Source organism: Sivoneniella epilithica UHCC 1019 (assembly GCF_040830845.1).
Taxonomy (GTDB): Bacteria; Cyanobacteriota; Cyanobacteriia; order Leptolyngbyales; family Leptolyngbyaceae; genus ULC077BIN1.
Genome location: NZ_JBFPDP010000004.1, coordinates 1 through 115,343, shown reverse-complemented (window position 1 = coordinate 115,343; position 115,343 = coordinate 1). Strand labels below are relative to the sequence as shown.

Sequence of the window (115,343 nt, the reverse complement as noted above, 5' to 3'; positions counted from 1 at the left end):
TGCAACGGTTCCACTCGGTAGTATGAACCCTGCTGAGAGGATTACACCGCTGGCGATCGCGGTTAAACGATGAAAGCGTCTTAGCATAGTCAGTCAATCCTCAATCAAGCAGCCCGTAATTCAAGCGTAGCCCTTACTCACCAATAATCTCAGGCTGGGTCAGTTCATCCGACATTTCCATAATTGCCCGCAGAACTGGCTTCATCGAAGGATCATCATTGTTGTCAAAATCTTCAAAGCGCCGTCTCTTTGCACGATTGGCAACCTGAACCGTAATGCGATAGCGGTTGGATGCGGCTCCAATGAGTTCATCGGCACGGCGCATCACATGGGTGCTGTCATACACAAGACGCTTTTGCATAAAACGTAGTTTCCAGTAGAAAAGGCTTCCTCAGTCTATCAATAGATTTGGCGATTCGTGAAACGTTAGCGCCGCTTTCCACAGGAATCCTTACGAAATCACGGTTCAATCTGCTCAATCTCAAATACTAATAGACCCAAAAGATAAGTAAATCTTTAGCTTTGTCATAGTAACTCTCTATACAATTTGCCATTGTTTTTTTCATCATGTCCCGCTAAAGTATTTTCAAGATAGATTTTTGATTATCTTTAATCGAAAGAAGATAGGTTTTTATCAATACAAGAGGTGAAGAGCTTCAATGCTCTTTGAAGCGGGCACTGCCTGTCTAATCCTAAATTAGGGACTAGAAAATTTGGGCTACCTCGTGAAGGTATTTGAACTCAATGTTTTGTACTGAACCCCTTGTTCGTCCGTTCCACATTTTTAACAACCAAGGTTGGAATCCTGGGAGATAGTATGGCTATTTTTTCAAATGTTTCTCGTCGTCGGTTCATGACGATCGCCGCTGCATCATCTGGAACTGTGTTGCTAAAGGGCTGTTTAGGCAATCCGCCAGATACTACTGCCAGTCAAAGTACGCCTGTTGCTACTCCAGTGGTAGATATAAAACCGGAAATGATGCCGGAAGTGAAAACAGTCAAGCTGGGTTATTTACCGATTGTGGAAGCTGCCCCGTTGATTATTGCTAAGGAGAAAGGACTGTTCGCCAAGTACGGGCTGCCGGAGGTGCAGATTGACAAACAGGCAAACTGGGGCGCGGCACGGGACAATGTGAAAATTGGGTCGGCTGGCGGTGGGATTGATGGCGGACAGTGGCAAATGCCAATGCCTTACTTGATTTCAGAAGGCATCATTACGGATAGGGCAAAAATACCGATGTACGTGTTGGCGCAGTTGAATACGCATGGAAACGGGATTGCGATCGCCAGTAAGCATCTAGGTAAGGGCTTATCTACTAAAGTGGCTGACCAAGTTGCCTTCTTTAGCAAATTAAAGGCAGACGGCTCAAAATTTAAAGCGGCGTATACCTTTCCCAAAGTCAACCAGGATTTCTGGATTCGCTATTGGCTAGCCGGAAATGGCATTGATCCTGATAAAGAAGTTGAGTTGTTAACGGTGCCTACCGCTCAAACGGTTGCCGATATGAAGGCAAACGCAATGGATGCCTTCAGCACTGGCGACCCGTGGCCATCTCGAATTGTGTCAGATAAGATTGGCTTCATCTCAACCCTCACAGCGGAGATTTGGAAGAATCACCCCGAAGAGTATTTAGCCATTCGCAAAGACTGGGTAGATCAATATCCCAAAGCGACTAAGGCAATTCTTAAAGCCGTCATGGAAGCCCAACAGTGGTGCGATAACTTTGACAATCGCCAGGAGTTAGCTGGAATTCTGGCTAAACGCGAATACTTTGGGCTACCGGAGAGTACTTTGATCGATCCATTGATGGGTAAATATAACTTGGGTGAGCGATCGATTGATGATAAGTCAATGGCGGTTCTGTATTGGAAGGATGAGAAGGGCAGTGTGTCCTATCCTTACCAGAGCCATGATTTGTGGTTCTTGACTGAAAGCGTCCGTTGGGGCTTTTTGCCAAAAGAGACGCTTACCAAGGCGCAAGACTGGATCAAACAGGTGAATCGGGAGGATATCTGGCGGGAAGCTGCGAAGGAACTCGGCATTGCAGCGGCAGATATTCCAACCAGCAAGTCTCGTGGGGTTGAAACATTCTTTGATGGCGCTAAGTTTGATCCAGAAAATCCCCAAGCTTACTTAGACAGCTTGAAGATTAAGCGCGTTTAGCTACTGAGTTAATAGTCGTCGCACCCATTGTTACAGACTGTTGAAGTGAATTCGACAGATCCAGAAAAAAGTTCCACCTATACATTTTTTATTGATTTCCAGAGTTCTGTAGGGGCATGGCATTCGGGCAATTCCCTTGACGATTCAATCAAAAGCCAACTACCGAATGCTACGCCCTTACGCAAGATGCCAGTTTATCTAATTTTAAGGAGATATCCATGACGATCGCCCGTAAACCACCCTCTGAGACTTGGCTTGATTCACCATTTCTAGCCCGTTTGAAGGTGAAGGAACGACTGAATGATTTAATCCCACCGACGATCGCGATCATTATCTTTCTTACCCTTTGGCAACTTTTCTCGTTACTTCCAGGCGCAGCGTTACCCGGTCCGATTCAAGTGGTGCAAGATACATGGATATTGATCCTCTATCCCTTTTATGACAGAGGCGGCACCGATAAAGGATTGTTCTGGCAGGTGGCTGCCAGTCTGCAACGGGTGGCGATCGGCTACATTTTTGCGGCGATCGTTGGCATCAGTGTCGGGGTTCTAGTCGGACTCAACGACACCCTATCCAAAGCTCTCGATCCGATTTTTCAATTGCTGAGAACTGTGCCACCTCTAGCCTGGGTGCCGATCGCCCTTGCCGCTTTACAGCAAAACCAGCCAGCCGCCTTGTTCGTCATCTTCATTACGTCAGTCTGGCCCATTCTAATCAACACCTCCGTGGGTGTCCGGCAGATTCCACAAGACTACAACAACGTGGCTCGTGTATTGCAGCTATCGCAGAGAAAGTATTTTTTCAAAGTACTGATGCCCGCATCGTTGCCCTACATTTTTACCGGATTGCGAATCTCGATTGGGCTGGCATGGCTAGCGATTATTGCCGCTGAAATCGTCATGTCTGGCGTGATTGGCATTGGTTCCTTCATCTGGAACTCCTACCAAAATGGTGAAGTGAGTGAAATTATCTTGTCCCTGTTTTACATCGGCATGGTGGGACTGTTACTCGACAAGTCATTAGCATGGCTGCAAACAGCGATTTTGCCCGAAGAACAACGATAAAACGAATGACGAAGTGCGAAGTGCGGGAAAAGTTTTGAATTTTGAATTTTGAGTTTTGAGTTCGCCCCTCGCCATATCTCCTAGGTCAATGCTGCGCGAACGCCATTCGCCACTCGTTATTCGCCACTCGTTATTCCCTATTCCCTATTCCCTATTCCCTATTCTCTACTTCCTAACCGCTATGACCTCCTTTGTTGCTGTTGAAAATATTGAGAAAACGTTTCCTTTAGCCAATGGCGATCGCTATATCGCGTTGAAAGGTATTGATCTAAACATCCGCGAGGGTGAATTTATTTCGCTGATTGGTCACTCTGGCTGTGGTAAATCGACGCTGCTGAATATCATTGCAGGACTGGATTTGCCTACCGCTGGTGTGGTTCTGCTGGATGGTGAGACGGTTCGCCGACCGGGACCCGACAAGATGGTAGTGTTTCAAAACTACTCGCTCCTACCTTGGTTAACGGTACGAGAAAATATCGCCCTCGCCGTGGATGAAGTGCTATCTCATTTATCGGTTCCAGAACGGCGCGAGGTGATCGAACATCACATTAATTTAGTAGGCTTGCAACATGCTGCCGATAAGCCGCCGGGTCAACTATCAGGCGGGATGAAACAACGAGTAGCGATCGCTCGTGCATTGGCAATTCGTCCCAAGTTGCTGTTACTCGATGAACCCTTTGGCGCACTGGATGCCCTAACTCGCGGCAATTTGCAAGAACGCTTGATGCAAATCTGTGACGAAAACAAAGTAACAGCCGTGATGGTGACTCACGATGTCGATGAGGCGCTGTTACTCAGCGATCGCGTGGTCATGTTGACCAATGGTCCTGAGTCTAAAATCGGACAAATCCTGGAGGTCGATATTCCTCGTCCTCGCAAACGGCTAGAAGTGATCAATCACCCCAGCTATTACTCAATGCGGAGTGAGATTATCTACTTTCTCAATCAACAAAAGCGGATCAAACAACTGCGATCGCGTAAAACAGGGGCGATCGCCCGTCACGGGTTAGAAAAAGTCAACCTGGAAATCGGCTTCGTTCCCCTCACCGCTTGCGCCCCTCTCGCCGTTGCCAAAGAGAAAGGCTTTTTTGCCCATCATGGCTTGGATGAAGTCAACTTAGTGCGCGAATCCAGTTGGCGCGGCATTCAAGATGGCATTGCAGGGAGTTATCTAGACGCGGCTCAAATGCCCTCGGGGATGCCAATCTGGTTAACCTTGGGAGGGATGGACGGACGTTCTTTGCCGACCGTCAGTGCCCTGACCCTAACTCGCAACGGTAATGCCGTTACTCTCGACAAACGCTTCTATGACCAGGGAATTCATAGCCTACCCGACCTGAAGCAGATGCTGCTCGATACCCAAGCGAATCAGCATGTGTTTGGGGTGGTTCATCCCGCCTCCATGCATAATCTGTTATTGCGCTATTGGCTGGCAGCCGGGGGCATTGACCCCGATCGCGATGTTCAACTCGATACGATTCCTCCTGCCCAAATGATCGCCAACTTGCAAGCAGGCAACATCGATGGCTTCTGTGTCGGCGAACCCTGGAATGTCCGCGCTGCCGTTGAGGGCATTGGCTATACGATCGCTACCGATTTAGAAGTGTGGGATGGACACCCTGGCAAGGTTTTGGGAGTGCGAGAGGAATGGGCGTTGGCTTATCCCAACACGCACATTGCTTTGGTGAAAGCACTGCTAGAGGCTTGTCGATATTGCACCGATGAGGCAAATCATGAAGAAATTCGTGAGATTCTCTCTCGTCGCGAATATCTCGGAACTGATCTGCAATATATCTACTTGGGCGACCCCAATTCTCAAATATGCAGTCTGCATCCCTCACCCAAAGAATACGCCCACCATCAGTTCTATGGTCAGGGTGTGAATCGTCCTAGCCGAACGGAGCATCTGTGGATGATGACGCAAATGGCACGTTGGGGCGATGTTCCCTTTCCTCGCAATTGGGTTGAGATTCTAGAGCGAGTCTGTCGAGTCAGCGCCTTTAGCACGGCTGCACGGGAGTTAGGCTTGTCCGAGATTACCTACAGTCGAGGTCCGATTCAACTGTTTGATGGGACGACATTTAATGCAGATGACCCGATCGCCTATCTCAACAACTTGGCTATCAAGCACGACATCTACATGGCAGAAGTGCCACTGACTCATTCACTTGCCACTGTATAACGACATCCCAACATACCGATATATCAATCATTCACTCTTTTTAATGATGCAAACTCTAACCGCGCAATCCACCCATAATTCCCAGTTTAGTCAAGATCCGTTTCTTGTCATTGATAATGTTTCTAAAGTCTATCCCACTCCTAAAGGTGAGTATGTAGTACTTGAGGGAGTTAATTTACAAGTTCGACAAGGCGAATTTGTCTGTGTCATTGGTCATTCGGGCTGTGGCAAATCAACGTTGTTGAATATGGTGGCAGGATTCTCGCAACCCACCGAGGGACTCGTGACCTTGCAGGGTAAACGGATCACAGAGCCGGGACCCGATCGCATGATGGTTTTTCAAGGCTATGCGCTGTTGCCATGGATGACTGCCTACGACAATGTGTATCTAGCCGTGGATTCTGTCTATCCCAAAAAGTCTGATGCTGAGAAAAAGCTAATTGTTCAGGAACATCTAGCAATGGTGGGGCTGACCGAAGCCGCCCACAAACAACCGGGTCAACTATCGGGTGGAATGCGACAACGAGTCTCGATCGCCCGTGCCCTATCCATTCGCCCAGAAGTGCTGATTCTCGATGAACCGTTTGGTGCCCTAGATGCGATTACGAAAGAGGAATTGCAGATTGAGTTGCTGAAGATTTGGAATGATCATCGATGCACCGTGTTGATGATTACTCACGACATCGATGAGGCACTGTTTCTTGCCGATCGCCTCGTGATGATGACCAACGGTCCGGCTGCAAAAATTGGCGAGATTGTCGATATTCCGTTTCCACGACCCCGCGATCGCGATCGGATTATGGAAGACCCCGAATTCTATAAGCTGCGGAACTACATTCTCGACTACCTTTACAATCGTTTTGCCCACGATGATGACGGGTAATTCATTTTTGCGCTCCCGTTAGAGTGTCATGGGGGCGATCGGGGCGATATTTGGATCGTGCCCCCCAATCTGGCTAGTCCGAAGCACCCAAACACTAGCACCATGTTTTAAGAAAATGCGAACAACGGTGTCGCTGGCAAGGCGTGGCAGGATGGTACGCCAGCTTCCTAGACCCACTTTGAGGTTTTGTAGCGGATTATCTTCCATCGTGCTACCCAAGTTGAACTCATTTTTTGCCCAGTCAGAACGGGGACCGCCCAAGGGCTGAAGTTTTCGCTGAAGGTCTTGACCCAACTGTTCGAGAACTCTGAATCGCTGTGCTTGTTCCGGATCTGCCATCAGCGATTTCAGCAGGTTTGGATTCGCTTGGAGTGCTTTGGTCGTTTGTTGAATGCTGGCAAACAATGCCTGGTTTGCATCTTGGGAGCAGTTGTTGGCAATACCGACAAAAGTAGCGCCCGTGCCATCCCCAATCCGATAGCGAGAAGTCATCACTTGCAACTGGCGCATCATTAAATTCAAGGGGCTATTGATCTCGCCCTTCGCATCGTAATTTTTGGTAAACGCATCTAGCTTAACCAAAAGGTCGCAGGTTGGACGAGTGCCTGCCCAGCCCATTTGGCGATCGCCCATATAGCGCGACCAATGGAGCGCTCCAGCGGTCAGACCATCGGTGTTTTGGCAATACACTTGATGATAGACAATCTCAAAGCACAGTTCACCCGTTAGCGGTTCTCGCACCACTTCAGCCATGCCATAGGAAAAGTGCCCAAAGAAAATCGGCGTGGCGGCAGCGGGTTCTTTTTGGTTACCGCCAATCCCGCCATAGTTATGAATCAGCAGGGCGCGATCGCCTTCCTGCCAATCATCAATCGCTGATTGAATAGCCCCCGATGACCCACTGGATTTTGGCGTACACAACACCGATGAAATCTTGCCTTTTTGCGCCTCAACGTCTGCCCAAGCCCGTTTACGAATATAGCGATAGCTCGCTTTTGAGCCGAAAACAACTTCCTGCGGCTGTAAGTGAAATAATGACCGAGGAGCCAAAGACCGTACTACAAATACGCCGGACGCATCCTTCGCGCCATAAATATACCACCCCATTTCATTTAAGGGCGATCGCTCGATATCCTGAGTCGTTGAAGGATAGCTGCCATATTCTGGTGCCATTAAAACTTGAGGCACCGACACGATTTCCTGAACGCCATCGAACTGCCGAGAATCGCGATTGAAATGCACCACCCGATACTGTGCCGTCGCCACAGGTGCCAAAAATTGAACGATTGCATAGTAACGTCCCGTAATTTCTGTGGGCAGACTGCGAATGTATAGGGAAGAGGGAATAGAAGATAGGGAATAGGGAAGAGATGATTCCGCACTATTCCCTGTTCCCTGTTCCCTGTTTTCTTCCACATCCACCAGAGAGTTGAGCATCACAATCATGTCATCAACGGGATGGCAGCCCGCTAAGGATTCCAGTGGACCTACCTGCCGCCAATGGTTCAAGCGATCGGGATTCACCGATCCGCCAAACTTGCTGCCGTATTCAGCATCGGCGCTAAAGTGAACATCCTTCGTCACCGCTATCACTAGCTTTTTGAGAATTGGGTGATTTGCCCAGCGCAGATTCACTACTTGCCCAACATACTGCTGATACTCGGCTGGTGCGTGATGCACTTCAAACAGGACTCCTCTCACTTGGGCGCGTTCCTCTGGTTGAGGCAAAATTAATCGCCCCATCCAATCGCTAATTGGTTGGTACAGATCCAAGTTCACTGTTTGGTTCAGTGGATAATAATCAGATTGGAGAAAGGCAAGCTGCTGATAAAGCGAGTAATTGCTAGCTTTCCGAGGAATGGTTTGATCTGCTAATAGCACTTCGCCCCGCAGGATTTGCAGAATCAGTTCGATCGTGGCTTGCAGAATGGTGCGTCCATCGGGCAGCGTTGCTTGTGGGTCCATGTATCCACCGGGAACCTGGTGCCCTACGCCTGCCATTTCCAGCAGCGTGATTTTTCCCCGCCGCATTGCCCGATTCCAATAAGACAAAGGAAACCACTTACGACGACCGGGAAAAATTGCGGGACCAATCCGCTCGACAAAATCTTTGTCTCCCACTACATGATAAAGATGCTCTAGCTTGAGTAAATTATTGTTGGCGCTCATCACCCCACCCAGGGAGATGGCATCGATCGGCGCACCTGTGGCTCGTTTTAGGTAAGGCGCAGATGCAACGGACATTTGACCGCCCCCGCTATAGCCGATCAGCGTTATGGGAATGCCGCTTCCGGGTTGATAGCCCCGTTTGGTTAAGCCATCGTAAAGCACCTGAGCAATGCCCTGATTGTAGATTGGACCGTAGCGTTTATCTGCCGAAACCGCCACGATAAAGACATTTCGAAGGTTGAGCATTAGTCCCAAAATTGCCGCTGGGTTGCTCCAGCGCATCTTGTCCGCCAGTCTCCAGACAAATGCTAGGGGGCGATCTTGATCGAGGGGTTGATTCAGCACGGAATACATCATCAATCCCTGTATCAGTTCCATATCGTCAGGTAAAGCAGGCGTAAACGCATTCAGAAAATCTACGATGTCGGGTGTGTAGTTTTCGCCCGATTGCCCAATGCCATCCAGGTAAACGACGTAACGGGATATGGGGTTGATTGAAGGCGGTGCTGCGATCTCATCATTCCCCACTACGGTTTGGCTGGTATCCAGGTCGTCGCCATACCAACCAGCCCACCAGCCCAAGGTTTCCAGAGGAGCCAGCATTGCAGCAAAGACCACTGCGACAACCCCAATCCAAATCAAATCAAAGACGAATTTGAATAGCTTAGGCAAGTTGCTGTGCCAGCCAAATAAATTTTCTCGAATCGGACGCAGCAGTAGGGCGATCGCCACAAACACAACAATCATGGCTAGCAACCCAAGCAGTAGCCTGAGTTGCTGAGGAATGCCAGTGTTTTTTCGCTGAAGCTGCATCAGGGGGTCAGAGGGGTCCGCCCGTTGAGTGACGGTTGCAGCGGGTGTGCTACCCGCGTTGTTGACGACGGCTTGAGCAACCGCTTGGGCTGCGGCTGGGTCAGATCGCTCCGATGCTTGGATCAACTGATTCATCTCCGGTGCAGTGGTTTGAGTCGCAGTGAGAATGGGAGCCGCCACTCGTCCTGCCTGTACTCGCTCCCGCAGTTCAATACGATTATCCGCAAGATCCACACCAGCCACGCGCTCGGAAAGCTGTTGACCCAATTTTGCGATCGGTTGCCCAATGCTGCCTTCCAAAAATTGCAGCACCACCCAGCCAAAGGCAACATAGCCAAATGCTGTTGCTCCATCCACTCCGGCGGCAGCTTCAAAACCGACCACCGCAGCCAATAAGCGCCAGACTGACAGGACATTTAAGATGGGAAGCCCCGCATAGGGTAACGCTCCTAAAAAGCTGAACAGTTGAGGCGCATAGCTAAACCCAAACACTTTGATTAGGGTGTTGAAGGGAACATATACTGACCAAGGCAATAGACAAATCAGCCAGGTGCTAAATGCCAGAAATAGAAAGCCGAAGGTAAACAGAACGGCATTCAGCAACAGACTAAAAACAAAGCGAATCGGTTTAACCCGATTGATGAAGAGAATAATGCTTTGCCCAACTCCTAGGGATAAACCCGCAAATAGCACGACTAGCACCGCTAGCGGTACGCCTCTCGTCAATGCAGCGATCTCTCCAAATGCCTCTAAGCTGAGGCTAAACACGCCGCCTAGCAAGTCCCAAAATTGATATGAAGTGGTTGCCGTCATGACAGTATTCCCTAGCGATCGCCTGACACCATTTGTGTCATTACATGTGTGCAATCAGATTACATCAGGAAGATTACACAACAAGCATATGAAAAGAATAAATTTGATTTTGGCTGAATAAATTAGGGCGTTTCTGAAGTTTCCCATTCCCCACCCTTCTCTCCCAGGGAAAGGAGAAAAGGGTGAGACGAGGGTAGAGTCGTTGCACAGTAGGAGATTAATAATCCTATTTTTATTAGTTTTCAGTGATTAGCTCACTCGATTCAGTAATTGCTCAGTCGTAGGATTTGAAGCGCTGGGTAGGAGCCAGCTAAGCAAAATTGCGGTTAATCCGCCTGTTGAAATTGCTGAACCAAAGAGATTTTTGATCAAAGGCTCTTTATTGGCAAACAACTCAGGCACATACGATAACCCCTAAACCCATGCTTAGGGAAACTGCCACAATAATCACCGATCGCCAATCCATTTGCTCCCCCAGGGTGGGCTGACTTTAGTTGCGCATCAAGTTCAATCATCTTTAAACAATGGCAACTCTACTACGACATAAGTTGTGGACTAAGCGCTTAACTTGAGAGATAAATATTGATCTCGCTTAGGAGGGATGAATTGCTGTAAGTGGGTTGCTACTCTTAGGTATGTAAAAGTTCAAGAAATACCTCACACAGGAATTAAAACAATGCCACTTCATAAAATTAAAGATTTCGATCCTGATTATCGTACTCACTTTGATGATCAAGATATCATTGGCTATGACCTTTATGCCGGTAAAGATAAGGTCGGTTCAGTTGATGATTTGTTAGTAGATGATATCGGTAAGATTCGTTATCTAATTATCAACACTGGAACTTGGATTTTGGGTAAGAAAGTATTGCTACCTGTTGGGCGATCGCGCATTGACTATAAAGCTCATCGGATTACTGCTGAAGGGCTAACTCGTTCTCAAGCAGAATCACTCCCTCAATATGATGGCACCATGCCTGTAGATTATGACTATGAAGAGCAAGTCCGCAGTGTTTATCGTCCCACTACTGCCTTAGAAAACTCCACTCCTTTAGACAGCGCTACGGCTACTATGGGCTACGATCGCAACACTTATAGCTACGATCGTGATTCTGATTTGTACAACTTGGATGACACTAACCACCAAAATCTAAAACTGTATCAAGAGCGGTTGATTGCAAACAAAACTCGTGCAAAAACAGGTGAAGTTGCGGTTGGAAAGCATGTAGAAACTGAATCCGCTAAAGTTTCTGTACCCATCGAAAAAGAGCGTGTCGTGATTGAGCGGACTAGTCCTGCGGGTAGTGTAGCCGTTACACCGGGCGATCGCGCTTTTCAAGAAGGCGAAGTAGCGCGAGTAGAGGTTTACGAAGAAACTCCTGATATTCGCAAAGAAGCGTTTGTCCGTGAAGAAGTCAGCGTTAGAAAAGAAGTTGACCGAGATGTAGTGAACGCCGAAGAAACTCTACGTCGAGAAGAGCTAGATGTAGATACCCAAGGTTCCCCAGTTGTAGATAAAGGAACCAAGCCTCGCCGTGATTCTGAGCGCGTCTAAATGTTGCTTCCAGTAGCAGTTAGTAAAACCAGAGTTTAAAGCAACTTAGGCAGAGCTATATAGCTCTGCCTAAGCAGTATTAATAGCAAAAATTATAGGAGAGCTAAAAAAGTGTCAAACCCAAAAGATGCTGGTGTAAAAAAAATACAAAATGAAGATAAAAACTTGCCGACTGACAAGATTTCTCAATCCAGAAATTCAGCGTGTTATCAACCAGGAGGCAGCAAATTCTTTGGACCTTTAGAAAATTCTGCGCCTTTAGAAGATCCTAAATTTATTTACCAATCTCCTATACAATTGCCCGTTATTGCAACCGATAATTCTCCTCAACTGTTGGCTAAATCTACTGATTCAATGCCACTTATGGCTGAATCAACTCCACTCAGTCCTTCATCCAATTTAGATTTAGCTTCTAGCTTCTCTCCTCTAGAGAAAACCGAAACTGACAAGAATTTATCTAATACTAGTAAGTTGCCATTGCTTGAAGAAACGCTTTCATTGTTAGAAGAACGTTTGGTGATTGATAGTCATAAGCGCAAAGTTGGAGAGGTAATCGTTCGTAAGGAAATTGAGACTCGTATTGTTGAGGTGCCAATTCGACGGGAGAAATTGATAGTAGAGCAAATTAGCCCAACCTTTAAGCAGTTAGTAGTAGTTGATTTAGGTCAAATTGATGAGACTGAATTTGATCAAACTGCTTCTATTAAAATGCCTCGGCTTGATACAACTGCTCATGAATTTGATGATGCGAATGCTGCAATTCAATTTTTGGAAGCGATCGCGGCTCACCCGGCTGAATCTCAACAACCGATACACATTAGCATTATGCTAAACAATAGAACTGACCAGCCTTTTAACTCATAGCTCCTATTGCCTGACCTGCCAACCAACCCGTTGTCCAAGCACTTTGGAAGTTGAAGCCCCCCGTAACGCCGTCAATATCTAAGATTTCACCTGCGAGATAAAGTCCGGGACATAGGCGACTTTCCATGGTTTTAAAGTCCACTTGATTCAACTTGATGCCACCACAAGTCACAAATTCCTCCTTAAATATGCCTTTGCCATTGATGGTGTAGTGTCCTTGAGTGAGTTCTTGAATCAGTTGATTTAGCGTTTTGTTTGATACATCTGCCCAACGAGTTTCATCTGGCACCATCCCAACGCTGACAATTAATCGTTCCCATAAACGGCGCGGAACAGGTACGGGGCAACTGGTAGCAACGAGCCTGCGGGAAAGCTGCGATCGCACTGCCATCATCTGTTCGCGCATCACCTCCGGGTTCATTTGAGGCAATAAATTAATTCGTAAATTGGCGTGGTATTGCTGTTCGTGCAGCGCTCTTGCTCCCCACGCAGACAGTTTTAGCACAGCGGGACCGCTCAAACCCCAATGGGTAATCAATAGCGCCCCCGTTTGCTTCAGCGAGGTTTTATCGGCGAACTGAAGCTGAAGTTGAGCAGAAGATACTGATACGCCCGCTAAATCGTCTAACCGGGGGTCTGTGACATTAAAGGTAAACAGGGAGGGAACGGGCGGTTCGATCGCGTGTCCCAGTGATTGGGCGATCGCGTAACCTTGCAGGTTGCTTCCCGTGGCTAGCAGTAGGCGATCGCTGTATATCCGTTCTTCTGACTTTAATTGAATCTCAAATCCGTTTTTATGACGGCTAACCTGCTGCACTTGAGCGCCCGTGTGAATTGCCACACCTGCCTTTTTTGCCGCCCACATCAAGCAGTCTACGATCGTCTCAGAATCATCTGTGGTCGGAAACATGCGCCCGTCGGGTTCGGTTTTGAGTTCCACACCTTGCTGTTGAAACCACTCTACCGTGTCTTTTGCCTGAAATCGGCTAAAGGCTCCCCGTAATGCTTTGCCGCCACGAGGATAGTTTTGCACCAGCAATGCCGGATCGAAGCAAGCATGGGTGACATTGCAGCGTCCTCCGCCCGAAACTCGCACCTTGGATAAGGGCTGACGGGCAGATTCTAGCAAAGTAACCTGTGTATGAGGATAGGCTTGGGCACAAGCGATCGCACCAAAAAAACCTGCTGCCCCCCCACCAATAACGACAATATTCATCAGAGGAATTTTATTGGAGAAACATTAAACAAATTCGCTATCTACCAAAAAGCCATAGCACAAAGCCACCAAAGAATCTGCCCGCCCATTCATCAAACATTCGTGCCGCGCACAGTCTAAACAGTTTGCCTGCATGGGCAACACTAGATCCATCGCTGGATATAGACTCACACCTTGATGAATAAAGGCTTGGGCTTCTAAGTCAGAAATGGTATTGCAAATTAGAATTGCCTGGTTGCTCCCCAACGCCGATCGCTGCTGGTTTAACCGTTGCAGCGTTGCGCCAAACCCCTCAGATTCATCTCGAATCGCGATTAATACTTTTTGGGCAAGGCTCGCGAAACAGTGGGGCTTTTCACTTTCAAAGAAATCTTTATATTGCAGAGTCAGTGTGCCATCTGGGTAATGTAGAGTGCGAATGCAGCGCAAAAATGGCACGGTAAACTGCTCATCTGTATCCAAGGCAACCCACCAGGATTTATGCCAAGCATAATGGGGTAGCCGTAAAATCTCTTGAATGTGGGGCGGTGGGAAGCCAACTTTTGCCAATAGCGCGATCGCTGGGGCTAAGGGCAAATGGTGGGCGATCGTCTGCATGTCAGATTCATGCTGAGTCAACCTTGCCGTTTCTTTGCTCTCACTCGTCCCACTATTCATGCTGGGGTCTAGCTGAGTTTGCACTTGCGCCAGCACACAGTGAATCGCTTCAACGTGTAAAATGCCATCTGCCACCACGTGATCGCCCATGGGTACGCTCACTTCACTGGCGATCGTCCCGATTCGTTCAGGCGGAATAATTGCCGGAATGCATTGAGTTAACAGACTTTTGAGCAATTTCAAATCCGCGATCGCCAGCGCCATCTGAATCTGATCTCGCACACTAACCGCTCTAGTTTTCTCGTTAATCGGATGAAATAGCGGATTACTCGGCATTGTAGGAACCCTACCCGCACTAGACAATCAACTGAAAAGTTCTAGTTAATTTCTTAGCTAGCTTACTTCGATGATAGATCCGATTATCTTCTCAGAACTGAATGGCATTACTTCAATTCCACTTGATTCTCTTAAGATTGCTCATTTGAACTCGCAACCTACTGGCTAACTCTAATCCTTGCGACAAGCCGCGATCGCATAAAACGGATCACCTCCCGACATGCCCAACCATTGCAACATCGCCGGAGCCTGCGATTGACGCGCAATTACTTCTGGTTTGCTGAATCCTGGCACCGCTTCAAAATAGCTCTTCACCAACGAAACTCGGCTAGCCTCAGACCCTTCCCGCCATGCCGCGATCGCCTTTTGATAAAACATCCGGTTAGAGAAACTAATAATCGCGATGCCGCCCGGTTTCAAAATCCGATGAATTTCAGAAAAAATGGCTTCAGGGTACTGAATATATTGCATGGACACCGTGTTCAAAACTGCGTCAAAAGATTGATCTTCTAAAGGCAACTTGGGATCTCGGTTCAAGTTTTGTACAAACGTGTGATTTAACCGCTGATTGCGAGCCAACTCCTCACCGTTGAGTCCATGCCCTTCCACATGGGCAAATTCCATGTCATCAGGCAAATGCGACACCCAACTGCTCATTAGGTCAAAAATTCGCGAGTTGGGCTTCAGTCGCTCTCGATATAAATCAGTCAGTTGTTGAATAAAACCATCATCCACATGGGTGACAAACCGAGGAGAGTCATAAAACTCGCTGTCGTCGGTATCGTCAAGCTTGGTGCGCTGATCGGGGTTAAGCAGAACCATAGAGCGAAGAGTGATTACAGAATAGTTATGAACTTATGTTAACAATTTGCGAGTCTGGAAAGACTGGGAGCCAGAAAGTAGGCAAAAGTTTTCAATTTGGCTAATTATAAGGGTTGTTTAGATTGAGCCTTTAAGCGAAAAATGCTTAGTTGCAAGGGCGATCGCGCAATTTAGTCATAATTTTTTTTCAGTTGATTCTTGGACATTGCTAAATCTGGGGATGAAATTCGTAGGGGCAATCCCTTGTGGTTGCCCTTCATCTCGGGCAGGGTAAGTCTTGTGCCATAGCTGTCAACTTAAGGAAATCCAAGGAAGTCAAGCAGAGGTTAAAGTCAAAATAGCTCTATTTGGCGTCCCCAGACAACAATGACCAAAGCTCATTAAAAGCGCGGGAAAGAAGAATTTCGACATTTTGTCTTCCCCCCTGCCCCGGCTTGCGAGGCAGGGGAAGAATGTTCTCGACCCCCACCAGCTTTCAGCCCGGCAAGTGTGTGATCTCTACCGCTGTCGTTGGCAGGTCGAAGATGCCTTTTTATTGACCAAACGACTGCTGGGGTTAGCGTATCTCTGGGTCGGGGGACGCAGTGGGCGCAAATTCAACTCTATGCCACTTGGTTTTTTATGCTGTCCTCAGTGACTTGTGCGCAGAAGTCGCAGTCGCTTTAAGGCAATTGCTAGAGTGCATCTCAATGGAAATGGTGTTTCGGTCGCTTTATCATTTTGCTCAAGCGAAACAACGAGATGCCGCGACCGAATGGATTCCCTATCTTGTCCGCTTTCAGCAGTCTTTTGGCTTGCTCAAAGCCCACACCCAGCGAGGGCGAAAAAATGACGCACTAGCGCTTGACATCTGGCTTCCTTCTTTTAGTTGACAGCTATGGCACAAGACCTATCCCTACAGTCAGAAATCATACTTACATTCAGCAATGCCCAGTTTTTTATGGTTCAAACTAAAAAACCTAGATTCTTTTTTCGCTTCTTTCCCTAAAAAACGCTGTAAATCTTTGGAACAGGCGAAAATGATGGGATATGTCCTGGATGTCTCTGTATGACCTGTTGCTTAAATCCTGAATGCCAGCAGCCGCAAAATGCTGATGATGCTGAGTTTTGCCTGAGTTGTGGTGCCAAACTAATTCCCATATTGCGAGGTCGCTATCGGGTCATGCGTCCGATTGGGCAAGGAGGCTTTGGCAAAACTTATTTAGCGATGGATAGCGATCGCCTTAACGCTCCGTGCGTCATCAAACAATTTTCGCCCCAAGTGAAAGGCACAAAGTCGTTGGATAAAGCCGTGCAACTTTTTCAGCAGGAAGCAGAGCGACTAGACGAACTGGGCGAGCATCCCCAGATCCCAACCCTGCTTGCCTATTTTGAGCATGACCAACGGCTCTATCTGGTGCAGCAGTTCGTTGAAGGTCAAACATTGCTGCAAGAAACCCTGCAATATGGGCATTTTGGTGAACGGCGAATTCGAGAAGTGTTGGTGGGCTTACTGCCTTTGCTCAAGTTTGTTCATGATCATCAGGTGGTTCATCGCGATATTACGCCCTCTAATATCATTCGGCGGGCAAGTGATCACAAACTGGTGCTAATTGATTTTGGGGTAGCAAAACTGCTGTCGGCAGAGACAACGGGGCAACCGGGAACCCGGATTGGAACGGAGGGCTACGCACCGATGGAACAATTGCGCGGGGGAAAAGCCTATCCAGCCAGCGATATTTATAGCTTGGCGGCAACCTGCATTTTTTTGATGACCCATGTTAAACCCGATGATTTATATGACCCGATGGAAGGACGCTGGCTATGGCGCGATCGCCTCTATCAGCAAGGGGGCAACATCAGTAACGCAATCGCTCAAATTCTTGACAAAATGCTGAAAGATTTAGTCAGTGAACGGTATCCCTCGGCGGATGCAGTCATGCGAGATTTGCGATCGGCATTGTCTCGCCCATCAGCCGGAGCATTGCCCAGTTCCGCTAATCCTTCTGCCTCACAGTCCCATCAGCCCACCTCCTCACCAACTGCTGGGCAATCTCGCAGCACTCCCCTCGCTCCAGTTGCCAGTCCTAGCGCTCCTTCTGGGCAAGTTCGCAGTCAATCTGGTGGGGCTGCAATCTCCAAACCCAGTGTGCCGGCAGGGCGCATATCACCTCCGCCCTCTAGCGGTCCAGGAAACCGCTGTTTATATACTCTGACTGGACATTCTCGCTGGGTCATGGCGGTGTGCATCAGTCCAGATGGTCAGTCAGTCGCCAGCGGCGGATTGGATGACGCGATCCGGGTTTGGAATTTGGAAACAGGCAGTTTAATTCAAACTTTGAAGGGACATACTAAACCCGTTAACTGCTTATCCATCAGTCCAGACAGCCGCATGTTGGCGAGTGGCGGCGACGATTACACGATTAAGCTGTGGAACCTAACCAATGGCAGTTTGCTGCATACGTTAACGGGGCACTCTAACGATGTGAAGTCGGTGGCGTTTTATGGCGTGGGTCACCTCCTTGCCAGTGGCGGAGAAGACCGAACCGCACGGATTTGGCAATTAGCAACAGGGGAATCTCTGCGGGTTTTTTCTAATACAGCAGGCATGATTCGATCGGTGGCGGTGAGTCCAGATAGCCAACTGCTGGCTAGCGGTGGATTGGATAACCAAATCAAGCTGTGGAGCTTAAAAACAGGAAATTTGATCCGAACGCTGCCCAGAAGCCACTTTGGCGCAGTGAATGCGATCTCGATCGCCCCCAACAGCAAAACCTTGATTAGCGGCAGTAAAGATAAAACGATCAAAATCTGGAACCTAACCACAGGTGAAGTGATTCGCACTTTCAGCGGACACACGGATTCAGTGAATGCGATCGCGCTTAGCACCGATGGCAAAACCCTAGTCAGCGGCAGCAGCGACACCACTATCCGACTATGGAACGTAGAAACAGGCGACCTAAAAGCCACTCTGAGCGACCACATCAGCGGCGTGAATGCCGTTAGCATCAGTCCCAATGGTTATCGAATCGCCAGCGGCAGTTCAGACAATACCGTAAAAGTGTGGCAAGTGAGATAAGGGAGACACACGTAGGAAATCAGGAGGTGGGCGAATATGTTTCACTCATCTCATTCTTATTGACTCCGCACTTGACAGTTTCCTATTTTCTACGTTATTAAACAGGTAGGCACTTGACAAAACTATGTGCTTTTTAAAAGCAAATTAGAGCTAATCCTTAGCATATTTGCTTCTATCTAATTTGAGGTGTTGTTCTATATATGCGGATTGCAACATAGAGAGTACGTGAACTGTCTCTACGTGTTGTGATGCCGTATATATAGGTCTGCATCTTGAGTTAGGTAGATGCAAATATTTTAAGGATGCAGACATCAAGAAGCGCAGCTTTTTATGCCCGCCCTTGATGTCTGTATACACTCAGTTTGCCAATTTTACTAACTCACGAAAGAGATTAGAAATGGCAATGAATACAAAACAAAGAAAAAGTAAAAGACAGCAGTTGATTGTGAGAGACGGTTCATGCTGCTGCTGGTGCAAAAAAACTTTAGCATCCACTGAACTGACGATTGAGCACATGAAACCCAAAAGCATGGGTGGAAAAAACGATCTTGAAAATCTGCGTCTTGCTTGTCGTCAATGTAATCGTGGTCGTGGCAATAACCCTGTTCCGCCGGGTTATTACCCTTCTTGGGAAGATATATTCTCAATTTTCCCTGTTCTATGTCAACAAAAGCGACAAAACTCATGACTCCCCGATCGCTGCAACTACCAAAATTCAAAAAAGCTTCTTTGCTACAACAGGCGTTGACCCATCGCTCGTATATCAATGAGAATCCAGCGCTGGAGGATAATGAGCGGCTGGAGTTTTTGGGCGATGCCGTGCTGAACTTTATCAGTGGAAACTTTTTATTTTGGCGTTATCCGAACCAAGCAGAGGGCAAGTTAACGATGTTGCGATCACAGCTAGTAGACCAAACCCAGTTAGCCAAATTTGCGATCGCGCTAGATTTGGGGAGTCAGATGCGATTGGGCAAGGGCGCAGACCGGGATGGCGGAAGGACGAATCCCAATTTATTAAGTAGTACTTTTGAGGCGATGATTGGTGCCTATTTCTTAGATTGCAACTCAGATGTTGCTAAAGTGCAGCAGTATGTGGAGCCATTTTTTGAGTCTGTGTGCGATCGCCAGACGGCGACAGCAGCGACCATCAACTTCAAAAGCCGATTCCAGGAATGGGCATTAGCAAACGGTAGCGAAAATCCTCAGTATGTGATTTTGTCAGAATCGGGACCAGACCACGACAAAAATTTTTGGGCAGAAGCTCAGGTGAGCGGCAAAGTTTATGGGCGGGGAATGGGGCACAAAAAGCAAGAAGCAGAAAAGAATGCTGCAAAAGAGGCATTAAAGAAATTAGGAATTCTGTGAATTGGGAAAGGAAGGAAAAAGATCTTTTCTTGCTTTCCCAATTCTCGATTGATTACTCGATTGCCAGAACGCCAAAGCTTCTGCCTACCCTTAACTTGCGCCCTGAATGGTCAAGACTGAGCAAGGCGCGTGATGCAGCACATAGTTACTGACGCTGCCGAGAAATAATTCTTTCAAGCCAGAGTGTCCTCGGCGACCTAGCATAATCAGGTCGGCGTTCCAGGTTTCAGCGAGTTTGCAAATCATATTTCCTGCATCTCCTGGGCTTTGAGTAAATTCAGCTTTCACCCCGGCATTTGCTGCCTGAGCGGTTAAGGCTTTAATGAATTCAAAATTGTCTCGCTCATAAATCTCCCATTGCTGGGCATAGTTTTTGATGGCTTCTTCTCTTAATGCCCCTTCATAAACACTGCCAGCACCCGGATAGAGGGGCACAGGATAGCTCTGATCGCTGGCAGATAAAACATGCAACAGCATCAATTCGCCATTGGATAGCTTTGCCAGGGCGATCGCCTCTTCCAGAATATGGTCATTGCTGCCAGTCGGGGTGATGGCAAGTAGAATTTTTTTGAACATAGAAATCTTCTGTATTAGAGTCTGAAATTTACTACTAACAAGATTAAAGAATAAATGTTCAAGGCTAACAACACATTAAGTTTTCTGGGAAAGCAATGCTTGACCAATCCAGCGATAGTCTTGCAAACTAATTTTGCCGTGGGGTGTAAATTGAATGCCTTCTGCTTCCAACAGCGATCGCTGCAAATAATCAGATCCATAGCGCTCTGGCGATTCGGAAATCTCACCTTTTGCATTGATCACTCGATGCCAGGGAATATCAGAATTTGGCGCAACCCGAAATAAGGCATAGCCTACCAGCCGCGCTCTTCCGGGCATATGGGCTAAATCTGCCACCTGTCCATAGGTTGCTACTTTTCCAACAGGAATTTGTCGGACGATCGCATAAATCGTTTCGTAAGCTGCCATTTCTTTAAAGCGATCGCAGCACTTCGCGCACCGCTTGCCCCACTGCTTGAAATCGGCTTTCGGGTAGGGCGATCAGTTGGGGCGGAAACACATAATACACATCGCCTTCATCGCTGACATCAAAGTTAGCATCAAACTCTTTCGCCCAACTGTCTAAATGGCGACGGGCAAGCATCGGTTCTAACCGAGCCGCCGCTGCAAAATCTAGCACGGTCAGCCGCCCTTGGCTAAGGCGCAATACCTGAAAGAAGCGATCGCGAATCGCGTAATGCTCTGCCTTAAAACCACTGTAGAGCAGCAAACCGCCGATTGCCATTGGAGCCAACCCAAAAAACACGAGCAGGGTTAATAGCACTGTCAGCAAAATGCCACCCGGATGAGCGATCGCCACTCCTAGCAGAATTCCGAGAGAAACCGTACCGCCGCTGACTAAGCTCAATCCACCAAGCAGTTTACCAACCTTGCCCCACATCTGACTCAACACTGCTACTCTCCTAGGCGATCGCGCTTATCTTCTCCAAAGTAGCGCGTCCTAGCTAAATTCGTGGCATCAAAAGGACAGTTTTTCACGTTTCCTCAAAACCCATCCTAAATAACCATTTCATCTGGAATGCTGGCACCTTTCAACACCACCACAATCCCGCTACGAATGAAAAACCCAAGATTTTCTCGTTCAGCTTCCTGCACATTGTCTTTATTCACAATTCGCACATTGCAGCCAATCCGAGCATTTTTATCAATAATGGCACGACGAATAATCGTGTCCTTGCCAATGCCCAAAGGCACATCCGCCGCAGAATAAATCATCGTGCCAGACTGACGCTCTGCTAAGGGTTGATAGTAATCAGCACCCATAATCATCGTGTCTTCAATCAGGCAACCCGATTCAATCCGGGTTCGCACCCCCACAACCGAATGATTAATCGAACATTCTTTCAAAATGCAACCCTCGGCAATCAGGGATTCTTTGATATTGCAATCTAGCAGTTTCGTCGGTGGCAGGTAGCGAGGACGAGTGTAGATGGGTGCTTTTTCATCATAGAAACTGAAGGGCGGCAAAGGCTGCTGGGTGAGCGCCATGTTCGCGTCATAAAAAGACTCGATGGTTCCAATGTCTTCCCAGTAGCCGTTAAATAAATACGCCTGAACGTTATGCTTCGTCGCCGCATCCGGAATGACTTCTTTACCAAAATCAGTTCGTTCGAGCGATTCTTTGAGAACCTTAATTAAGATTTCTTTCTTGAAAACATAAATCCCCATGGAGGCGATGTAAGGATTCTGCCTTGCATCTTCAGGGGTCAGTCCTAAAGCACTGGTATCCACCCGCATCTCAGTCAGCGCGTCGCCTTTGGGCTTTTCGCTAAAATCTATCACGCGCCCAGCACTATCAATTTTCATCAAACCAAAGTCAGAGGCGCGGCGCTCATCCATAGGCACAACTGAGATGGTGATGTCGGCGTTGGTTTCTTGGTGACGCTGCACAAACTTGCTGTAATCCATCCGATACAAATGGTCGCCGGATAGGATTAAGAACTCATCGACATTACATTCTTCAAAAAGAGAAAGATATTGCCGAACCGCGTCTGCTGTTCCTTGAAACCAGTTGGTGTTTTCAGGCGTTTGTTGGGCTGCGAGAACTTCAACAAACCCGTCATTAAAGCCAGTAAATGTATAGGAACGAGATAGGTGTCGATTGAGAGATGCGGAATTGAACTGGGTTAGAACGTAGATCTGATAAATTTCGGAGTTAATGCAGTTGCTCACTGGAATATCGATCAGTCGATATTTGCCTGCTAGAGGCACGGCTGGTTTTGCCCGCATTTTTGTTAATGGATAGAGACGGGTTCCTGCGCCGCCACCCAAGATAATTGCTAGTACTCGCTTCACAAAATAACCTCTCTGCCATTCCCTCACCACTAGTGTGATGCGGTATGGCTTCCTTGGCAAGGGTTAGATAATACAAGAATCGGCATTGCTGAATGTAAGTATGATTTCTGACTGTAGGGATAGGTCTTGTGCCATAGCTGTCAACTAAAAGAAGGAAGCCAGATGTCAAGCGCTAGTGCGTCATTTTTTCGCCCTCGCTGGGTGTGGGCTTTGAGCAAGCCAAAAGACTGCTGAAAGTGGACAAGATAGGGAATCTATTCGGTCGCGGCATCTCGTTGTTTCGCTTGAGCAAAATGATAAAGCGACCGAAACACCATTTCCATTGAGATGCGCTCTAGCAATTGCCTTAAAGCGACTGCGACTTCTGCGCACAAGTCATTGAGGACAGCATAAAAAACCAAGTGGCATAGAGTTGAATTTGCGCCCACTGCGTCCCCCGACCCAGAGATACGCTAACCCCAGCAGTCGTTTGGTCAATAAAAAGGCATCTTCGACCTGCCAACGACAGCGGTAGAGATCACACACTTGCCGGGCTGAAAGCTGGTGGGGGTCGAGAACATTCTTCCCCTGCCTCGCAAGCCGGGGCAGGGGGGAAGACAAAATGTCGAAATTCTTCTTTCCCGCGCTTTTAATGAGCTTTGGTCATTGTTGTCTGGGGACGCCAAATAGAGCTATTTTGACTTTAACCTCTGCTTGACTTCCTTGGATTTCCTTAAGTTGACAGCTATGGCACAAGACTTACCCTGCCCGAGATGAAGGGCAACCACAAGGGATTGCCCCTACGAATTTCATCCCCAGATTTAGCAATGTCCAAATAAACACTCCGTGAAGGTTTAGGCAAGCCATGAAGGTTTAGGCAAGGATCAAAGACATCAGATCTTCTGCCATTTCAAAGTTGGCAGTCACGCTTTGCACGTCGTCTAAATCCTCCAAGGCATCCATCAACTTTAGGACGCTGCTTGCCTGGTCAGGATCGGTGACCTCCAATGTGTTGTTGGGAATCCAACGTAGGTCTATTTGAGTGACCCGATAGCCACCCTCTTTCAAAGTTTGGCTGAGGGTTTCCAGGTTGACGGGGTCGGTGAAGGATTCAGCAAGAGTGCCCTCATCAGTTTCCACCAGTTCATAAGTGTCTGCGCCGCCTTCTAGAAAGACTTCTAGTAAAGCTTCTTCATTAATCTCGGTGGTCACCTCCGATCGCCGTCCTTTCCCCGTTTTCACTGAAGCCAACGACACTTCCACAAAGCCTTTTTGGTCAAACATCCAGCCGACGCAGCCCGTTTCTCCTAAGTTGCCACCGTTTTTACTAAACGCCACTCGCAGATCAGCCGCCGTCCGATTGCGGTTATCGGTGAGGGCTTCAATTAAAATGGCAACTCCCCCCGCGCCATAGCCTTCATAGCGAATGGCTTCTAGGGCAGCGTTGTCTCCCAGTTTGCCAGCACCTTTGGCGATCGCCCGATCAATGTTGTCGTTGGGAATTCCGGCGGCTTTGGCTTTGTCGATCGCGGTTCTGAGTTGAAAATTACCCGCCGGATCGGGAACGCCACTCCGAGCGGCAACAATAATTTCGCGAGAAATTTTAGTAAACACTTTGCCCTTCACGGCATCGACTCGCGCTTTTTGGCGTTTGATATTTGCCCATTTACTGTGTCCTGCCATAGCTCGATCGCAACCTAGCGCTTATTTCAACAATCATTTCAATTCATAGGATACCCAAAGATTCACGCCCTTGGCTGTAGATGAACCCGATAAGCATTTTGCGATCGCGGCTGTAGCTGATACTATCGCCACTGAGTAGGCTGCTGTTGATGGGAAAGGGCGCGAAGTCATGATGGCGATGGAAATTGGGACAGAAATTGGTAAGGTGGCGATCGACGAAGGGCTAGAAAGCTTTCTGCTAGTCGTGTGTGTGTCGCTAACAGTCGCAACGCTGCCCCGCATTTTTGGCTGGTTTCCCCGCATTCCTTATACGTTAATGCTGGTGATTGTGGGCTTAGGATTGGCGCTACTGGATGTGCGGTTGATTGACCTATCACCAGAACTGATTCTCTCGGTCTTTTTGCCACCGCTTCTGTTTGAAGCCGCTTGGAATTTGGAGTGGTCAAAGTTAAAGCAAGAGCTTACTCCCATTGTGCTGTATGCGTTGCTGGGCGTGGCAGTCTCGATCGCCGGAATCACCTGGGGATTGGTGCAATTGACCCACTTTCCGATAGAGGCGGCACTGCTGATTGGGGCATGTTTGTCGGCAACCGATCCGGTTTCGGTGGTGGCGCTATTTCGTGAGTTAGGCGTAGATAAGCAACTGTCAGCCGTGATGGAAGGCGAAAGCCTGTTCAATGACGGCATGGCGGTTGTGGCGTTTAGCGTTTTGGTGGGTCTGGCAATGGGGAATGCAGAGGTATCCGTTCAGCCGGTGCTGCTTCAGCTTGTGACAGTGTTGGGTGTAGGCGTGGGAATGGGATTGTTGATTGGATTCGCGATCTCTTACCTGACCCAACGGTTCGATTTACCGCTCGTGGAGCAGTCGTTAACGTTGGTTGCTGCCTATGGAGCCTATTTGCTAGCGGAACGGTTAGGCGGATCTGGAGTAATTGCAACAGTGACAACGGGGCTGGTTTTGGGCAATTTTGGCTCTCGGATTGGCATGAGTCCACGTACCCGCATTATCGTGTCGGAGTTTTGGGAGTTTATCTCTTTCTTTGTCAATTCAATTGTGTTTTTGCTGATTGGCGACCAGGTGCAGTTTTCAGAGTTGAGCAAAAATTGGCAGGCGATCGCGATTACCGTCCTTGCCATGCTGATTTCGCGGGCGCTGTTTATTTATGGCTTGGGCTTCCTCAGCAATCGTCTGGTCAACTCCCAACTCACGGTTGCAGAACAAACAGTGCTGTGGTGGGGCGGCTTGCGCGGCTCGGTGTCTATTGCCCTAGCCTTAAGTGTTCCAGCGATTTTGCCTATCCGCTCTGAGGTGATTGCAACGGTATTTGGGGCAGTGCTGTTTACCCTACTCGTGCAGGGCTTGTTGATTAAACCGCTGTTGGCGAAGTTGAACCTATTGGGCGATCAGCCAATTCGATCGCACTATTTGGAGGCGATCGCTCGTCAAACTGCACTCAATCGCGTTTTAGACCATTTACAAACAGTAAAAGCTTGCCCTAATATTGATCCCGAATTCTACGCCTACCAAACCAGCCTTGTGCAAGGAGAACTCGCCAGTTTGCAAACAGAACTGGATCAATTATTAAATGAACATCCAAATGTGCAACTCTTTGTTCAAGAGCAGCTACAGGAAGAACTGAGGGCGATCGAAGCCGATACTTACGCCGAATTTGTCCAATCGGGGCGATTAAATCGGGAACTTTCACCCATGCTACCAACTGTGATTGAGCCACCTATGTCCCGTTAAAAATTCGGTACAGCTACGGCGTTATAGCAGTACGAGGATATGGAAACCCTACTGAAAGAATTGGCTTCAACAGCTTTGTAGCGTTCTCTATGCCCACTCGTCGTCTTCAGCCGCAGTCAGCGATCGCTGCACCTTGGGAAAGCGGTAAAAGGTGTTTCCTTCCCCATCCACATCCGGCAAGATTGAGAACGCTTTTGCCTGAGTTTCTAAATAAAGTTTGGCGGGTTCTGCATCAACTCTGGCAGTGGCAGCGAGTTGAATCAGCGTAATTGCGCCACCATGGGTTTCTAGCAGATAGTAAAATGCATCTCGCAGTCGGCGTTCTTGCTGAATATTGCGCGCCAGCTTAATCAACGAAAAGCCAATCAGCCCAGCGACTCCAACTAATAGCGACCACTCCAGAGCTACCATACTCAGTGTTTTTAATCTGAAACAACTGTAGAAATCCTACTCCCTAAACCTACCCCGAATCTGACTTGGTATGGGGCGATCGCGGTAAGGGTTTAGCATTCGGAACGTAATTCTTGGATGAACTGCAAAGATTATTGCCCAAATGCCAAACCCCTACTCGATTTTATTTAATTAATTTTCATTACTACCCATCTTCACCGAGGGAGGCACCGTAATAAATAATCGCCAGAAACCGAATCGGCAAGGCAATCAGCGTTTCAGGTCCGTGGGGAACATCGCCGCGAAATGTGAGTGAGTCTCCCGGCTCTAATACATAGGTGGATTGCCCGTGCCGATATTCCAACATGCCTTCTAGCATGTGGATGAACTCGATGCCCGAATGCTCAAAGGTCGGAAACACTTCAGACGCATCATTCATGCTGATCAAAAACGGTTCAAATAGTTTCGTAGGTCCTTGATCATAGGCAAGTAAGTGATAGGTGTGCCCCCGTTTGGTGCCACGCCGCACGACTTCCATGCCTTCGCCCTGCTTCACCCATTGCGCCCCGCCTTGAGGAGAATTGTAATGGCGAAACAGGGTTGCCATGGACACGCCTAAAGCATTGGCGATTTTAACCAACGTTTCCAGGCTGGTTGCCGTTTGAGCATTTTCAATTTTGGATAACATTCCACGGGAAATCCCCGTTTGTTCGGCAATTTCGGCGATCGTCAGGTGATGTTTTTTTCGCAAGTCGCGAATCGTGTTGCCCAAATAGCGACCGAGTTGATGGTCGTCGGCAAGATCAGCAGGGTCTGAGGCAGCAGTCATGAGTCTTGGTGCAGGGGAGTGATTTGATTATCGCCAATTCCGAAGCGCGATCGCTGGCTAAATGGGCACTCAAAACCCTGAATGGTGCCTAGTGCGCTTTCCCAACATTAGACAATTACTAGGTCACGAGCCTGAGTAAAGTAGACATTTTGTTCAGTCCGCAGGCGATCGCACAAGCGATTTTCTGGTAGTTCCACGTCGTTATAGGTGAGGATTTGATCCTTGGCGACGGATCGTTTCAGGCGACACCCTTCTGCTAAGCCGATGGGAAACAAATTTTGCGCTTGGGTAATCTGAGCCGTTTCGCACTGCCCATAGGTCATATAGCCGCCAATGCAGTCGATCGTTTCACCCACTTTAAGATCAGTTTTTGCCGTCGCCACTACCTCCACTCTGGGCGCACCCAAGGGAGCCAGCACCGCATCTTTAAATAGCACAACCCGCGCCACCGACAGCGGCACTTCAAAATGACAAAGGTGATAGGGCGTGTAAAAGCTGTAGAGCGGACCTTCACCTAATTTGTAATAGTTGAGATAGTGGCAGTGTTTCGGGTCGTCTTGGGTGGCGAAGACAAACACACCGGGACCCGGCTTTGCGCCCACCACATAATCCACAATGCCGCCCAAAGCTTTGAGGTGATCGACATCGTATAGGTGAGTCATCTGATCCACATGATCTGTGAAATCGTAGCCCAACATGCCTCGTTTAGCGATCGTCATTCCAGTGGCGTTGGCGACGATCGCCTGCTCAAAGGAAATTTTGGTGCCATCGGCAAAACTGGTGACCATGTGGGGTTTTTGTCCCCATTTTTTGGCGAATCCTGCCTGGGTGGTCGGGTTGCGATAGGCATCTTGTAAGCCTTTGATGTTGCCGCAGAGTAACGGAGTCATGCCGATGCTTTTGACATAGCGATAGAGATTCATCTCCACACCGGGCTGATCGCCATCGCAGCCAGACAGAATCACGCCAGCTTTGTCGGCATAGGTTTTCAAAATCGCGCCGATGGTGCCATCCAGTTCCGCATTCATCAATACAATATGTTTGCCGTGGGCGATCGCCTCCAGGACGACCTTCGCCGCAAACTCGATCGTGCCCGTTACTTCAATCAGCGCGTCAATGCCGTCTGCCTGACACAGCAACATCGCATCTTCAGTAATGGCGCAGGTTCCCTGGGCGATCGCGTCCTCCAACTCTGCCACTGTTTTTACTTCTCGCACCGTTTCAACGCCAGCTTCATCATAGGAGCGTTTGGCATTGCTCAACTGCCGACTCGCCACCGCTACCAACTCCATGCCCGGAACCGAGTTAATGATTTGGTTGGCAATGCCCCAGCCCATAAATCCCGATCCAACCATGCCGACTTTGACCGGATTTCCCGCTTCAGCCCGCGCTTTCAGGGCAGTATCAACAATAATCATGATGGAACTCCAATCGCGATAGGTTCGTATGATGTCCAGGAAGCATCTTTTTCAGAGATATTTGTGATCGGCAAGCGCCACTCAATCCCAAACGCAGGATCGTTGTATCGCGCTCCCCGCTCACAGTTAGGCGTATAAAATTCGCTGACGGCATACATCACTTCAGTATCATCCGTCAGAGTTTGATAGCCGTGGGCAAACAGTTCTGGCACATAGAGCGATCGCCCATTTTCAGGAGTCAGTTCCACGCCCACATGCTGAAGATAGCTGGGAGAGTCGGGACGCAGATCAACGATGACATCATAAATCGCGCCCCGAATGCAGCGCACGAGTTTCGTTTCGGCGGCGGGTGGAATCTGATAATGCATTCCCCGCAGCGTCCCTTTTTGATGATTAAACGAAAGATTGCATTGGACAACAGCGGGTTTCAAGCCGTGCCGCTCAAACTCGTTGCCGCAAAACATCCGGGCGAAATAACCGCGATCATCCGATTTGCGATCGAGATCAATGATAAATGCCCCGTTTAATCCGGTTTCAGTGAAGATCATAGATACTCCAAATCATGCATGATTAGGGTGAGCTAAAGAGGCTGGAGGCTTTGGGGAAATGGCTGTTTCATCTAGCTGCAAGGCTTGATAGCGAATTATTTGCGCTTCCACGACTTTTGCCATGTCTTGCTGATGACCATACGCCTGATAAAATTCCACAATCCATTCCAGGGTAGTGTTTAAGGATAGGCGAGGATACCAGCCCAATCGCGCTTTTGCCTTCGAGCAATCAAGTTTTAAGTAATTTGCCTCATGGGGATGATCGCCTGCATCCACGGTCCAGGTTGCGCCCTCGCCCCATCGCTGAGTCAAATAGTCCACAATCCAGGAGACGGGTTTAACATCCTCATCATTGGGTCCAAAGTTCCAGCCTTCTGCATAGGTGGCTCCATCTTGCCAGAGGCGCTCTGCCAAAAGCATATAGCCGCTCAAAGGTTCCAAAACATGCTGCCAGGGACGAGTTGCGTGAGGATTGCGAATCTGCACGGGTTGCCGCGCCTGAATTGCCCGCATGATGTCAGGAATTAGGCGATCGCTTGCCCAATCACCACCGCCAATCACATTACCTGCACGAACACTGGCGATTCCCGTAGGGATCGTTTCACGAATCGCCGCAGGCTGAGCAAGATCCTGTTGCGTTGTAAAGAAGGATGAGCGATAGGCTTCTGTAACCAATTCTGCACAACCCTTGCTGCTGGAATAGGGATCTCGTCCGCCCATCGGTTCATTCTCCCGATAACCCCACACCCATTCTCGGTTCTCGTAGCACTTATCGGTGGTGATCACTACGACAACGCGCACACTTGAACTATGACGGACTGCTTCCAACAGATTCACCGTTCCCATCACGTTTGTGGCATAGGTTTCCACTGGATTTTGGTAGGAGTATCGCACCAAGGGTTGTGCTGCCATGTGAAATACAATGTCGGGCTGGTGGTCTAGCATCACCGCCTGCAACTCTGTCAGATCTCTAATGTCGCCCATGATGCTAGTGATTTCCTGCTCAATTTTGGCGACTTCAAACAGGCTAGGTTGAGTCGGGGCGGGAAGCGAGTAGCCAATTACACTGGCACCCAAGCGTTGCAGCCACAGAGAAAGCCAACTCCCTTTAAAACCAGTGTGTCCGGTAATCAAAACTTTCTTATTAGACCAAAATTCCATTGACATCACCAAACTTTCCAGGGGGCTTTGCCGCTTTGCCAGTAGCGTTCTAGGTCGTTTCTGTCTTTTAGGGTATCCATAGGTTGCCAAAAACCATGGTGTCGAAAGGCGGAAACTTGCCCCAAGTGCGCTAGTTTTTGGAGGGGTTCTTGTTCCCAAGTGGTGAAATCGTCGGCGATGTAGTCAATGACGGCAGGTTCTAGAACAAAGTAGCCGCCGTTGATGTAAGCACCATCGCCATCGGGCTTTTCGTGAAAGGTGTTGATTTTGGTTTGCTCATGACTGAGGGCGATCGCGCCAAATCGCCCTGGAGGTTGCACGGCGGTGAGAGTGGCGAGGGTTCCTTGCTGCTGATGAAATTCAATCAGTTTCGTAATGTTGACATCGCTTACTCCATCTCCATAGGTAAAGCAGAATGTTTCATTGCCAATGTGTTCACGAACTCGCTTCAACCGCCCACCTGTTAGGGTATCTTCTCCCGTGTCTACCAGAGTGACTCTCCAAGGTTCTGCTTTGCCCGCGTGAATATTCATCTGGTTGAAGCGCATGTCAAAGGTGACATCAGACATCCGCAGAAAGTAGTTGGCAAAATATTCTTTGATCATGTAGCCCTTGTATCCACAGCAAATGACAAAATCATTTACACCGTGGGAAGAATAAATCTTCAGAATATGCCAGAGGATCGGCTGCCCTCCCACTTCTACCATGGGCTTAGGTTTAATTGAGGTTTCTTCACTCAACCGCGTACCCAGCCCGCCCGCAAGAATGATTGCTTTCATGAGTTTACAAGTCTTAACAAGACTGCAACGACTTTTACACTACGTCTCAATCTCAAAGGTTCTTTAAGTCAATTTATGTTAAGTCAATTGATGAAGCAATGATGAACTAAAAGACATACTTGTAAAGAAATAAGGAAGTGACTGTCTATAGTCTGCCCTTCTCTCTGAGCTTCTAACTTTTAGAAATACTAATTTTCTAACTAGAGTACTCTGTCATGGAGTTTATGTCCCAATAGCCCCGATCGCTCTGGGTGAAAGATCGCTCTGGGTGAAAAAGGACTATTTTACTCTTCAAATGGGTTTAAGAATCGAGGGGGCGGCAGTTCTCGTTCTTGATTGGTAAGTTCAGAGGGGGGGCGATCGCTGCTCCAACCCCACCAAACTGTTTCACAATTACACTGATAAAATTCTTGCCACTTGCGGCGATGGTCTTCAGTAAAAACGGGCGATCGGCGATTGATCCAAACCTGATTTGCTGATTTGCTGCTGGCATGACAATTAGGACACTGAAATGTTGCGGCGTGAACCGCTAACTGAGTCCATTCAGGCGGGATTAGCTCAAACGCTTCCATGAAAATTAGTTCAAAACTCTACAGGATTCTTTCGCTCATTATTAACCTTTTAGAGCGAGGCATGGCAAGAAAATAAGCAATTGAGCGGTGAAATAGGGTGTGGGTTGAAGGATATTTAAGTCTAAAGCTTTGACTCGTTTTGTAACATTCGACTGAATGTCGTAATTGCATCTGTGCTGAGTTGGGAATTTTTGAGTATTGTCTTAGTGATGTTTGGATATCTATCGCAAGAGTGATTTTTTATCTTTTGTGACAGTCAATTTTCCAAGCATGACATCAAGCCTTCATTCACAGCCGCGATCGCGCCTTACACTCGCTGCAAAACCGCTGTTGATCGTCCATCGTTTCCCTCATCGAGCGCTGAGCCTATGTCTATTCTTAACCTTGTTTCGTTTCTGGGCATTTTTGGACTCTGCTTCATCGCCTGGTTGTTTTCAGAAAATCGCCGTCCGCGCTACTTTCCCACGCGGGTTGTGGTGACAGGTATTCTGTTGCAGCTTGCTTTGGGCGCAGCGGTTTTTTGGTTTCCGCCAACGCGGGATGCTTTGAAGGCATTTAGCGATTTGCTCAATGTGGTGTTTGATGCGGCGGATGCTGGGGCGAGATTTGTGTTTGGGCAGAATATTGTGCCCAAGCCCGATAAGCCACCTGATGTCAACTTGGGCTATATCTTTGCGTTTCGCGCGCTGCCCACAGTGATTTTCTTCTCTGGTCTAATGGCGCTGCTTTACAACATTGGCGTGATTCAGGTGATCACGAATGTCTTCGCGAAGCTTTTCTACTCCACCATGCGACTAAGTGGTGCCGAAGCGTTGAGCGGTGCTGCGAATATTTTTGTGGGAATTGAGGCTGCGATCGTGGTTAAGCCGTTTCTTGCCAAGATGACCCGCAGTGAACTGTGTGCGATTCTTTCCTGCTGTTTTGGGACGGCGGCTTCGTCTACTTTGGCAATTTACGTCAGTTTTCTTAAACCCGTTTTCCCGAATATTTTAGGACATTTAGTCTCTGCGTCGATCATGGCGATTCCTGCTTGTTTTGTCCTGTCTAAAATTTTGGTGCCGGAAACAGAGGTGCCGCTGACGTTGGGTGGTATCCCAAAAGAACCGAAAGCCTCCAAGCTGCGATTCCGCAAAGCGGATCTCTCACGGGAATCGCCCACCAGCAAACGGCAACTGCTAGAGGATGCTAGTCGTACCCCGGTTTCAGAAGTGCCCGTTACCGCTGAAGATGAAGAAATTGCTCGGCTTCTGCGCGGCGAACAGCCTTTGAATCAAACCAAAAGCGAAAACTCAGACGATTTTTCTGAAAATATTCCTCAAGAAACCGTCGGCGGAGAACCGATCGAGCGCGTTAGTCCCCTGGATGCAGCCATTATTGGGGCGTTGGATGGGGTGAAAATGGCAGTGTCGATCGCCGCTGTGCTGATCTTGATTTTGGGCTTAGTCTACTTGTTTAATCAAATCTTTCTTTGGCTGGCGACGTTGCCAAGTCCGATTGGGGATGTGTTTAAGGTCGTGACTCTGGCAAACATCCTCGGCTTTCTGTTTCTCCCATTCACTTTTCTCACGGGGGTTTCCCTCGACTGGAATGAACTCTGGCTGTCGTCGGTGATTATTGGGCGACGCTTGCTCGAAACCGCGATTCCGCCCTATCAAGCGTTGGCAGCCGCAGCCGCCGATGGTTCCTTGAGCGATCGCGCGGTGCTAATCGTCAGCTACGCCCTATCTGGCTTTGCCCACCTTGCCTCAGTGGGGATTTTTGTCGGCGGTACGATCGCCCTGATTCCGTCTCGCCGCAAAGATATCTCTGAACTGGGTTGGAAAGCCCTATTTGTCGGCACCCTGGCAACCCTGATGATTGCCGCTGTTTCCGGGGTTTACTATGTTCCTGGAAACGCCAGCATTTTAGGCGAGAAGCAGGCTCCCGCGCCTGTTGTCAGTCCAACCACGCCGCCACCGCCTGCGCCAACCTCCGCGCCTGCGATCGCGCCTAAAGGACCTGCTGCCAAATAAAGCCACGGTCTATACACAAATCTTGAAACCCAACAGCAATCCGTTGGTGAAGGTCAAAATCCCTGCTTTAAAGACGTTGGGGGATGCCCCCAAACCCCCATTGAGGGACAATTGTTTCCCTCAAACTCCCTCCAAACTAGAGTTCTACCGATTGAATAAGCAACAGTCGCACTAAGTTCTTGCTGCTCTACCCCAGAACTCTAATGCGGGGGGTTTGGGGGAGTGAGTCCCCCAAGCGGCGGGGGCACGGGGGGAAGTCCCCCGGCACAGGTTCTCAACGCAGTCCCTTTACACTGCCACACTCAGCAGTTTCGCGATCGCGGGTAAAATATCGACCAGCGCCTTCACGATCGTGGCAGTTTCCGGCAAACTCGGAATCGGTGCCTTCAAAATCTTCACCGCCTTCCGCCAAATCCCTTCCTTTTCAGGATTCTGAGGATTTTGACCCAGTTCTGCTACCACCTGCACCTGTTCCAGCGCATCTTTTTTGTCTTCTGTGGAAAGCTCTTTGGTAGCTTCAATCGCTGCTTGCAGTTGGGTCAGCAGTTCCTTGATGCCGGGTTGGGCTGGGTCAGGGGAACTGGGCAACTGGTTGATCGTGTTCGTCACCGCGCCGCTAATTTCACCCAGATTGACTGTTGATCCGGTGACGTTGCCGCCAATATTCACAGTTTGGCTGCGGTCTGTACGGTCATTCATCGCGTTTCCTCCCACAAGTTGGTTAAAAAATTGAGCTTTTTGTGCCAAAGCTACTTCCTTCAAATCCGCCGCCCGAAGCTGATGTAAATCTTCAACTTTCGCCTCTAGACGGCGCACTTGTTCATAGGCGGCTTGCAGGCTGCGAGACACTGCCGCTTTGTCGGTGGTTTCAGAGACTTCCAGGGTAACCAGGGCATCCTTGCCTTTGCGCTCTACTGCCTGAATCGAGTCATAGGTAATGTCGGGATGCTCGTTCATCAACTGCTGAAACGCCTCGGCAAAACCGGCGCGGTTCATGCCATCGCGCAGCAACACCTGCACCACGTTGATCATTTTGGTGTAGAGCTTGGCAAAGTCGCCCGATGCAAATAGTTGATCGGGGTCGTGGGGACGGCGTTCGCGGCTACCGAGCGGGTTGGGTTGCTCCAGCAAGAAGACATACTGGCAATCCACGCTGTCTAGTTTCGTGGTGTGGTCAATGTTCCAACTTTCCAGGCAGGCTCCGGTGAGGCTGGCGTGGGTGAAGTCGGTGCCAATTGCCAGCACTTCGCGCAGGTTGGCATGGTGCAGGTCAGCGCGGTGCAGCGTAGCGTTGCTCAGGTCTGCCCAAGTTAGGTTTGCTCCCTTCAGATCCACGCCATCCAAATTGGCACCGCGCAGGTTGGCTTCCACATAGTCCTTTGAGTTGCCATGCCCATCGCGGCTGACGAGGAGTTGACGCACGGCAGCGTTTGCCAAAATTGAATCGCCAACTCTGGCTTTGTCGAGGTTTTTAGCATCCTGCCAGCAGACATGGGTGAGCGTGGTTTGCTTTTGCTGACTGGCATGAAAGCGGGTGCTTTTGAGGTTAGCACCGACAAAGCTTGCGCCCGTCAAATCAGCACCACGAAAGGAAGTGCCGCCAATCGCCGCAAACGCAATGCCCAAACTCCGCAATAGGGCAAATTTTTCGTTGCCTTTGCGCGCTTGCCGACTGCAATACACGCCCAGCAAGAGACTGGCGCCAGCGACAGCGACAGCGCCAGCGACAGCGCCAGCGACAGCGACAGCGCCAGCGCCAGCGACAGCGCCAGCGACAGCGCCAGCGACAGCGACAGCGACAGCGACAGCGACAGCGACAGCGCCAGCGCCAGCGACAGCGCCAGCGACAGCGCCAGCGACAGCGCCAGCGCCAGCGACAGCGCCAGCGACAGCGACAGCGACAGCGACAGCGCCAGCGCCAGCGACAGCTAAGCTGATTGTCGCTGCCGCTTTAGTGGTGAATCCTTGACGCGCGATCGCCCAAAAACTAGCAGCGATCGTAATCAGGTAAGACAGTGTAACCGCTACATCTATGGTGAAGTAATTCCAGTCGTATTTAGGTTCCCATACTTTGGGAAAGTAGTAGGCGATGTACCAACCAAAGTATCCCTGCAATACTCCAGAGAGTGCCGCTAGCAGCAACACCAACAGCAGTTGCACGATAATCCAGCGCTTTTGCACTCCGCAGGTTGCTCTGGTGAAGGTTGTCCCAGTCAGAATGGCATCGGTAAAGTTAGTGCTACGAAGGTCGGCATCCGTGAAGTCTGCCCCCGCCAGGGTTTGCCCCTTAAAGGATTGCCCCCGCAAATCGGCGCGGCGAAAGTCTCGCTCTCCTTTGGCATAGCGCTGTAATACTTCGCTGGCTTTCATGGGGTGGGGCATTCAGGGATTCAATGATCCAAAACTATTTCTTTATATCCGCAGAATACCCGACCTTCAGCTAAAACTAGTGTTGTTTCAGAAAATTTCAGAAAACGGGCGAGTTTCACTAGAAAATCTACGGGTCAACCGCGAGCTATGGTCATAGACCTTTACAGTTATGGCTGAGTGAGTAGGGGTTGGAGACGTTGAAAAACTTTAGGGAGATTTACATCAATGATCTCTCTGAGAACGTCAAGATCGATTTCATCATAGTTGTGAACGATAACGTCACGCAGTCCTGCCATCTTCTTCCAAGGAATTTCTGGATGACTGTCTCGGAACTCATTAGATAGTCGTTTCGTTGCTTCACCAATAATTGTCAATCTACGAATTACAGCATCTTGATCTTTCAAGTTGTTTTCAAACTGATTCCAGTTGGCGACTTGAACATACTCAAAAATCGGCATTGCTGAATGCAGACATGATTTTTATTGGTAGGGGTAGCGCCTTGTGCCTACCCTTGCTGGGATAAGGGCAACCACAAGGGATTGCCCCTACAAATTTCATATCTAGATTCAGCAACGCCCAAAAATCAGGCTGATAGAATCAGCAATATCAATGAGTGATTGCTGATCTCTTTGCATAGATGACCTGTGCGGATTCCAGAATCGTTTTACGCCGCAGCCAATTACGACTGTTTTGAATCGCTTTCTTGCTAATGAAATCTACTTTTCGAGCCAACAAATTCTCTAATTCTTCTTTCATATCAAAAGTTTCAAACCCATAAGTTGCCTTTGGCAGAGGGAGATAAAGTATGTCAACGTCACTTGGATTTTCTCCATCTGTCCTAAAGTCATCCCTCAACGTTGAGCCAAAAATAGCAAGCTCGGCAATTTGCCACTTTTCACAAAATGCAGCAATTTTCTCCGGCGTTGTGTTGAGCCGTTGATAAATCTCTTGGGTCGGCGATCGCATCTGCCGATGAAGATTGTTGGGTTCGTAGGTGGGTTGGGGCATGGGACGGCTCTAAGGGCGATCGCTGCACTTTATTATAGCGATCGCGCCCTTTTACCAAACCGTTTCTACATGGGGGTAGCTCAAAATCTTGCTATCGCAGGTCACAAATGGAATGCTATAGCGCTGTGCGATCGCGATCAAAATACGATCCGCCAAAATCATGACCCTAATGCGTCCCATAAATCCGTCATTGGGTCATCAAAATCTTCTGCAATCACTAAGGGTAAGCCCCGCAGCGGATAATGCTGCTGCGACCCTGGATTGCTCACCTCAGACGAGTGAATCGGCACTGAGGAATTAGATTGACGCATCTGGGTCAGCCTTAACAAAGTCAACAACGCTTGCAGCACCTCATCCGGTGCCTGCTCAATTTCGCGGATCAATTCCTCACGAATGGTCATAGTCAAGTGCTTTCCAACGAGAAGGGGACTGATTTCAGTGTACTGGGCTGATTAGGTTCGCGATCGCGCCCTTCATCCCGTGTAACAGAGTTGGAAATTGCCCTGCGATAAATCTTGCGTGAGCGATCGCCGAGTTATAAGCGCGTGGTATTCTGGCGTTCTAATTAATTTCATCGTCGGCTGTATCCATGCTTCAGTTCCAGCGATTCAAAGAAATTTGGGCAAAACGCTATTCAGAAATACAGCTAGAAATAAAGCCAGTACTGGGGTTTGCAGCATTTTTCTTTGTGGTAATGCTGCTGTTGGCACTGCATCGCCACCTGACTTTGTACGCCTCTTACGATCAGGGCATTTTTAACCAGCTTTTTTGGAATGGGCTTCACGGAAATTTTTTTCAAAGTTCCTTGTCGTCAGTCTTGTCGGGAGCCGTAGTCATCGATCGCCAGGTGCCCACTGTGTCCTATCACCGATTAGGGCAGCACTTCGACCCGATCTTGCTGCTGTGGCTGCCAATTTATGCAATATTTCCCCATGCCGCCACCTTGGTTGTCATTCAAGTAGCGCAGGTGGCAGCAGCGGGATTAGTCCTATACGCCCTAGCACGACAGTATTTGCAGCCTAGACTCGCCCAATGGATCACCGCTAGTTACTACACCTCCGTTGCCGTGATTGGACCGACCTTTTCCAACTTTCACGACCTGAGCCAAATTCCGCTGCTGCTATTTACCCTGTTTTTAGCGTTGGAAAAACGCTGGTGGTGGCTCTTTTGGCTGATGGCAGGCTTAACCCTACTCGTGCGAGAAGATACCGGAATTTTGCTGTTTGGCATTGGGCTATATCTAGCGCTGAGTCGGCGATTTCCTGTCGTGGGAGTTGCTCTATGCAGCGTGGGCTTTGCCTATGTGATGACAGCCACCAATATTTTTATGCCCATGTTTTCTAGAGACATTTCCCAGCGCTTCATGGTCGAGCGATTTGGGCATTTTGCCAGCGGGAATGAAGCCTCCACTTTCGAGATTTTGGGCGGCATTCTCAGCAATCCCCTCCGGCTAATCACCCATGTCTTCTCATCGCTGGATGTGAAAGTCTCCTACATGGTCGCGCAAACCCTGTCCCTTGCCTTCGTACCCTTAATCTCACCCAGCGCGTGGATCATGATTAGCGCTCCCTTAGCACAACTGCTGTTACAAGGGGGAGATTCGCGGTTCTCGGTGTATATTCGCTACGCGATCACGTTGGTGCCGGGTCTATTTTATGGGGCGATTTTGTGGTGGTCAGTCCATCCCCAGGTTTTTAGACCCCAGTTCAAAAAGATTTGGCTGGGGTTGATCATGCTGTCGCTTTTGGTCGTGCTGTTGAAAAGTCCCCACCGCGTGTTTTATTTTGCAATTCCAGACTCGTTTCAACCCTGGGTGCATGTGCCCCTGACTCGGCAATGGAGCCATGCGGCAGCCGCGCGATCGCTGCTAGCGCAAGTGCCCCCCAATGCCAGCGTTTCTGCCACGACCTACTTGGTGCCGCCATTGTCTGGTCGTCGAGCCGCCTTGCGAATGCCCTTTTTGCAGTTTCGCAACGATCAAAATCAAGTGGAAAACGTGGAGTATATTGTGGCGGATTTCTGGCAATTGCAGCAATATCAGCCTGCGTTTGGGCAAGAGCGCGGCTACATGGAAATTTTGCCAGCGAAGATTGACAATTTACTAGCGCAAAATCAGTATGGCATTCAAGCGTTTCAGGATGGCATTGTGTTGATGCAGCGCAGCAAACCCTCGCAGCCAGAAGCCCTCGCTCAGTGGAAGGCAATTCGCCCTACTTACTTGCCAACGCCTAAATCCAACTGATGGAGCGATCGCCCTGACACCCGACACTCGCTTCCCGACATTCGACATTCGACACCCGACACCCGACATGGCGCATCTTACCTCTCTCAAAAAATCGTTCTCTAACTGGAACCACTCAGCCCCAAATTATCAAACAGAGATCCGATGGCTGCTGATTCTAACCGCCGCTTTTTGCAGCTTCCTGCTGATTTTTTCGCTCCATCGGTATTACACCTTTTATGCATCCTATGATCACGGGCTATTCAATCAAATTTTTTGGAACAACCTGCATGGACGCTGGTTTCAAAGCTCCCTCACAGGCGAACATACAGCGGCAGCCGTGTTTCAAAACGAAATTCCGCCCATTAACTTCAATCATTTAGGACAACATTTCGTTCCCAATTTTTTGCTGTGGCTGCCCATCTATGCTCTGTTTCCGTCGCCCGTCACCCTGATCGTCTTGCAAATTGGCTTGATGGCAGCAGGGGGCATGGTGCTATATGCCCTAGCTCGGCACTATTTGGAACCGACTCTATCGTTGCTGATTACGGCGGGCTACTTTGGGGCACATGCCGTCATAGGTCCAACGTTTGCCAACTTTTATGAACACTGCCAGATTCCGCTATTTGTGTTTAGCGCATTGCTGGCAATGGAAAAGCAGCGCTGGTGGCTCTTTTGGCTAATGGTTGCGTTCACCTTGGGCATTCGGGAAGATACCGGAATTATTTTATTTGGGATTGGATTGTACTTGGTGTTGAGCCGCCGCCACCCCTGGGTCGGAGTGGCGCTTTGCGGCATTAGTTTTGTCTATGTGGCACTGATTACTAGCGTGGTGTCCCTCCACTTCTCAGGCAATACTCCACCCCCGTATATGGGAGGGCGCTTTGGTCAGTATGTGCCAGGGGTGGAGTCGCCCACGACGCTACAAGTGCTGTGGGGAATGTTGACCCATCCGTTGGAGGTGCTAAAAAGTTTGCTGACCCCCTTCGATCGCAGACTGCTCTATCTTTTGGGTCATTGGCTACCGTTGGTATTCGTGCCTGCTTTGTCACCAGCAAGCTGGGTGATTGCCGGAGTGCCGTTGTTGACGTTGCTGATGCAATCGGGCATGTCTGCCTTGGTAATTACCCTGCGATATTCGGTGGCGATCGTGCCAGGAATGTTTTATGGGGCAATTTTATGGTGGGCATCTCAATCGCAGCGTCCAATTTCTAAGCCGATGATGCAGCGATCTCTGTGGCAAACCCTTCGCTTTACCTATCGTACTCGCCAGTTGACCCCCACTTTTCGCCGCTTTTGGGTCGTTTGTATTAGCCTGTCGATCATCTCAGCAACTCTTTCTAACCCAAATCAAGCCTTTTATTTTTTATTGCCCGAATCCTTTCATCCTTGGTTACATATCTCCCTGCCCCGACAGTGGGAACATAGCCAAGTGTTGCGCGACATGATCCAAGTAATTCCTGCGGATGCCAGCGTCGCCGCTACGACTCACCTGATCCCCCCCCTTTCCAGCCGACGCGAAATTGCTCGATTTCCAAACCTCCAGCTACAAGACGAGCAAGGGCAGGTAAAAACGATGGAGTATGCTGTGGCAGATCTGTGGCGGATCAATCAATATCAACCTCTGTTTAAGTCGGAACACCAGCGCTTAAGCCTGATGATCGCCCGGATGGATGAAGTCCTAACCCAGAAAACCTATGGATTGCTGCAACTGAAGGATGGAGTCGTGTTGTTGCAGAAGGGGGTGCCCTCACAACCAGAGCCTCTCGCAGCGTGGGCATCTTTGCGACTAGAGTTACTCGCGTCTTTAGAAACAACAACCCTTAAACGACGCAGAGCATCGCAGCAGTGAAGTCAAATTTACTGGAGACACGTTTTTTGAAGGTAGGTCTAAATCTGGCGTTGCTGAATCGAGATATGAAATTCGTAGGGACAATCCCTTGTGGTTGCCCTTCATCTCCGTCAGGGTAGGCACAAGACCTACCCCTACAGTCAAAAATCATGCTTCTATTCAGCAACGCCCTAAATCTTTCCATCTGGATATTCCTAATAATTCATCCATGAATCCGACTTATCTTCTGGGGCGATATAATAATTTTTTCACGCCGCGTACTGCCCCATTACTCGCAGCAGCTTTTGCAGATTCCCGTATCGGTCACGCCGCTGATTCGGTTTTCCCTGTTTTGGTTGAGCTTCAAAAATCTGCCGCTGCCGCTTTATCAACTGGCAAGTTTGCTGACTTTGCGATGCGATCGCTATTTGAGCTTATACTTTCACCCGTGGGAGTTTACCGATCTTGCAGCCTATGGGCTACCAAGTTACGTGAAACGCCACTCTGGAAAATCAATGCTTTGGCGTTTAGAACGCTACCTAATCTGGCTGCATTCTCAGGCAGAGTTTATTACCTACGCTGATTTCAGGCAGTTTGTTCACCCAAAATCCTCATGTCTGGGCTAAATTTTTTATCATTTATTGGAATTTTCGCGCTTTGCGGCATTGCATGGCTCACGTCAGAGAATCGCCGCATCGTTCCCTGGCGGACTATCTTTTGGGGAATTGGACTTCAACTCGTTTTAGGGTTGCTAGTCTTTTTAGTTCCCGCCACGCGCAGTTTGATGGAATTGCTGAGTGATGGCGTAAATTCCATTCTGCAAGCGACGGAAGCAGGTTCACGCTTTATCTTTGGCTCATTATTGGTGCCTGATCTGACCGGCGCTCCGACCAGTCCGCTGCTGGCAGGTCGGTGGATTGCCCGTGCCGTTACGCCGCCCTATGTACCTGTTCCGGGCGATCGCCTCCTGTCCAACGGCTCCAGCGGCGATTTTATTAGCTTGGGATATATCTTCGCGTTTCGGGCATTGCCCAGCGTCATCTTCTTTTCAGCGTTAATGGCGCTACTGTATACCCTGGGCTTGATTCAGCCTTTAGTCAACGGGTTTGCCCGGATTTTTCGCCGCACGATGAACCTCAGCGGTGCCGAAGCTCTCAGCGGCGCTAGCAATATTTTTGTGGGCATTGAAGCGACTATTTTGGTGCGTCCCTATCTAGCGCGCATGACTCGCAGCGAACTCTGTGCCATTTTGACCTCCTGTTTTGGCAGCATTGCTTCTACTGTTTTGGCGCTGTATGTCGGCTTTTTGCAGCCAGTCTTTCCAAACATTACCGGGCATCTAATTTCAGCCTCGATCATGGCAATTCCTGCCTGTTTCGTTATTTCTAAAATTGTGGTGCCGGAAAGGGAGGTGCCAGAAACGATGGGAAAATCGTTACAAGAACGCTCTCACCAACCTGAAACGACGGCAGAAGACTTAAGATCCGCGATCGCATTGGAAAATGATGACGAGAGCAATTTGTTGGAGGATCAGATCGCGATCAATCAGCGAGACTATAACCAGCCTGCGCCGCTGAATTTGATGGAAAGCGTGGTATTGGGTGCCATGGATGGAGTCAAGTTAGCAGCGGCGATCGCGGCGCTACTGATTGCCATTCTCGGATTGGTAGCATTAGTCAACCTGTTTTTCGCAAACCTAGCATCCCTGGCAACTAGTTCTCAACCCTTCATTCGGGGAATCGGTCGGGTGTTTCAAATTGTCACCCTCCAAAATATTTTAGGCGCATTGTTTCTACCGCTCACCTTTCTGACCGGAGTTTCTCTGCAATGGCAAGAACTATGGCAGTCGTCTGTTTTAATTGGGCAACGGCTGATCTTAACGGAAGTGCCTTCCTATCAACAGCTTGCAACATTGGCAAGTCAAGGGGTTTTGAGTCCTCGCGCTTTGCTGGTGGTGAGTTATGCCCTGTGTGGATTTGCCCATCTACCCTCAGTCGGTATTTTTGTGGGCGGCTTGGTTAGCTTAGTGCCGTCGCGCCGTCAAGATATTACCGAATTGGGCTGGAAGGCTCTTTGGGCGGCGACCCTGGCAACACTGATGATTGGCTGCATCGCAGGGGTATATGACACCGGAAATCCAGCTATCTTAGGCAAATAGCCGGAAAGTAGCTGCTCATCTATTTAAGAATTGGCGTTGTTGAATGCAAGTATGATTTCTGACTGTAGGGGTAGGTCTTGTGCCTACCCTGACGAAGATAGAGGGCAACCACAAGGGATTGCCCCTACCCATTTCATCCCTAGATTCAGCAATGCTAAGAATTTGAAGCGCGACAGGAAGAACCGATATGAATCGAAAACGACTTTGGTTAGTGGGTTTGGGTATAATCAGCGCGATCGCCCTCCTATTCAGCGGCTATCAACACCAGTCGGCTGAAAACGCTTTTCAAGTAGATGCTCCTGCTATCGCTCAGCCTGCCAATCTATCCCCCACTGCATCGCCTAGTCCTCTCCCGGCTATTCCAGTCAATCCGCCCGGTGCCCCTTCGTTTGCTCCTCCTGCCTCAACTGCGCCCCCCTTACCCATGGGCAGCATTTATCAAGATCCAAGCGGGCGCTTTCGGGTTGGCATTTTGCAAGATTATAAAATCAGTCCACTGGCAGGCTCGGTGCTGGTGGAATCGCCAGATAGCAATTTGGCGTATATCGTGGTGCCGCAATCTCAACCCTTGGGTAACCCAATTGGGCTGAATGCGGGTTATGACAACAGCGATAGCCTTGCCAAAATCGCGATCGCGGCATTTCAACGGGGCGAAGGGTTTCAGCCTGCTCCTGCCCAACTCGAAGAAGGCGGTGGCTCAGTAATGAATTGGTCAGGCACCCTCACCCTAGGCGGCACCACTCAGCCCATGAGCGGCGTAATTTTGGTGCGCCCATCCTCCAACTATATTTTGTTACTCTTGGTCGCTGCGACAAAAGCTGGAGCCGACCGAGTGCCGGGTGCAGTTTCCGCGCTTGCCAATAGCCTTGAGCCACTTTAGGGAGTAGGAAAGAGGGAACAGGGAACAGGGGCAGAAAAATAGGTGTTAGGTGTCAGGGGTTAGGTGATAGATTTGGCATGAATAGAGTTGCTCTAGCTGAATACTCCGTCTGCCCGAATACCCCGACTCCCGCCACCCGATACCTTCCTCGCCCATGTACTCAGATTCAGAGATTTATCGCTTAATGGATTTGCTGCCAGCCTCTGGTCGTATGATGACTAAGTTGGTGAGTAAGCCAGAGCAACGGCAGGTGATTGACCATCCATTTCCCACGCCTTGGATGACGACCCGCCCTGTTTGGATAAACTTTGATTTGCTTAGCCAATTGTCTCGCCCAGAATGCGATCTGCTCGTGCTACGGGCTGTAAGTTGGATGATCAGTATTAAGTGGTTTCGCCCCAATAAGTATCAAGCCGCCGTCTTGGTTGGCATGGTGGGGGTTGCAGTGCAGGCGGTGCAAGCAGACGCAGTGGGTATGGTTGCAGCAGGCGCGTTAAGTGCGATCGCAGGCACCCAAATTTGGCGTGAAAATCACAGCACCCAAAAAGAACTAGATGCCGATGAAGCTGCAATTCAGGTTGCCCAACGTCGCGGCTACTCTGAACCAGAGGCAGCACAGGCGTTACTGTCTGCGATCGAAGCGGTTGCCCAAATCGAGGGACGTAATCTCACCTTTAGTGACTTACTGCGGAGCCAAAATTTGCGGGCGATCGCTCAACTATCTCCCGTTGGCATTCCGGCAAACCTTCGCAAAAATTAGCCCAAACAAAAAGGAGGCACTGTTGCCTCCTTCTAAAAATTCTAACCAGCCAAAACGATTAAACCAACTTTAGAGATGGATACTCAACCAGCAAATCATCGCGGGTTAACACATCGTCTTCTGCTTGAGGAGTCCAAAGAACTTCTAAAGCAAGTAGGCGATCGCTGGCAACTCCACCCAAAATGCCCAACGCCTGACGCAAATCTTCAGTATTGTTGACAGTAGGCAGTTTCAGGCTACCCTGAGCGCCAACCACCAGCGTGACCACAATAAATTCGCCCGGATCTTTCAACTCTTGAGTTGCCAAAGCGCCACCGTCATCACCAGCCGCCAACAGTGCATCAAGGGGCGCTTGTTGTAACTGGTTATTGACGTTTGACAGGGTTTCACGACTAAATTTGCTGCGCTCGTTTAAGGCAAGCCGATTGAATTCTGCTTCTGCGCTTGCCAACCGCGACTGCTGCACGGTGGAATTTGCATGAGTCCAGTATTCCGGATGGCGAAGGAGTGCCAAAGTCGTTTCTTGCAACACCTGAGCCAATCCTGCGGTTGACCCCGTGTTAGCACTAGCGGCTAGTTTATCTAGATCAGCTTGAAGTTCACGAGCGTTTGCCAGCAATCCTACTTGCAACCGAGCAACGCTCACTGTTGGGTTGGTCACAGCGTCGTAATCAGAACCCTCGACTTGGCTACGGCGAAAGGTTTGAACGAGAAAACTGGCGATCGCAAAGAACACCAAAATCGTTAATAAGCTGCCACCCCCCCCAATAAAGAAGGTCGGCGCGATAAAAGGAAATCCAAAACCACCGCCTGGGTAATAGCCACCGCCGCCCATTGGAGGTGAATAGCTCCGAGGAGACGTGTAGGTACGGCTTGGCATGGGTGACCGAAACGACCCACCACCAATGCGTCCGCCACCCCGTGAAGCTGCAAACGCATCATTTGCCTGCCCTAGTGACAAACCCAGCACTAAAACGAGGAGAATGAATGGCTTTAACAGCGGTTTGATATAGGAAATAAGCTTCTTTTGCATAACTGTCATCTACTAGACTTTATTGAACGTGAAATGATGTTAAGGAGGATTGAGAACTATTCGCCTCAGCGTTTTTGTATGTCCACCATATAAGCACGTCAGGCAACCTCTTTCGATTGACTATGCTAACGCTTTAAGTTAAACGTTCATTCACCCTTTATTAAGAGTTATAAATTACTCTCATCTACTAATTTACAGCCTTTTCCATCATCTTTAAGGACAAAAACAGGTTCAAAAGAGGGGGATTGCCGTAGCGGATATAGGCGGTTCTCTCGATCTAGCGCAACAGGGTCGTCTCGTGGCTTCCGCTTGCTGCTGTAGCTAATATAACTATTCTCAAACTTTGCAGTTTCAGTTGTATAGTCTCAGAAGCAAGCGAGAAAAACGTCTAGCGGAAGATAGACCTCATATCAACCTAGAGCGATGCAACCTTGACGAAACCTAGTTTCTCTTTAACAATGGTCTTGAAGTAAAGAAATGTAACAGAGTGGTTCTGTTCTTTTTGAGCTTTTCTAGTTCACGTTTTTTCAAGTACTAACAAGGTTCACTGATATGACTCAACAGCCCTCCGTAACGCCTAAAGTTGGCGAACCTAAGTTTGGTTTTAATGAATATGCTGAACGCCTCAATGGTCGTGCTGCGATGATTGGCTTTGCTTTAATGCTGGCGATCGAGTATGCCAGTGGTCAAGGCTTACTAGCATGGCTAGGTTTAGATTAGTTCGACTACACCTATAGTCCCTGATTCTATCGCCATTAATTCGGATCTTCTGTAATTAGGCGATCGCGATAAAGCTCTGGTTGGGGTTGATCGAGTTGACTAGATTGATTGGATAAATCGGCATAGCCTAATACTTGAAAGACCTCAACCAGGCTTTGTCTACCCCGCAGTTGGAGATGCCCCCAAGCTTCTACTCGAAACTGCTCTTGTAAATGGTTCAAGGTTTCACGGGCAATCAAAATCCGACACAAATCGAGTTGCTTATCTTTTTGACAAGCTTCTAAACGCGCCGCAATGTTGACGCTATCTCCGATCACTGCATATTCCAAGCGATTTTTTCCGCCTAAGCTGCCTGCCATGACGGTGCCAGTGTAGATTCCAGCACGCATTTGCACGACGGGTAAGCCTCTTTGCTGCCAATCTTGGTTTAGCGTTTGTAGGCGATCGCCCATTTCAATCGCACAGGCCACCGTTTGCCTAGCATCTGCGGCAATCTCCGCGATCGTCAAGCGGGGGACAGGTACACCAAACACTGCCATTAGCCCATCCCCCATAAATTTATTGACAATACCGTGATGATGATGAACCGCTTGAGTCATGCTACCCATATATTCGTTGAGCCAGCCCATCATTACTTCGGGTGAATGTTGCTCTGAAATGCCGCTAAAGTTACGAATGTCGATAAACAGAATGGTGACTGTTAAAGTTTGCCCTGCTAACATGCCCGATTGAAGCAGGCGATCGCGCGAGTTCCACAGGGCTGAAGCAATTTCCGGCGACGTTTGCTGTCCCAATAGCTTCATCACAATTTGTTGTTGCTGGCGGGCGTATTGCATTTGGTGGATGATCGTAAAACTGCCAACCGCGATCGCGGCGATCGCAGGGGCAGCAATCGGAACCCAAGCGTGATACAAAAAGAGACCATAGCCTGCACCTAGCAACAGCAACAACAGCCCCGTTCCTGCCAACGCCAAGATAAATGGTCGCTGAATCCACCCGGCAATTAATCCTCCTGCGATCGCCCAGCTTACAATCCACAGTATTTCAATCGGTTCAGACCAAAACCAGAACAGCGATCGCCCTTCCATTGCAGCCGTTAGCGTTTGGCTGAGCATCTGAGCATGAATCACAACCCCCGGCATTTTAGGATTTGCTGTTTTTGCAGGACTAAACGGCGTGAAAAATAAATCTTTGACACTTAGAGCCGTGGAGCCAATCAAGACAATACGATCTTTGATCAGCGCGGGATTCACCTGATTTTGCAAAACCTGATTTAAGGTGACAACTTCAGCGGGAGACTGAGCCGAGCGATAGTTTAGTAAAATCTGTTCGCCGCCTGCATCAATTCGTTGATAGCCGCCCGAATTGGATTTTAAGGGTGAAAAAGTTGCCTTTCCCAAAACGAAGTGTCCGTTGGGCAGGCGATCGCCAGACTGATTCAGGTAGTGCATTGCCAGCCGGGTCGAAAAAGAGACAGACTCTACTGCGCCCTCCGAAACAAACATAAGATTGCGCCGGATAACGCCGTCCGTGTCTGTCATGAGGTCGCTAAAACCAATCCGGTTGGCGGAAACGGGAGACGGGGCAGGAATCGCTTCTTCGGGAGTATTTCCTAAGAAGTGAATGGCAATCACATTGGAACGCCGCAGTTCTTTCGTTAAGGCGGCATGTCCGGGTTCTATGGGAATATCACGGAAAATATCCAGCCCAATGGTTCGTGGTTGATGGTGTTGTAGTTGGCTGAGTGCTTTTGCATAGACGCGATCGGGAATTGGCAACTGCTTTTGAGTTCGGAGATCGGCTTCGGTAATGGCAACAATTAGCAACCGAGGATCGGCGTTCGCGTTCGATCGCATCCGCACCATTGCGTCGTATACGGCTAGCTCAAAGGATTCTAAGTACCCTAACTGCCGAGATCCCAGCACTAAGCCAGTGACGCTAATTCCAGCCAAGACTAGCCCCCCTAATTCACTAGAAGTACTTAGCGGCAAAAATTTGCACCACCGTGAAAAAAATTGACGAAACCGGACGATCAAGGAATCCTCTTTGGACTGACTCAGCCCGACTTGGTTAGGTAATCAGTAACTCAACGATGTGGCAATTATAGTCAGCACAAATGGATGACAGTCACTCTACAGTTCTACCTCTATTTGGCTATAGAAAAAATTAGGATGATTACCACCCCAGCGACGCAACCCGTTTAGGGCGTTTCATGCTGTTCATAGGCTGCCACAATTCGCTGTACTAAAGGATGACGCACTACATCCGCTTTGGTTAGGTTACAAAAGGCGATTCCTTCAACGGAGTGCAGCACTTTTTGGGCGATCGCCAACCCCGATGTCTGGTTCTGCGGTAGATCGGTTTGGGTTACGTCGCCCGTCACTACCATCCGAGAGCGAAATCCTAACCGAGTCACAATCATTTTCATTTGGGCAGGAGTCGTATTTTGGGCTTCATCCAAAATCACAAAAGCATTATTAAGAGTACGCCCCCGCATGTAGGCGATCGGTGCCACTTCAATCACGCCACGTTCCATTAAGCCAGGAATTTTTTCAGGATCAATGAATTCATACAGCGCATCATATAGGGGACGCAAATAGGGATCAATTTTTTGCTGCAAGTCGCCGGGAAGAAATCCTAGCTTTTCTCCAGCTTCCACGGCGGGACGAGTCAAAATTAGACGTTCAAATTCGTTATTGAGTAAGGCTTGAACGCCAAGAACAGCCGCCAGAAATGTTTTTCCGGTGCCAGCCGGACCGATGCAAAACGTGAGGTCGTGGGTACGAACCGCTTGAATATATTGCCGTTGTCGAAAGGTTTTAGCGCGAATGTCATATCCACGACGGGTTCTAGCAAGAATATCTTTTTGCAGATCTTGCAGTTCATCTTGCTGCTGAGTTTCGATCGCTTGCTGTGCGGTCAAGATATCGGCACTAGAAATCGGTTTTTCTTGTCCCCAGTACTGCTCTAATGACTGAATCAAACGCTGGCTCAACAAAACTTGGTCAGTGGTGCCAGAAATTAAAAGCTCTTGCCCTCGCAACACTAGCTTTGCTCCCGTTTGTCGAGCAATTAACTTTAAGTTTTCTTCTCGATTACCAGCTAAGGCGATCGCACTAACAACACTGGGTAACTCAATCTTCAATGCCTCTGCCATGCAGTCGGGTTGGCTACTTTAAAGGGTAAGAGCGAATCCTAACATGTTCATTCATCAACCTGCATATCTTTGCTGCGAGGCATCACTCGCTTGGGGCTAGGCACGACCCGGCGAGGAGCGCTAGGGGTTCGTTCTCGCTCAGGTTCGTCCATCGCCGTAGAAGACGGACTACCGTATATATCTAGATGGATAGACTGACCCGCCAACTGAGCGATCGCAGAAAGGACAGTGCGAATTGCCTGAATATTCCGTCCACCCCGACCAAACACTCGCCCTTTGTCAACGCCTTCAAACGCGAGCCGAACCCAAACTCTCGTTTTATTGGGGGATATTTCGCAATCGAGCCGCAGAGCATCAGGCGACTCCAAAAAAGGCTGAACCAAAAATCGGATCAGGCTTTCATAATCTGGAGGTGCTGTCTCGGAAGCATTTACCGCAACGGATTGAGGCATGAAGGTTGAGCTTTAAATTTCAGCTTTGAGTTGATCAAACACATTGGCTCGTCGCAAAATATCACGTACTGTATCAGTGGGCTGTGCGCCTTGTTTTAGACGCTTGATAATACCAGGCACATCCAACTTCACTTCATCTGTTCTAGGGTTGTAGAAACCTAGTTCTTCTAAGGGTCTACCATCACGGCGATCGGCGCTATTCATTAGGACAATCCGAAAGCTAGCTTCCCCCTTTTTTCCAAACCGTTTTAGGCGCAATTTAATCATGCTGATTTTGGTTTTAGTGAGTATAAGTAATGGGATCTGGGCGATTCCTCGTCGGCACACAAAAGGCACCTTACGCAATCACAGATTATCGATCATATCACAGCAAGGATTTTATCAGCGTTTGGGTTAAAGAAAAACAGGACGATCACGCTGTGCAACTCCATTAAATTGCCCCAAACTGTAAAAAGAAACGAGATCGCTGAGCCTAATTTGAGATTAGAGCGATCGATGTATAGAAGCTACTGACCTAGATAGGCTTCTAACACTTCGGGATTGGACTGAATTTCTGCTGGAGTGCCGTCTGCCAAGTTACGCCCTTCTGCCAACACCCAAACGCGATCGCACAGGGACATAATCACATCCATGTTGTGTTCGATGATCAAAAAGGTCATGCCGTCTCGGTTCCAGCCCTGAATGCGATCGCAAATTTGATTAATCAACGTTGGGTTCACACCTGCCGCTGGTTCATCTAGCAAAATCAGCTTTGGATCAGCCATCAGCGCTCGCCCAATTTCCAAGAGTTTTCGTTGTCCGCCTGACAGTGCCCCGGCATACTCATTCATCATGTGCGCCAATCCAATCGACTCTAAGATGTCAAATGCTTTTTGGCGTTGCGCTTTTTCTTCTTGAGCAATTTGTTTTTGCTGAAACCAGGTATTCCAAAACTTTTCTCCAGTTTGCTTTTGGGCAGCCAGCAGCAAATTATCTAAAACAGAGAGCCGAGACAGGACACGAGCCACTTGAAAGGTGCGCACCATGCCCATTCGGGCGATGATGTGAGGCTGGAGGTGATGAATCGGTTCGCCATCAAACAACACTCGTCCTTGATCAGACCGAATCGCATTGGAGAGCAAATTAAACAGGGTTGTTTTCCCAGCGCCATTGGGTCCTACTAAGCCAGTAATACTGCCCTGGGGAACTTCAATCCGGGCGCGATCGACAGCGCAACAGGTGCCCCCAAAGTTTTTGACGAGTCCACTCGCTGCCAATAGGGGCAATTCGATGGGCTGAGAAGGGGTGGATTCATTGACCAAGAGTCAGTTCCTCCTTTTTACCTAAAATGCCTTGGGGTCGCACCATCATCAGGATAATCAGCAGCAAGCCAATGACCATAATTCTAAAAGCGCCCAACCGAGCATCGTCAATACTGGCGGGAATGATAGGAATCACAGAATGTAGGGCTTGCAAGAAATCTGGCAGAAAGCGGGTGGCTGAGTAGTATGCCCAATAAATGATGGCTCCCAAAATCGTCCCAGCGTTATTCCCGGCTCCACCTAACACGACGATGATCCAGGCTTGAAAGGTAATTAAGGGAATGAAGCCATCGGGATTAATGAAAGTTAGGTTCCAAGCATAAAAGGCTCCGGCAATTCCCGCGATCGCCCCACCCAACATCAACGATTGCAGCTTATACCAAAACACATTTTTTCCCAGCGCTCTTGCCACCTCTTCATCTTCTCGAATCGATTTAAGCACCCGTCCCCAAGGGGCATTGACGGATACTTCTAGCCGCCAATACACTATCGCCAGCACCGTGACTAATATCAACATGAGTCCGGCTTTATAGGAATAGTCATAGAGGGCACTGGCACCAATACTATAAATAAACAGCCCCAAAGCAGCAGAGGCTAAGCCGATAAACAACCTTGGAGATTCGTTTGGCGGATGGGCGCGATCGCTTTCAGGCTGAATGGGCGCTGGCGTAGCCTCTCCGATGGAGAATCGCTCCAACGCCGATTTATCAATCCGCCGCGTCCACTTCCATAAATGCCTGCCGCTCACCCCAAAAATGCCTGTCCACAGAGCAATCATGGCGATCTTGCTGCCTATTGTGGGTTGGGTCACATTGGCAAGTGGCAGCGGAAAATTGGCAACGCCAAGAGCACCACGAGTTAACCATTCTTCATTCAAGGCAATCAGCCGAATCACTTCCGATGCACCAATGGTCACAATGGATAAATAATCTTCCCGCAGGCGTAACGTAGTCGTTCCTAGGATCAACCCCAATAATGCAGCAAGTGCCGCACCCATCAATGTGGCAAATATTAATGGCATCCCGTTCAAGCTGAGCATCACAGTCGTGTAGGCTCCCACCGTCATGAAAGCAACATGCCCAAAGTTAAGCAAGCCTGCATATCCCCATTGCAGGTTCAGCCCTAGACTAAACAACGCATAGATGGCTGTAGAAATAATGAGTGTAACGAGATAGCCAACCATACAGGGTTTGGGAAATGATTAGTTGAATCGTATCAGGTTTGGGGAAGGGCGATCGCGTAGGGCAAGGGGCGAATGGCGACTAGTGAGTGGCGAATGGCGTAGGGCATAGGGTGAGTTGAACCTTGCGAAACGCACCATAGACCTAGAGAAACATCAAAAAGGGCGCAGATTAATACGCCCCATGAGAATTGATAATTTTGATACAACCGTCTTAGCTTGCCGCCAAAACTGCCTTTGCCTTCGCCAGCACATTCTCTAAAGTAAAACCAAATTTCTCCATACAGACCCCGCCCGGAGCCGACGCGCCAAAGGAGTCGATGCCAACTACCGCGCCTTGATCGCCCACATATTTATGCCAGCCCATGGTGATTCCAGCTTCCACTGCCACGCGCTTCCTCACCGCTTTTGGCAGAATAGATTCTTTATAAGCAGCATCCTGTGCTTCAAACAAGTCCCAAGACGGCATGGAAACGACCCGCACCTTTTGACCTTCGCTTGTGAGTTGTTCTGCCGCCTTGACGCAAAGATTCACTTCAGACCCCGTGCCAATTAGGATTAGGTCAGGAGTACCGTCACAATCAATCACCGAGTAAGCGCCTTTTGCCACACCGTCGATCGACGATCCAGCCAGATTTGGCAACCCTTGGCGAGACAATGCCAGCAACGTTGGGCGATTTTGATTCGCGTTCAAGACTGCAACTTTGTAGGCTCCAGAGGTTTCGGTGCCATCAGCAGGACGCAACACCGTTAGTTGAGGAATTGCCCGCAGCGATGCGATCGTTTCAACCGGTTGGTGCGTCGGACCATCTTCACCCAATGCCACAGAATCGTGAGTCATCACCCAAATGACGCCCGCTTGCGATAACGCTGAAAGGCGGATAGAGCAGCGCATATAATCGGTAAAGATCAAGAAAGTGGCACCGTAGGGAATTAAGCCGGAACCATGAAGGGCAATGCCGTTGCAAATTGCGCCCATGCCATGTTCCCGGACACCAAAGTGAAGATTGCGATTTTCGTAGTGCCCTGCTTGAAACTCGCCGCTGTTTTCCAGTTCGGTCAGGTTGGAGTGGGTCAAATCTGCCGAACCACCAAAGAGTTCGGGTAAGACAGGAGCTAGTTTGTTCAAGCAGATTTCGGAATGTTTGCGGGACGCTAGGGTTTTGTCTTCTGGTGTGTAAGTGGGTAACACTTTGTCCCAGCCTTCGGGTAGCTTGCCGTTGATTAACCGCTCAAATTCGGCGGCTTCTTGAGGAAACTTGGTTTTGTACTGGGCTAAGGTTGCTTCCCATTCTGCTTCCAGTCCAGCACCCCGCTCAACCGCTTTGCGAGTGTGTGTTAATGCATCTTCAGGCACTACAAACGGTTCGTATTCCCAGCCTAATTTATCGCGAGTCAGCTTAATTTCGTCAGCACCAAATACTGAACCGTGGGCACTAGCAGTACCGGCTTTGTTGGGAGAGCCGTAGCCAATCGTGGTGGTTACTTTAATCATCGTTGGCTTGTCGGTGACGGCTTTTGCTGCTGCGATCGCCTGACCAATTGCGGCTAAATCCGTGTTGCCATCTTCTACATGCAGCACATGCCAGCCGTAGGCTTCAAAGCGTTTGGAGACATCTTCAGTGAACGCAATGTCGGTGGAACCATCGATCGAAATATGGTTGTCGTCGTACAGCGCAATCAGTTTACCCAAACCTAAGTGACCCGCCAACGAGCAAGCTTCCCCAGAAATCCCTTCCATGTTGCAGCCATCACCCAAAATCACGTAGGTGTAATGGTCAACCAGAGTCGCGTCGGGCTTGTTGAACTTGGCAGCGAGGTGAGCTTCAGCGATCGCCAGACCGACAGCATTGGCAATTCCTTGCCCCAAAGGTCCCGTAGTCACTTCCACACCAGGAGTTTCAAAGTTTTCGGGATGTCCAGGAGTTTTTGATCCCCATTGGCGGAACTGTTTAATATCATCCATGGTAACGCTGTCGTATCCCACGAGATACATGAGAGCGTATTGCAGCATACAGCCGTGACCCGCCGACAGCACAAAGCGATCGCGGTTAAACCACTTCGGGTTTTTAGGATTAAACCGCATGAACTGATCCCACAGCACAAACGCCATCGGAGCCGCGCCCATGGGTAGCCCAGGATGCCCCGATTTAGCTTTCTCAACAGCATCTACCGCGAGAAAACGGATTGAATTAATACAAAGTTCTTCAAGTGATTGAGTTACGACAGCCATGATTCCTACTCAGTGATGAATTAGCGCTAAAACAGTTGATAAATAAGACGCTGGGTAAGACAAGCCACCCGATGACTTCTTTGCCTCATCATCCCATCATTAGAGACGGTAGGCAATAATTCCTATTGGTAAAACTAATGATTCTTGGATGAACCGAACAACTCTTCAAATCAGCCATAGAATACAGGTTCGATTGCTGAGCAATCTTTACTTTTAAGCGACAAACTTTTTAAATGCAAGCGTCACGTTATGCCCCCCAAACCCAAAAGAATTGGACAGCGCCACATCGACAATCTGCTCTCGGCTGTGGTTAGGCACATAATCCAAATCGCAATCTGGGTCAGGATTAACCAAGTTAATGGTAGGAGGAACGCGATCGCTGGCAATTGCCATCACTGTTGCCACTGCCTCAATGCCGCCCGATCCGCCCAATAGGTGACCCGTCATAGATTTGGTTGAGCTAACCGTGATTTTATGGGCAGCATCGCCTAACGCTTTTTTGATGGCAGCAGTTTCAGTGGAATCGTTGGCGGGAGTACTAGTGCCGTGGGCGTTGATGTAGCTCACTTGGTTAGGAGTCAGGTTGGCATCTTTCAGACAAAGGGCGATCGCGCGGGCTGCCCCTTCACCACCCGGCACCGGAGAAGTCATGTGGTAGGCATCACAGGTCATGCCATAGCCAATAATCTCTGCATAAATCCGGGCATTACGCGCCAAAGCGTGGTCTAACTCTTCCAGGATCAAAATACCGGAGCCTTCACCCAAAACAAACCCATCCCGATCTTTGTCAAACGGGCGACTCGCATGGGCGGGATCATCATTGCGAGTAGACATCGCTTTGCAAGCCGCAAACCCCGCAACTGATAGAGGAGTGACCGCCGCCTCGGTGCCACCGCAGATCATTGCTTGAGCATAGCCTTGCTGGATTAGGCGGAAGGCATCCCCGATCGCGTTTGAACCTGCTGCACACGCTGTAACTGAACAAGAATTAGGTCCTTTGGCTCCCGTATGAATGGCGGTTAAACCCGCTGCCATGTTGGCGATCATCATGGGGATCATGAAGGGGCTGCACCGATCAGGTCCTTTGGTCAGATAAATTTCCTGCTGATCTTCCAACACTTTCAAACCGCCAATGCCCGTGCCGATCAACACACCGACCTGTTCAGCATTTAGATCATTGATCACAAACTGAGCATCCGCGATCGCCTGTTTACTGGCAGAGACCCCAAACTGGGCAAAGCGATCCATCCGCTTGGCTTCTTTGCGATCTAGATAGGTCAGTGGATCAAAGCCTTTCACTTCCCCAGCCATCCGGCAATCGTGTCGGGAAGCGTCGAACAAAGTGATGGAATCGATGCCGTTGCGTCCACTCATCAAGCCATCCCAATAGTCGCCCACGGTGTTTCCAATGGGGGTAATTGCGCCAAGCCCAGAGACGACAACGCGCTTACGAACAACGTTTGTCATGATTTCAACGTAAAAAGAATAACCTAGGCTAAAAATTAAGCTAAAAAAGTTTTGAGTTATGAATGGTGAGTTTTAATCTGAAATGCTATTTCAAGAAACTCATGACTCATAACTCATCACCCACTGTCTGGTTAGGCAGATGCAGCCGCTTTATTACTGATATAGTCCACTGCCGATTGGACAGTAGCAATTTCCTCAGCCGCTTCATCAGGAATTTCAATGTCAAATTCTTCTTCTAATGCCATGACTAGCTCAACAGTATCAAGGGAATCGGCTCCCAAGTCGTTCGCAAAACTAGCTTGAGGAGTCACCTCTGCGGTATCAACTCCTAGTTGTTCAGCCACAATCTTCTGAACTTTATTGAAAATTTCGTCGCTCATAAGCTCCCTCGCTGAATGCAGTGGCAATAAACTCATGCCGGAGTGTGTACAATGTCCAGACATAAATGGTTTGAACGACGATGGACGCTCTATGCCAGATATATCTATTTTAAGCATCCCACCATCTTAAGCTGAAAGCGCGATCGCTCTGAAGCAGAGTAGACGCTTTCTAGGGTTGACCCAAAAAATTTAAGAATTCGCCAAGTTTCGCATCGTACCATTGATGATGAGAATATCCAGGTTCATTGCTGCTTAGCCAGAAACCAAGGACGCTGCTTAAAAATTCGCCATTCTGCCGAACCTTTGCCTTATGACTCCTAAATCCTTGAGATATGCCTATTTTCCTGGCTGTGTTGCCCAAGGAGCCTGTCGAGAACTGTATCAAAGCACCCAAGCCTTAACTCAAGCCTTAGAGATTGAATTAGTGGAGCTTAAAAAAGCGTCCTGCTGTGGTTCCGGCACTTTTAAAGAAGATTCTCAACTCTTGGAAGACACCGTAAACGCCCGTAATCTAGCCCTTGCAGAAGAATTAAACCTACCTTTGTTGACTCATTGCAGCACTTGTCAAGGCGTATTGGGTCATGTCGATGAACGCCTTAAAGACGCTCAAGCTAAAAATCCAGCTTATGTTGAACAGGTGAATGGATTGCTTAAAAAAGAAGGCTGTTCACCCTATCGAGGCAGCGGTGAAGTAAAACATATTCTCTGGGCACTGGTAGGAGATTATGGCTTGGAGGCATTGCAGGCGAAAGTGACGCGCAAATTGGCAGGGCTGAAGTGCGCGGCATTCTATGGCTGCTATTTACTGCGCGCCCAAGATCGAATTCCCTATGACGACCCCTATAATCCGCAGTCGATGGAAAATGTGTTTCGGGCAGTGGGTGCCACGCCGATTTATTTTCCGGGGCGGACTCAATGTTGCGGTTGGCCACTGGCGAGCTATGCAACTGAGCAGTCGTTTACCATGGCAGGCGGACACATTCAAGCGGCGATCGCGGCTGGAGCCGACTGTCTGGTCACTCCCTGTCCGCTGTGCCATCTCAACTTAGACTCTCGCCAGCCCGAAGTTGAAAAAGTGATTGGCTCTAAGTTAGGACTGCCCATTTTACATTTACCCCAGTTGGTGGCGTTGGCACTGGGTGTTAGTCCTCAAAAACTCGGTTTAGACCGCCACATTATCTCAACAAGCTCTGTTCTTGACAAGCTTCGGTAGAGTGCAAAGTGCGGAATTCGCATAAACAAGGAGAAATAAATAGCCTGTAGAAACTTTCAGTTCCGCCTTTCTACAGGCTATTTGACTTTTCCAAGAATTTTCAGACGCGATCGCAGAGCAAACTATCGAACTCCCAGATAAGTTCTCGTAAACCAGTTTTTCACCTTGGCAATACTGGGCATTCCTGCTTCATCAATCTGAGCAGAAAAAGAGACTCCCAATAACGCCGCAAAATCAACATCGGACATTTGACCAGCCTGATGCTTTTCAAAAGCATCCACGACTGTAACTAATTCATCGACCGAAAACGAATAGCCCTTTTGAGCAGCAAACTCAGCAACCACTGGAGCGCGCTCACCTTTCAATGCCTCCGACTCAGCAGGGTCTAAATCTGCTTCGCTGCTAATATTGCCATCTCCAACGCCCAATAGAGTTTCAAGCTGCTGGCGCAGAGCTTCGTCTTCCGCAGTCTTCTGCATAAACTTCAAAACCGTTGCAGTAGCCATGTCGAGTTAATGCTCCACTCGTTTTAAACGCCAATATCATATCAAGGGTTTTTCGGATAGCCAGCATTCTTTATTTTCATATAAGGCTTTGGCGAATGGCGAACTCAAAACTCAAAACTCTTGATTTCTCTATTACGTTGTTTAAACTTTTACAGCGGTTCATCGAGCGTGTCTCAGACGTTAAGGTAAACTGACCTTCATCCAAGGTTTGGCGGCGCTCTGCTGTCGAACCGATGGGCTAATAAATATTGCGAAGTGTCAAGCAATCATTGGAGCCTTTAATAACATGTCTCATAGCGTCAAAATTTATGACACCTGCATTGGCTGCACCCAATGCGTTCGTGCTTGCCCTACAGATGTCCTAGAGATGGTTCCCTGGGATGGCTGTAGAGCAGGGCAAATTGCCTCTTCTCCTAGAACGGAAGATTGTGTTGGCTGCAAACGTTGCGAAACGGCTTGCCCAACTGACTTCCTAAGCATTCGTGTGTATCTAGGTGCCGAAACGACTCGCAGTATGGGTCTGGCTTACTAAACAGTGGATCTAGTGCGTTAACTTTAGTGCGATCGCTTTAATCCATTGGTTTATTCATAATTCAGACTTACAAAGAAAGAGGGTATCGCTCCCTCTTTTTTATTCTTTAAACAGTCCTATTTACGAAATTAGTCCTATTTACTGAATTGCTTTCATCAAAAATTCTGCTATCTCAATTAACTGTTTTTTATTAAAAGCGTCTAGTAGCGCTCTGGCAGCAGCGCGAGGCTCTAAAGGAATAGAAATTTGCTGAGTGCGGGTTGACCCATTTTGCTCAGATGCTTTCGGAACCGTTAATGCTGGGGATTGAGCGATCGCTGAAACGGGCGCAAAACTCACCGTTGGGGCAAGTCGTTGCAGGGGATCACTGGGAATAATTTCGCTCGATCGCCCCGTAACGAGTAAATCACCCGCTAGTTTGAGTTCTTTAATAATCAGCGGTGCCAGTAAAGAATAGGAACTTTGAGAATTGGCGATCGCGTCTTGAGCCACTTCTAACAACCCTCGCCAAGCGGAACAATTGCTGAGTTGCCCCATGCGATCGCACAGCCTAGAGAGTTGCTGACGACACACTGGCGTGTCGCCCTGTTTAAATAAGTGCAACATCTTCCTTAAAGCTGCGTTGATAAAGGCAGGCGCTTCAGCACTAACCTTAACCACCACCACCGCTTTATTGGACTTATTTTTGATTAAATGCTGTAAATACGCTTCAACTTCTACAAACGCTGGCTGGGCATCTTGCACAATCTGCTCTGCTTGTGCTTCTTGAAACCCAAATGGAGATTGAAGGGCTTCGACCAACTCTTTCAGCACATCAAACACTTTTAGAAACAAGTTTTCTAGCTGGCGATCGGGCTTAACTGGGTTTTCCTTGAGAATCTTAAAAGCATCTTCTAAGTGATGAGCCGTTCGATGGATGCTGTCAAAGCCGAGCATTGCGGCACCCCCTTTTACCGAATGAGCCGCTCGAAACACTTCATTCATCTGTTCCGAATCCGCCAAGGTTGCCTCTAGATTGAGCATTCCTTGTTCGATCGTATCGAGATGCTCCTTCGCTTCCTCGATAAAGAACCCCATAATTTGCTGTTGTTTCGTCGCTTGCACAACCCAAATCCTCTGAATGTTACCGTTGTACGAGCCACAGAGATCGCAATTCCTCCGTTGTCTCTCGTTTTTAATGTTCCCCTATTGGGTCGCTTTTTATCGACTACTACCTAGAAAATCTAATGATGCAGATTAATGACCTAGTGAATTATGACGGGGGCTGTCATTGCGGCACCGTGAGGTTTCAGGTGAAGGCAAACCCCAAGCAAGATGAAGTTTCAGACTGCAACTGTTCTATTTGCCGAAAAAAAGGATTTCTCCATTTAATTGTGCCGCTGGAGCAATTTACGCTGTTACAGGGTGAAGAAGCTTTGACAACTTATACCTTTAATACGGGCATTGCAAAACATCTCTTTTGTCGAATTTGTGGAATTCACGCTTTTTATCGTCCGCGATCGCATCCCCACATGATAGATGTTAACCTTCGCTGTTTGGATGCAAACGTTCTTTCCCAATTTTGCATCACCCCATTCGACGGTGAAAACTGGGAAGCCAATGTGCATCACATTCAGGAGAAAGATTAACGGTTAGTGTAGAGTTCAGACTTCGGAGTTCAGACTTCGGAGTTCAGATTTCGCCACTCGCCACTCGTCATTCGTCATTCGGCACTCGCCCTTCGCCCTTATTCCTGTTCTTCTATCTTTGTCTTCTCCTCCACAGGCTTGTTATTGAAGACGACCTCTGGAGTAAATGGACGATTGATTTGGGTCAAAGCCGCATTGGGTTCTGTTTGGGATAGGTGCCGTGCCAAGTTTACAAAGTCTGAAGGAATCATCACAATAGTAGTCGTGTTGTTTTCAGCCCCAATTTCGGTCAACATTTGCAGGCGGCGCAGTTCTAAACCCGTTGGGTTGGCGCTAATCGTTTGAGCCGCTTGAGCCAGTTTTTGAGAGGCTTCTTGTTCAGCAGCAGCTTTGATGATCCGCGCTCGTTTTTCACGAATGGCTTCGGCTTCTTTTGCCATTGCCCGCTGCATACTGGTCGGGATTTCTACGTCTTTCATTTCCACCCGCTCAATCACAATGCCCCACGGCTCCGTGATTTCATCTACAATTTCCTGGACTTTGACGTTGATTTTGTCGCGATTTTGCAGCACATCATCCAAAATGTTTTGCCCAACTACGTTGCGAAGGGTCGTTAACGCAATTTGGTAGACCGCCATTTCGTAGCTTTCTACGCGGTTTATTGCTTTGGCTGGATCGAGGATTCGGTAGTAGAGAACAGCATTGACTCGAATGGTTACACTGTCGGCAGTGACGGTTTCTTGTGGCTCAATGTTGACGGTTTTGGTGCGAACATCAACCTGCATTTTTTGGTCAACCCAGGGCACAATCCAATACATGCCAGGTCCTAAAACGCCGCGCGATCGCCCCAGCCGAAAAATTACCCCGCGCTGATATTCGCGATCGAGCTTAACCCCGCTGACTGCCAAAATCATCAGTGCGCCAATAAACAAACCAACTAGACTTCCCATGGCAATTCAATCCCTTGCGATAGCTCTATTTTAGAAAGCCTATCTGGGATTAATCTAAAGATTTATATGGGCGGACAGAGGGGGAAGGTTTGTTCGCGTAGCGTTTCCGCAGGAAATATTTTGAGTTTTGAGTTTTGAGTTTTGAGTTTTGAGTTTTGAGTTTTTAATTCGCCACTTACCACTTGTCACGTTCCTCTTGCCACTTGCCTCTCACCTCTTGCCTCACTTCCCTACAGTGATTGAACTTGCTTCACAGGCGATCGCGCCATCAATCACCTCAGGAACGGCAGGTGCCAAAGTCGAGGGTTGAGCGCTTTCACAGAGGATAGTTGGCATTTCTACCGCATTAGCACTGGCTGAGTTCGCCAAAACTGCGCTGACGTAGCTTTTCAGTTTTTCGGTTTTAGGAACGGCGGTTAACTTTGCCTGAGTTTGATCAATGACCGTCAGTTTATAGGTATAGTAAGCGCTTTTAGGAATGGAGGCTTGCTCCAAATCTGCCAAACTAGACGCAAAACGACCATTGGTTTGATAAAACAATTGCTGCGCTTTGCCTAGATTAGTTAGGTAGTCTTTCACCTGATTTTGCTGTACCACAATGGTTAGATCGGTGAGCGATTGGGTGGTGTGTTGAGGATGGGTGATTGCGGGCACCATGGCGGTGGGGAAAGATGCCTTGGGAGTTGCACGAGCCGTTGGGGGCTTAGGAATAGCAGCATTGGTAACGGCTGCCACAATCCCACCGGAAGCAAAAGCGATCGCTGCCATTCCACCCAACACCATCCATTGATTGGAAGGATTAATTTGTAAAAGCAACCGCTGCACTATGGGCGGCATGGGGAGTGAGCGCGCGATCTCTGAAGGCAGTTTTGGTTCCGTTGAACTGGCTTTAGGAAAGAACTTATTTGCCAAGGCAAAGCCAGAAACATGCTGAATCATTCGCTGCGTCCAAGAAGAGTCGCTAGGTGTAGCAGGATGCGAGTCTGACCTTAAGGCTTGGCTTGATGCCAAATCTAAGGTAGGCATCGGTTCACGGGGCGCAGAACTTCCGAGTTGAAATTCTTCTGTCCAGAATGGGGATCTCCCTGCTTTTTGGGCAGACACTTTGACCTTACGAATGGATGCCGTCCCTAATGCACCAACGCCGCTACGAATAAAACTCACGATCGCCGCTTGATTTAACGGCTTCTCTGATTGCACCTCGATTCGCAAACAATCATCAGTCAATTGCGCGGTCGTCGTCACGCCTTTTGGTTCCAAAACCGAGTTCATTAGTGCCGCGATCGCTTGAGGATTTCCTTGTTTCGCCAGATTAATTAATTGGGATTGAGTCACCATAAAAGATGCCAAAAGCAGGAAGTAAAATGCACTTCCAAAATACTCGCAAACTCTTAAATTGAACTAAATTCATTTGCTCATGATACCCCTGCAACGGTTGCTCAATCATTATTTTAGATAGCATTTGAACCGTAAAACTCATCAGGAAACTGCTCGTCTCACTCTGTAGTCGGCTGCAATATTTCAGCCCGGAGGACATTTAATGATCCCAGTTTCTGCCCTATCTCAGCCAGAGACAATCGCACCCAATAGCTCGTCCTGGCTCAAGCACTTTCGTAAAAAGTGCGATCGCCTATTGCCCATTCCCTGGAATGACAGCTATTCATTAACTGATGCAGAAATAAGGTTGATCAGCCACTCCATTCAAACCTTTCAGTTGGGTGAAAGTTCAGAAGGAAACCACCTGATGAGAGTGTCGCGCCAGTATGCTGAGCAAACGGGCGATCCTTATTGGGTGGAAACAGTCAAGCTCTTTATTGGTGAAGAACAGCGTCACGCCAGAGATCTTGCCCGTTTTATGACTGCCCAACAAATTCCTTTGGCACAGAAGCAATGGACAGACACCTGGTTTCGCAAACTCCGGCGGTTGGCAAACCTAGAAATGGCGTTCATGATGCTATTCACAGCAGAGTTGATTGCTACCCTCTACTACCCAGCATTAGGACGAGCCACGCGATCGCCTATCCTGTCCGCTCTATGCACCCAGATTGTCTACGACGAAACCCAGCACGTTTGCTTTCAAGCCGAGTCACTTCAACGCATTCGCCGCACTCATCCCAAATGGCGACTTTGGGCGACTGATACGCTGTACTGGATATTTTTTCGAGTCACTGCGATCGCGGTTTGGCTGGATCACTCCCCCGTGCTAAAAACTGACGGTTACTCCTTGCCGAGTTTCTATCAAGCAGCCTGTAATGCTTTAGGTAGGAGGCAAAAGGCGATGGGCAAGAGGCAAGAGGCAAAAGGCGATCAGTAAAAGGCGATCAGGAATCGCTTATCTTGGTGCCCATTTCGCCTTACAATTTTGGCAATCACTCTTTGCCCTTTCCGTTTCACCAGTTTTTATGAGTATTGGCTACCTCGCGCTCGTTCTCCACGCTCATCTGCCCTTCGTGCGGCACCCAGAGAGCGATTACGTCCTCGAAGAAGAGTGGTTATTTGAAGCCATCACCGAAACTTACATTCCCCTCATTCAAGTTTTTGAAGGTTTAAAGCGCGATGGCGTAAACTTCAAGCTCACCATGAGTTTGACCCCCCCGCTCATCTCCATGTTGCTCGACCCGCTTTTACAAGAGCGCTACAGCGAACATCTTGCCAAACTGGAAGAATTAACCGAACTGGAAGCGGAGCGAAACACGTTCAACGGACATTTGAAATATTTATCAGAACACTACGCCAAAGAATTTAATCAGGTTCGCATCACCTGGGAACGTTACAACGGCAACTTAGTTAAAGCCTTCAAACAATTTGCCGACAGTAACAACTTAGAAATCATTACCTGCGGCGCAACCCACGGCTACTTTCCGCTAATGAAGATGTATCCCCAAGCAGTGTGGGCACAAATTCAGGTGGCGTGTGAGAATTACGAAGAAAACTTTGGACGCAAACCCAACGGTATTTGGCTGCCGGAATGCGGGTATTACGAAGGTGTGGAGCGGATGCTGGCAGATGCCGGACTACGCTACTTTCTCACCGATGGGCACGGGATTTTGTATGGTCGTCCTCGTCCCCGATTTGGCACCTATGCTCCTGTTTACACTCAATCTGGGGTGGCAGCCTTTGGACGTGATCACGAGTCATCTCAGCAGGTGTGGTCATCGGAAGTGGGCTACCCCAGTGCGCCAGAATATCGGGAGTTCTATCGCGATTTGGGCTGGGATGCCGAGTATGAATACATCAAGCCCTACGTCATGCCCAACGGTCAGCGGAAAAATGTGGGGATTAAGTATCACAAAATTACTGGGCGCGGCTTTGGGTTGAGCGATAAGGAGCTATATGATCCTCACTGGGCACGGGAAAAAACCGCTGAACATGCGGGAAACTTTATGGTGAATCGGGCACGGCAGGTGGAGCATCTCTACGGCATGATGCAGCGGAAGCCGATTATTGTGTCGCCCTATGACGCAGAACTGTTTGGGCACTGGTGGTATGAAGGACCTTGGTTTTTAGATTATCTGTTCCGAAAAACCTGGTTCGATCAGAGCAGCTATGAAATGATCCACTTGGCAGACTACCTGCGGGAAAATCCGACTCAGCAAATGATTAATCCAGCGCAGTCTAGCTGGGGCTATAAAGGATTCCATGAATATTGGCTGAATGAAACCAATGCCTGGATTTATCCCCACTTGCATAAGGCAACCGAGCGGATGATTGAGTTGGCAAAGCGGGAAGCGGTGGATGAATTGGAGCGGAAAGCCCTGAATCAGGCGGCACGTGAATTATTGCTGGCGCAGTCTTCGGATTGGGCGTTTATCATGCGGACGGGAACGATGGTGCCCTATGCGGTGCGGCGCACTCGATCGCACTTAATGCGATTCAACAAGCTCTATGAAGACATTTTGCAAAGCAAGATTGATTCAGGCTGGGTGGAAAAGGTAGAAGCGATCGACAATATTTTTCCTACCATTAACTACCAGGTCTATCGACCGCTCTAAGCCGCTTCACCCATTCACTGCAATCCATCAAAAAGGCTACATCAAAAAATAGGTGGGGCAAGATTGGGCATCAAATTCTAAGCTTGCATCGTCTGAAATGGGAGGGTTTAGCCAAGCGTTGGAGCGGTTAGCAGAATCGCGATCGCAATCAACTATTTTTTCTGAGTCACCAGAGGCGATCGGTGTAGTAGCACCCTGCTCAATTTCTTTGTTCCAATTCCAGTAGGTGTAAGCGAAGTTTTCCATCAGAGGGTTCCACACTTTATAAATGGCTCATGCGATCTACAACACAGGTGACGAAGTAATATCCGAAAATTTCACTGTCAAAAAGATCGCTATTATTTCAAACACTGGGTCGTTAGCGTTATCTTATCCTTCCAGGATAGGGGGTCACACCCCTCAGATGAGTGATTCGTTATAAAAGTTCCCGATCGAATCCATTCATGAATTTGATAGCTTGAATGGATGAAGCAGAGGTCAGTATAGTGAATTCATTAGAGCGATTTCGAGGGTGCTTGTTAGGGTTGGCGGCTGGTGATGCGGTCGGTACAACCGTTGAATTTCAGCGGCGTGGTTCATTTTCACCCGTGACAGATATGGTGGGCGGCGGTCCTTTTAACCTCAAGCCGGGTCAATGGACAGACGATACATCGATGGCGCTGTGTCTAGCTACCAGTTTGATTGAGGTGGGCGGATTTGATGCTGTGGATCAGATGAATCGGTACTGTCGCTGGTATGAGCAGGGTTATCTAAGCAGCACGGGCGAATGTTTTGATATTGGCAATACTGTTAGCCAAGCTTTGCAGCAATACAAAATATCTGGCAATCCATTCAGTGGCTCAACAAATCCCAAGTCTGCGGGGAATGGCTGCTTGATGCGATTGGCACCCGTGCCGATGTTTTCCTTTCCCGATCGCGATCGCGCGGTGCACTTTTCTGGCGAGAGTTCTCGCACAACCCACGGTGCAGCAGAATGTCTTGACGCAAGTCAGTTATTTGGCGAGATGATTTTTTGTGCCCTCGCAGGAGCCAGCAAAACCGAGATCCTGTTTGGGCAGGATGGAATGAGAATCGGATCGCCAACTATTCAAGCGATCGCGGAGGGTGAGTATCGCAGTAAAACAATCGATCAGGTTCGTGGCACGGGCTATGTCGTAGAAAGCCTGGAAGCGGCACTGTGGTGCTTTTGGACAACGGCAACGTTTGAACAAGCCATTCTTGCTGCCACTAATTTGGGCGACGATGCAGATACCACCGCCGCCATTTGTGGTCAACTTGCAGGAGCGCATTATGGAGAATTCGGCATTCCAGCCCATTGGCTAGCACAGTTGATCCTGCGCCAAGAGATTACTGAGCTTGCTGATCAGCTACATGGTGCCACCATGCCATGAGTGAAGGGGTGGAGGAGAGAGTTTTGAGTTTTGAGTTTAGTACTCTGCACTCTGTACTCTAAACCCCTCACCCCTTACCCTTCTACACTGGTTGGGCAACTTTATAGGGATAGGTGAGGCGATCGAGTTGTTGAATCAGCAGGCTGAGGAACAAGCCGACATCGGTAACGACACCCACAGATTCGACGGAGCCGCGATCGCTGAGTTTGGTTACCACCGCCGGGTTGATATCCACGCAGACCATTTTCACGCCAGCCGGGGTCATGTTGCCTACGCCGATCGAGTGCAGCATGGAGGACAGCATCAAAATCAGGTCAGCCCCTTCAATCAAGCGCGAGTAGGCTTCTTGGGCTTTAATCAAATCCATTTCGGTGTCAGGCAGAGGACCGTCATCCCGGATGGAGCCAGCCAGCGAGAAGGGCACGTTGTTCTTAACGCATTCATACATCACGCCACTGGTGACTGCTCCCGCTTCCACGGCTTTGGCGATGCTGCCATAGCGCCGGATGGTATTAATCACTTTTAGGTGATGGCGATGCCCACCCCGGACGGAAACCCCACGTTTCATATCCATGCCTAAAGAGGTGCCCAGCATGGATTGCTCCATGTCGTGAACCGCGATCGCGTTGCCGCCCAGTAATGCCTGCACATAGCCCTCGCGGATCAGATGCGACAGATGTTCGCCGCCACCCGTATGAATCACTACGGGACCCGCCGTGACCACCACTTTGCCGCCATGATCGCGGATTTGGCGCATTTCCCAAGCGATTTGCTCTACTACCAGTTCCACCCGCCGTTCGCTAGAAACTCCTGCCCCCATGAAGCTAAATTCCTGGCTGCGAGTGTCCCGCGACTCAGGTTTGCGAACCGTGCGAATCCCTTCCACGCCAACAATCACGCGATCGCCCACTTTCAAATCCCGCAGTAAGCGACAGGCGGCTGTAGACGTTCCAGATGTTGTATCCACCGCGATCGCGCCATCCATCCGCTGCTTTTGCACCTGCACCCACTCGCCATTTACCCGCACTTCCGTTGGGTAAATCGTGGACACATAAAAATCGTCAGGAGCCACGCCATCCTGGATTACCGCTTCCCAGTGAATATCACACTGCTCATCCATCCGAGGCAACGCCCCCAAATCGATCAGTTGCGACATGATTGCTTCCATCACGTCATGGGAAGGAGCCGTCACCTTCACTTCCGCCGAAGAGGTGCTTTGCCGCTGCTCACCCAGATTAAAGTTTAATACCTGGAAGCTGCCGCCCCCTTCCACCACCAAATCCAACGCTTGGTTGATCAAGCCTGCATCCAGCAAATGTCCTTCCATCCGCACGATCCGGCTTTCCACAGTTGCACTGGCATGAAGATCCGCCAACACGGGTTCCGTGGTTCGCAGGGTCAAGCATTTTGCGGCACCCCCCGCTTTCAAAAACTCGGTGAGTGGCGTTTCCAGCACGTCAAACCCTGCGGCGCTCAGCCTGCGCTTTAACTCATCGCTGGCTTTGTTCATCACCACGATCTTGCCAATATTCACCGCATTGCAGGCAAAGGTGAGGGCATCGGGTTCACCAATGGGAATCCGCTTTGCTTCCGGCACCCGCAGTTCAATCAAGCGGTTGGAGTAGGAGTCGAATGCAGGCGGATAGTAAAGCAAATAGCCACCCGTTAAGGGGCAAAAGCAGGTATCGAGGTGATAGAAGCGCTCATCCATCAGCCGCAGCGACAACACTTCCACATCCAGCCACTTTGCTAAATAGGGATGGGAATCAAGTTCAGAGCGGAAGCCATACCCCGCCCACAACCAACGCCCTTCGCGATCGAGCAAGGCATCCCCTGCCCCTTCAAACGGCAAATCTTTAGGCAACTCATGCACTGTAAAACCTTGATCGGCAAACCACTGCTTGAAAAACGGTTCTTCGCCCTGGCGCTCTTTGTGGAAAAAGCGGCTCAGCACCACTTCTTTGCCCAGCACTAAGCCCGCGTTGGCAGTAAACACCATATCGGGGACACCTTTCTCAGGCTTAACCAGATCCACGATCGCCCGGTCTTTAAGCACCTGAAACAGCCCTTGCCATTGTTCCACGGCGCGATCGCGAGAAGACTTGTGGACATTTCCTTCCATCCACGGGTTAATCACATAGTCCACGTCATAGTGGTCAGGCGCACACATCAAGATGCGGATTTCAGAAGTCATAACATTCAACTTGTAGATGGGTAGGAAACAAACGTAAACACAGCCAAAAGATTAGCCAATCTTCCATATTACTATTGCCTGGATTGCCAAAAAGCCAATCCAAACACCTTACGGTTAGGAACCTTTGACAATCTTCCAGAAAGGTTTATATCGTTGAGAGAGGACATTAACTGATGCGATACGCAGTCGTGATTGAAGCGGCAGAGGGAAACTACTCCGCCTATGTGCCTGATTTGCCAGGATGTATCGCGGTGGGGGACACGATAGAGGACATTGAGCAAATGATTCGAGAGGCAATCGAGTTTCACCTGGAAGGAATGCGATTGAATGGAGAGCGAATTCCAGAACCATCCAGCTTATGCCAGTATGTTGAGGTGCCAGAGGTTGCGTGATTTGCAGGTTATACAGGTGGAAGATTATGATTCCAGTCAATGAAGCTCAGCAGCAGTTACAAGATTTGATCAATTCCGTGAGTCAATCGCATCAACCTATCCTAATTGCGGGACAAAGTAGCAACGCAGTGTTGGTGTCTGAGGCAGATTGGGCATCGGTACAAGAAACACTGTATCTGCTCTCAGTGCCAGGAATGCGGGAATCGATTCGAGAAGGATTGGCAACGCCGATCGCGGAGTGCGATCGTGAGTTGGAATGGTGAAGCGATCGCGGCTGTTGATTGGTAAGGTTGGGAAATGCGATCGCCCCATTAAGCTAAAATCTTCTATAAATTTCTCAAATTTTGCCGTCTTTACAATTTATGACACTTGAAGAATTACAAATTGCGCTGGTAGATATTAATAACTTAGTGACTACGTTCCAAACATCAGCAGCTTTAGAAAAGTATTACGCTGAAAGTATTGTGATGATTGAAGGAGATGGAACAATCACCACTGGTAAAGAAGCCTGTCGTCAGGGAAGAGAAGTATTTTTCAAAGAACTGTTAATTGAATTTAGAGAGTCAAAACTAGTCAGTCAAGATATTGCCGTTTCAGCCGACAAAGAGTATGACTTTGTAGTCATTTCCAATTGGTACAACGATTTCACCATCAAAGTTTACGACCAAATCATTGATACAAGGAGTAACCAAATATCAATTGGTTTTTGGAAAGATGGTTTAGTCATCAAAGAGAGTTATAACTACCCAGTTATTTCAGTCGTTTGATGTACAACGCAATACAAAACTATCAGTTCAATCACTAAAACAGAAACTCTTTTATTGCTAATGACCGACTATCTCTATCTCTATCCACCCCTGTTGGCAGGCAAACTCGTTAAACGCTACAAACGATTTTTTGCCGATGTGGAATTGGTTTCTGGGGAAGTGGTGACGGCGCATTGCCCTAATACGGGACCGATGACGGGCGTTTCTACCCTGGGCAGTCCGGTGTATGTGTCTGAAACCGATAGCCCAACCCGCAAACTGCGCTATACCTTGGAAATGATTGAGGTGTATGACAATCAACCGACTTGGGTGGGAGTGAATACTAATTTGCCGAACCGAATTACTCAATTGGCGTTAGTCAACAAGCTGATTCCTGAAGTGGGAGACTACAGCGAGATTCGGGGGGAGGTGCCTTATGGACAGGATAAAAAAAGTCGGATTGATTTTTTGCTAACGGGTGCCTGTAAGCCGATTTATGTTGAGGTGAAAAGCACGACTTGGGCGCAAGGTGACTTGGTGTTATTTCCTGATACGGTGACGACTCGCGGACAAAAACACCTGAAGGAACTGATGGCGCTGCTGCCCGGTGCCGTTCCCGTGATGCTGTATTTCATTAATCGGGCAGATTGCCCCTATTTTGCCCCCGGCGATCGCGCTGATCCAACCTACGGTACGCTGTTTCGAGAAGCGATCGCCCTGGGGGTGAAAGTGCTGCCCTGTCGCTTTGAAGTGTCGCCCGTAGGTATTCGCTACTTGGGTTTAGCAGAGTTGAAGCTCCCGTAAGCATTCTGCCTTCACTTTAGAGCGATCGCACAGGTTCCTCTCGCCCAACCCCATTCTTCCGTTCCAACCGAGACTTCTGACCCCGGACGCACATTGCCTTTTCCTAAATCCACTAGCGAAATCGCCGTGGCAGCTTGGAATGCGCCCCGATAGATAGGCTGTCCTTGGTCGTTGTTGCGATCGAAGGTTAGTGGCGAGACGTAGGTTGGTTGTCCCGATCGCGTCCAGGTAATTTGGGTAAAGCGACCATCCAAAAATTTTGCATCATAGTCCCAGCCGTTGCTTTTACGCCCAGTACAGGAAAATGTTTGAATTGCATTAGACTGTGGAGTTGAACTTGGCTGTGGAGCCACAGTTGGCGGCTGAGTCGCAGCTGGCGGCTGAGTCGCAGTTGGTGATTGAGCCACATTTGGCGGTGTGGGGGAGCAACCTGTCCCAGCAACTATCAGGCTAATTCCAATCAACCCAGCGGCGATTGTTTGGGTCATCTTGTTCGTCATCAATCGTTTCCCGAAGTAGGTTATTTTGAATCCAACGTTAGTGCTTGCTGTGATTTAGAAAAATCAATCGGTGATGCAGCTTTCGTCCTTTTCAAGATATTTTGCAGAGATAACTGAAAGGGCTTATCAATACAGTAGAGCAAGAAAATATGAAACTAATAGGGCGAGAAACACCACCTTTTGCTACTTTCGTTTGAACTAAATTGTCCGAGTACTTTGACTCAAAAACTGCCTTTAAAACGAAAGGGCGATCGCAGACAACAAAAAGAACGTGCCAAAAAAACGTGCCAAATTTGCAAGCTAGAGTACCATGCTCCAGAGGAGTGTTCCGGTTTGCAAAAGTGGCTTCTAGAAACAAGATTAGAGTGCATAAACTTTAAGTTTTCTATCTAGTCTCAGGTTGATTGTGGTCTTCATTGAAAGCTTTTTTATTGCTGTGCTTAGAACTATTCGTCTCCTGATCAATCGGTTGAATCTGAGTGAACTGCTGCCAAAATTCAGCCGTCTGTCCCAGCGCAGGCTGACGTTAATTGGGTATGCGCTACTCACTGCCGCGATCGCAATTGGTTTAGCCTCTCCATCCATTTTCCCAGAAACTGCTCGTGCCGTAGAAGTAAACTCTAATCAAGTTGCTATGGGCACTTGGGTAGGAGCTTCTTTCCCGGTAGAAAACTTTCAAACCTATACCTCTCCGTTTGGGTTACGACGATCGCCCGATGGCGCTTACAGTCAGGAATATCATCGAGGATTGGATATGGCAGCACCTCAAGGAAGTTATATTCGCAATTGGTGGACAGGCAAAGTGGTTGAGGTGTCGGATGATAGCGCCTGTGGCACCTCCGTTGTCGTGGAATCGGGGCAATGGGAACATATCTATTGCCACATGAACGGACACGTAGAGAAAGAAGACGGTAAGCGCTCCATGGTCGATCGCGCAGGGGGCATCCAAATTTGGGAAGGACAAACGGTACAGGCAGGCGTGCGGATTGGGCGAGTTGGCATGACCGGGCGCACTACCGGACCTCATCTGCATTGGGGACTCAAGTTTAGTGGAAAATGGGTAGACCCCGCGTTAGTGCTACGGGCAATGTATAGCGAACAGGCAAATAGGCGATCGCTCTCAGCAGTGCCGCCATCCGTGCGTTAATCCACTCTTATCCGTTTGAAGTTGAACCGCAACAGATAACTGTCTAAAAACGACAACGCTTCCAGGTTTCAAAACTCAAAACTCAAAACTCAAAACTCAAAACTCAAAACTCAAAACTCAAAACTCAAAACTCAAAACTCAAAACTCAAAATATCTCCTGCGGAGACGCTTCGCGAACAAAACTCAAAACTCCACGTCCCCACCTCGCCCAAATACTCGGATAATAAAAGAGCGATATTCACTTTAATTTTGCTATGCAGACCACTGATCGATTGATTGATAATTCCCTAAGTTCCTTGCCCGATCGCATTGCGTCTGTTAGCCGTACCACTGGCGAAACCGATGTGCAGGTGATGCTTAACCTTGATGGCACGGGACACTGTGTGGCTAAAACGGGAATTCCTTTTTTGGATCACATGCTGCATCAAATCTCGTCCCACGGCTTGATTGACTTAGACGTGCGGGCAACGGGAGATATTGAAATTGATGATCATCACACCAATGAGGATGTGGGAATTACCTTAGGCATGGCGTTAGGGAAAGCGTTGGGCGATCGCAAAGGCATTGTCCGCTTTGGTCACTTTGTTGCCCCGTTAGACGAAGCCTTAGTGCAAGTTGCCTTAGATTTTTCGGGTCGTCCCCATCTCAGCTATGGTTTGCAGATTCCAACTCAGCGCGTGGGCACCTATGACACTCAACTGGTGCGCGAATTTTTTGTGGCGATCGTCAATCATGCCCAAATTACTCTACACATCCGCCAGCTAGACGGCATCAACTCACACCATATTATTGAAGCGACGTTCAAGGCATTTGCGCGATCGCTGCGGATGGCAACTGAAGTAGATTCTCGCCGTGCTAACACCATTCCCAGTTCTAAAGGAGTGCTTTGAAGCCACAAAAAGTAAAAAAAGGCAGCGGCATTACTGAATCTGGGGATGAAATTTGTAGGGGCAATCCCTTGTGGTTGCCCTTTATCTCCGGTAGGGTAGGCACAAAACCTATCCCTACAGTCAAAAATCATATTGTGGCGATCAATCGTGTGCCGCCGGATGAAAATTGGGTTGTAAATACCAAAGACAATGAGGAACCGATCGCAGCAGCATTTTTTCTTTCGTTAGCCAAAACTGCCCCATCTCCCGCCAAACTGACCAGCGCCAAAGACACCGATCCTGATACAGCAAGGTCAGCGTACACCGATTTAACAAGCCCAAGACGAAGGCACAGCCGATCGCCAATCCTGCAACCCGGAGCAGATAATTTTGGCTCACAGTTTGTAGCACCTCGTAGGCGACGGCTTTATGCTCAATTTCTTCTAGCGCGTGCCATTCAAGCATTGCCTTGAGGGTCGGCTCTGCTGCGGCTAGCAAATCACTGGCAAGAACCACCTCAGACAGCAGAACCGTGAGATGCTCCATACCCGCGATCGCTGCCAAATTCAACCGCCAATCCAGCCGTTGCAGACTGGTTAAAATCCAATCTTCCATCTTCAAACAGGCTTTTAGCTCATACCCTTGCTGTCGCAAAATTTCCCCAAATTGGGCGTGTTGCTCTGCATGTTGGGCTTCTTGCAGAATAAACCCGCGCACATTTTGCCTGAGTGGACTCGCTGTAATGTGCTTGAGACGAGACTGGACATGTCTAACCATCCAATATTCCACAGCCGGTAAGGTTAAATGCAAGCTGTTAAACAGATGCGTTTTGAACGGACTGCCCCTCACCCAATGGCGGTCAACTGATACGGGCAGATTAAACTGGACGGCTCGAACGGTGATCACTCGGTTTGCCTGATGACTAAAGCTCGTTTCTTTTGAAATAACACGATCGCCCGAATCATTGCCATCACTCGTTAGAGTCACTCACGGATAGCACCGTTGGTTTAAGCAACAAGTAATCATGGCAGAGATCGCATCTGTGACAGCAAAACATAGCCCGTTCCCACCATCATCAAACTGTCAAATCGATCCAACACTCCGCCATGTCCGGGTAGTAAATTGCTGTAATCTTTGACCTGACATAGCCGTTTCAGGTAGGAAGCCAGCACATCTCCGGCAAACGCCAACAAAGCGGTGGTCATGCCCATCAACAGAGCCGTCAGCGTTGAAAAGCCCACCCAATCTCGCGCCAATATCGCGGCAATTAAGCAAAATATAGTGCCGCCGATCAGTCCTTCTAAGGTTTTGCCAGGGCTGATGTGAGGCAGGAGTTTTTGTCTGCCCAGAAGTTGTCCGGTAACCTGACAAAATCCGTCGAAGGTGAAGACTTGAAAGTAGATAAACAGCAGAAAAAATCGCCCAAACACCATGGAGAAAGCGATAAAGCCAGCAGCAATGACCAGATAAATCCCTAGTACCAGCAGTTGAAACGATCGCTTGGGCGACGCAGCTAAAACCCGGATAATTTCCCCCAGCCCGATCGCAGAAATTAAGATAGCGGTGACATAAAAGTAATCCAACAAAATACTCGCGATCGCGCCGCTCACAATGGCAATGTAGGTCAAAAATTTAAACCAGCGCTGTTGGCTTGTGTTTGCATCAACCTTACGGTTAGCGAAATACATGCCGATTCCGCCCAGCAGCAGAAAAAACGCAATATAGATAAAAATGGGATGCATTATTGATTCGCGTCACGCCATACCCAAAATAAGCCTTTCACATCCGTTTGCGGCTCAGACAGGAGCAGCACAATTAGAATTTCTTCCAGGCAGGCTAAAATTCCCCACCCGATCGCCAGATAGAACAGCCAGTCCCAAAAGCCAAACCAAAGCAACCCCATCATGCAGGCTCCTTGGAGATAAGCCGTCACTTTAAAGCTGTAGGTATGTAGCCCAATAATGCTGCGAAACTTGACGAGCATGACCAGATACAACATGAACCAAGCGATCGCAAAGGCAATGATCCAAAAAATATGGGGCGCAATTTCCTCGCCTCTAAAGCTAAAAACTGCCCAGAAACCAGCGATATAAGTTGCTGTATCTGCCCAAGAGTCTAGTTTTGCCCCCAATTCACTTTCCAGGCTAAACGTTCGAGCGATCCAGCCATCCAAAATATCAGTCACTAAACTAACCAAGAAAAAAACCGAAAAAATTCTTTCTTGCTCTTCAACAATCAAAAATATTAGTAGTGGAAATACTGCCAACCGATACAGCGATAGAGTGTTTGGAATAGTCCAAATGGCTGTTTTTTCTGTCATAAAACTCTTACCTTGGTGAAGCTTTCGCCTGTGCGATTCGTTTAGTAAGCAATAGCAGAACTCGTCTATTCCTGGCTATAGAATGGTCACAGGGTTACTAGCAGTCATTGAGAAACGCCATGCTGATTCAAGAACGAGAAACAACGCGGAATTGGCAACCCATTATCCAGCAATTTGAGGCGATCGCGGGCAAAAATAATGTGGTTCGGCGTAAGGAAGAACTGCTGGTGTATGAATGCGATGGCTTGACCAGTTATCGGAATCGTCCGGATGTGGTGGTATTGCCTAGAACCACGGCAGAAGTTGCGGCGATCGTCCAAGTATGCGCCCAAAACCAGATTCCCTTTGTGACTCGTGGATCGGGCACGGGCTTATCGGGTGGGGCGCTGCCCGTGGATGGATGCGTGCTGATCGTCACGACGTTGATGAAGCAAATTTTGGAGATTGACCTAGAAAATCAGCGGGTAGTGGTGCAGCCCGGAGTGATCAATAGCTGGGTGACGCAGGCGGTGAGCGGAGCCGGTTTTTTCTATGCGCCCGACCCCTCTAGCCAAATTATTTGCTCGATCGGCGGCAATGTGGCAGAAAATTCTGGCGGTGTCCATTGCTTGAAATATGGCGTGACGACGAATCATGTGTTGGGTTTAAAGGTTGTTACGCCTACGGGTGAGATTGTGGACATGGGCGGTTCGCTGCCAGAAATGCCGGGATATGACCTGACAGGCGTGTTTGTCGGCTCGGAGGGCACCTTGGGCATTGCCACCGAAGTGACGCTGCGATTGGTGAAAACGCCAGAATCGATTCGCGTGTTGCTGGCAGACTTTACCAGTGTAGAAGCAGCGGCGGCGACGGTTTCGGATATTATCGGCGCGGGGATTATTCCGGGCGGCATAGAAATGATGGATAACCTCAGCATTAATGCGGTGGAGGATGTGGTGGCGACGAACTGCTACCCTCGCGATGCGGTGGCGATTTTGCTGGTGGAGGTGGATGGACTGGAGGTGGAGGCGGCGGAAAACACGAAGCGGGTGGAGGCAATTTGTTTGCAGAATGGCGCACGTCATGTTCGGATTGCCACGGATGCGGATGAACGTTTGACGCTATGGAAGGGGCGCAAGGCTGCATTTGCTGCCATGGGGAAGCTGTCGCCAGATTACTATGTGCAGGATGGGGTGATTCCTCGGACGAAGCTGGAATATGTGCTGAAGACCATTGCAGAGTTGGGCGATCGCTATGGTTATTATGTGGCGAATGTGTTTCATGCAGGCGATGGCAATCTGCATCCGCTAATTTTGTATGACAATGCGGTTCCGGGTGCGCTGGAGCAGGTGGAGGAGTTGGGCGGCGAGATTCTGAAGCTGTGTGTGAAAGTGGGCGGCAGTATTTCGGGGGAACATGGCATTGGAGCCGATAAGCGCTGCTATATGCCGGAAATGTTCTCACCAGCAGACCTGGAAACGATGCAGTGGGTGCGCCAAGCGATCGATCCGCAAACGATCGCGAATCCAACTAAGCTGTTTCCCACACCCCGCACCTGTGGCGAAGCCGCTAAACCATCCGCTAGCCAAGCGTTTGCAGGAGTCGATCGCTTTTAGTCTGCGCGAGTGGATGGGTGTTTGAAACTGAATGGGCGATCGCAGTTCTCAATCCCCTACCTTGCAACGGTTTGAGCCACTTATCGTTAAATTTTGTTCCGCGCAAAGCCTCAAACCTATGTCCAATAGCGTTTCTAGCCAAAATGGTTTTACATTAATTTCCCGATTTCAGAGTTTTATTGCTATGATTGAGCCAGTTCGCGCAATTGAACCTCGAAAACCAAATACAATGGCTATCACAGCCACCCGCTATCGCAACCACTCCTAAACCCTTTCAGGGATTGAAACTTACAGCCAATACACACTTTATCATTAAAGATATCATCGCAACCACTCCTAAACCCTTTCAGGGATTGAAACAAGCTAATTTTATGGTAGATATGATTGATCCTGATATCGCAACCACTCCTAAACCCTTTCAGGGATTGAAACAGGAGGTAGTTTAAATGCTAATAGTAATAGCATTGATCGCAACCACTCCTAAACCCTTTCAGGGATTGAAACAGGTAGTAGTGACTCAATTGATCGTAACATTTTTTCATCGCAACCACTCCTAAACCCTTTCAGGGATTGAAACGGAGGTGCAGCATTAACAGGATATAAAAATGTTAAAATCGCAACCACTCCTAAACCCTTTCAGGGATTGAAACTGCCCCACATAATTTCCCAATGTTTGCACCTCTGATCGCAACCACTCCTAAACCCTTTCAGGGATTGAAACCGCAGGCTTTGATTTTCATTACTTCAGGGCTTTCAAGATCGCAACCACTCCTAAACCCTTTCAGGGATTGAAACCCCGGTGATGGGGGGCGATCGCGTAAGCCATTTGGATCGCAACCACTCCTAAACCCTTTCAGGGATTGAAACCGGAAGCTGGAGCATGGAGAGCATTACCGCAAACCATCGCAACCACTCCTAAACCCTTTCAGGGATTGAAACGAGGCACACCCGCGCCACCGGGGGGATTGCCCGAATCGCAACCACTCCTAAACCCTTTCAGGGATTGAAACGCACTACCAGCCGGATCAGCCCCCACTTGCCCAGATCATCGCAACCACTCCTAAACCCTTTCAGGGATTGAAACGAGGGCGCTGTCCCTCAGTTGATGTCTGTTCCGTTATCGCAACCACTCCTAAACCCTTTCAGGGATTGAAACGTGTCGGTTGATCCGGCGATCGCCAGGGCGCGGGAATCGCAACCACTCCTAAACCCTTTCAGGGATTGAAACGATCTTCATCAAATGATTCGGCGCGATAGACGGTGATCGCAACCACTCCTAAACCCTTTCAGGGATTGAAACGGGCATATTACAGCCCAATCTTCACACACAGTACAGAAATCGCAACCACTCCTAAACCCTTTCAGGGATTGAAACATGGGCACCGCGCCGCCCTTGGCAAAATCCAACAATCGCAACCACTCCTAAACCCTTTCAGGGATTGAAACTTCTCACATGAAGCTTGAGAGCGATAAGCTTTCCTATCGCAACCACTCCTAAACCCTTTCAGGGATTGAAACGTCGCCTCTCTCTTGTGTATGTATCTACTATATAATCGCAACCACTCCTAAACCCTTTCAGGGATTGAAACTGATTTCAGCGTCTCTCATGCCACTTCCCTTTTCATCGCAACCACTCCTAAACCCTTTCAGGGATTGAAACAATCTTCTAACTCATCATCCATTTCTTGAGTATAAATCGCAACCACTCCTAAACCCTTTCAGGGATTGAAACCTTAGCTTTTTCTAACGATTTACTAGGATCAGATTATATCGCAACCACTCCTAAACCCTTTCAGGGATTGAAACTGGGTGAAGCGAAAACGAAGCGTTGTCAACGGTTATCGCAACCACTCCTAAACCCTTTCAGGGATTGAAACCTCGAAAGCAGTGAGGGCAGGGCGGTAGGACGGAATCGCAACCACTCCTAAACCCTTTCAGGGATTGAAACAACAGCTTCAATCCTGCCGGGGCTGGACCCGCAAATCGCAACCACTCCTAAACCCTTTCAGGGATTGAAACGAAGAATAGAGTTGATAAAGTCTCTTTACATCAAATCGCAACCACTCCTAAACCCTTTCAGGGATTGAAACAAACGCATCTTTATAATATTGTAATTTCTGTGCGTGGATCGCAACCACTCCTAAACCCTTTCAGGGATTGAAACCTGCTGAAACCTTGCCACCACCGCAACTGGCTACCATCGCAACCACTCCTAAACCCTTTCAGGGATTGAAACGTAGCACGGGCGATCGCCACCGTATTAGTGGCAGATCGCAACCACTCCTAAACCCTTTCAGGGATTGAAACTAGGCGAAGCCCTAGCCACGCTCACAGGCACCGAATCGCAACCACTCCTAAACCCTTTCAGGGATTGAAACTTGTGGGACGAAAGGATCTTTCAGAGAAACGCCCATCGCAACCACTCCTAAACCCTTTCAGGGATTGAAACAACTGGACTTATTACCAACAAGGGCACCATATTGATCGCAACCACTCCTAAACCCTTTCAGGGATTGAAACTTTGAACGTGGCTTAGTCGCAAAGAATGGCAGTAATCGCAACCACTCCTAAACCCTTTCAGGGATTGAAACTATCAAGCGTAAGGATGATGAGGAAGGTACACCTTTATCGCAACCACTCCTAAACCCTTTCAGGGATTGAAACCAAAGGTGCAAGGCTGTAAATATAGAAGAGAAAGATCGCAACCACTCCTAAACCCTTTCAGGGATTGAAACCGTAAAAGCCAAAACTGACCTGCTCACAGCCACAGATCGCAACCACTCCTAAACCCTTTCAGGGATTGAAACTTTTGTAATGAAAGTTATCATTTTGCCTCGTTTAATCGCAACCACTCCTAAACCCTTTCAGGGATTGAAACAAGAGAAAAAGTTATTACAGAGTTGCAATAAAAAAATCGCAACCACTCCTAAACCCTTTCAGGGATTGAAACACTTAATTATCATTTTTCAGCTAAGTTACCAGAAAATCGCAACCACTCCTAAACCCTTTCAGGGATTGAAACCAATGCGATCGTCTTTCTTACGTAAACCGATTTCATCGCAACCACTCCTAAACCCTTTCAGGGATTGAAACAACCTCTATATATATAGAGGGAATAACAAACTATCCCATCGCAACCACTCCTAAACCCTTTCAGGGATTGAAACGTGCCCGCTGGCGAAATCCGGTGACCAATGCCAAATCGCAACCACTCCTAAACCCTTTCAGGGATTGAAACCTGCGATCGGACGATTCGAGCGCGGCGAACGGTGATCGCAACCACTCCTAAACCCTTTCAGGGATTGAAACCAAAAAAGGAGGAGGAGCTAATTATCAAGCTGCTATCGCAACCACTCCTAAACCCTTTCAGGGATTGAAACAGAACCTTTCCGCTGAGTTGCCTTCTTAATTGTTCATCGCAACCACTCCTAAACCCTTTCAGGGATTGAAACAGAGAAGCACTAGAACTCTATCGACAAACAACTAATCGCAACCACCCCTAAACCCTTTCAGGGATTGAAACGAGTGGCGGACATCGACTCAGGGACGCTCGTTCAAATCGCAACCACCCCTAAACCCTTTCAGGGATTGAAACCCCGTGGGGCGACTGGGCAGCGAAGCAAATCACAGCATCGCAACCACCCCTAAACCCTTTCAGGGATTGAAACTGCTTCTTTCTGCTGAGCGGACACCGCTTTCAAGATCGCAACCACCCCTAAACCCTTTCAGGGATTGAAACTATCTGTGTTGACTGGGCTGACAGGTGTATCGGTAATCGCAACCACCCCTAAACCCTTTCAGGGATTGAAACAGAGAAGCACTAGAACTCTATCGACAAACAACTAATCGCAACCACCCCTAAACCCTTTCAGGGATTGAAACATCAAGAAATCCTGAGTGGGATCAAGAGCGGGTTATATCGCAACCACCCCTAAACCCTTTCAGGGATTGAAACAGTAATAGGTGATAGATCTTCATAAATATTCTGCGATCGCAACCACCCCTAAACCCTTTCAGGGATTGAAACAATGGAGTAGCGCTATGGTTGCTGTAAATCCATTTGATCGCAACCACCCCTAAACCCTTTCAGGGATTGAAACGGAGGCTAGCGATCGCGTTTCAACGAACTCGCGGGAATCGCAACCACCCCTAAACCCTTTCAGGGATTGAAACAAGTCGATCGCGCAACTACCGGGTATTGGACTGATCGCAACCACCCCTAAACCCTTTCAGGGATTGAAACTGAGGTAGTCTCTATGGTTTTCGGCTTCAAATCATCGCAACCACCCCTAAACCCTTTCAGGGATTGAAACCCAGCCCTGGGAACGGATCGCCATGAAAGATATTTGCGACATCATCGCAACCACCCCTAAACCCTTTCAGGGATTGAAACTCAAGAGATGTTTCAAGGCGTTTCAAAGGTCTGAATCGCAACCACCCCTAAACCCTTTCAGGGATTGAAACCAGGGTTGGTTTTGATTTAGGCGATCGCAGGCATGTTCCAAAATCGCAACCACCCCTAAACCCTTTCAGGGATTGAAACGTAATGTTTCACATCAGCGATAGTGGCATAGCCCAGAACATGAATCGCAACCACCCCTAAACCCTTTCAGGGATTGAAACCGAAACTATAACTCCAGTACTGATAGGGAAGGAAATCGCAACCACCCCTAAACCCTTTCAGGGATTGAAACTAGAGCCGATGCTCAGGCGATCGCCCGGATTTGCATCGCAACCACCCCTAAACCCTTTCAGGGATTGAAACCTTTAGCGACTCGCTCCCATTCCAAATATTGGCGATCGCAACCACCCCTAAACCCTTTCAGGGATTGAAACTCTAGCTCCATGCGGCGTAACCCATGCTCGGAGCTTTGCTGATCGCAACCACCCCTAAACCCTTTCAGGGATTGAAACAGGCGAGAAATTGGTGGCTGAAATCAGTGAAACTGGGTTCCAAATCGCAACCACCCCTAAACCCTTTCAGGGATTGAAACCTTCGTCGTGGCGCCATTCCGCCTCCGCCTCATCGTCAATCGCAACCACCCCTAAACCCTTTCAGGGATTGAAACTTATTAGGAGCTTAGCGATGAACATTGCAAAAGATTATCGCAACCACCCCTAAACCCTTTCAGGGATTGAAACAAAGAAAGGGGGGATTGAGCCTGTACTGGGTTCTGATCGCAACCACCCCTAAACCCTTTCAGGGATTGAAACAGCTAGCAGATTAACATAACGCCACCCCTCATCAATCGCAACCACCCCTAAACCCTTTCAGGGATTGAAACCTACGATACGCTACCTTTCAAGCACTACGAGCTAATCGCAACCACCCCTAAACCCTTTCAGGGATTGAAACAGGTTCCACATATCGAGGATCGCTACCTCATCAATCGCAACCACCCCTAAACCCTTTCAGGGATTGAAACTCTGTAGGGAATGTGTAAGAAAGTACGGTCTAGAATCGCAACCACCCCTAAACCCTTTCAGGGATTGAAACGGCGGCAATCATCCTTGGTGGAATGACAACTGTAATCGCAACCACCCCTAAACCCTTTCAGGGATTGAAACTGATAGCAGTGTGTATTCTTCTTGTAGATCGCCTAATATCGCAACCACCCCTAAACCCTTTCAGGGATTGAAACTCTACCCTTCTCACTAAATCGCCCATCTCACTTTATCGCAACCACCCCTAAACCCTTTCAGGGATTGAAACTTCATGATGAGGTGAAAAAATGGGCACTCTAGCTATCGCAACCACCCCTAAACCCTTTCAGGGATTGAAACAGGACAGAAGTAGGCTTCATCAATCTGGGGGAATATCGCAACCACCCCTAAACCCTTTCAGGGATTGAAACCGGGAAAGTTTGTCGTTGCTCTGATACTGGATAGTCTCGAATCGCAACCACCCCTAAACCCTTTCAGGGATTGAAACCGGGTAGCTCTATATACTCGTCTCCAAATGGCTCGAATCGCAACCACCCCTAAACCCTTTCAGGGATTGAAACATCTCCACTGAACTCACCAGCGCCGCTCAATCCCAATCGCAACCACCCCTAAACCCTTTCAGGGATTGAAACCAACACTGCTGCGGTTGTGGTAGAAGCGATTCCGTAATCGCAACCACCCCTAAACCCTTTCAGGGATTGAAACTGGTACGGCGCTTGCGGGAAGCGGCAACTTTGAATCGCAACCACCCCTAAACCCTTTCAGGGATTGAAACGCAGGCGCGCCAACAAGCCCAGGATCAGAGCTTCATCGCAACCACCCCTAAACCCTTTCAGGGATTGAAACTTCGATCCTCGCTTTTTGAAGGCATGGGCATCAGCTTGTGTCCATCAATCGCAACCACCCCTAAACCCTTTCAGGGATTGAAACGAAGCACCTCTACCCCTTCGCCACTCCTGAAGGGCACATCGATCGCAACCACCCCTAAACCCTTTCAGGGATTGAAACAGTTAGGTCATTGACTCCGGCGATCGCCTGGGCGAATCGCAACCACCCCTAAACCCTTTCAGGGATTGAAACACATATTTACGATGGATGAGAGAGCGATCGCACTTCATCGCAACCACCCCTAAACCCTTTCAGGGATTGAAACCAAACTCTAGGTAAGGTGGATCGAGATAAACGAAATCACCTATCGCAACCACCCCTAAACCCTTTCAGGGATTGAAACATGGCTGTTCTGGGGTAGTGCGGGGGCACGACTCCCGCATCGCAACCACCCCTAAACCCTTTCAGGGATTGAAACGAACGCTTCACTATCGCGGGTGGACGTACTTACACGATCGCAACCACCCCTAAACCCTTTCAGGGATTGAAACTTCACAAAATGCTTCTAGTACCTCAGTGCGAGCATTTAGATCGCAACCACCCCTAAACCCTTTCAGGGATTGAAACGCTAGGTAAGCGCTACTCGCTGTATGGATTAGGAAATCGCAACCACCCCTAAACCCTTTCAGGGATTGAAACCACCGGGCAGCAGGTGACCTGGACGGCGAATCAAATCGCAACCACCCCTAAACCCTTTCAGGGATTGAAACGCTGCAAGCCGGAGTCAAGGTGACAGAGGCGTTTATCGCAACCACCCCTAAACCCTTTCAGGGATTGAAACTCGCTATATTTGGGTGCCCTACCGCAAGCTTATCCATCGCAACCACCCCTAAACCCTTTCAGGGATTGAAACGAGCAAGTTGAACTGCTGCAACTACAACATCAATTATCGCAACCACCCCTAAACCCTTTCAGGGATTGAAACTCTGCATTGATCACGTCAACATCCGCAAAGCTTTTATCGCAACCACCCCTAAACCCTTTCAGGGATTGAAACGACGAATCACGCCACCTTTGCGATCGCCATAAGCTATCGCAACCACCCCTAAACCCTTTCAGGGATTGAAACCTGCACCCGGTCTTTCAAGCCAGTTGGCAACGCCGCGATCGCATCGCAACCACCCCTAAACCCTTTCAGGGATTGAAACTAGCGATGCCCTGATCTTCTTAAAAATGCCCTCGCATCGCAACCACCCCTAAACCCTTTCAGGGATTGAAACCTATACCACCTACAAATTTCACCCAAATGCCCACATCGCAACCACCCCTAAACCCTTTCAGGGATTGAAACGCCGCGTTCATCGTGGGGCGGAAAGAGTGACCAGGATCGCAACCACCCCTAAACCCTTTCAGGGATTGAAACTATTCTGGCAGCACTAGAAGCTACCGTCCCAAGATTCCAAGATCGCAACCACCCCTAAACCCTTTCAGGGATTGAAACTTCAAAGTAAAAAAAGCCATACACCGTAACCCCAGATATCGCAACCACCCCTAAACCCTTTCAGGGATTGAAACCATCTCTGACCCAAGCACAGATCGATCAGAACGCGATCGCAACCACCCCTAAACCCTTTCAGGGATTGAAACATTAGCAGCCTTGGATGTGGCGCGGTCGGGCAAAATCGCAACCACCCCTAAACCCTTTCAGGGATTGAAACGTACATCAGCACATCCTGCACAGTGAGGCAGGTTGCATCGCAACCACCCCTAAACCCTTTCAGGGATTGAAACGAATGAAATTGAGCGGCAGGCGAGGGACGATTGATCGCAACCACCCCTAAACCCTTTCAGGGATTGAAACGGCGAGGATGCCAGCATTGATATTGAACAGTACGATCGCAACCACCCCTAAACCCTTTCAGGGATTGAAACGCTTTATACCGCCCTGACCCGCGCTAAAAAGCTGATCGCAACCACCCCTAAACCCTTTCAGGGATTGAAACTTCTGGTAGAACCTCCTTGAAGGAGATCCCGCCTAATCGCAACCACCCCTAAACCCTTTCAGGGATTGAAACACAACATTCCCTATGTGCGCTTTCGCTGGGGAAAAATCGCAACCACCCCTAAACCCTTTCAGGGATTGAAACTGTCTCTGCCCTCTGGCGATACCGTTAGTTTTTGCATCGCAACCACCCCTAAACCCTTTCAGGGATTGAAACACTATGCTCTGGGCAAGCATTCAGGCAAAAGCGGCTGCACTTTGGAATCGCAACCACCCCTAAACCCTTTCAGGGATTGAAACTGAAGTAATCAGCCAGCGCTCTAAACCTCAATCATTGCCCGATCGCAATCAACCCTAAACCCTTTCAGGGATTGAAACTGGGCGAATGATATGAACTGCCTGCTCTGAATGAATCGCAATCAACACTAAACCCTTACAGGGATTGAAGCGTTCTTAAGAATTAAAGTAAAGATTCAGTTGAGTTCGTAACTGCTCAGAAGTTCCCTCCAGCATCACTTTGCCCTGATCCAGCAAAATCACCCAATCCGAACGGCTCACTACACTATCGCGGTGACTGATTAAAAGAGTAGTTTTTCCCTGCCGTTGAACCAGTAAGCGATCGAGAATCTGAGCTTCCGCTTCGGGGTCAAGGCTGGCGGTGGATTCATCCAAAATCAAAATGGGCGGATTGAACAGGATAGCGCGGGCGATCGCCAGTCGTTGTCGCTGTCCACCTGAAAGATTGGCACCAAATTCTCCCAGGACAGTCTGATAGCTATTTGGCAATCGGCTAATAAACTCATCGGCTCCAGTCAGTTGACAGGCTTGCACAATTGCCTCAAACGATACGCCCGGATTGCCAAGTTGAAAGTTTTCTAAAATGGAACGGCTCCACAAATGGGATTCTTGGGGCACCAACACCACTTGCCGCCGCACACACTCTAGCGCCAAGTCTGCCAGGTTATAAGCACCGATGCGAATAGTGCCAGATTGTAAGGGATATAGCCCCGCCAGCAGTTTCGCCACCGTGCTTTTGCCGCAGCCTGATTTGCCCATGAGAGCGATCGCCTTGCCACCGGGAAGATGCAACGAAAACGCATCGAGCAATTCCACCCGACCCGGATAATGGAATGAAATCTGGTCGCAGTGAATATCGGCACTGCCAGAAAGTGCGATCGCAGGCTTAATCGGCTGACTCTCCACTTCCGAAGTATGGTCAATCACTTCCGTTAAGCGCTCCGTTGCTGTACGGACGCGGGCAAATTCGTCCACAAATCGAATCGATGTACTAATCAATCCTGTAAAGTTCGCATTTAGGCTGCTAAATGCCAGCAGTTGCCCAATACTTAACTCTTTGCTAATCACCAACGTGCTACCCAACCAGAGCAATGCCACGCTGCCAATGCTGGAAACCAGCCCGGAGAATTGCGTGTTGGCAATACCGATTTGATTCGTGCGAAAACTCAAGGTTGCCAGCCGTCCAAATCGCGTTTGCAATTCTTCCCAAAATTGCGTAGTGGCGGCAGTGGTTTTCAGGGTCAGCGCCCCTTTGAAGGTTTCCACCAACACGCCCTGATTCTCAGCATCCAAAATCACCAGATTTCGAGTTTTTTGCTGCAAGGTTGGCAAGAACAGGATAGTGGAAAGGGTCATCAAAACAGCCACGAGAACAGCGGCAATCGTTAGTTTGAGGCTTAGCAGTGTCATAAAGCTGAGAGACACCAACGCGATGAAAACCTGACTGGGTAGCCCAATCACCACTTGTGCCACCAACTGATTGAGGGCTTGGATATCTTGTAAACGGCTAACCACTTCACCGCTGCGGTGGGTTTCGTAATAAGTCAAAGGCAAGTTGAGAATGGCGCGACCAAATTCTAAAATCAGCCCCAGTTCTAGCCGCTGAGCAAAATAAGCAGTCAGGTTGGACTGAACTAAGCCGATGCCACTGCTGAATAGGCTTAGTAGGACAACCGCGATCGCCACGGCGTTCAACAGCTTCAGATCCCCGCGCACCAGCACATCATCCGTCAAGATTTGGATTAAAAACGGCAGGGCGATGGAGAGCAATCCCAAAATCAGGTTTAATACCAGCACTTGGGCAAGCAGCGATCGCGAACTCCACAGGCGCTTTCCCAGTTGGTGAAGGGTGCTGGGGCGATCTCTGCCCCCATCCGTTGAGAACCGCGCTACATCCGGTTCCACCAACAGCAGCACCCAATCCATCCAGCCCTGGCAAAATTCCTGCTCACTCAAATAGCGCAGCCCAATCGCCGGATCAGCAATCACATACTGCTGCCGTCGCTTGCCATAAAACACCACCCAATGATTGCCCTGCCAGTGAATCACCGCAGGCAGTGGCGCTTCATTCAACCGCTGCAAAATCTCTGGTGATGCCTTCACCGATCGCGCATTAAATCCTAGCGCATCCGCCCCCCGCTGCAACCCTAACAGCGTTGTGCCCTGTTGCCCCGTGCCCACCACTTCTCGCAAACGATTGAGGCTGATCAATTGTCCATAGTGCTTGGCGATCGCCCCCAAACACGCCGCCCCACAATCCGCCTCATTATGCTGGAGAAAAACCGCGTACTTCATTTCGATCGCTGCACAGACAAAAGGCAAAAAAGGAACTTAATTCAGTTCTCTTCGCAACCCATAGCCTTTGATCCGCAAAAAACACTCATCAATAGGGATATTTTCCGACCGCCGAATCAAGTGAGATCGCGGCTAAGCTGGTAGCTGGTCAGGGTCAATGCCTTGCGATCGCAAAAACGCCTCTAATCGCTCTCGTTGTTGCCGTTCTTCTGCTGTGCGCTGTTGTGCCTGCTCCTTCGCCTGTCGTTCTTGCTCTGTACATTGGCGCTCTTGTTCTTCCGGGCTGAGGTGGCGATCGCCCTTCTCGTCATACCCAGTCAAAATCTCCTGCGACAGTCCACCGACTATGCCTTGATAGCGCCCAATCCCTAAACCCACCTCCGGCATCCAATACGGCTCACCCACTTGCAATTGATAAACGCCGTTTTCTAACTTGTAGAGTTCAAGCGGTTGATGCTCATCTCGTCGCCAAAATTCGGGATTATACACCAGGTAGTACAGCACACCCAGCTTGGCATACAGCGCAACTTTTTCATCGTATTCACCGCCTGGACGGTGCGACACCATTTCTAATACAAAGCTCGGCACTACGTCACCTTCTTCCCAAGTGGCATAGCTGCGGCGTGATTTACCACCTTTCTTGCGCTCCACTTGTAGGCTCAAAAAGGCATCCGGCACAACCGGAATTTTCGGATTGTCGCCCGTCGTGTGATATACCGCCATGTCTACCCCAAAGTACCAATCCAGCCGCGCTGACCACAGATACGTCAATAAGAGCAGCAGCAAGTTGGGCAGTAGATTTTGATCCTCATTTCGCGGCGGCGAATCAAGCTTTCAGACCACAGGGGTATCGTCCGAACTGGGCAAGTCGGCAGCACTGGGTAAGTTTTGCAAAAGAAATTGGGAAATCACGGGCAGAAACCGCCAGAGACAGTGATGGCTCAAGTATAGAACATGGCTGGGCGGGCGATCGCGGTTGGGAGAGAAGGAAAGGGCGATCGCGGCATTAGGCTATAGTCGGACAAATGCATTGCTGAGGGAAAATGGAAGTAAACATCAAGACATTAACGCCCTTATGGACGGGTGGTGTTGAGACTGGCAAGTGCGATCGCATCCATGAAACCGGCATCCTCGGCAGTCTGCGCTGGTGGATGGAAGTGCTAGTGCGAGGGAGGGGAGGGGATGCTTGCGATCCAACCAAGCAGAAATGCTCATACAAAAACGGACTTTGTGAAGTCTGCAAAATTTTTGGTGCCGAGGGTCAAAAACGGCGGTTTAGGTTAGAGGTTCAAGAGGTTCAAATCTCTGATGCAGTCATTCAGCATCCTATCCAAGCGAATCGCTCCTACACCAATAATCAGGGTAAGTCGAAAACACCAACCTGGTATTTCCCAGATCCAACCCAAAAAGATGTTAGACCGCTACCGCCAAATACTCCTAAGATTGGCACATTTATCCTTAAGATTCAGAGCCTAAATCCAGATTTCAAACCAGAGATCATCGGTGGGTTAATTCAATTTATGGCTGAATGGTCAGCATTAGGTGCGCGACCCCAAATGGGTTTTGGCGTGATTCAAGTAGAGGGAAGTCGCATTGATACCCAACCTCTCTGTAACTGGCTCAAAGCAATAAAAAGTGAATATAAATATCCAGAATTGCCTTCACTACAAAACATCTTCCTGGCGCAGATTCAACCGAAAGAATCAAATTCTTCGTTTAAGGAGCAGGATACCTTTAACTTGAAATATGACCTCCGGCAGCTTTTTAGGACAGAGGAGAGTAAAACAACCCAGACAAGAATTCAGAATCAAGGTGGACGCAAAGATTTAATTCTTAAAAAAGACAGGAAAGATAACAATGTAACCGAGAGTAACGACAACAAAGATTTACGCCACTTCATCATGGGCACAGTGGAAGACGATCGCATGGCTGCCAAAATCAAAATCTCCCGTGCCTATGACAATGACAAGCTAATGCGCGTGTGGGGTTGGGTGCCTGAAGCAGCAGCGGTTTACAACAACGATTGGGACAGAGGGAGAATTGTAGACAAAATTTATCAACATCTGATAGCAAACTATACCTTGCACGATTGGCGAGAAATGAACTCGGAGAGAGATACTGTCACCGCAAATCAAGCTGATGTTCAGGCATTTCTGCGTAGCTTGTTGCAATTGCAGGAGGATAGCTAATGCAGTACGACTTTACGGCAACTTGTAGAGGTTGGCTTGAAAAAGCCTTTTTTGCCAAGGATAAAAAGCAATATTGGCATGAGTGGCGAAGTCGTTATGAGGCAAGCGATCGCGATCTCAAATTTGAAGATTTTGGCTTCACTCCCAATATTGATGATCTCGATCGCCTGCCACATCTCAGCTTCATGTTGCGCATCCCCTTCAAACTGCGAAAACCCTACCTGAGCAAAGACGATCGCACCTTTCACCTGCTCGATAACCCGGTTCGCAAAGACAAAGTGTTTCAAACCCCAATAGTTGCCTCGACAAGCTGGAAAGGAGCATTACGAGCAACCCTTTGGCAATTGAAACACCAAGAGAAAGAAAGATTTACCGATAAAGCAATTGAGCGACTCTTTGGTAATGAGCGTGAAGAAGAAGATCATAAAAAGCTGAAATCAGGGCGGCTCTACTTTTACCCAACTTTCTTTAACAAGGTTGAGTTGGAGGTGATTAACCCCCACGATCGCAAAACAGGCACGGGCAAAAATCCTATTCTGATCGAATCAGTGCCCATCGGGGCAACTGGAGAGTTCGTCTTGCTATACGTTCCCTTTGGTTCAGTGAAGCCAGATGAGGTTGCCCAAGATTTGAAACTGGTTGCCGGGGGAGTAAGCGATATGCTCACAGTCTATGGCTTTGGGGCAAAGACCAGTAGTGGCTTTGGCGTTGCTGAGCTAAACGGCGCAATCCAGTTTGGGATTCGAGCAGATTGGACAGAGTTAAAGCAACCTGAACCCGAACTAAAAACTCCTGAGCCTGAACTACCTCGCTATCTGATTGCACCTGGACAAATTGATCCAGATTTTCTAAACACTGATGGTAGCCTCAAGCCTGAAGCAGACTATCTACAAGGAAAATCTGGCAAGAAAGCAAAACAGCTTTATCAAAAAGCTAAAGATTGGTGGGAACGTGAGGGTCGTCAACTTGCTGAAGCTCCAGCACCAGAGTCATTACCTGAACTCGAACCACCGCCACCAAAAACATCTTTTACCGAAGTATCGTTTGTTAACTGGAATGAGTTGAGCGATCGCACCCAACGCATGGCAGAGCAGTTGCAAAATAGAGGTGAAGTATGAGTGGATCGTTCTGGCGACCATCTGACGAGCAGCGACGCACAATTCTGTTGATGGAAGCTCTTGGACTAATTCATGACTTGGGCAAAATGAGCGATCGCTTTCTAGAGAGCCAAGAGCCGCAAGACCCAAGTAAAACCAAAGTGGAATATGAACACAATTTACTATCTGATCCATGCGCTATTGATACTTACACTCATTACACCTTTATAGCCGACGCTCCAAGTGCAGAATTTATCAAAGGAATTTTGGATATGGCTGCACAGATACCCTGTGCGTTTAGTGAAAGAGCAGATCTAACTACACTTCTCAAGAAAATTGAATTGACATGGAATAACGAGCAATACAACTTTGCTGAGTTAATGCCACTTTTGCTCAATACTGGATTGGCAGTAAATCAAACATCAAACTGGAGCAATGTGATTGGTAAATCAATGCAGCCTGGACTGCTTGTGGGCTATCTACATGGCATTGCTCACATTGAAAAAGAAGGAGAGCCTGACCAACACAAGCAACCTTACAGCAGTGTATTTCGTGCTACATCTTTTGGCGTTGAGGAGCAGGTTGGTACAACTTCAATTCAAGAATTGACAAATGTACTCAAGAATTTACCACTAGACAACATCGAACAAATCACTACTGACCAACGATCCGACTGGTTGATGCAGATGAAAGCATTGATGAGTAAAGGTCTGGCAGATAACCGTCGTCCTCATAACGAAATCTCTCTCTGGGACTGGGGCTATACCGTTGCTACATTCACCAAAGCTGCTGCTGTCTATGTTTTCAAAAACGGTTGGCTCCCTGACATCGAAAATCTGCCTTTCTGCACCCTGAGAATTAACTTAGATATTCTCGATCGCTATACACGCAGCGATAAGATCAGCGATTTATTGGGAGTCCAACAAGTTTTGAATGATGCGTTCAAAGGTGTACAAACACTGATTGAAGAAACTTATGCTTTTGGAAATCAATTTTATCGAGATGAAACAGGTGCTTATTATCTGCTACCTGCTATTTTTGACTGCATAGAGCAGACTGCACTACGAGAAGAAATTCAGGCGTTATTTCCATCCGATTTGCGTCCACAAATTTATTTCAGCTATCTTCCAATTACAGCGGGTTATTTAGATAATGAAAAATCGCGTTCACGAGAATTAGTGGCTGAACCCCGTAAACAGGCATTGAATCAAGAACCAATAAACGCTGATAACAATCTCTACCTATTTGAAACAGAGTGGAAGGAAGGTCGTCCTAGAAATGGTGAGATTTGTACCGTCTGTGGAATGCGACCTGTGGGTTATCCGCGTCACGGTTCTCAACCTGAAGTAGAGAAAACGCTATCTGCTTGGGCAAAAGAGGGTAAAGGAAAACAACGCCAAATCTGCCGTGTTTGCTTAGATCGGCGAGGGCGACGCTCAGAACAATGGATTAACGAAGGTTTGCAGCAGACTATTTGGACAGACGAAGTTGCGGATGATAACGGTCGCTTAGCTCTATTTGTTGGCAAGTTAGGGCTAGAGGGTTGGCTTGATGGCACATTGCTCTCCACGATTCAAGTGACTAGCAACACTGCGAAAAATCCCTCCCCGGCTCGGTTGTATCGCATTGCAGAGACAGCCCGTGCCTTTTGGGAAAAGGTGACAAGTGAAGTCATGCCTAATGCAGTTGGGCTGTCCCCTTTTCGCTTGGAGTTACACCCAGAAACAAATAATCTAGACGAGTTGGGCGATTATCATGCTTATGACCTAGACATAGATGGCATAGTCCTGAGCGCAGTTTGGGATAAGCCACGCCAGAGATTTTTAACAACAGATAATTTGAGCTATTTTGCTGCTCAATTGCCCCCAAATGCACGAGATACCTGGATCAGCAAGTTAGCAGGAAGAACATTTCAAATCTTGGAACCCTCAATCTTTTTGCAGTCTAGCCGTAAAAAGACTGAAGTGACTATTAGAGAAGTTAAGAAGATTGGCAGCTATCAACCCACCATTCCTCTATTGGCTGAGCCAAGTCTGTGTTTAATGTTGGTTCCTGCCAATAAAGCTTTGGAATTAGCAACTCAAGTGAAAAAGGAGTATGAACACCAAATGGGACGGGTGCGCGATCGCCTCCCCTTAAACATAGGACTGGTCTTCTGTAATCGCCGTACTCCAATTCGTTCTGTGCTGGAAGCAGGTCGGGCAATGCTCAATCTATCAGGACAGTTTGATATGGATAGCGGTAAAGGCTGGGAGGACTGGCGATTGATACAAAAAGAGTGTTCTGGTGGTTCCATTAAATTGAAGTTTGATAACGGCATCACGTGGGGTACACCTGTGGTTGCTGGGGATGGCAACAAAAAGGATGATTGGTATCCCCGGATGTATCAGGGCGATCGTTGGGATAAAAGGCAACCGAGACATGCCAATGATCTGGCTGTTCGTAATGACCGAATGCCTAAAGATAAAGGTGCGAAGCTATGGATTAGACCAAGCCGCTTCGACTTTGAATTTCTCGATAGCACCGCCCGTCGCTTCGAGATTTACTACGACGAAGACGGTCGCCGATCGCGCCGCACCCGTCCCTTCTACCTGGAAGACCTCGATCGCTTCGACAACCTCTGGGCAATTCTGAAAACCCTGGAAACTTCTCAGCGCTATCAGGTGATTCATACCATTGAAGCCACTCGCGAAGCCTGGTACGGGCAGGACGAGAAAAATTGCGCCCTGACCGATAACGTATTTAAGCAGTTTGTGGAAGATACCCTGGCAAATGCCGCATGGCGCAAGGACAAGAAATGGTGGAGTATGCTTGAGGGCGATCGCCAGCAACTTATCCAAGCAGGTGTGCGGGGCGAACTGGCTGATTTGGCAGAACTACATATGGAAATTTTGAAAGAGCGGTAAGGAAAACAGCAATGGCAACTTATAAGCGACAACGCTACCTGTTTATGACCCTTGATCCGGTGCATATCGGCACAGGAGGCTATCGCTTGGGACGGGTAGACAACAGCATCGTGCGAGAACCGGGCACCAAAATCCCAAAAATTCCTGGAACCAGTTTGCATGGCGCAGCGCGATCCTATGCCGCGCAGTTATATGAAACACCAGAAGCCGCCGGACAAAGCCACGACAAAATTGATAACCCCGATCAAAATCCAGTCTGCTACACCTTTGGCTATATCAAAAAGTCCAAGAATGAAAACGACACTGATAAAGCCACCATCTATTCCGGCGTGGTGAATATTTTTGATGCCCATGTGCTGCTGTTTCCCGTGCATTCAATGGTAGGTGCAGTTTGGGTCAGTACCGTGGAGCGATTGGAAGAAGCAGGCTTTACGGGTTTACCTGATGATTGGGATGACGTTAGCACGGCAGTTTTAACTTGGGATAAACCTGATAAACGACTCAATCTCGGTTGGTTAATGGTCAATGTTGCTGATCAGAAAGTAGAGGTGAAAGCACCTTCAGAATGGCAAAGTGGCGATCGCCAGAAAGCTCTTGATCAAGCTATCAACAAAATTGTTCTGGTCAAAGATGCACTCTTTAGCCAGATAGTAAACAGCAACTTGGAAGTACGGACATCAGTGGCGATTAATCCTGACACTGGTGCAGCCGAAGATGGCGCACTATTTACCTACGAAGCCATTCCCCGCGCCACATTCCTCACCGCAGACGTTGTCTTGGATGATTACCGCAGTGACAAGAACGGATGGTCGTTTGGTGAAATCAAGGAGACAGGAAAGAAGAAAGAAGATGACACAAGAAATCCACTCCCAGGAGATTCCTGGAAATGTCCACTATGCGTTGTGAAAGCAGGGTTGCGCCTGATCGAGTGGCTGGGAGTTGGTGGCATGGGCACACGCGGCTTTGGGCGGATGGCGATCGTTGGGGAGCCGACAGAAGTAGATTTGAAACAAGATTGGGAATTGAAACATCAACAGCAGCAATCCTCTGAGACATCTTCAAAGCCTGACAAACTAGCGGCGATCGCACCCACAGAAAACAACCCATGAGCAACACAGTTATGAATCTCGATCGCCTTGCCGCACAACATGCCCAGGCAGTAATTACTGACACAAAAGATAGAAAATCTAGCGATGTGGAAAACACTGTCACAAAAGCTTTAGGTGTATTGCAAGAGGATGGTATTTACGCTTGTTTCCTCTACTTGCTAGCGAAGGAACAGGCAAGTAAAGAAGATAAAAAGAAGAACAAGAAATCGGCTGGAGAAATATTAGTAGGACACATGCTCAAACTGCTTGACAGCTTGAAAATTGGATGGGATAAACCACCGAGTGAAAAAGCCGAGGACATACTTTCACATCTGACTCAGAACGACAAGAAGGATAACGAAAGGATTTCCCTAGAGCAACTATTACTAACCAAAGAAATGCTGGAGCAGATGTTGATTTATGCCCGCTATGGAGCCAAGGCAAGGCAAGATCCAGAACTAGGGAATGGGCAAGCGGAGCAGAAGGAAACTCCATGACCTGGAAAGCGTATCAAGTGGTGTTCAAACTCAAGTCTCCTATGCACATTGGCTGCGGCAAAGTGGGAAACGTGCAGCGCACCCGACCCTATGTCACCGGGCGAGTCTTCTGGGGCGCACTCACCATGCGATTGACCCGCGACAAGCAGCAACCAGCAATCAATTCCAAGCAATATCAGGATATCGGGGATGAGGTTCATAAGCGTTTAGCCTACACCTACTTCTATCCTGCTATCAAACAGAATGGAGATTACCAAATTCAGTGGTCATGGGGAGATAAGGAAAGCCTATTTCGTCGTCGGTTTCTCAGCAGCTATACCAGTACTGCACTGATGTATCCGCAACAAGCAGCAGATGAAGGGCTATTACATGAAGTAGAGTTTCTCTCACCTCGCACGTTAGATCAAGGGAAACAGGTTTATCTGGTGGGTTACGTGTTTGAACAAGAGGACTGTAATCTCCAATGGCAAGTTGCCTGTCATCATTTGCAATTTGGTGGCGAGCGTGGCTATGGTTGGGGCGATGTGCAATTACAATGCACCCAGAAATGTACTGATCCTGAAAAGCAGACTCAGAAATGTATTCAAGAAGTAACAGATTCACAATTGTTTGATGCAAACTATCGCTGGACAGAGCGGAACGATCGCATTGTGATTCAGGTGCCAGAATCAATGCATCTTTTAGCTCATACGGTTGCCCAAAACGTCTCTGCTAAAGGTGAGATTGAGCCGTTGGTGGGGCGGGAGTGGAAAGTTTCCACCCAGGCAGGGCAGCATGTAGAGAAATTTGTTGACGATCTCTGCTGGGTGCCGGGTAGCATTGCGATCGCCCCACAACGCTTCGAGATTCAACAATTTGGCATCTGGCACCCATCAAAGTAAACGTCAGCAACTGGGCAATCTAAAAAGCTATAAGAGAAATACAAGGTTGAGTGTCACTGCACTGCAACGCAGAAACAAGCGACAACCCAACCTTTTCATTTGAGATTCAGGTAACCTGACTTAACCTGTAGCCGCAACGATATTAGTCGTTGTACAACACATTCACATTCACAGTCTGAGTCACAGCACCGCTGGAACCACTGCCAGACCAACCACCATAACCATAGCCCCAGCTAGAGCTAGGACGGGAATAGGAAGGTCTACTGTAGTAGTAGAAGGGTCTGGAACTACGACGGCAACCGCGCCATCCCCCTTGCACCGTTGCCGATGCTTCAGTAGATAGGGGAGTGAACAAATCATTTTGCTGAGCCATTTTTGTTGTCTCCTTAGTCATTGAATAAAGACCAATTGTTGAGAGATAGTTTGACGCACCGCCACACAAACAATTGAACAGGGTATCAAAAAGCTGAATGGAACAGATTGACTGAACGGTCGTCAGGGCAGCATGATGAAGCTCGAAAGTAGGAGAGGTGAAATGAAATTATGCACAATTTCAAAATCTGTCCTGATCGAGAGAGTCTTACTGCGAAGCTAATTAAAGTTTCTGAAACTGCTGTTCTTATCCGGATACTGGTGTCATCTTCTTAAGATTTCTTAAGAAAAACGTTGTTGCGTCTTCAGGATGTGTGTACCTGCCAATGATTGTTGATTCTTTAGCCACTACGGGAAAAAGCACCCATCAGTAAGGTGGGTGCTTCAGCCAGCGTTATTTAAATTGATCAACTTGGGGCGATCGCAATCACTACAATTGTCAAAGGAACCAGCTTGCAACTAACCCATGACGCTGATTAATGTGTATTTAATCAAGTTGTAAATTGCGATTCACCGGGCAGAACTTTAGTACTGCTTAATCGTCAATCAACACATTAACGTTGGTAGTTTGAGTAACTGAGGGCGAACCGCCACTCGATCCACCGCCACTCCAGCCACCGCCACTCCAGCCACCAGATGACCAGCAGGGATTGACGCAAGGGTTAGAGTACCAGCAAGCACCATTCACATTCGCTGCGGCTTCAGCAGAAAGAGTTTCAAACAGAGGTTTTTGCTCAACAACAGTCTTCATAAGGACTCCTTATTGGTAAGTTGGGTTAAAAAACGCAATTAAAACTATCCGGATCAAGGTTTTAATTTGCGAAGTCTAATCTTGTCTTCTGAAGAGATGGCTGTTATCCGGATTCTGCTATTAATCTGTCAGCATTTTTTAACAACTGCGATCGCTTTCTTTGAGGAAAATAACTATCCTAAAATTCAAAACCCTTATTCAGTAAGCTTCTGAGCGGTTTTCTATCCCCTGCTCCTCATTTCTTGCCCTAGCGCTATCCGGATGGGATCTCTTCAACTGATTTCCTGCAATTAAACCGATTTCCTGCGATCGTGCGGATTTTGCTGAAAAATGCCGAAAAGAGGACTATCCTCCTTTTTGGAGTCTGACTTATGGCACTGCAAGATCAGCCACCCTTAACAGCGATCTATTCGCTCCAACTAGACGAATTTCTTCCTCCTATCCATCGCTGGACGCGAGTCGGAACGCTATTGCTACTGGGGCTATTTGTGGGAGCAATGGGCGCGGCGGCAATGGTGGAATATAACGTCACCGTGCAGGCGGTTGCCACAATCCGTCCGGTTCAAGATATCAGCCTTGTGCAGGCAGCAACAACTGGCATCGTTCAGCAGGTGCTTGTGAAAGAAAATCAGCCCGTTCGGCAGGGAGATATTCTTGCCGAATTGGGAGGATTAGAGCGATCGCGCTTGCGTAATTTGCAAGTTCGCCGCGATCGCCTACAGGCATTTTTACACCAGTATGAAGGACAAAATACGGAAGCCGAAGTTGCTCTCAAAGCGTTGGAGAGCGCTATTTTAGTGAAAGCAAATTTCTTATTTGCAGCAGTGGATCAGACTAATTCTGATTCAGCAAAACTTCCTAATACAGCGCCTAATACAGCGATAGACGGCGTATTAGAGCAACTCAAGCAAACTGCACCAGCGGAAGCTCAAGCCTTCGTAAATCAGCGCGATCGCCTGCTGCAACAGCGCACTGGTTTAAGCAATCAAATTCAACTGGATCGCACCTCCTTACAGCAACTTAACGCGGCGATCGATCAGCAAGTCATCCAATCTCCGATTAATGGGATTATCCTTCAACTTGCCCTGCGTCATTCAGGACAAACAGTGCGGCAGGGCGAGAATGTGGCTCAAATCGTCCCCGCCAAAGTGCCACTTGTGATTAAGGCGCAGGTTGCAGCCCAAGACATTAGCCAGGTAGAAATCGGACAATCTGCTCAGATCCGGGTATCTGCCTATCCCTACCCAGAGTATGGAACGCTCCCCGGCACGGTTCAAACGATCGCCCCGGATGTGATTGTCCCACCAAATGGCACTAACTCAATGGCTCCCTACTACGAAGTGACCCTGCAACCCGAACGTCCTTATTTTGCTAAAGGAGATCGCCGCTATCCGCTTCAACCCGGAATGGAAGCCCGTGCTGATATCATTTCCCGCCAAGAAACGATTCTTCAGGCATTTTTGCGAAAACTTCGTCTCTGGAGCGATCCCTAAGCAGAGCGTAAATAGCTCAAAACGCGATCGCCTAATTCTAATTAGCCAGTTGCTTCTAACCAGGAAGTTGCTTCAATGTCTCAATTCCGGCACAATCGGGAGAACTAAACCCCATAAATGCGTTGCCGAATGTCTGTTCAATTTACTCAACTTATTCTGAATGAAATTTCTCTAGACAACTCAGGATTTAGTTTCAGTCCTGCATTGCTTGAATTGCTTCAACTCGCCCAATTGGTTCTCAATGGGATTTCTCTCGGCAGCATTATTGCTCTTGGCTCTGTCGGCTTAACCCTCACCTACGGTGTTTTGCGCCTTTCAAACTTTGCCCATGGTGACTTCATGACCCTAGGCGCTTACGCCACATTTCTAGCCAACAGCCTAGGGATCAATATTTGGCTGTCTATGATGGTGGGGGCGGTAGTGACGATCGCCGCTTTCCTGCTCACCGAAAAACTCATCTGGGCACCGATGCGGGTTCGCCGTGCTGCACCTGCCACGTTAATTATCATTTCGATTGGGCTGGCTCTCTTTCTTCGCAACGGCATTATTTTAATTTGGGGCGGCAGCAACCAGCGCTATAACTTACCCGTTGCCGAAGCGCTGGAGTTTGCCAGCCTGCGACTCCCGCTCTATGACCTAGTAGTGATTGGCATGGCGATCGCTGCCATCGGTGGACTGCATTATTTACTGCAAAATACCAAAATTGGTAAGGCAATGCGTGCCGTTGCCGATGATCTCGATCTAGCGCGAGTAGCAGGTATCAAAGTCGATCGCGTCATTTTCTGGACCTGGATTATTGCAGGCGGATTAACAGCCCTAGGCGGCAGTATGTTGGGCTTAGTCGAAGCCGTGCGCCCCAACATGGGGTGGTTTCTGATCTTGCCCATGTTTGCGGCTGTCATTTTGGGTGGGATTGGCAACGCCTACGGCGCGATCGTCGGTGCCGTCATCATTGGAATTGCCCAAGAAGCAAGCACCTACTGTCCCTCATGGCTCCCCTCTTGGCTGAGCCAGTTTTGCATCCGTAACGAATATAAACTTGCTGTTGCACTTTTTATCATGATGCTTGTATTACTCGTTCGCCCTCAAGGTTTGTTTAAAGGAACAATGTAGAAAATTGCGAGTGACGAATTGCGAATGACGAATGCATAAAAGAACCATTGGATGAAAAGTTAAATTACGTTTTCCATTCATCGTTGATCACTCAATCATTAATTTGTCATTCGTCATTCGTCCCCCGTCATTCCTACTTCCTAGCCCCTCCCTTCTTTATATATTGATGATATGCGCGTAAATGGCTGCCACCAAAAAGTTGATTGCCAGCAGCAAAATTGCCCAAGATGCCCGGAAAGTGTAAGGTTTTTTAGCTGGTGCTTGAGTTGCCATAAAGGATTACTCCAAAAGGATAGACATCTTAAGGAATACCAAAGAATGGCTCTCTTTGAAACACTCTAAAGTCAAATTTAACGTCTGCGAACCAATAAGTCGCAAAGCAGTTGTTTAGATTAGGTGCGGAGTGCCAAGTTCTAACGGGCGATCGCCATTCGTCATTCACTTGCCTTCCCCTGCATGGTAAGAACTGCGAACCAAGGGAGCCGATCGCACATGGGAAAAGCCCATTTCACGAGCGATCTCACCCAGATGAGTAAATTCATCCGGTGTCCAATATTTTTGAACCGGCAAATGTTCTAGGGATGGGCGCATATATTGCCCCAAAGTCAGGCGATCGCAGCCAATCGCACATAAATCTTGCAGGGTTGCCAAAATTTCATCCTCTGTTTCGCCATGTCCAAGCATTAAACCCGATTTAGTAGGAATTGCAGGATTCACCGCTTTAACAAGTTCTAACACTCGCAGCGATCGCTGATATTTGGCACCGCGTCGCACCTTTCCCTGAAGTCGTTCTACCGTTTCAATATTGTGGTTATAACAGGCAGGCTGTGCCTTAACTACCGTTTCCACTCGTTGCCGCTGAAGATCTTCCGATGAAAAGTCTTTTTCCTTGCCGCCCCAAAAATCTGGAGTCAACACTTCAATTTGGATAGCAGGATGATCTTGGCGGATCGCAACCATCGTCTGCACAAACCAACTTGCACCCTGATCAGGCAAATCATCCCGCGCTACGGATGTCAGTACCACATACTGGAGTCCAAGCAGGCTTACTGCTTCCGCCACCTTAGTCGGCTCCGCTGGATCAAGCGGCATAGGAACATGACCCTTATCGACCTGGCAAAAAGCGCATGATCGGGTACAGGTTGGTCCCATTAACAAAAATGTAGCGGTGCCTTGGGCATAACATTCCGCTCGATTCGGACACCGACCCTCTTCACAAATGGTATGAATCTGTCGCTGTTTGATGATCCGCTGCACCGTGGAGAGTTCGCTAGCTTTTCCTACAGGACGACGTAACCAGTCTGGCAGGTTCACCAGTTGAGCGCGAACTGACAAGTCAGCGCTTGCGCGATCGCCCTGATTAGAAAAAATTTCGGATGAGTTCGTTTGAACAGACATAAAGACGGGAATACTAGCCATAACTAGCGAATAAACAATCCATAAAAACCGAGATGATAACGATTGTAGGGTGTTCTATTCAAAAGCAGATGAGAGAAAATTTGATAGGATTTCGTCAGATTATTCTGGTTAACTATGCGACTGTTATTCATCGCCGTTTATAATCCTTCCAATCGGAATCAAATTGATCCAATTCTGTAAAGGCTAAACTAATTTCGTTCAGCTATGGCGTAATTGTGCAGCATGAGTACAATACTGAGAGTTAGACTGATGTGATCGCTCTTTTAATAACCAGCTAATAACCAGCCTGTTTAATTGAGTTATTTCAAATACGCTCTCATAGGACATTAGAAATTTTTCTGCTTTTTTTACCATTCCGTAGACCACCAAGGAGTTAAGCTGTGGCTCACAAGATCCTGGTTATCGACGACAGCAACGTTATCCGCACAATGGTTCGCGACATGCTACCCAAAGGCAACTTTGAAGTACTCGAAGCCAAGGACGGCGTTCAAGGGCTAAATTTGATTCAACAAGAGCGCCCCAACCTGATTATGTTGGATTTTCTGCTGCCCAAAATGAGCGGCTGGGAAGTGTTCCAAAATATTCAAACCCAACCGGCACTGCAAGCCATTCCATTGGTGCTGATGTCGGGTCGCAAAGAAGAAGTGACTGAAAAGCTTCAAGAACCCTTTGAATATTTTGAGTTTGTCCAAAAACCCTTTGATCAGCCTCAGCTAATTACGGCGATTAAAACCGCAATGGCAAAAGCCAAGCGTCGCCCACCCGCAGGAGTAGCACCCGTTGCACCCGTTGCACCCGCAGCGCCCAGTGCTGTTCCAGTTGCCTCAGGCTCTAGTGCCGATATTCAGGCTTTGAATGCAAAAATCGCCAGTATGCAGGCAGAAATCGACGGCATGAAGAAGCAGATGGGTCAAATTCTCAACTTCATCAAACAAAGGATGAAGTAGCCCAATTTGTTCATGGCAAGTATCTTTTATGCAATCGAAGGAATTGGTAGGGGCATCTCTTGTGGGTGCCCTTCACCCCAATGGGCAGGCGCAAGACCCGCCCCTATAGGTTCATCCAATTCATTTAATCGAGTTCTCGTCGCCCTTCAAGCGCCCTTGCTAGGGTAACCTCATCGGCGTATTCCAAATCGCCGCCCATGGGTAAGCCAAAGGCAATACGGGTAACTTTAGTGAACGGTTTCAGCAGTTGCCCAACATACAGGGTCGTGGTTTCCCCTTCAACGCTGGGACTAATGGCGATAATCACTTCGTCGATTTTTTGCTGACTAACTCGTCGCACTAAGGGTTGAATGTGAAGCTGATCGGGTCCGATGCCATCCATGGGCGATATCGTTCCACCCAATACGTGATATTTGCCGCGATATTCGCGGGTTTTTTCTAGCGCAATCACATCCTTAGAATCCGACACGACGCAAAGCACGTTGCTATCTCGATTTGGCGATCGACAAATTTCACAGATCGGATCAGCAGATAGGTGAAAGCAGACCGAACACAAACCAACCTGTGTTTTGGCTTCCATGAGGGCGATCGCCAATGCTTTCACTTCTTCTTCAGGGCGCTTGAGAATATAAAGCGCTAACCGTTGGGCACTTTTAGGACCAATGCCCGGTAAATGTTGAAGTTGCTCAATCAACCGAGCTAGGGGACGAGTATAAATCTGAAACCTTCCTCTAAAAGCCTGGGATATTCTATTTTAACGAGGGATTTGCGATCGCGGCGTTGATTTCGCTCAAGTGCTGATGGGCTTGGTCAATACAGGTTTTACCGCGCAAAAATCCGATATTGGCTCCAGGGCAAAGATAATGCAAGGTTTCTGGCGTGAATTCTGCTACAAGTTTCTGAATGTTTTGAACTTGCCTCCGCCAGTGAAATGTTTTGGCAGTCTTGATTGGCATGATAGAGCCTTGAGGCGTAGACAATAGATGCCTGCCAGTAAACAAGATACCGCCAAAGCCGCCATAGTATAAACAGGATGAGCCAGGAGAGTGTCCTGCTGTCCAAATGACGCGACTTTGAGAGGTTAGCTCAAAGCGCTGATGAAAAGATATGACGCTTAATCCTGGTAATAAATAGGCTTCTTGCTCTTGAATGAGAATGTTACAGCCAAAAGTTTGCTGAATTTCTTTGGCTTTACCGATCGCGCCCCGATGGGTCAAAATTAGCCATTGCACACCGCCCTGCTGCTGCAAAAAGTGTTGGTTTGTGTCATTCCACGCAGGACAATCTATTAAAATGTTGACCTCTTCTACAATGAAATAAGCAGTGCCGCCCAGGGTGTCTCGATTGGGGGAAAAGGAAAAAACAGGAGATGCATTGACAAGAGTTGTGTCATCGAAAATCGGTTTAGGTAATTTATCCGGTTGCTGGCGTTGAGCCGTTTCTGGAATGGGGGGTTCTGGGATGGGTTGGGAAGTTAAAGACACGGTTTCAGTTTGACAAAGGGCGATTTTGAAAAAGTCAGTTGGGTTAACTAGATGAGATGGGTTGAGTATCGGTTCATTCGGAGTAAATTGTTATAGTTCAATGTCTGTGCGGGTTGAAGAAATCTTTTACCTTTGGGCGATCGAACTCTAAACTAATTGAATTCTGCGATTTTAAGATTGCGATCGCACAGGTCAGTCTTTTCCTTTTTCACCTTGCCTAGAAGTGTGTGCTTCTCAGCCCGATATATTTTAGACTCATGAATCCTCTATTTTTGCTCTTTCTGCTAGGGCTAACGACTTACTTTATCGTGCGAGGGGTTTCTAGCGTCTCTCGAACTCCAACCTGGTTGTTGTGGTTAGTTGCCATGATGCCCGCCTCCATTTGGATTGGCTGGACACTAGCAAATGACAAAAAAACGCCGCCCTTCTATCTAATATTTATTCCTTTAGTCGTCTGTTTAACACTCTATTTCTTTTTGATTCAATGGGGACGCATTCCAACGTCAGAAACCAGTTCTCCAGCAAACCGTAAGTTGGATGCGCCCCTGTCCGAAGAGAGCGATTTACTCAAAGAATCAGTTGCGCTTCGTCCTATTGATCAATCGGAGGAACGCCATTTACAAGCCTGTTTTCCCTGGTCGATTTATTACCTACAAAATTTAGAGTATCGCCCTCAAGCAGTCATTTGCCGGGGTCACCTCAAAAGCCAGCCAGAAGTGGCATATCAAACAGTTCGGGGCAATGTGGAAGAGAAATTTGGCGATCGCTTTTTAGTAGTTTTTCAGGAAGGAAACAACGGCAAGCCATTTTTTGCGTTGGTCACTAACCCTCATGCCAAAAGCGCTCAAAGTGAGCAAAGTACGATCAACCGCCCCGTCATAGCCTTAAGTTTGTTCGCAGCAACTTTTTTCACGGCTTGTCTCGCTTGGTCACAAATTAGTGGCAATTCGGGTGCATTCAGTAGTTCTGGACAAGGATTTCTGACCGCGATCGCCCAAGGGGTTCCTTACGCAATAGCCCTTTTAACCATTTTGGGAGTCCATGAACTCGCCCATTATCTTGCTGCTCGTCGCCATCAAATTCGCACGACGCTACCCTACTTCATTCCCATACTACCGTTGCCCTGGTTTCCGTTTGGCACTTTTGGCGCGTTTATTCAAATTCGCTCCCCCATTCCAAACCGCAGAGCGTTGTTTGATGTCGGCATTTCAGGTCCTTTAGTCGGATTTGCGATCGCCCTGCCTTTGCTGCTTTGGGGATTGGCACACTCTACTTTAGTTGCCCTGCCCTCAACACCTGAACTATTTAACTTTCAGGCGTTTGATCCGAGATTCTCCCTGTTGCTCACCCTTTTGAGCAAGATAATTTTAGGTAGCACTTTAACCGCTACCACTGCCCTAAAAATGCATCCTGTTGCCGTTGCCAGCAGTTTAGGCTTAATTGTGACCGCCCTTAACCTGATGCCCGTTGGTCAACTCGACGGAGGGCGCATTGTCCATGCCATGTTGGGGCAACGAATGGGCGCAATAGTCGGTCAGATTGCCCGTTTATTTTTACTGGTTTTGTCCTACTGGCAGCGGTATCTACTGCTCTGGGCGATTATCTTATTCCTCATGCCTGCCATTGATGAACCTGCGTTAAATGATGTGACCGAGTTAGATAATCGCCGGGATTTCTGGGGCATTGTCTCTCTAGCGTTGCTATTGTTGATTATTTTGCCTGCCCCCAAGTTTTTGACCACACTCTTCAATATGTAATGGTGCTAAATGGAATGGTGCTAAGCCGATGACCCAAAATGTAACGCAATGGCTAGACGAAATTAAGGCGCTCAAGCAGCAGTTGGTGGAAATGCGCCAAGAGCGAGAAGATGCATATGCCAGCGCGATCAATTGGCAGCAGCGCTATGAAACAGAAGCCCAACAGCGGCGAGTAGAAGCAAAGCTGACCCAGCAAGCTATTGGAGCGCTCCAGCAGGAAATTCAGCAGATTAAAGGACGAATGCAGCCCGATGAAAGCGGCACTGGCAGAACTCCCGAAATTCAAGCAGCGGTAAGCGAATTGAAAACAGAAGCCGATTTACGATCGCACCTCACTCAAGCCCTTGTAGAATGCGATCGCCTGACTCAAGCGCTACAAACCGAACAAGCGAATCACATTCAAACTCGTAAAAGTTTAACCACCGCTCTAGGAGACGCGATCGGAACGCTAGCCAAAGGAAAAGACGAATAACACTAAAACCAGCGATCTCGTCGGGTGAGTTGAGCCTTGCAAAACGCACCATCACCCTACAATTCAAAACTCAAAACTCAAAATTCAAAACGGTATAAGTTTTAACCCGTCATTGTTAGCACACACAACAATAGTGTTTCAGTCCATTCCACCACCGCGCCATAACTATCTCCCGTATGACCGCCCAACTTGTGATCAAACCAAACCCCTGTCAAAACAGCGATCGCGCTTCCACCCATTGTCATTCCAACGAATCCAGCCCAAGGCAGAAGATTTAACCCACCCAAAATTCCGCAGAACCCTAACAGCATCAACAAACTCGGCAAAGCTTGCCAAACCGATTGAATTGCCACTTTGTGGAAAGCACCTTTTCCTTCAAGCCTCAGATACGGATATCGAGCGATCGCCACCAGTTGTCCCCAGCGTCCCCAGCCTGCTGCCGTCATCAAGTAAATCCAGCGATCGCTTTCCAGGCTAGCTAAAGCGGTTGTTTTTAATAGCCCGATTGCCACAGCAACCATCGCCCCAAAAGCACCGGTTCGGCTATCTGTCATTACTTCTAATCGGCGAGTGGGATCGAGAACGGCTAACCCATCCGCCGTATCCATTGCCCCGTCTAAATGAAGTCCGCCCGTAATGCCAATCCAAACAACGACAATCAGCGCACTGCGAACCAAAATTGGCATTCCCAACCCTTGCAACCCAGCATCGGACAATCCCAACAAGCCGCCAATGAGTAAGCCAATCAAAGGTGCCCATGCTGCAATCCCATGAAATTTCAAACGCCAATGAGTCGGCAACGGAATACAGGTATAAAACGCGATCGCGCCTAAAAAAGTTGACACCTGCGATCGCCCATACCCATCTTGAGACAGTATTGATGAATCACGATCTGTCATAAAACCCTAATGTTTAGCTTAAGTAAATCCAGCCTCTCAATATTCGATTTTGGATTTATCTACATCTAGTGGCAACGTTGAGCGCCCCCCCATAGATATGCAAAATGCTTTTATTTAATCACTTTTCTAGGTGAAATTAATCAATTCATTCGCTGTGACCTAAAAAAGTTGGGATAAAATTAAGGCATATCTTATCTGGTCTGTGGCTTTAATCTCCGCTGAATCCTTCCTCTTTACATCTATCGCCCACTGTTCGTCAAGTCCTAGGATAGTTAATTTTTACTCAATAAACGATTCAAATTAAAAATTTATTCAGTAGTTCTCTTTCATAGTGTTCCTTGACTAACCGTTGTTAATCCTTTGGTTTCTACATACCAAAGGATTTTTGGGTTCTGTTTACATAGACATAGATGCCAGTGTCAACATGCTCGGCTTATTCAGTTCAGAGGCTTTCTCTCCATGAGTTATGAACAATCTTCCAGTAGTCAGCGTCCCCTTGCTCCTTGCATTGTTGATAGTGGCACCATTGTTAACATTCAAGATATGCAGAGATTGCTTTCAGACTTAGGACGTGTTCAATACATGCATTTTCAAGATGGAACGACGACGAGCCAGGGAGAAGGCTACATTCTTGAAGTTTTTGCCGATCCCTATCGCTCCACCTTGGTCGCCAACCATGCACTTTATCTAAATGTTCAAAGCTTTGATTATCTTGAAATTGGGTTATCCTCTGACCAAACGCCCTATTTCAACTTAGTTCAAGATAGTCGTCAACTCAAAATTGTTCCTTTATCCAATCCACTATTGGAGCAACATACCTGCAACTTAAATGCAGCAGCTTTGGAAGCTGTGGTTGCTGACGTGTTATCGGCTGGCTGGGATATGCAAATTGACGATGAGGAGCATTTCTCTCTCTAGGATTCATCGAGATGCTGCCCTAAAAGTGGCACAATAAAAAATCTGTGGCGATCGCTCAATACCTTTGAAGATTCATTTTTATTGAAGACTTACTTTTCTTTTCAGTCTCAGGCAACCTGTCATCATACTCAGGCTAGAGCAGGCGTTTTTTTGACTCCCCACGGACTCGTAGAAACGCCTCGATTCATGCCTGTTGGCACTCTGGCAAATGTTAAAACCGTTACGCCCGACCAGTTGCAAGCTACTGGGGCGCAGATGGTGCTGGCAAATACTTATCATCTTCACCTACAGCCCGGTGAAGAGATTGTGGCACGAGCCGGCGGTTTACATCGCTTCATGGCATGGAAGGGTCCCATGCTGACGGATTCAGGCGGATTTCAGGTGTTTAGCCTCAGTGAAATGCGAACGATCGCGGAAGAGGGCGTGCATTTTCGATCGCCGCGTGATGGACAAATGATTTTTTTGTCGCCAGAACGGTCGATTGAAATTCAAAATTCGTTGGGTGCCGATGTGATTATGGCTTTTGATGAGTGTCCGCCGTATCCGGCAACTCGCGAAAGTGTGCAGGAAGCAACAGAGCGTACCTTTCGTTGGCTGAAGCGGTGTATGGTTGCCCATCAGCGATCAGATCAAGCGCTTTTTGGCATTGTTCAGGGTGGCATCTATCCCGATTTACGCGAGTTTGCTGCGAAACAACTGGCAGATTTAGATTTGCCAGGTTTTGCGATCGGCGGTGTGAGCGTGGGAGAGCCGCCAGCGCTGATTGAGCAGATTGTTCAAGCCACTGCGCCCTTGCTGCCTGTGAACAAACCTCGGTATTTGATGGGGGTGGGAACCCATCGCGAAATGGTGCGGGCGATCGCGGCAGGCGTTGATTTATTTGATTGTGTGATTCCAACCCGACTCGCGCGTCATGGCAATGCGATCGTCCGGGGAGAACGGTGGAACCTGAAAAACACTCGGTTTCGAGAAGATTTTACGCCTCTAGACGATACTTGTCCTTGCTATACGTGCCAAAATTTCACCCGTGCCTATGTCAGTCATTTGCTCAGATCCCAAGAGATGCTGGCATACACGCTTCTGTCAATTCACAATATTACTGAACTGATTCAGTTCACTCAGCGTATCCGGCAGTCCATTATTCAAGGACGCTTTGTTGAAGAATTTGGACACTGGCTAACAGACCCCAACAAGCCCTAGGTTTATAGCTGCTGCTTGAGTTCTAGTGTGGGCTGAATCGCATTCGTCGGTGGCATTAAAGGCAGTTTAACAATAAAAGTGGAGCCTTGATCCTCTCCCTTGCTGCTCACACTCACGGTGCCGCCGTGAAGTTCTACTAAATGGCGAACGATCGCCAATCCTAGCCCTAATCCGCTGTAGATACGTGTACTAGAACTATCCGCTTGCCGAAAACGATCGAACACAAAGGGGGCAAACTCTGGATCAATGCCTTTCCCGGTATCAATCATGATTAGGTTGATGTAACCAGACGATCGCTCTAGAGTAATGGTAATCTGCCCGTTTTCTGGCGTAAATTTAACTGCGTTGGATAACAGATTCCAGGCTATTTGCTGCAACCGATCCGGATCGCCAGAGATTGAGCCAACCCCAGGTTCAGATAAAAACTGAATCTGAATATTTTTCGCGGCGGCTGAGGGTTGTACTGTGTCGATCGCTGCCTGAACTGCGCTGGTTAAATCCATTGGTTGAATATTCAATCGCAGTTTTCCCCGAATAATTTGGGAGACATCTAACAGATCTTCCACCAGTTGGGCTTGAGTTGTGGCACTTCGTTCAATGGTTTCCATTGCCCGTGCTGTAGTCGCTTCATTAAACTTGCGAGTATTGAGCAGGCGAGTCCACCCCAGAATGGCATTCAGCGGCGATCGCAACTCATGGGAAAGCGTCGCCAGAAACTCATCTTTCATCCGGTTCGCGTCTTGGGCTTCTCGATACAGTTGAGCATTCTCAACTGCCAACGCTGCCCGCATGGTCAAATCTTGAACTAAGTCCAAATCTAACTGACTGTAACATCGACCTGATTCGGCGGTAGCAAAACCGATGATGCCAAATACTTGCTGATATACCATCAACGGCACAACAATGCAAGAATGCAACCCTAACTTTTGTAAACAGTGGCGATGCTCTACATTGGCAACATGACTTTCTAATATCGAATCTGAAAGATTAGTCAGCAAAAAGGGTTGTTTCGCTTGAATAATTTGCTCAATGTCATCAGCGCGATCGCTCACCGGATACTGCCGCGCTAAATTCCAGCCCAACTCAACCTTGGCAGGATCGGTATGAAGGACGGCTAAAGGATGGATTGATCCCTGATCATGCACTCGATGAATCACACACCAATCTGCTAAATAGGGAACCGCTAAATCTGCCAGAGTCTTTAAAATAGTTTCAAAGTTGAGCGAGTGGGCTAGCTGTTTGCTGGCTTCTGCTAAAAATCGTAGGGATTCTTCTGCCTTACGAATTCGCAATAATGCCCTTACTGTAGCAATGAGTTCAATCGGTTCAACGGGCTGCGCTAAATAGGCATCAGCACCACTATCTAACCCTTGAGCCTTATCTTGTCCTTGGGTAAAATGAGCCGACAAATGCAAAATAGGAATTGCCGCCGTGTCAGGATTTGCTTTAATCTCACGACAGACCTCAAAGCCACTCATACCTGGTAGCTGAACGTCTAAGATGATCAGATCAGGTAGGCAGTTAGCGAGAGTTTGCAGTCCTTCTTCCCCAGTTTTTGCAGCTTTCATTGCAAAGCCAGCTTTTTGCAAAATACGCGCAACCACATACCGACTGAGTTCATCATCATCGATGTGTAAAACAGTCAGTAGCGATTTCGCTCTACTCTCAAGCATTTTAACCCCACCAAACTGCTCGGCTAAATGACTAAATTTGACAGTCACCTTCCAAAGTAGTAAGTTTTCGAGTGATCGCACTCTATCTACCGACGGGGATTAGGCGATCGCAGACTTTAATCCCTCACTTATTAATGCTGTCCACTAGAAAGGCGTGGCACTGGAGGACGAACATTTGGTTTGCTGCTGCCTGTACCATGACGTTTTGCGCCTTTTTGGGCAGAAGGTTGAGCCGCACGAGATTTTGTCTGTCCGCTCCTGCCCTGCTGCTGCCGATTTTGACGACCATTTTGAATCGGTTCAGGTTTTGCGTGAAGGTCTGGCTCAAAGCCAGTCACGATCTCTCTAGGGAGTTGTTGCTTAATTAACCGTTCGATCGCCCCTAGGAGTTGATGTTCATCAACACATACGAGAGATGAAGCTTCCCCATCGGCTCCAGCACGACCCGTCCGACCGATGCGGTGAATGTAGTCTTCTGGCGAATTGGGTAACTCATAATTCACCACATGGGGTAAATCGGTGATGTCGATGCCACGAGCCGCAATATCGGTGGCAACCAGCACTTGTAAACTGGCATCCTTAAACTTTGCTAGGGCGCGAGTTCGGGCTGCTTGGCTTTTGTTGCCATGAATTGCCATGGCGGGAATGCGATCTTCGGTTAACTGCTTCACCAAGCGATCCGCCCCGTGCTTGGTGCGGGTAAATACCAACACCTGAAACCAGTTATGCTGGCGAATCAGATGAGTGAGCAACTGACGCTTCCGTTCGCGATCGACGAGATATACTTTCTGCGCCACGGTATCCGCAGTCACATTCCGCCGTTCCATTTCAATCAGAGTTGGCTGATTGAGCAGGCTAGAAGCAAATGCCTTAATTTCAGGAGAAAACGTGGCAGAAAACAATAGATTTTGTCGCTGTTTAGGTAAAAGAGCGAGAATGCGTCGAATATCTCGAATAAAGCCCATATCCAACATGCGATCGGCTTCGTCTAACACTAAGATTTCGACTCGCGATAAATCAACGGTGCCCTGCTGCACATGGTCGAGCAATCGCCCTGGTGTGGCAACTAAAATGTCCACCCGGCTTCTCAATTGCCGCACTTGTGGAGTCATGCCAACTCCACCAAAAATAGTCATTGAGTTTAGCTTCAAGTATTTGCCGTATGCCTGTACGCTTTCTTCGACTTGGGCAGCGAGTTCACGAGTTGGGGTCAAAATCAGCGATCGAATGGGTGAACGACCAATCGGGGCATTTTTGTTGATACCGCTTGCCGCCGACTTGTTTGCCGACAACAAGTGCAAAATAGGTAAGGTAAAGCCAGCAGTTTTACCAGTACCCGTTTGGGCACCCGCTAGCAAATCACCACCTGCCAACACCGCAGGAATTGCCTGCATTTGAATCGGTGTGGGGGTTGTGTAACCGCGCTCAGTAGTAGCGCGAACAATTTCATCAGATAAACCAAGAGTGGAAAAAGACATAAAACTCCGCGAGTAAAACCGCCTACCGCCGTGGGCAGCGTCAGTCTTAGGCGGATAAAGGTGTAAAAAATCTGGACTGGCAGCGGTGCAAAGACTGGAAGCGATCGCTGCTCTATGCATTTTAGCAGGATTCCAGTGTATTCAGGGGAGACAAGAGGCGATCGTAAGGGTTTAGGATGCTAAATTCCAGCCCAAGCGAGTAGGTTGCTGATACACACGCTTCAAAGTGTTGATGTCTCTCGCAGAAATCTTGGCAGGATTGCGAACTTGAGAAAAATAGAGGGCATCGGTTTGTTGAGCGCTATGCCCCCAAATGCCAAGCGCATGACCAATTTCATGGCGAGCAGCAGCTTGCAAATACTCTGCGGCTTGGTCAGGGCGAATAGAGACGGCAACTCGATGGGACAAAATCGAGGGTGGGTCAAATGCCGCAACAGTTGTTTTTTTGACGTATAGTTCAAAGCGAGTTTCAGCAGACCGGGCACGGAGAATAGGAAGTTTGCGGTTCTCGCCATCCTGATTGCTGCGATTGAACCTCAGCGGTAGTGCTGAGCGCCTAATCTGAATATCCGCATCTTTAGCCTGTTCAACTATTTTAAGGGGCAGATAAAAGTTCCATTCTTGCACTGCTTTTTCTATGGCAGTTACCCAGGTTTTTGCCCGGTTTGCCATAAAAGGAACCGCTTGTTCCACGAGAGTAGGCGGCTCTACATAAACCGCCACCGGAAACGTTGACCAAATCAGGTAATTAACAGCTACCGTCTGAACCTGATCAAAATAGTCACCCGATTGTTGGGGATCATGCCATTGAGAAAGACTCGGCGGTAAGGGATGAACTTGAGCCGTAGGAAGCTGACGAAGCGCAGTCGGTGGTGGGACAGAAGATACTAATTGAGTGGTTGTAAGAAAAACTAGTGAAATAACAAAAGCGATCGCCATATTATTGAGGAGCGATCGCTGAAACCACATAGTTTTTTTTCGCTTAAAACCCATATTAGCCAGCAAGCAGTAACCCAAAAATTATCTGACCGGAAGCAAATTTGCACTCAAAACCACTGTTAACCCCATAAAAACTACTGTTAACGCCCAAGTCACTCGATTTAATGTCAATTCGGCTGTCTTCGTGCTGTTAAAAAGCTGAGCCTGTCCACTCAAACCCCCTAAACCATCTCCCTTTGGGCTATGCAGCAAGACCACAATTACTAACCCTAGAGCAGCAACGATCCAACCCGCTTTTAAGACAATATATAAGGACATGATAAACTCGCGCCAATAGTGCTGCTCACTCAGTCTAAAAGCAAATGCCTTAGAAAATCTAGTATTGTTATAAATCTGAAGAAATCAGACAGATAAAAATCAAGGATCAATAGGTGTTACGGGGAGATAGAGAAAGAAGGAACCAGATAGAATGCTTTCAACAGGGAAATTCACCATCGACCACCATGCTGAACTTGAACTTAACGTATCTGATGGACGATGCCAAATGTTACGAAACTGTGCGCCAAATGCGCTGGAAGATGGGTGTTTGCTGCCCCAAGTGTAACAGCCAAAGCGTGATCAAACGCGGCAAGGATGAGACCCAACCGGAGCGTCAACGGTATCAATGTAAGAGTTGCAGTATTCATTTTGATGACCTGACGGATACGATATTTGCCGGACACTATCAGCCGTTACGGATGTGGCTGTTGTGTTTATATTTGATGGGATTGAACTTGTCGAATCAACAGATTGCTGATGAGCTAGACATTGATAAAGATGTGGTACAAGATATGACCACCCAATTGCGGCAAGGAATTGCTTTGAGCCAACCAGCAGTGAATTTATCGGGGGAGGTGGAATGTGATGAGGTTTATGTCACCGTTGGTCATAAGGGCAACCCTGAAGCAGTTAGAAAAAGGGGCGCAAAGGACGGCGCAATCGGCTCAAAGGGGGTCGGGGTCGAGGTTCGCTTGAAAAGGAAAAACCGCCGATTTTCGGCATGATTCAACGCGGTGGACAAGTCGTGATTCGGATGCTTGAGAA

Annotated in this window: 100 protein-coding genes, 3 pseudogenes and 1 CRISPR repeat array (1 of these 104 running past the window's edge); of the genes and pseudogenes, 46 read left to right on the top strand and 57 right to left on the bottom strand. The window is 48.4% G+C overall.

Going from position 1 to position 115,343, the window contains the following annotated elements; all coding sequences use genetic code 11:
• A protein-coding gene (locus tag AB3R30_RS04155) for a hypothetical protein (protein ID WP_458647880.1) crosses the window boundary here: on the bottom strand, positions 1–87 show its 5' portion. 432 nt of this gene lie to the left of the window's left edge; only the first 87 of its 519 coding nucleotides appear in the window; its start codon is at positions 85–87; its stop codon lies off the left edge, out of view.
• A gap of 46 nt (positions 88–133) precedes the next feature.
• Positions 134–361, bottom strand: coding sequence for a DNA-directed RNA polymerase subunit omega (locus AB3R30_RS04150; protein ID WP_458647879.1), 228 nt, complete (start codon positions 359–361; stop codon positions 134–136).
• A 456-nt stretch (positions 362–817) separates the two neighbouring features.
• Here AB3R30_RS04150 and AB3R30_RS04145 point away from each other — a divergent pair, with 456 nt between their 5' ends.
• From AB3R30_RS04145 to AB3R30_RS04130, 4 genes are all read left to right on the top strand, one after another.
• The gene (locus tag AB3R30_RS04145; RefSeq protein ID WP_458647878.1) at positions 818–2,164 is read left to right on the top strand and encodes a CmpA/NrtA family ABC transporter substrate-binding protein; all 1,347 of its coding nucleotides are present in this window, start codon (positions 818–820) and stop codon (positions 2,162–2,164) included.
• A gap of 218 nt (positions 2,165–2,382) precedes the next feature.
• Positions 2,383–3,228, top strand: coding sequence for a nitrate ABC transporter permease (gene ntrB, locus AB3R30_RS04140; RefSeq protein WP_458647877.1), 846 nt, complete (start codon positions 2,383–2,385; stop codon positions 3,226–3,228).
• A gap of 181 nt (positions 3,229–3,409) precedes the next feature.
• Positions 3,410–5,410, top strand: a complete 2,001-nt coding sequence (locus AB3R30_RS04135) for an ABC transporter ATP-binding/substrate-binding protein (protein ID WP_458647876.1) — start codon at positions 3,410–3,412, stop codon at positions 5,408–5,410.
• A gap of 43 nt (positions 5,411–5,453) precedes the next feature.
• A complete protein-coding gene (locus AB3R30_RS04130; protein ID WP_458647875.1) occupies positions 5,454–6,293 on the top strand; it encodes a nitrate ABC transporter ATP-binding protein in 840 nt (279 codons plus the stop codon).
• A gap of 18 nt (positions 6,294–6,311) precedes the next feature.
• Here the strand turns inward: AB3R30_RS04130 and AB3R30_RS04125 are convergent, their stop codons facing one another.
• Positions 6,312–10,088: a CAAX protease gene (locus tag AB3R30_RS04125; RefSeq protein WP_458647874.1), complete on the bottom strand. Its 3,777-nt coding sequence runs from the start codon at positions 10,086–10,088 to the stop codon at positions 6,312–6,314.
• 676 nt (positions 10,089–10,764) lie between these two features.
• On the opposite strand from AB3R30_RS04125, the gene AB3R30_RS04120 reads away from it, so the two are divergent.
• The gene (locus AB3R30_RS04120; protein ID WP_458647873.1) at positions 10,765–11,643 is read left to right on the top strand and encodes a DUF2382 domain-containing protein; all 879 of its coding nucleotides are present in this window, start codon (positions 10,765–10,767) and stop codon (positions 11,641–11,643) included.
• 111 nt (positions 11,644–11,754) lie between these two features.
• Positions 11,755–12,507, top strand: coding sequence for a DUF2382 domain-containing protein (locus tag AB3R30_RS04115; protein WP_458647872.1), 753 nt, complete (start codon positions 11,755–11,757; stop codon positions 12,505–12,507).
• Here AB3R30_RS04115 and AB3R30_RS04110 read toward each other — a convergent pair.
• From AB3R30_RS04110 to AB3R30_RS04100, 3 genes are all read right to left on the bottom strand, one after another.
• Entirely contained in the window at positions 12,497–13,723 is a 1,227-nt protein-coding gene (locus tag AB3R30_RS04110; RefSeq protein ID WP_458647871.1) for a BaiN/RdsA family NAD(P)/FAD-dependent oxidoreductase, read from the bottom strand. The two genes, AB3R30_RS04115 and AB3R30_RS04110, sit on opposite strands and share 11 nt — an antisense overlap.
• A gap of 24 nt (positions 13,724–13,747) precedes the next feature.
• The gene (locus AB3R30_RS04105) at positions 13,748–14,656 is read right to left on the bottom strand and encodes a hypothetical protein (RefSeq protein WP_458647870.1); all 909 of its coding nucleotides are present in this window, start codon (positions 14,654–14,656) and stop codon (positions 13,748–13,750) included.
• A 171-nt stretch (positions 14,657–14,827) separates the two neighbouring features.
• On the bottom strand, positions 14,828–15,478 hold the full coding sequence (locus tag AB3R30_RS04100) for a methyltransferase domain-containing protein (RefSeq protein ID WP_458647869.1): 651 nt from the start codon (positions 15,476–15,478) through the stop codon (positions 14,828–14,830).
• A 451-nt stretch (positions 15,479–15,929) separates the two neighbouring features.
• On the opposite strand from AB3R30_RS04100, the pseudogene AB3R30_RS04095 reads away from it, so the two are divergent.
• From AB3R30_RS04095 to rnc, 4 genes and pseudogenes are all read left to right on the top strand, one after another.
• Positions 15,930–16,350, top strand: a pseudogene (locus AB3R30_RS04095) (IS4 family transposase); the annotation flags it as partial.
• A 176-nt stretch (positions 16,351–16,526) separates the two neighbouring features.
• Positions 16,527–18,536 carry a protein kinase domain-containing protein gene (locus tag AB3R30_RS04090; RefSeq protein ID WP_458647868.1) on the top strand — a complete coding sequence of 670 codons (2,010 nt, stop codon included), beginning with the start codon at positions 16,527–16,529 and terminating at the stop codon, positions 18,534–18,536.
• Between the two features lie 397 nt (positions 18,537–18,933).
• Positions 18,934–19,224 carry an HNH endonuclease gene (locus AB3R30_RS04085; protein ID WP_458647867.1) on the top strand — a complete coding sequence of 97 codons (291 nt, stop codon included), beginning with the start codon at positions 18,934–18,936 and terminating at the stop codon, positions 19,222–19,224.
• A complete protein-coding gene (gene rnc, locus AB3R30_RS04080) occupies positions 19,197–19,901 on the top strand; it encodes a ribonuclease III (protein ID WP_458647866.1) in 705 nt (234 codons plus the stop codon). The genes AB3R30_RS04085 and rnc overlap by 28 nt, the downstream gene beginning before the upstream one ends.
• Before the next feature lie 90 nt (positions 19,902–19,991).
• On the opposite strand, the gene AB3R30_RS04075 is transcribed toward rnc, so the two are convergent.
• From AB3R30_RS04075 to AB3R30_RS04045, 7 genes and pseudogenes are all read right to left on the bottom strand, one after another.
• The gene (locus tag AB3R30_RS04075) at positions 19,992–20,477 is read right to left on the bottom strand and encodes a universal stress protein (protein WP_458647865.1); all 486 of its coding nucleotides are present in this window, start codon (positions 20,475–20,477) and stop codon (positions 19,992–19,994) included.
• 75 nt (positions 20,478–20,552) lie between these two features.
• Positions 20,553–20,885, bottom strand: a complete 333-nt coding sequence (locus tag AB3R30_RS04070) for an MGMT family protein (protein ID WP_458647864.1) — start codon at positions 20,883–20,885, stop codon at positions 20,553–20,555.
• 4 nt (positions 20,886–20,889) lie between these two features.
• A complete protein-coding gene (locus AB3R30_RS04065; protein WP_458647863.1) occupies positions 20,890–21,369 on the bottom strand; it encodes a hypothetical protein in 480 nt (159 codons plus the stop codon).
• A gap of 104 nt (positions 21,370–21,473) precedes the next feature.
• Complete coding sequence (locus tag AB3R30_RS04060) at positions 21,474–22,772, bottom strand: glucose-1-phosphate adenylyltransferase (protein ID WP_458647862.1); 1,299 nt, start codon at positions 22,770–22,772, stop codon at positions 21,474–21,476.
• Between the two features lie 140 nt (positions 22,773–22,912).
• A pseudogene (locus tag AB3R30_RS04055) lies at positions 22,913–23,333 on the bottom strand (IS4 family transposase); the annotation flags it as partial.
• Between the two features lie 291 nt (positions 23,334–23,624).
• A complete protein-coding gene (locus AB3R30_RS04050; RefSeq protein ID WP_458647861.1) occupies positions 23,625–24,434 on the bottom strand; it encodes a YebC/PmpR family DNA-binding transcriptional regulator in 810 nt (269 codons plus the stop codon).
• A 33-nt stretch (positions 24,435–24,467) separates the two neighbouring features.
• Positions 24,468–24,605, bottom strand: a complete 138-nt coding sequence (locus AB3R30_RS04045) for a hypothetical protein (protein WP_458647860.1) — start codon at positions 24,603–24,605, stop codon at positions 24,468–24,470.
• Here AB3R30_RS04045 and AB3R30_RS04040 point away from each other — a divergent pair.
• Positions 24,604–26,181, top strand: coding sequence for a cation:proton antiporter (locus tag AB3R30_RS04040; RefSeq protein ID WP_458647859.1), 1,578 nt, complete (start codon positions 24,604–24,606; stop codon positions 26,179–26,181). The genes AB3R30_RS04045 and AB3R30_RS04040 overlap by 2 nt on opposite strands.
• Positions 26,182–26,268: 87 nt before the next feature.
• Here the strand turns inward: AB3R30_RS04040 and AB3R30_RS04035 are convergent, their stop codons facing one another.
• The 7 genes from AB3R30_RS04035 to AB3R30_RS04005 form a co-directional block, all read right to left on the bottom strand.
• Entirely contained in the window at positions 26,269–26,592 is a 324-nt protein-coding gene (locus AB3R30_RS04035; protein WP_458647858.1) for a hypothetical protein, read from the bottom strand.
• 184 nt (positions 26,593–26,776) lie between these two features.
• A complete protein-coding gene (locus AB3R30_RS04030; RefSeq protein WP_458647857.1) occupies positions 26,777–27,400 on the bottom strand; it encodes a helix-turn-helix domain-containing protein in 624 nt (207 codons plus the stop codon).
• Between the two features lie 107 nt (positions 27,401–27,507).
• Positions 27,508–28,818 (bottom strand): NAD(P)H-dependent oxidoreductase, encoded by a 1,311-nt coding sequence (locus AB3R30_RS04025; RefSeq protein WP_458647856.1) that lies wholly within the window; start codon positions 28,816–28,818, stop codon positions 27,508–27,510.
• Positions 28,815–29,366 carry a dTDP-4-dehydrorhamnose 3,5-epimerase gene (rfbC, locus tag AB3R30_RS04020; protein WP_458647855.1) on the bottom strand — a complete coding sequence of 184 codons (552 nt, stop codon included), beginning with the start codon at positions 29,364–29,366 and terminating at the stop codon, positions 28,815–28,817. Before rfbC ends, AB3R30_RS04025 begins: the two co-directional genes overlap by 4 nt.
• A gap of 12 nt (positions 29,367–29,378) precedes the next feature.
• Positions 29,379–30,533: a CDP-glucose 4,6-dehydratase gene (gene rfbG / locus AB3R30_RS04015; RefSeq protein ID WP_458647854.1), complete on the bottom strand. Its 1,155-nt coding sequence runs from the start codon at positions 30,531–30,533 to the stop codon at positions 29,379–29,381.
• Positions 30,533–31,306 carry a glucose-1-phosphate cytidylyltransferase gene (gene rfbF, locus AB3R30_RS04010; protein ID WP_458647853.1) on the bottom strand — a complete coding sequence of 258 codons (774 nt, stop codon included), beginning with the start codon at positions 31,304–31,306 and terminating at the stop codon, positions 30,533–30,535. Before rfbF ends, rfbG begins: the two co-directional genes overlap by 1 nt.
• 284 nt (positions 31,307–31,590) lie before the next feature.
• Complete coding sequence (locus AB3R30_RS04005) at positions 31,591–31,878, bottom strand: hypothetical protein (RefSeq protein ID WP_458647852.1); 288 nt, start codon at positions 31,876–31,878, stop codon at positions 31,591–31,593.
• Between the two features lie 368 nt (positions 31,879–32,246).
• On the opposite strand from AB3R30_RS04005, the gene AB3R30_RS04000 reads away from it, so the two are divergent.
• Entirely contained in the window at positions 32,247–33,890 is a 1,644-nt protein-coding gene (locus AB3R30_RS04000; protein WP_458647851.1) for a NupC/NupG family nucleoside CNT transporter, read from the top strand.
• A 288-nt stretch (positions 33,891–34,178) separates the two neighbouring features.
• Here the strand turns inward: AB3R30_RS04000 and AB3R30_RS03995 are convergent, their stop codons facing one another.
• The 4 genes from AB3R30_RS03995 to AB3R30_RS03980 all read right to left on the bottom strand — a co-directional run bounded on the left by AB3R30_RS03995 (position 34,179) and on the right by AB3R30_RS03980 (position 37,669).
• Complete coding sequence (locus tag AB3R30_RS03995; protein WP_458647850.1) at positions 34,179–36,260, bottom strand: pentapeptide repeat-containing protein; 2,082 nt, start codon at positions 36,258–36,260, stop codon at positions 34,179–34,181.
• Between the two features lie 167 nt (positions 36,261–36,427).
• Positions 36,428–36,718: a HepT-like ribonuclease domain-containing protein gene (locus AB3R30_RS03990; RefSeq protein WP_458647849.1), complete on the bottom strand. Its 291-nt coding sequence runs from the start codon at positions 36,716–36,718 to the stop codon at positions 36,428–36,430.
• A gap of 148 nt (positions 36,719–36,866) precedes the next feature.
• Positions 36,867–37,268 (bottom strand): nucleotidyltransferase family protein, encoded by a 402-nt coding sequence (locus tag AB3R30_RS03985; RefSeq protein ID WP_458647848.1) that lies wholly within the window; start codon positions 37,266–37,268, stop codon positions 36,867–36,869.
• A gap of 158 nt (positions 37,269–37,426) precedes the next feature.
• Positions 37,427–37,669 carry a hypothetical protein gene (locus AB3R30_RS03980; protein WP_458647847.1) on the bottom strand — a complete coding sequence of 81 codons (243 nt, stop codon included), beginning with the start codon at positions 37,667–37,669 and terminating at the stop codon, positions 37,427–37,429.
• A gap of 188 nt (positions 37,670–37,857) precedes the next feature.
• On the opposite strand from AB3R30_RS03980, the gene AB3R30_RS03975 reads away from it, so the two are divergent.
• The 6 genes from AB3R30_RS03975 to AB3R30_RS03950 all read left to right on the top strand — a co-directional run bounded on the left by AB3R30_RS03975 (position 37,858) and on the right by AB3R30_RS03950 (position 45,118).
• Complete coding sequence (locus AB3R30_RS03975; RefSeq protein ID WP_458647846.1) at positions 37,858–39,510, top strand: DUF2079 domain-containing protein; 1,653 nt, start codon at positions 37,858–37,860, stop codon at positions 39,508–39,510.
• A gap of 67 nt (positions 39,511–39,577) precedes the next feature.
• Positions 39,578–41,341 carry a DUF2079 domain-containing protein gene (locus tag AB3R30_RS03970; RefSeq protein WP_458647845.1) on the top strand — a complete coding sequence of 588 codons (1,764 nt, stop codon included), beginning with the start codon at positions 39,578–39,580 and terminating at the stop codon, positions 41,339–41,341.
• Positions 41,342–41,625: 284 nt separating this feature from the next.
• The gene (locus AB3R30_RS03965; protein WP_458647844.1) at positions 41,626–41,946 is read left to right on the top strand and encodes a hypothetical protein; all 321 of its coding nucleotides are present in this window, start codon (positions 41,626–41,628) and stop codon (positions 41,944–41,946) included.
• Positions 41,934–43,478 carry a NupC/NupG family nucleoside CNT transporter gene (locus AB3R30_RS03960; RefSeq protein WP_458647843.1) on the top strand — a complete coding sequence of 515 codons (1,545 nt, stop codon included), beginning with the start codon at positions 41,934–41,936 and terminating at the stop codon, positions 43,476–43,478. Before AB3R30_RS03965 ends, AB3R30_RS03960 begins: the two co-directional genes overlap by 13 nt.
• Before the next feature lie 187 nt (positions 43,479–43,665).
• Positions 43,666–44,358 carry a hypothetical protein gene (locus AB3R30_RS03955; RefSeq protein ID WP_458647842.1) on the top strand — a complete coding sequence of 231 codons (693 nt, stop codon included), beginning with the start codon at positions 43,666–43,668 and terminating at the stop codon, positions 44,356–44,358.
• Positions 44,359–44,512: 154 nt separating this feature from the next.
• Positions 44,513–45,118, top strand: coding sequence for a DUF3318 domain-containing protein (locus tag AB3R30_RS03950; RefSeq protein ID WP_458647841.1), 606 nt, complete (start codon positions 44,513–44,515; stop codon positions 45,116–45,118).
• 58 nt (positions 45,119–45,176) lie between these two features.
• Here AB3R30_RS03950 and AB3R30_RS03945 read toward each other — a convergent pair whose 3' ends face one another.
• Positions 45,177–46,151 carry a DUF1517 domain-containing protein gene (locus AB3R30_RS03945; protein WP_458647840.1) on the bottom strand — a complete coding sequence of 325 codons (975 nt, stop codon included), beginning with the start codon at positions 46,149–46,151 and terminating at the stop codon, positions 45,177–45,179.
• A 552-nt stretch (positions 46,152–46,703) separates the two neighbouring features.
• Here AB3R30_RS03945 and AB3R30_RS03940 point away from each other — a divergent pair.
• The gene (locus AB3R30_RS03940; protein ID WP_171572496.1) at positions 46,704–46,871 is read left to right on the top strand and encodes a hypothetical protein; all 168 of its coding nucleotides are present in this window, start codon (positions 46,704–46,706) and stop codon (positions 46,869–46,871) included.
• Between the two features lie 35 nt (positions 46,872–46,906).
• Here AB3R30_RS03940 and AB3R30_RS03935 read toward each other — a convergent pair whose 3' ends face one another.
• The 9 genes from AB3R30_RS03935 to acpP form a co-directional block, all read right to left on the bottom strand.
• Positions 46,907–48,862, bottom strand: coding sequence for a CHASE2 domain-containing protein (locus tag AB3R30_RS03935; RefSeq protein WP_458647839.1), 1,956 nt, complete (start codon positions 48,860–48,862; stop codon positions 46,907–46,909).
• Positions 48,863–49,071: 209 nt separating this feature from the next.
• A complete protein-coding gene (locus tag AB3R30_RS03930) occupies positions 49,072–50,028 on the bottom strand; it encodes a PhoH family protein (RefSeq protein ID WP_458647838.1) in 957 nt (318 codons plus the stop codon).
• A gap of 47 nt (positions 50,029–50,075) precedes the next feature.
• Positions 50,076–50,480 (bottom strand): KH domain-containing protein, encoded by a 405-nt coding sequence (locus AB3R30_RS03925; RefSeq protein ID WP_458647837.1) that lies wholly within the window; start codon positions 50,478–50,480, stop codon positions 50,076–50,078.
• Positions 50,481–50,492: 12 nt separating this feature from the next.
• Complete coding sequence (gene rpsP / locus AB3R30_RS03920) at positions 50,493–50,747, bottom strand: 30S ribosomal protein S16 (RefSeq protein WP_458647836.1); 255 nt, start codon at positions 50,745–50,747, stop codon at positions 50,493–50,495.
• A 239-nt stretch (positions 50,748–50,986) separates the two neighbouring features.
• Positions 50,987–51,781, bottom strand: a complete 795-nt coding sequence (locus AB3R30_RS03915) for an ABC transporter ATP-binding protein (RefSeq protein ID WP_458647835.1) — start codon at positions 51,779–51,781, stop codon at positions 50,987–50,989.
• Positions 51,771–52,964, bottom strand: a complete 1,194-nt coding sequence (locus tag AB3R30_RS03910) for a branched-chain amino acid ABC transporter permease (protein WP_458647834.1) — start codon at positions 52,962–52,964, stop codon at positions 51,771–51,773. The genes AB3R30_RS03915 and AB3R30_RS03910 overlap by 11 nt, the downstream gene beginning before the upstream one ends.
• 211 nt (positions 52,965–53,175) lie before the next feature.
• Complete coding sequence (gene tkt, locus AB3R30_RS03905; protein WP_458647833.1) at positions 53,176–55,194, bottom strand: transketolase; 2,019 nt, start codon at positions 55,192–55,194, stop codon at positions 53,176–53,178.
• A 213-nt stretch (positions 55,195–55,407) separates the two neighbouring features.
• The gene (fabF, locus tag AB3R30_RS03900) at positions 55,408–56,661 is read right to left on the bottom strand and encodes a beta-ketoacyl-ACP synthase II (protein WP_458647832.1); all 1,254 of its coding nucleotides are present in this window, start codon (positions 56,659–56,661) and stop codon (positions 55,408–55,410) included.
• A gap of 131 nt (positions 56,662–56,792) precedes the next feature.
• Positions 56,793–57,041, bottom strand: coding sequence for an acyl carrier protein (gene acpP, locus AB3R30_RS03895; RefSeq protein ID WP_458647831.1), 249 nt, complete (start codon positions 57,039–57,041; stop codon positions 56,793–56,795).
• A gap of 310 nt (positions 57,042–57,351) precedes the next feature.
• On the opposite strand from acpP, the gene AB3R30_RS03890 reads away from it, so the two are divergent.
• Positions 57,352–58,254: a CoB--CoM heterodisulfide reductase iron-sulfur subunit B family protein gene (locus AB3R30_RS03890; protein ID WP_458647830.1), complete on the top strand. Its 903-nt coding sequence runs from the start codon at positions 57,352–57,354 to the stop codon at positions 58,252–58,254.
• Positions 58,255–58,376: 122 nt separating this feature from the next.
• On the opposite strand, the gene AB3R30_RS03885 is transcribed toward AB3R30_RS03890, so the two are convergent.
• Complete coding sequence (locus tag AB3R30_RS03885) at positions 58,377–58,760, bottom strand: hypothetical protein (protein ID WP_458647829.1); 384 nt, start codon at positions 58,758–58,760, stop codon at positions 58,377–58,379.
• A 286-nt stretch (positions 58,761–59,046) separates the two neighbouring features.
• Between AB3R30_RS03885 and psaC the strand changes: the two genes are divergently transcribed.
• Entirely contained in the window at positions 59,047–59,292 is a 246-nt protein-coding gene (gene psaC, locus AB3R30_RS03880) for a photosystem I iron-sulfur center protein PsaC (RefSeq protein WP_171572613.1), read from the top strand.
• 138 nt (positions 59,293–59,430) lie between these two features.
• On the opposite strand, the gene AB3R30_RS03875 is transcribed toward psaC, so the two are convergent.
• Entirely contained in the window at positions 59,431–60,396 is a 966-nt protein-coding gene (locus AB3R30_RS03875; protein ID WP_458647828.1) for an Hpt domain-containing protein, read from the bottom strand.
• Between the two features lie 122 nt (positions 60,397–60,518).
• Between AB3R30_RS03875 and AB3R30_RS03870 the strand changes: the two genes are divergently transcribed.
• Entirely contained in the window at positions 60,519–60,920 is a 402-nt protein-coding gene (locus AB3R30_RS03870; RefSeq protein ID WP_458647827.1) for a GFA family protein, read from the top strand.
• Positions 60,921–61,018: 98 nt separating this feature from the next.
• On the opposite strand, the gene AB3R30_RS03865 is transcribed toward AB3R30_RS03870, so the two are convergent.
• Complete coding sequence (locus tag AB3R30_RS03865) at positions 61,019–61,870, bottom strand: slipin family protein (protein ID WP_458647826.1); 852 nt, start codon at positions 61,868–61,870, stop codon at positions 61,019–61,021.
• Between the two features lie 222 nt (positions 61,871–62,092).
• The gene (locus AB3R30_RS03860; protein WP_458647825.1) at positions 62,093–63,208 is read right to left on the bottom strand and encodes a type IV pilin-like G/H family protein; all 1,116 of its coding nucleotides are present in this window, start codon (positions 63,206–63,208) and stop codon (positions 62,093–62,095) included.
• 202 nt (positions 63,209–63,410) lie between these two features.
• Between AB3R30_RS03860 and AB3R30_RS03855 the strand changes: the two genes are divergently transcribed.
• Both AB3R30_RS03855 and AB3R30_RS03850 read left to right on the top strand, forming a co-directional pair.
• Positions 63,411–64,184 carry a hypothetical protein gene (locus tag AB3R30_RS03855; RefSeq protein WP_458647824.1) on the top strand — a complete coding sequence of 258 codons (774 nt, stop codon included), beginning with the start codon at positions 63,411–63,413 and terminating at the stop codon, positions 64,182–64,184.
• An 88-nt stretch (positions 64,185–64,272) separates the two neighbouring features.
• Entirely contained in the window at positions 64,273–65,862 is a 1,590-nt protein-coding gene (locus tag AB3R30_RS03850; protein ID WP_458647823.1) for a glycoside hydrolase family 57 protein, read from the top strand.
• 36 nt (positions 65,863–65,898) lie between these two features.
• On the opposite strand, the gene AB3R30_RS03845 is transcribed toward AB3R30_RS03850, so the two are convergent.
• Positions 65,899–66,108, bottom strand: coding sequence for a hypothetical protein (locus tag AB3R30_RS03845; protein WP_458647822.1), 210 nt, complete (start codon positions 66,106–66,108; stop codon positions 65,899–65,901).
• A gap of 239 nt (positions 66,109–66,347) precedes the next feature.
• On the opposite strand from AB3R30_RS03845, the gene AB3R30_RS03840 reads away from it, so the two are divergent.
• Entirely contained in the window at positions 66,348–67,253 is a 906-nt protein-coding gene (locus tag AB3R30_RS03840; protein ID WP_458647821.1) for an ADP-ribosylglycohydrolase family protein, read from the top strand.
• 82 nt (positions 67,254–67,335) lie between these two features.
• Here AB3R30_RS03840 and argZ read toward each other — a convergent pair whose 3' ends face one another.
• Positions 67,336–69,447 (bottom strand): bifunctional arginine dihydrolase/ornithine cyclodeaminase, encoded by a 2,112-nt coding sequence (argZ, locus tag AB3R30_RS03835; protein ID WP_458647820.1) that lies wholly within the window; start codon positions 69,445–69,447, stop codon positions 67,336–67,338.
• A gap of 173 nt (positions 69,448–69,620) precedes the next feature.
• Between argZ and AB3R30_RS03830 the strand changes: the two genes are divergently transcribed.
• The 4 genes from AB3R30_RS03830 (at position 69,621) to sfsA (ending at position 71,389) form a co-directional block, all read left to right on the top strand.
• The gene (locus AB3R30_RS03830; protein ID WP_458647819.1) at positions 69,621–69,839 is read left to right on the top strand and encodes a type II toxin-antitoxin system HicB family antitoxin; all 219 of its coding nucleotides are present in this window, start codon (positions 69,621–69,623) and stop codon (positions 69,837–69,839) included.
• A 26-nt stretch (positions 69,840–69,865) separates the two neighbouring features.
• Complete coding sequence (locus AB3R30_RS03825) at positions 69,866–70,102, top strand: type II toxin-antitoxin system Phd/YefM family antitoxin (RefSeq protein ID WP_458647818.1); 237 nt, start codon at positions 69,866–69,868, stop codon at positions 70,100–70,102.
• 99 nt (positions 70,103–70,201) lie between these two features.
• On the top strand, positions 70,202–70,606 hold the full coding sequence (locus AB3R30_RS03820; protein ID WP_458647817.1) for a hypothetical protein: 405 nt from the start codon (positions 70,202–70,204) through the stop codon (positions 70,604–70,606).
• 60 nt (positions 70,607–70,666) lie between these two features.
• Positions 70,667–71,389: a DNA/RNA nuclease SfsA gene (sfsA, locus tag AB3R30_RS03815; RefSeq protein ID WP_458647816.1), complete on the top strand. Its 723-nt coding sequence runs from the start codon at positions 70,667–70,669 to the stop codon at positions 71,387–71,389.
• An 11-nt stretch (positions 71,390–71,400) separates the two neighbouring features.
• Here sfsA and AB3R30_RS03810 read toward each other — a convergent pair whose 3' ends face one another.
• Positions 71,401–71,889, bottom strand: coding sequence for a hypothetical protein (locus AB3R30_RS03810; protein ID WP_458647815.1), 489 nt, complete (start codon positions 71,887–71,889; stop codon positions 71,401–71,403).
• A gap of 406 nt (positions 71,890–72,295) precedes the next feature.
• Here AB3R30_RS03810 and AB3R30_RS03805 point away from each other — a divergent pair, with 406 nt between their 5' ends.
• Positions 72,296–73,036, top strand: coding sequence for a M23 family metallopeptidase (locus AB3R30_RS03805; RefSeq protein WP_458647814.1), 741 nt, complete (start codon positions 72,296–72,298; stop codon positions 73,034–73,036).
• A 254-nt stretch (positions 73,037–73,290) separates the two neighbouring features.
• Positions 73,291–73,926: an imidazoleglycerol-phosphate dehydratase HisB gene (gene hisB / locus AB3R30_RS03800; RefSeq protein ID WP_458647813.1), complete on the top strand. Its 636-nt coding sequence runs from the start codon at positions 73,291–73,293 to the stop codon at positions 73,924–73,926.
• 141 nt (positions 73,927–74,067) lie between these two features.
• Here hisB and AB3R30_RS03795 read toward each other — a convergent pair whose 3' ends face one another.
• The 3 genes from AB3R30_RS03795 to AB3R30_RS03785 are packed head-to-tail and all read right to left on the bottom strand — an operon-like array spanning position 74,068 to position 76,225.
• A complete protein-coding gene (locus AB3R30_RS03795) occupies positions 74,068–74,892 on the bottom strand; it encodes a metal-dependent hydrolase (protein WP_458647812.1) in 825 nt (274 codons plus the stop codon).
• A gap of 35 nt (positions 74,893–74,927) precedes the next feature.
• Positions 74,928–75,647: a phosphatidate cytidylyltransferase gene (locus AB3R30_RS03790; RefSeq protein WP_458647811.1), complete on the bottom strand. Its 720-nt coding sequence runs from the start codon at positions 75,645–75,647 to the stop codon at positions 74,928–74,930.
• Positions 75,647–76,225, bottom strand: coding sequence for a CDP-alcohol phosphatidyltransferase family protein (locus tag AB3R30_RS03785; protein WP_458647810.1), 579 nt, complete (start codon positions 76,223–76,225; stop codon positions 75,647–75,649). Before AB3R30_RS03785 ends, AB3R30_RS03790 begins: the two co-directional genes overlap by 1 nt.
• 119 nt (positions 76,226–76,344) lie before the next feature.
• On the opposite strand from AB3R30_RS03785, the gene glcD reads away from it, so the two are divergent.
• A complete protein-coding gene (gene glcD / locus AB3R30_RS03780) occupies positions 76,345–77,820 on the top strand; it encodes a glycolate oxidase subunit GlcD (RefSeq protein ID WP_458647809.1) in 1,476 nt (491 codons plus the stop codon).
• Positions 77,821–78,071: 251 nt separating this feature from the next.
• A CRISPR array of direct repeats spans positions 78,072–86,544; the repeat unit is 37 nt; unit sequence ATCGCAACCACCCCTAAACCCTTTCAGGGATTGAAAC.
• A 4-nt stretch (positions 86,545–86,548) separates the two neighbouring features.
• Here glcD and AB3R30_RS03775 read toward each other — a convergent pair.
• Positions 86,549–88,687: a peptidase domain-containing ABC transporter gene (locus AB3R30_RS03775; protein WP_458647808.1), complete on the bottom strand. Its 2,139-nt coding sequence runs from the start codon at positions 88,685–88,687 to the stop codon at positions 86,549–86,551.
• Positions 88,688–88,819: 132 nt separating this feature from the next.
• A pseudogene (locus AB3R30_RS03770) lies at positions 88,820–89,500 on the bottom strand (Uma2 family endonuclease); the annotation flags it as partial.
• 230 nt (positions 89,501–89,730) lie between these two features.
• On the opposite strand from AB3R30_RS03770, the gene cmr1 reads away from it, so the two are divergent.
• Genes cmr1 through AB3R30_RS03740 form a run of 6 tightly spaced genes read left to right on the top strand, consistent with a single transcriptional unit; the run spans position 89,731 to position 97,345 of the window.
• Positions 89,731–90,876, top strand: a complete 1,146-nt coding sequence (gene cmr1 / locus AB3R30_RS03765; RefSeq protein WP_458647807.1) for a type III-B CRISPR module RAMP protein Cmr1 — start codon at positions 89,731–89,733, stop codon at positions 90,874–90,876.
• Positions 90,876–91,994 (top strand): RAMP superfamily CRISPR-associated protein, encoded by a 1,119-nt coding sequence (locus AB3R30_RS03760; RefSeq protein WP_458647806.1) that lies wholly within the window; start codon positions 90,876–90,878, stop codon positions 91,992–91,994. Before cmr1 ends, AB3R30_RS03760 begins: the two co-directional genes overlap by 1 nt.
• Positions 91,991–94,879, top strand: a complete 2,889-nt coding sequence (locus AB3R30_RS03755) for a hypothetical protein (protein WP_458647805.1) — start codon at positions 91,991–91,993, stop codon at positions 94,877–94,879. Before AB3R30_RS03760 ends, AB3R30_RS03755 begins: the two co-directional genes overlap by 4 nt.
• Before the next feature lie 11 nt (positions 94,880–94,890).
• On the top strand, positions 94,891–95,988 hold the full coding sequence (gene cmr4 / locus AB3R30_RS03750; RefSeq protein ID WP_458647804.1) for a type III-B CRISPR module RAMP protein Cmr4: 1,098 nt from the start codon (positions 94,891–94,893) through the stop codon (positions 95,986–95,988).
• A gap of 11 nt (positions 95,989–95,999) precedes the next feature.
• Positions 96,000–96,464: a hypothetical protein gene (locus AB3R30_RS03745; RefSeq protein WP_458647803.1), complete on the top strand. Its 465-nt coding sequence runs from the start codon at positions 96,000–96,002 to the stop codon at positions 96,462–96,464.
• A complete protein-coding gene (locus tag AB3R30_RS03740) occupies positions 96,461–97,345 on the top strand; it encodes a hypothetical protein (RefSeq protein WP_458647802.1) in 885 nt (294 codons plus the stop codon). Before AB3R30_RS03745 ends, AB3R30_RS03740 begins: the two co-directional genes overlap by 4 nt.
• A gap of 142 nt (positions 97,346–97,487) precedes the next feature.
• Here AB3R30_RS03740 and AB3R30_RS03735 read toward each other — a convergent pair whose 3' ends face one another.
• Positions 97,488–97,718 carry a hypothetical protein gene (locus AB3R30_RS03735; protein ID WP_458647801.1) on the bottom strand — a complete coding sequence of 77 codons (231 nt, stop codon included), beginning with the start codon at positions 97,716–97,718 and terminating at the stop codon, positions 97,488–97,490.
• A 534-nt stretch (positions 97,719–98,252) separates the two neighbouring features.
• Positions 98,253–98,468, bottom strand: coding sequence for a hypothetical protein (locus AB3R30_RS03730; protein WP_458647800.1), 216 nt, complete (start codon positions 98,466–98,468; stop codon positions 98,253–98,255).
• Between the two features lie 371 nt (positions 98,469–98,839).
• On the opposite strand from AB3R30_RS03730, the gene AB3R30_RS03725 reads away from it, so the two are divergent.
• Together AB3R30_RS03725 and AB3R30_RS03720 are read left to right on the top strand one after the other, a co-directional pair.
• Positions 98,840–99,961, top strand: coding sequence for an HlyD family efflux transporter periplasmic adaptor subunit (locus AB3R30_RS03725; RefSeq protein WP_458647799.1), 1,122 nt, complete (start codon positions 98,840–98,842; stop codon positions 99,959–99,961).
• Positions 99,962–100,090: 129 nt separating this feature from the next.
• Positions 100,091–101,074 carry a branched-chain amino acid ABC transporter permease gene (locus AB3R30_RS03720; RefSeq protein ID WP_458647798.1) on the top strand — a complete coding sequence of 328 codons (984 nt, stop codon included), beginning with the start codon at positions 100,091–100,093 and terminating at the stop codon, positions 101,072–101,074.
• A gap of 156 nt (positions 101,075–101,230) precedes the next feature.
• Here the strand turns inward: AB3R30_RS03720 and psaX are convergent, their stop codons facing one another.
• A complete protein-coding gene (psaX, locus tag AB3R30_RS03715; RefSeq protein WP_458647797.1) occupies positions 101,231–101,347 on the bottom strand; it encodes a photosystem I protein PsaX in 117 nt (38 codons plus the stop codon).
• 165 nt (positions 101,348–101,512) lie between these two features.
• Positions 101,513–102,493: a lipoyl synthase gene (gene lipA, locus AB3R30_RS03710; RefSeq protein WP_458647796.1), complete on the bottom strand. Its 981-nt coding sequence runs from the start codon at positions 102,491–102,493 to the stop codon at positions 101,513–101,515.
• Positions 102,494–102,873: 380 nt separating this feature from the next.
• Between lipA and AB3R30_RS03705 the strand changes: the two genes are divergently transcribed.
• Positions 102,874–103,440, top strand: coding sequence for a response regulator (locus AB3R30_RS03705; protein ID WP_458647795.1), 567 nt, complete (start codon positions 102,874–102,876; stop codon positions 103,438–103,440).
• A 124-nt stretch (positions 103,441–103,564) separates the two neighbouring features.
• On the opposite strand, the gene recR is transcribed toward AB3R30_RS03705, so the two are convergent.
• Both recR and AB3R30_RS03695 read right to left on the bottom strand, forming a co-directional pair.
• Positions 103,565–104,158: a recombination mediator RecR gene (gene recR / locus AB3R30_RS03700; RefSeq protein WP_458647954.1), complete on the bottom strand. Its 594-nt coding sequence runs from the start codon at positions 104,156–104,158 to the stop codon at positions 103,565–103,567.
• Between the two features lie 31 nt (positions 104,159–104,189).
• Positions 104,190–104,924, bottom strand: coding sequence for an MBL fold metallo-hydrolase (locus AB3R30_RS03695; RefSeq protein ID WP_458647794.1), 735 nt, complete (start codon positions 104,922–104,924; stop codon positions 104,190–104,192).
• A 257-nt stretch (positions 104,925–105,181) separates the two neighbouring features.
• Here AB3R30_RS03695 and AB3R30_RS03690 point away from each other — a divergent pair, with 257 nt between their 5' ends.
• Positions 105,182–106,681 (top strand): site-2 protease family protein, encoded by a 1,500-nt coding sequence (locus tag AB3R30_RS03690; protein ID WP_458647793.1) that lies wholly within the window; start codon positions 105,182–105,184, stop codon positions 106,679–106,681.
• A gap of 28 nt (positions 106,682–106,709) precedes the next feature.
• Complete coding sequence (locus tag AB3R30_RS03685) at positions 106,710–107,153, top strand: hypothetical protein (protein WP_458647792.1); 444 nt, start codon at positions 106,710–106,712, stop codon at positions 107,151–107,153.
• A 101-nt stretch (positions 107,154–107,254) separates the two neighbouring features.
• On the opposite strand, the gene cobS is transcribed toward AB3R30_RS03685, so the two are convergent.
• On the bottom strand, positions 107,255–108,052 hold the full coding sequence (gene cobS / locus AB3R30_RS03680) for an adenosylcobinamide-GDP ribazoletransferase (protein WP_458647791.1): 798 nt from the start codon (positions 108,050–108,052) through the stop codon (positions 107,255–107,257).
• A gap of 459 nt (positions 108,053–108,511) precedes the next feature.
• Between cobS and AB3R30_RS03675 the strand changes: the two genes are divergently transcribed.
• A complete protein-coding gene (locus AB3R30_RS03675; RefSeq protein ID WP_458647790.1) occupies positions 108,512–108,970 on the top strand; it encodes a hypothetical protein in 459 nt (152 codons plus the stop codon).
• An 81-nt stretch (positions 108,971–109,051) separates the two neighbouring features.
• A complete protein-coding gene (tgt, locus tag AB3R30_RS03670; RefSeq protein ID WP_458647789.1) occupies positions 109,052–110,170 on the top strand; it encodes a tRNA guanosine(34) transglycosylase Tgt in 1,119 nt (372 codons plus the stop codon).
• 2 nt (positions 110,171–110,172) lie between these two features.
• Here the strand turns inward: tgt and AB3R30_RS03665 are convergent, their stop codons facing one another.
• The 4 genes from AB3R30_RS03665 to secG all read right to left on the bottom strand — a co-directional run bounded on the left by AB3R30_RS03665 (position 110,173) and on the right by secG (position 114,578).
• Complete coding sequence (locus tag AB3R30_RS03665; protein ID WP_458647788.1) at positions 110,173–111,843, bottom strand: ATP-binding protein; 1,671 nt, start codon at positions 111,841–111,843, stop codon at positions 110,173–110,175.
• 131 nt (positions 111,844–111,974) lie between these two features.
• Positions 111,975–113,441, bottom strand: coding sequence for a DEAD/DEAH box helicase (locus AB3R30_RS03660; protein ID WP_458647787.1), 1,467 nt, complete (start codon positions 113,439–113,441; stop codon positions 111,975–111,977).
• A gap of 51 nt (positions 113,442–113,492) precedes the next feature.
• Positions 113,493–114,290 (bottom strand): matrixin family metalloprotease, encoded by a 798-nt coding sequence (locus AB3R30_RS03655; RefSeq protein WP_458647786.1) that lies wholly within the window; start codon positions 114,288–114,290, stop codon positions 113,493–113,495.
• Positions 114,291–114,341: 51 nt separating this feature from the next.
• Positions 114,342–114,578: a preprotein translocase subunit SecG gene (gene secG / locus AB3R30_RS03650; protein WP_458647785.1), complete on the bottom strand. Its 237-nt coding sequence runs from the start codon at positions 114,576–114,578 to the stop codon at positions 114,342–114,344.
• 185 nt (positions 114,579–114,763) lie between these two features.
• Between secG and AB3R30_RS03645 the strand changes: the two genes are divergently transcribed.
• Positions 114,764–115,303 carry a transposase gene (locus AB3R30_RS03645; RefSeq protein ID WP_458647784.1) on the top strand — a complete coding sequence of 180 codons (540 nt, stop codon included), beginning with the start codon at positions 114,764–114,766 and terminating at the stop codon, positions 115,301–115,303.
• The last annotated feature ends 40 nt before the right edge of the window (positions 115,304–115,343 follow it).

Coding starts and splice junctions, on each gene's coding strand:
- AB3R30_RS04150 (WP_458647879.1), bottom strand. CDS start 361: ATGCAAAAGCGTCTTGTGTATGACAGCACCCATGTGATGCGCCGTGCC.
- AB3R30_RS04145 (WP_458647878.1), top strand. CDS start 818: ATGGCTATTTTTTCAAATGTTTCTCGTCGTCGGTTCATGACGATCGCC.
- ntrB (WP_458647877.1), top strand. CDS start 2,383: ATGACGATCGCCCGTAAACCACCCTCTGAGACTTGGCTTGATTCACCA.
- AB3R30_RS04135 (WP_458647876.1), top strand. CDS start 3,410: ATGACCTCCTTTGTTGCTGTTGAAAATATTGAGAAAACGTTTCCTTTA.
- AB3R30_RS04130 (WP_458647875.1), top strand. CDS start 5,454: ATGATGCAAACTCTAACCGCGCAATCCACCCATAATTCCCAGTTTAGT.
- AB3R30_RS04125 (WP_458647874.1), bottom strand. CDS start 10,088: ATGACGGCAACCACTTCATATCAATTTTGGGACTTGCTAGGCGGCGTG.
- AB3R30_RS04120 (WP_458647873.1), top strand. CDS start 10,765: ATGCCACTTCATAAAATTAAAGATTTCGATCCTGATTATCGTACTCAC.
- AB3R30_RS04110 (WP_458647871.1), bottom strand. CDS start 13,723: ATGAATATTGTCGTTATTGGTGGGGGGGCAGCAGGTTTTTTTGGTGCG.
- AB3R30_RS04105 (WP_458647870.1), bottom strand. CDS start 14,656: ATGCCGAGTAATCCGCTATTTCATCCGATTAACGAGAAAACTAGAGCG.
- AB3R30_RS04100 (WP_458647869.1), bottom strand. CDS start 15,478: ATGGTTCTGCTTAACCCCGATCAGCGCACCAAGCTTGACGATACCGAC.
- AB3R30_RS04090 (WP_458647868.1), top strand. CDS start 16,527: ATGACCTGTTGCTTAAATCCTGAATGCCAGCAGCCGCAAAATGCTGAT.
- AB3R30_RS04085 (WP_458647867.1), top strand. CDS start 18,934: ATGGCAATGAATACAAAACAAAGAAAAAGTAAAAGACAGCAGTTGATT.
- rnc (WP_458647866.1), top strand. CDS start 19,197: ATGTCAACAAAAGCGACAAAACTCATGACTCCCCGATCGCTGCAACTA.
- AB3R30_RS04075 (WP_458647865.1), bottom strand. CDS start 20,477: ATGTTCAAAAAAATTCTACTTGCCATCACCCCGACTGGCAGCAATGAC.
- AB3R30_RS04070 (WP_458647864.1), bottom strand. CDS start 20,885: ATGGCAGCTTACGAAACGATTTATGCGATCGTCCGACAAATTCCTGTT.
- AB3R30_RS04050 (WP_458647861.1), bottom strand. CDS start 24,434: ATGGCAGGACACAGTAAATGGGCAAATATCAAACGCCAAAAAGCGCGA.
- AB3R30_RS04040 (WP_458647859.1), top strand. CDS start 24,604: ATGATGGCGATGGAAATTGGGACAGAAATTGGTAAGGTGGCGATCGAC.
- AB3R30_RS04045 (WP_458647860.1), bottom strand. CDS start 24,605: ATGACTTCGCGCCCTTTCCCATCAACAGCAGCCTACTCAGTGGCGATA.
- AB3R30_RS04035 (WP_458647858.1), bottom strand. CDS start 26,592: ATGGTAGCTCTGGAGTGGTCGCTATTAGTTGGAGTCGCTGGGCTGATT.
- AB3R30_RS04030 (WP_458647857.1), bottom strand. CDS start 27,400: ATGACTGCTGCCTCAGACCCTGCTGATCTTGCCGACGACCATCAACTC.
- AB3R30_RS04025 (WP_458647856.1), bottom strand. CDS start 28,818: ATGATTATTGTTGATACTGCCCTGAAAGCGCGGGCTGAAGCGGGAAAT.
- rfbC (WP_458647855.1), bottom strand. CDS start 29,366: ATGATCTTCACTGAAACCGGATTAAACGGGGCATTTATCATTGATCTC.
- rfbG (WP_458647854.1), bottom strand. CDS start 30,533: ATGTCAATGGAATTTTGGTCTAATAAGAAAGTTTTGATTACCGGACAC.
- rfbF (WP_458647853.1), bottom strand. CDS start 31,306: ATGAAAGCAATCATTCTTGCGGGCGGGCTGGGTACGCGGTTGAGTGAA.
- AB3R30_RS04005 (WP_458647852.1), bottom strand. CDS start 31,878: ATGGAAGCGTTTGAGCTAATCCCGCCTGAATGGACTCAGTTAGCGGTT.
- AB3R30_RS04000 (WP_458647851.1), top strand. CDS start 32,247: ATGTCTATTCTTAACCTTGTTTCGTTTCTGGGCATTTTTGGACTCTGC.
- AB3R30_RS03995 (WP_458647850.1), bottom strand. CDS start 36,260: ATGAAAGCCAGCGAAGTATTACAGCGCTATGCCAAAGGAGAGCGAGAC.
- AB3R30_RS03990 (WP_458647849.1), bottom strand. CDS start 36,718: ATGCCGATTTTTGAGTATGTTCAAGTCGCCAACTGGAATCAGTTTGAA.
- AB3R30_RS03985 (WP_458647848.1), bottom strand. CDS start 37,268: ATGCCCCAACCCACCTACGAACCCAACAATCTTCATCGGCAGATGCGA.
- AB3R30_RS03980 (WP_458647847.1), bottom strand. CDS start 37,669: ATGACCATTCGTGAGGAATTGATCCGCGAAATTGAGCAGGCACCGGAT.
- AB3R30_RS03975 (WP_458647846.1), top strand. CDS start 37,858: ATGCTTCAGTTCCAGCGATTCAAAGAAATTTGGGCAAAACGCTATTCA.
- AB3R30_RS03970 (WP_458647845.1), top strand. CDS start 39,578: ATGGCGCATCTTACCTCTCTCAAAAAATCGTTCTCTAACTGGAACCAC.
- AB3R30_RS03960 (WP_458647843.1), top strand. CDS start 41,934: ATGTCTGGGCTAAATTTTTTATCATTTATTGGAATTTTCGCGCTTTGC.
- AB3R30_RS03955 (WP_458647842.1), top strand. CDS start 43,666: ATGAATCGAAAACGACTTTGGTTAGTGGGTTTGGGTATAATCAGCGCG.
- AB3R30_RS03950 (WP_458647841.1), top strand. CDS start 44,513: ATGTACTCAGATTCAGAGATTTATCGCTTAATGGATTTGCTGCCAGCC.
- AB3R30_RS03945 (WP_458647840.1), bottom strand. CDS start 46,151: ATGCAAAAGAAGCTTATTTCCTATATCAAACCGCTGTTAAAGCCATTC.
- AB3R30_RS03940 (WP_171572496.1), top strand. CDS start 46,704: ATGACTCAACAGCCCTCCGTAACGCCTAAAGTTGGCGAACCTAAGTTT.
- AB3R30_RS03930 (WP_458647838.1), bottom strand. CDS start 50,028: ATGGCAGAGGCATTGAAGATTGAGTTACCCAGTGTTGTTAGTGCGATC.
- AB3R30_RS03925 (WP_458647837.1), bottom strand. CDS start 50,480: ATGCCTCAATCCGTTGCGGTAAATGCTTCCGAGACAGCACCTCCAGAT.
- rpsP (WP_458647836.1), bottom strand. CDS start 50,747: ATGATTAAATTGCGCCTAAAACGGTTTGGAAAAAAGGGGGAAGCTAGC.
- AB3R30_RS03910 (WP_458647834.1), bottom strand. CDS start 52,964: ATGGTTGGCTATCTCGTTACACTCATTATTTCTACAGCCATCTATGCG.
- tkt (WP_458647833.1), bottom strand. CDS start 55,194: ATGGCTGTCGTAACTCAATCACTTGAAGAACTTTGTATTAATTCAATC.
- fabF (WP_458647832.1), bottom strand. CDS start 56,661: ATGACAAACGTTGTTCGTAAGCGCGTTGTCGTCTCTGGGCTTGGCGCA.
- acpP (WP_458647831.1), bottom strand. CDS start 57,041: ATGAGCGACGAAATTTTCAATAAAGTTCAGAAGATTGTGGCTGAACAA.
- AB3R30_RS03890 (WP_458647830.1), top strand. CDS start 57,352: ATGACTCCTAAATCCTTGAGATATGCCTATTTTCCTGGCTGTGTTGCC.
- AB3R30_RS03885 (WP_458647829.1), bottom strand. CDS start 58,760: ATGGCTACTGCAACGGTTTTGAAGTTTATGCAGAAGACTGCGGAAGAC.
- psaC (WP_171572613.1), top strand. CDS start 59,047: ATGTCTCATAGCGTCAAAATTTATGACACCTGCATTGGCTGCACCCAA.
- AB3R30_RS03870 (WP_458647827.1), top strand. CDS start 60,519: ATGATGCAGATTAATGACCTAGTGAATTATGACGGGGGCTGTCATTGC.
- AB3R30_RS03865 (WP_458647826.1), bottom strand. CDS start 61,870: ATGGGAAGTCTAGTTGGTTTGTTTATTGGCGCACTGATGATTTTGGCA.
- AB3R30_RS03860 (WP_458647825.1), bottom strand. CDS start 63,208: ATGGTGACTCAATCCCAATTAATTAATCTGGCGAAACAAGGAAATCCT.
- AB3R30_RS03855 (WP_458647824.1), top strand. CDS start 63,411: ATGATCCCAGTTTCTGCCCTATCTCAGCCAGAGACAATCGCACCCAAT.
- AB3R30_RS03850 (WP_458647823.1), top strand. CDS start 64,273: ATGAGTATTGGCTACCTCGCGCTCGTTCTCCACGCTCATCTGCCCTTC.
- AB3R30_RS03845 (WP_458647822.1), bottom strand. CDS start 66,108: ATGGAAAACTTCGCTTACACCTACTGGAATTGGAACAAAGAAATTGAG.
- argZ (WP_458647820.1), bottom strand. CDS start 69,447: ATGACTTCTGAAATCCGCATCTTGATGTGTGCGCCTGACCACTATGAC.
- AB3R30_RS03830 (WP_458647819.1), top strand. CDS start 69,621: ATGCGATACGCAGTCGTGATTGAAGCGGCAGAGGGAAACTACTCCGCC.
- AB3R30_RS03825 (WP_458647818.1), top strand. CDS start 69,866: ATGATTCCAGTCAATGAAGCTCAGCAGCAGTTACAAGATTTGATCAAT.
- AB3R30_RS03820 (WP_458647817.1), top strand. CDS start 70,202: ATGACACTTGAAGAATTACAAATTGCGCTGGTAGATATTAATAACTTA.
- sfsA (WP_458647816.1), top strand. CDS start 70,667: ATGACCGACTATCTCTATCTCTATCCACCCCTGTTGGCAGGCAAACTC.
- AB3R30_RS03810 (WP_458647815.1), bottom strand. CDS start 71,889: ATGACGAACAAGATGACCCAAACAATCGCCGCTGGGTTGATTGGAATT.
- hisB (WP_458647813.1), top strand. CDS start 73,291: ATGCAGACCACTGATCGATTGATTGATAATTCCCTAAGTTCCTTGCCC.
- AB3R30_RS03790 (WP_458647811.1), bottom strand. CDS start 75,647: ATGCATCCCATTTTTATCTATATTGCGTTTTTTCTGCTGCTGGGCGGA.
- AB3R30_RS03785 (WP_458647810.1), bottom strand. CDS start 76,225: ATGACAGAAAAAACAGCCATTTGGACTATTCCAAACACTCTATCGCTG.
- glcD (WP_458647809.1), top strand. CDS start 76,345: ATGCTGATTCAAGAACGAGAAACAACGCGGAATTGGCAACCCATTATC.
- AB3R30_RS03775 (WP_458647808.1), bottom strand. CDS start 88,687: ATGAAGTACGCGGTTTTTCTCCAGCATAATGAGGCGGATTGTGGGGCG.
- cmr1 (WP_458647807.1), top strand. CDS start 89,731: ATGGAAGTAAACATCAAGACATTAACGCCCTTATGGACGGGTGGTGTT.
- AB3R30_RS03760 (WP_458647806.1), top strand. CDS start 90,876: ATGCAGTACGACTTTACGGCAACTTGTAGAGGTTGGCTTGAAAAAGCC.
- AB3R30_RS03755 (WP_458647805.1), top strand. CDS start 91,991: ATGAGTGGATCGTTCTGGCGACCATCTGACGAGCAGCGACGCACAATT.
- cmr4 (WP_458647804.1), top strand. CDS start 94,891: ATGGCAACTTATAAGCGACAACGCTACCTGTTTATGACCCTTGATCCG.
- AB3R30_RS03745 (WP_458647803.1), top strand. CDS start 96,000: ATGAATCTCGATCGCCTTGCCGCACAACATGCCCAGGCAGTAATTACT.
- AB3R30_RS03740 (WP_458647802.1), top strand. CDS start 96,461: ATGACCTGGAAAGCGTATCAAGTGGTGTTCAAACTCAAGTCTCCTATG.
- AB3R30_RS03735 (WP_458647801.1), bottom strand. CDS start 97,718: ATGGCTCAGCAAAATGATTTGTTCACTCCCCTATCTACTGAAGCATCG.
- AB3R30_RS03730 (WP_458647800.1), bottom strand. CDS start 98,468: ATGAAGACTGTTGTTGAGCAAAAACCTCTGTTTGAAACTCTTTCTGCT.
- AB3R30_RS03725 (WP_458647799.1), top strand. CDS start 98,840: ATGGCACTGCAAGATCAGCCACCCTTAACAGCGATCTATTCGCTCCAA.
- AB3R30_RS03720 (WP_458647798.1), top strand. CDS start 100,091: ATGTCTGTTCAATTTACTCAACTTATTCTGAATGAAATTTCTCTAGAC.
- psaX (WP_458647797.1), bottom strand. CDS start 101,347: ATGGCAACTCAAGCACCAGCTAAAAAACCTTACACTTTCCGGGCATCT.
- lipA (WP_458647796.1), bottom strand. CDS start 102,493: ATGGCTAGTATTCCCGTCTTTATGTCTGTTCAAACGAACTCATCCGAA.
- AB3R30_RS03690 (WP_458647793.1), top strand. CDS start 105,182: ATGAATCCTCTATTTTTGCTCTTTCTGCTAGGGCTAACGACTTACTTT.
- AB3R30_RS03685 (WP_458647792.1), top strand. CDS start 106,710: ATGACCCAAAATGTAACGCAATGGCTAGACGAAATTAAGGCGCTCAAG.
- cobS (WP_458647791.1), bottom strand. CDS start 108,052: ATGACAGATCGTGATTCATCAATACTGTCTCAAGATGGGTATGGGCGA.
- AB3R30_RS03675 (WP_458647790.1), top strand. CDS start 108,512: ATGAGTTATGAACAATCTTCCAGTAGTCAGCGTCCCCTTGCTCCTTGC.
- AB3R30_RS03665 (WP_458647788.1), bottom strand. CDS start 111,843: ATGCTTGAGAGTAGAGCGAAATCGCTACTGACTGTTTTACACATCGAT.
- AB3R30_RS03660 (WP_458647787.1), bottom strand. CDS start 113,441: ATGCATAGAGCAGCGATCGCTTCCAGTCTTTGCACCGCTGCCAGTCCA.
- AB3R30_RS03655 (WP_458647786.1), bottom strand. CDS start 114,290: ATGTGGTTTCAGCGATCGCTCCTCAATAATATGGCGATCGCTTTTGTT.
- secG (WP_458647785.1), bottom strand. CDS start 114,578: ATGTCCTTATATATTGTCTTAAAAGCGGGTTGGATCGTTGCTGCTCTA.
- AB3R30_RS03645 (WP_458647784.1), top strand. CDS start 114,764: ATGCTGAACTTGAACTTAACGTATCTGATGGACGATGCCAAATGTTAC.